Annotated in this window: 93 protein-coding genes, 3 tRNA genes and 1 other RNA gene (1 of these 97 running past the window's edge); 56 read left to right on the top strand and 41 right to left on the bottom strand. The window is 60.6% G+C overall.

The features are described from left to right. A protein-coding gene (locus tag HAD_RS11665; protein WP_241765349.1) for a peptide MFS transporter crosses the window boundary here: on the top strand, positions 1-603 show its 3' end. The gene continues 1,194 nt to the left of window position 1, outside the view; only the last 603 of its 1,797 coding nucleotides appear in the window; its start codon lies beyond the left edge, outside the window; its stop codon occupies positions 601-603. A gap of 102 nt (positions 604-705) precedes the next feature. Here HAD_RS11665 and HAD_RS11670 read toward each other — a convergent pair whose 3' ends face one another. From HAD_RS11670 to HAD_RS11680, 3 genes are all read right to left on the bottom strand, one after another. Beyond that, entirely contained in the window at positions 706-1,134 is a 429-nt protein-coding gene (locus tag HAD_RS11670) for a rhodanese-like domain-containing protein (RefSeq protein WP_035571183.1), read from the bottom strand. Positions 1,135-1,261: 127 nt separating this feature from the next. After that, positions 1,262-2,665, bottom strand: a complete 1,404-nt coding sequence (gene tldD, locus HAD_RS11675; RefSeq protein WP_035571184.1) for a metalloprotease TldD — start codon at positions 2,663-2,665, stop codon at positions 1,262-1,264. A 68-nt stretch (positions 2,666-2,733) separates the two neighbouring features. Then, positions 2,734-3,285, bottom strand: a complete 552-nt coding sequence (locus HAD_RS11680; protein WP_035571185.1) for a tetratricopeptide repeat protein — start codon at positions 3,283-3,285, stop codon at positions 2,734-2,736. 159 nt (positions 3,286-3,444) lie between these two features. On the opposite strand from HAD_RS11680, the gene coxB reads away from it, so the two are divergent. From coxB to HAD_RS11735, 11 genes are all read left to right on the top strand, one after another. Continuing rightward, positions 3,445-4,410, top strand: a complete 966-nt coding sequence (coxB, locus tag HAD_RS11685) for a cytochrome c oxidase subunit II (RefSeq protein WP_035571187.1) — start codon at positions 3,445-3,447, stop codon at positions 4,408-4,410. Positions 4,411-4,433: 23 nt separating this feature from the next. Then, positions 4,434-6,104, top strand: a complete 1,671-nt coding sequence (gene ctaD / locus HAD_RS11690; RefSeq protein ID WP_035571188.1) for a cytochrome c oxidase subunit I — start codon at positions 4,434-4,436, stop codon at positions 6,102-6,104. A gap of 96 nt (positions 6,105-6,200) precedes the next feature. After that, entirely contained in the window at positions 6,201-6,599 is a 399-nt protein-coding gene (locus tag HAD_RS11695) for a hypothetical protein (protein WP_035571190.1), read from the top strand. An 87-nt stretch (positions 6,600-6,686) separates the two neighbouring features. Then, on the top strand, positions 6,687-7,640 hold the full coding sequence (gene cyoE, locus HAD_RS11700) for a heme o synthase (RefSeq protein WP_035571192.1): 954 nt from the start codon (positions 6,687-6,689) through the stop codon (positions 7,638-7,640). Next, on the top strand, positions 7,641-7,979 hold the full coding sequence (locus tag HAD_RS11705; protein ID WP_035571193.1) for a hypothetical protein: 339 nt from the start codon (positions 7,641-7,643) through the stop codon (positions 7,977-7,979). Then, on the top strand, positions 7,976-8,554 hold the full coding sequence (locus HAD_RS11710) for a cytochrome c oxidase assembly protein (protein WP_035571195.1): 579 nt from the start codon (positions 7,976-7,978) through the stop codon (positions 8,552-8,554). The genes HAD_RS11705 and HAD_RS11710 overlap by 4 nt, the downstream gene beginning before the upstream one ends. A gap of 77 nt (positions 8,555-8,631) precedes the next feature. After that, positions 8,632-9,510, top strand: coding sequence for a cytochrome c oxidase subunit 3 (locus tag HAD_RS11715; RefSeq protein WP_035571196.1), 879 nt, complete (start codon positions 8,632-8,634; stop codon positions 9,508-9,510). 110 nt (positions 9,511-9,620) lie between these two features. Beyond that, entirely contained in the window at positions 9,621-10,310 is a 690-nt protein-coding gene (locus HAD_RS11720; protein WP_084331908.1) for an SURF1 family cytochrome oxidase biogenesis protein, read from the top strand. Further along, positions 10,307-11,692: a threonine synthase gene (gene thrC / locus HAD_RS11725; protein WP_035571200.1), complete on the top strand. Its 1,386-nt coding sequence runs from the start codon at positions 10,307-10,309 to the stop codon at positions 11,690-11,692. The genes HAD_RS11720 and thrC overlap by 4 nt, the downstream gene beginning before the upstream one ends. A gap of 1 nt (position 11,693) precedes the next feature. Further along, positions 11,694-12,263, top strand: a complete 570-nt coding sequence (locus HAD_RS11730; RefSeq protein WP_035571202.1) for a GNAT family N-acetyltransferase — start codon at positions 11,694-11,696, stop codon at positions 12,261-12,263. Positions 12,264-12,275: 12 nt separating this feature from the next. Further along, positions 12,276-13,304, top strand: a complete 1,029-nt coding sequence (locus HAD_RS11735; RefSeq protein ID WP_051596179.1) for an EAL domain-containing protein — start codon at positions 12,276-12,278, stop codon at positions 13,302-13,304. A gap of 12 nt (positions 13,305-13,316) precedes the next feature. Here HAD_RS11735 and HAD_RS11740 read toward each other — a convergent pair whose 3' ends face one another. Continuing rightward, on the bottom strand, positions 13,317-13,877 hold the full coding sequence (locus HAD_RS11740; RefSeq protein WP_035571203.1) for a YqgE/AlgH family protein: 561 nt from the start codon (positions 13,875-13,877) through the stop codon (positions 13,317-13,319). A 123-nt stretch (positions 13,878-14,000) separates the two neighbouring features. On the opposite strand from HAD_RS11740, the gene HAD_RS11745 reads away from it, so the two are divergent. From HAD_RS11745 to HAD_RS11755, 3 genes are all read left to right on the top strand, one after another. Continuing rightward, on the top strand, positions 14,001-14,483 hold the full coding sequence (locus tag HAD_RS11745) for a peroxiredoxin (protein WP_035571206.1): 483 nt from the start codon (positions 14,001-14,003) through the stop codon (positions 14,481-14,483). A gap of 142 nt (positions 14,484-14,625) precedes the next feature. Continuing rightward, a complete protein-coding gene (locus tag HAD_RS11750; protein WP_035571207.1) occupies positions 14,626-15,576 on the top strand; it encodes an SPFH domain-containing protein in 951 nt (316 codons plus the stop codon). A gap of 71 nt (positions 15,577-15,647) precedes the next feature. Then, positions 15,648-16,124, top strand: coding sequence for an NfeD family protein (locus HAD_RS11755; RefSeq protein WP_051596180.1), 477 nt, complete (start codon positions 15,648-15,650; stop codon positions 16,122-16,124). Positions 16,125-16,139: 15 nt separating this feature from the next. On the opposite strand, the gene HAD_RS11760 is transcribed toward HAD_RS11755, so the two are convergent. The 4 genes from HAD_RS11760 to bcp form a co-directional block, all read right to left on the bottom strand. Then, positions 16,140-17,666 carry a S10 family peptidase gene (locus HAD_RS11760; protein WP_035571209.1) on the bottom strand — a complete coding sequence of 509 codons (1,527 nt, stop codon included), beginning with the start codon at positions 17,664-17,666 and terminating at the stop codon, positions 16,140-16,142. A 148-nt stretch (positions 17,667-17,814) separates the two neighbouring features. Continuing rightward, positions 17,815-18,351 carry a bactofilin family protein gene (locus HAD_RS11765; RefSeq protein ID WP_035571211.1) on the bottom strand — a complete coding sequence of 179 codons (537 nt, stop codon included), beginning with the start codon at positions 18,349-18,351 and terminating at the stop codon, positions 17,815-17,817. Further along, complete coding sequence (locus tag HAD_RS11770; RefSeq protein WP_035571213.1) at positions 18,335-19,564, bottom strand: M23 family metallopeptidase; 1,230 nt, start codon at positions 19,562-19,564, stop codon at positions 18,335-18,337. The genes HAD_RS11765 and HAD_RS11770 overlap by 17 nt, the downstream gene beginning before the upstream one ends. 197 nt (positions 19,565-19,761) lie before the next feature. After that, positions 19,762-20,232: a thioredoxin-dependent thiol peroxidase gene (bcp, locus tag HAD_RS11775; RefSeq protein WP_035571215.1), complete on the bottom strand. Its 471-nt coding sequence runs from the start codon at positions 20,230-20,232 to the stop codon at positions 19,762-19,764. A 96-nt stretch (positions 20,233-20,328) separates the two neighbouring features. On the opposite strand from bcp, the gene HAD_RS11780 reads away from it, so the two are divergent. Next, positions 20,329-23,712: a YhdP family protein gene (locus tag HAD_RS11780; RefSeq protein WP_035571217.1), complete on the top strand. Its 3,384-nt coding sequence runs from the start codon at positions 20,329-20,331 to the stop codon at positions 23,710-23,712. A gap of 3 nt (positions 23,713-23,715) precedes the next feature. On the opposite strand, the gene tyrS is transcribed toward HAD_RS11780, so the two are convergent. Further along, positions 23,716-24,966, bottom strand: coding sequence for a tyrosine--tRNA ligase (tyrS, locus tag HAD_RS11785; protein WP_035571226.1), 1,251 nt, complete (start codon positions 24,964-24,966; stop codon positions 23,716-23,718). Between the two features lie 98 nt (positions 24,967-25,064). Between tyrS and HAD_RS11790 the strand changes: the two genes are divergently transcribed. Then, positions 25,065-26,156, top strand: coding sequence for an anhydro-N-acetylmuramic acid kinase (locus HAD_RS11790; protein ID WP_277813276.1), 1,092 nt, complete (start codon positions 25,065-25,067; stop codon positions 26,154-26,156). Here HAD_RS11790 and HAD_RS11795 read toward each other — a convergent pair. Next, positions 26,153-26,833, bottom strand: a complete 681-nt coding sequence (locus HAD_RS11795) for an alpha/beta hydrolase (protein ID WP_035571227.1) — start codon at positions 26,831-26,833, stop codon at positions 26,153-26,155. The genes HAD_RS11790 and HAD_RS11795 overlap by 4 nt on opposite strands. A gap of 108 nt (positions 26,834-26,941) precedes the next feature. Between HAD_RS11795 and HAD_RS11800 the strand changes: the two genes are divergently transcribed. Together HAD_RS11800 and sufB are read left to right on the top strand one after the other, a co-directional pair. Further along, entirely contained in the window at positions 26,942-28,087 is a 1,146-nt protein-coding gene (locus HAD_RS11800; protein ID WP_051596260.1) for a cysteine desulfurase family protein, read from the top strand. After that, positions 28,087-29,649 carry a Fe-S cluster assembly protein SufB gene (sufB, locus tag HAD_RS11805; protein WP_084331911.1) on the top strand — a complete coding sequence of 521 codons (1,563 nt, stop codon included), beginning with the start codon at positions 28,087-28,089 and terminating at the stop codon, positions 29,647-29,649. Before HAD_RS11800 ends, sufB begins: the two co-directional genes overlap by 1 nt. A gap of 9 nt (positions 29,650-29,658) precedes the next feature. Here the strand turns inward: sufB and HAD_RS11810 are convergent, their stop codons facing one another. Further along, positions 29,659-30,225: a hypothetical protein gene (locus HAD_RS11810; protein ID WP_156942240.1), complete on the bottom strand. Its 567-nt coding sequence runs from the start codon at positions 30,223-30,225 to the stop codon at positions 29,659-29,661. A gap of 96 nt (positions 30,226-30,321) precedes the next feature. On the opposite strand from HAD_RS11810, the gene sufC reads away from it, so the two are divergent. Genes sufC through HAD_RS11840 form a run of 6 tightly spaced genes read left to right on the top strand, consistent with a single transcriptional unit; the run spans position 30,322 to position 34,833 of the window. After that, the gene (gene sufC, locus HAD_RS11815) at positions 30,322-31,077 is read left to right on the top strand and encodes a Fe-S cluster assembly ATPase SufC (protein ID WP_035571234.1); all 756 of its coding nucleotides are present in this window, start codon (positions 30,322-30,324) and stop codon (positions 31,075-31,077) included. Further along, on the top strand, positions 31,074-32,300 hold the full coding sequence (locus HAD_RS11820) for a SufB/SufD family protein (protein WP_035571235.1): 1,227 nt from the start codon (positions 31,074-31,076) through the stop codon (positions 32,298-32,300). The genes sufC and HAD_RS11820 overlap by 4 nt, the downstream gene beginning before the upstream one ends. Next, positions 32,297-33,520, top strand: a complete 1,224-nt coding sequence (locus HAD_RS11825; RefSeq protein WP_035572179.1) for a cysteine desulfurase — start codon at positions 32,297-32,299, stop codon at positions 33,518-33,520. The genes HAD_RS11820 and HAD_RS11825 overlap by 4 nt, the downstream gene beginning before the upstream one ends. 8 nt (positions 33,521-33,528) lie before the next feature. Beyond that, positions 33,529-33,912 (top strand): SUF system Fe-S cluster assembly protein, encoded by a 384-nt coding sequence (locus HAD_RS11830; protein WP_035571236.1) that lies wholly within the window; start codon positions 33,529-33,531, stop codon positions 33,910-33,912. Positions 33,913-33,947: 35 nt separating this feature from the next. After that, the gene (locus HAD_RS11835) at positions 33,948-34,307 is read left to right on the top strand and encodes a HesB/IscA family protein (protein WP_035571237.1); all 360 of its coding nucleotides are present in this window, start codon (positions 33,948-33,950) and stop codon (positions 34,305-34,307) included. Positions 34,308-34,335: 28 nt separating this feature from the next. Beyond that, a complete protein-coding gene (locus HAD_RS11840) occupies positions 34,336-34,833 on the top strand; it encodes a DNA-deoxyinosine glycosylase (protein WP_035572180.1) in 498 nt (165 codons plus the stop codon). Here HAD_RS11840 and HAD_RS11845 read toward each other — a convergent pair. Further along, a complete protein-coding gene (locus tag HAD_RS11845) occupies positions 34,830-35,636 on the bottom strand; it encodes a lysophospholipid acyltransferase family protein (protein WP_035571238.1) in 807 nt (268 codons plus the stop codon). The two genes, HAD_RS11840 and HAD_RS11845, sit on opposite strands and share 4 nt — an antisense overlap. Positions 35,637-35,673: 37 nt before the next feature. Further along, complete coding sequence (locus tag HAD_RS11850) at positions 35,674-36,282, bottom strand: TetR/AcrR family transcriptional regulator (RefSeq protein WP_051596182.1); 609 nt, start codon at positions 36,280-36,282, stop codon at positions 35,674-35,676. A gap of 166 nt (positions 36,283-36,448) precedes the next feature. Here HAD_RS11850 and HAD_RS11855 point away from each other — a divergent pair, with 166 nt between their 5' ends. Both HAD_RS11855 and HAD_RS11860 read left to right on the top strand, forming a co-directional pair. After that, complete coding sequence (locus tag HAD_RS11855) at positions 36,449-37,735, top strand: glycosyltransferase family 4 protein (RefSeq protein WP_156942242.1); 1,287 nt, start codon at positions 36,449-36,451, stop codon at positions 37,733-37,735. A gap of 114 nt (positions 37,736-37,849) precedes the next feature. Continuing rightward, entirely contained in the window at positions 37,850-38,416 is a 567-nt protein-coding gene (locus HAD_RS11860; RefSeq protein ID WP_051596183.1) for a hypothetical protein, read from the top strand. On the opposite strand, the gene purS is transcribed toward HAD_RS11860, so the two are convergent. Both purS and purC read right to left on the bottom strand, forming a co-directional pair. After that, complete coding sequence (gene purS, locus HAD_RS11865) at positions 38,407-38,652, bottom strand: phosphoribosylformylglycinamidine synthase subunit PurS (RefSeq protein WP_035571240.1); 246 nt, start codon at positions 38,650-38,652, stop codon at positions 38,407-38,409. The genes HAD_RS11860 and purS overlap by 10 nt on opposite strands. Before the next feature lie 93 nt (positions 38,653-38,745). Next, positions 38,746-39,519, bottom strand: coding sequence for a phosphoribosylaminoimidazolesuccinocarboxamide synthase (gene purC, locus HAD_RS11870; protein ID WP_035571242.1), 774 nt, complete (start codon positions 39,517-39,519; stop codon positions 38,746-38,748). Between the two features lie 181 nt (positions 39,520-39,700). Here purC and HAD_RS11875 point away from each other — a divergent pair, with 181 nt between their 5' ends. Then, positions 39,701-40,021, top strand: coding sequence for a DUF1476 domain-containing protein (locus tag HAD_RS11875; RefSeq protein ID WP_035571243.1), 321 nt, complete (start codon positions 39,701-39,703; stop codon positions 40,019-40,021). A 73-nt stretch (positions 40,022-40,094) separates the two neighbouring features. Here HAD_RS11875 and HAD_RS18065 read toward each other — a convergent pair whose 3' ends face one another. From HAD_RS18065 to HAD_RS11890, 4 genes are all read right to left on the bottom strand, one after another. Next, positions 40,095-41,042 carry a family 16 glycosylhydrolase gene (locus HAD_RS18065; RefSeq protein ID WP_162177512.1) on the bottom strand — a complete coding sequence of 316 codons (948 nt, stop codon included), beginning with the start codon at positions 41,040-41,042 and terminating at the stop codon, positions 40,095-40,097. A 116-nt stretch (positions 41,043-41,158) separates the two neighbouring features. After that, positions 41,159-41,764, bottom strand: coding sequence for a 5-formyltetrahydrofolate cyclo-ligase (locus HAD_RS11885; protein WP_035571244.1), 606 nt, complete (start codon positions 41,762-41,764; stop codon positions 41,159-41,161). A 71-nt stretch (positions 41,765-41,835) separates the two neighbouring features. Next, positions 41,836-41,995, bottom strand: a non-coding RNA gene (gene ssrS / locus HAD_RS18885) — 6S RNA. 45 nt (positions 41,996-42,040) lie between these two features. After that, on the bottom strand, positions 42,041-43,111 hold the full coding sequence (locus HAD_RS11890) for an esterase-like activity of phytase family protein (RefSeq protein WP_035571246.1): 1,071 nt from the start codon (positions 43,109-43,111) through the stop codon (positions 42,041-42,043). Between the two features lie 105 nt (positions 43,112-43,216). Between HAD_RS11890 and HAD_RS11895 the strand changes: the two genes are divergently transcribed. The 3 genes from HAD_RS11895 (at position 43,217) to HAD_RS11905 (ending at position 45,182) form a co-directional block, all read left to right on the top strand. Next, entirely contained in the window at positions 43,217-43,681 is a 465-nt protein-coding gene (locus tag HAD_RS11895; RefSeq protein ID WP_035571247.1) for a winged helix-turn-helix transcriptional regulator, read from the top strand. Positions 43,682-43,778: 97 nt separating this feature from the next. Continuing rightward, a tRNA-Gly gene (locus HAD_RS11900) sits at positions 43,779-43,853 on the top strand. A 282-nt stretch (positions 43,854-44,135) separates the two neighbouring features. Beyond that, positions 44,136-45,182 (top strand): sensor histidine kinase, encoded by a 1,047-nt coding sequence (locus HAD_RS11905; RefSeq protein WP_162177513.1) that lies wholly within the window; start codon positions 44,136-44,138, stop codon positions 45,180-45,182. Here HAD_RS11905 and HAD_RS11910 read toward each other — a convergent pair. Next, on the bottom strand, positions 45,179-45,937 hold the full coding sequence (locus HAD_RS11910) for a PhyR family response regulator anti-anti-sigma factor (RefSeq protein ID WP_035571250.1): 759 nt from the start codon (positions 45,935-45,937) through the stop codon (positions 45,179-45,181). The two genes, HAD_RS11905 and HAD_RS11910, sit on opposite strands and share 4 nt — an antisense overlap. Positions 45,938-46,362: 425 nt before the next feature. Here HAD_RS11910 and HAD_RS18430 point away from each other — a divergent pair, with 425 nt between their 5' ends. Next, a complete protein-coding gene (locus HAD_RS18430) occupies positions 46,363-47,004 on the top strand; it encodes a sigma-70 family RNA polymerase sigma factor (RefSeq protein ID WP_162177514.1) in 642 nt (213 codons plus the stop codon). Positions 47,005-47,011: 7 nt separating this feature from the next. Here the strand turns inward: HAD_RS18430 and HAD_RS11920 are convergent, their stop codons facing one another. Beyond that, on the bottom strand, positions 47,012-47,224 hold the full coding sequence (locus HAD_RS11920) for a hypothetical protein (RefSeq protein ID WP_035571254.1): 213 nt from the start codon (positions 47,222-47,224) through the stop codon (positions 47,012-47,014). 223 nt (positions 47,225-47,447) lie between these two features. Continuing rightward, a complete protein-coding gene (locus tag HAD_RS11925) occupies positions 47,448-47,927 on the bottom strand; it encodes an outer membrane protein assembly factor BamE (protein ID WP_035572184.1) in 480 nt (159 codons plus the stop codon). An 83-nt stretch (positions 47,928-48,010) separates the two neighbouring features. Between HAD_RS11925 and HAD_RS11930 the strand changes: the two genes are divergently transcribed. The 6 genes from HAD_RS11930 to HAD_RS11955 all read left to right on the top strand — a co-directional run bounded on the left by HAD_RS11930 (position 48,011) and on the right by HAD_RS11955 (position 51,702). Next, entirely contained in the window at positions 48,011-48,583 is a 573-nt protein-coding gene (locus HAD_RS11930; RefSeq protein WP_035571255.1) for a ubiquinol-cytochrome C chaperone family protein, read from the top strand. A gap of 56 nt (positions 48,584-48,639) precedes the next feature. Continuing rightward, positions 48,640-49,674: a phosphate acyltransferase PlsX gene (gene plsX, locus HAD_RS11935; RefSeq protein WP_035571257.1), complete on the top strand. Its 1,035-nt coding sequence runs from the start codon at positions 48,640-48,642 to the stop codon at positions 49,672-49,674. Between the two features lie 26 nt (positions 49,675-49,700). Continuing rightward, the gene (locus HAD_RS11940; protein ID WP_035571259.1) at positions 49,701-50,672 is read left to right on the top strand and encodes a beta-ketoacyl-ACP synthase III; all 972 of its coding nucleotides are present in this window, start codon (positions 49,701-49,703) and stop codon (positions 50,670-50,672) included. A gap of 103 nt (positions 50,673-50,775) precedes the next feature. After that, the gene (locus HAD_RS11945; RefSeq protein ID WP_035571261.1) at positions 50,776-51,069 is read left to right on the top strand and encodes an integration host factor subunit alpha; all 294 of its coding nucleotides are present in this window, start codon (positions 50,776-50,778) and stop codon (positions 51,067-51,069) included. Between the two features lie 20 nt (positions 51,070-51,089). Further along, positions 51,090-51,572 (top strand): MerR family transcriptional regulator, encoded by a 483-nt coding sequence (locus HAD_RS11950; protein WP_035572185.1) that lies wholly within the window; start codon positions 51,090-51,092, stop codon positions 51,570-51,572. 53 nt (positions 51,573-51,625) lie between these two features. Continuing rightward, positions 51,626-51,702, top strand: a tRNA-Pro gene (locus HAD_RS11955). 101 nt (positions 51,703-51,803) lie between these two features. On the opposite strand, the gene HAD_RS11960 is transcribed toward HAD_RS11955, so the two are convergent. The 5 genes from HAD_RS11960 to HAD_RS11980 all read right to left on the bottom strand — a co-directional run bounded on the left by HAD_RS11960 (position 51,804) and on the right by HAD_RS11980 (position 57,314). Further along, positions 51,804-53,969, bottom strand: coding sequence for a S9 family peptidase (locus HAD_RS11960; RefSeq protein ID WP_051596187.1), 2,166 nt, complete (start codon positions 53,967-53,969; stop codon positions 51,804-51,806). A 108-nt stretch (positions 53,970-54,077) separates the two neighbouring features. Further along, the gene (gene msrB, locus HAD_RS11965; RefSeq protein ID WP_035572187.1) at positions 54,078-54,479 is read right to left on the bottom strand and encodes a peptide-methionine (R)-S-oxide reductase MsrB; all 402 of its coding nucleotides are present in this window, start codon (positions 54,477-54,479) and stop codon (positions 54,078-54,080) included. Positions 54,480-54,601: 122 nt separating this feature from the next. Continuing rightward, on the bottom strand, positions 54,602-55,057 hold the full coding sequence (locus tag HAD_RS11970) for a MaoC family dehydratase (RefSeq protein ID WP_035571262.1): 456 nt from the start codon (positions 55,055-55,057) through the stop codon (positions 54,602-54,604). Positions 55,058-55,195: 138 nt separating this feature from the next. Then, on the bottom strand, positions 55,196-56,341 hold the full coding sequence (locus HAD_RS11975) for an aminotransferase class V-fold PLP-dependent enzyme (RefSeq protein ID WP_035571263.1): 1,146 nt from the start codon (positions 56,339-56,341) through the stop codon (positions 55,196-55,198). Positions 56,342-56,405: 64 nt separating this feature from the next. Beyond that, on the bottom strand, positions 56,406-57,314 hold the full coding sequence (locus tag HAD_RS11980) for a LysR family transcriptional regulator (protein ID WP_051596188.1): 909 nt from the start codon (positions 57,312-57,314) through the stop codon (positions 56,406-56,408). 140 nt (positions 57,315-57,454) lie between these two features. On the opposite strand from HAD_RS11980, the gene HAD_RS11985 reads away from it, so the two are divergent. After that, the gene (locus HAD_RS11985; RefSeq protein ID WP_051596189.1) at positions 57,455-58,195 is read left to right on the top strand and encodes a cysteine hydrolase family protein; all 741 of its coding nucleotides are present in this window, start codon (positions 57,455-57,457) and stop codon (positions 58,193-58,195) included. 51 nt (positions 58,196-58,246) lie between these two features. Here the strand turns inward: HAD_RS11985 and HAD_RS11990 are convergent, their stop codons facing one another. Together HAD_RS11990 and HAD_RS11995 are read right to left on the bottom strand one after the other, a co-directional pair. Then, complete coding sequence (locus HAD_RS11990; RefSeq protein WP_035571265.1) at positions 58,247-59,794, bottom strand: acyl-CoA synthetase; 1,548 nt, start codon at positions 59,792-59,794, stop codon at positions 58,247-58,249. Positions 59,795-59,942: 148 nt separating this feature from the next. Further along, positions 59,943-60,872: a sterol desaturase family protein gene (locus HAD_RS11995; protein WP_035571267.1), complete on the bottom strand. Its 930-nt coding sequence runs from the start codon at positions 60,870-60,872 to the stop codon at positions 59,943-59,945. Positions 60,873-61,065: 193 nt separating this feature from the next. On the opposite strand from HAD_RS11995, the gene HAD_RS12000 reads away from it, so the two are divergent. Both HAD_RS12000 and HAD_RS12005 read left to right on the top strand, forming a co-directional pair. Next, on the top strand, positions 61,066-61,986 hold the full coding sequence (locus HAD_RS12000) for a crotonase/enoyl-CoA hydratase family protein (protein WP_035571269.1): 921 nt from the start codon (positions 61,066-61,068) through the stop codon (positions 61,984-61,986). Continuing rightward, complete coding sequence (locus HAD_RS12005; RefSeq protein WP_035571270.1) at positions 61,983-62,954, top strand: alpha/beta fold hydrolase; 972 nt, start codon at positions 61,983-61,985, stop codon at positions 62,952-62,954. Before HAD_RS12000 ends, HAD_RS12005 begins: the two co-directional genes overlap by 4 nt. 32 nt (positions 62,955-62,986) lie before the next feature. Here the strand turns inward: HAD_RS12005 and HAD_RS12010 are convergent, their stop codons facing one another. Then, positions 62,987-63,757: an SDR family NAD(P)-dependent oxidoreductase gene (locus HAD_RS12010; RefSeq protein ID WP_035571272.1), complete on the bottom strand. Its 771-nt coding sequence runs from the start codon at positions 63,755-63,757 to the stop codon at positions 62,987-62,989. 110 nt (positions 63,758-63,867) lie between these two features. On the opposite strand from HAD_RS12010, the gene HAD_RS12015 reads away from it, so the two are divergent. Further along, entirely contained in the window at positions 63,868-64,353 is a 486-nt protein-coding gene (locus HAD_RS12015) for a CinA family protein (protein WP_035571274.1), read from the top strand. A gap of 3 nt (positions 64,354-64,356) precedes the next feature. On the opposite strand, the gene HAD_RS12020 is transcribed toward HAD_RS12015, so the two are convergent. From HAD_RS12020 to rpsF, 4 genes are all read right to left on the bottom strand, one after another. Continuing rightward, a complete protein-coding gene (locus HAD_RS12020) occupies positions 64,357-65,856 on the bottom strand; it encodes a replicative DNA helicase (protein WP_035571275.1) in 1,500 nt (499 codons plus the stop codon). Between the two features lie 164 nt (positions 65,857-66,020). Continuing rightward, positions 66,021-66,608 (bottom strand): 50S ribosomal protein L9, encoded by a 588-nt coding sequence (gene rplI / locus HAD_RS12025; RefSeq protein ID WP_035571276.1) that lies wholly within the window; start codon positions 66,606-66,608, stop codon positions 66,021-66,023. A gap of 12 nt (positions 66,609-66,620) precedes the next feature. Further along, positions 66,621-66,878, bottom strand: a complete 258-nt coding sequence (gene rpsR, locus HAD_RS12030) for a 30S ribosomal protein S18 (protein ID WP_035571278.1) — start codon at positions 66,876-66,878, stop codon at positions 66,621-66,623. A gap of 14 nt (positions 66,879-66,892) precedes the next feature. Beyond that, complete coding sequence (gene rpsF / locus HAD_RS12035) at positions 66,893-67,231, bottom strand: 30S ribosomal protein S6 (protein WP_035572190.1); 339 nt, start codon at positions 67,229-67,231, stop codon at positions 66,893-66,895. 209 nt (positions 67,232-67,440) lie between these two features. Between rpsF and fabD the strand changes: the two genes are divergently transcribed. The 8 genes from fabD to HAD_RS12075 all read left to right on the top strand — a co-directional run bounded on the left by fabD (position 67,441) and on the right by HAD_RS12075 (position 73,686). After that, positions 67,441-68,391, top strand: a complete 951-nt coding sequence (fabD, locus tag HAD_RS12040) for an ACP S-malonyltransferase (RefSeq protein WP_035571279.1) — start codon at positions 67,441-67,443, stop codon at positions 68,389-68,391. A gap of 4 nt (positions 68,392-68,395) precedes the next feature. Beyond that, entirely contained in the window at positions 68,396-69,133 is a 738-nt protein-coding gene (gene fabG, locus HAD_RS12045) for a 3-oxoacyl-[acyl-carrier-protein] reductase (protein ID WP_035571281.1), read from the top strand. Positions 69,134-69,245: 112 nt separating this feature from the next. Beyond that, positions 69,246-69,479 (top strand): acyl carrier protein, encoded by a 234-nt coding sequence (locus tag HAD_RS12050; RefSeq protein WP_034762761.1) that lies wholly within the window; start codon positions 69,246-69,248, stop codon positions 69,477-69,479. 25 nt (positions 69,480-69,504) lie between these two features. Then, the gene (fabF, locus tag HAD_RS12055) at positions 69,505-70,791 is read left to right on the top strand and encodes a beta-ketoacyl-ACP synthase II (RefSeq protein WP_035571283.1); all 1,287 of its coding nucleotides are present in this window, start codon (positions 69,505-69,507) and stop codon (positions 70,789-70,791) included. Positions 70,792-70,858: 67 nt separating this feature from the next. Then, positions 70,859-71,887 carry an endolytic transglycosylase MltG gene (gene mltG, locus HAD_RS12060; protein WP_035571284.1) on the top strand — a complete coding sequence of 343 codons (1,029 nt, stop codon included), beginning with the start codon at positions 70,859-70,861 and terminating at the stop codon, positions 71,885-71,887. Continuing rightward, positions 71,884-72,771, top strand: coding sequence for a YicC/YloC family endoribonuclease (locus tag HAD_RS12065; RefSeq protein ID WP_035571285.1), 888 nt, complete (start codon positions 71,884-71,886; stop codon positions 72,769-72,771). Before mltG ends, HAD_RS12065 begins: the two co-directional genes overlap by 4 nt. Next, on the top strand, positions 72,761-73,414 hold the full coding sequence (gene gmk / locus HAD_RS12070) for a guanylate kinase (protein ID WP_035571287.1): 654 nt from the start codon (positions 72,761-72,763) through the stop codon (positions 73,412-73,414). The genes HAD_RS12065 and gmk overlap by 11 nt, the downstream gene beginning before the upstream one ends. An 83-nt stretch (positions 73,415-73,497) precedes the next feature. Then, positions 73,498-73,686 carry a hypothetical protein gene (locus HAD_RS12075; RefSeq protein ID WP_035571289.1) on the top strand — a complete coding sequence of 63 codons (189 nt, stop codon included), beginning with the start codon at positions 73,498-73,500 and terminating at the stop codon, positions 73,684-73,686. Between the two features lie 64 nt (positions 73,687-73,750). Here the strand turns inward: HAD_RS12075 and HAD_RS12080 are convergent, their stop codons facing one another. Continuing rightward, positions 73,751-74,971, bottom strand: coding sequence for an NADP-dependent isocitrate dehydrogenase (locus tag HAD_RS12080; protein WP_035571291.1), 1,221 nt, complete (start codon positions 74,969-74,971; stop codon positions 73,751-73,753). A gap of 77 nt (positions 74,972-75,048) precedes the next feature. Between HAD_RS12080 and HAD_RS12085 the strand changes: the two genes are divergently transcribed. Together HAD_RS12085 and HAD_RS12090 are read left to right on the top strand one after the other, a co-directional pair. Continuing rightward, complete coding sequence (locus HAD_RS12085) at positions 75,049-75,810, top strand: RNA methyltransferase (RefSeq protein WP_035571292.1); 762 nt, start codon at positions 75,049-75,051, stop codon at positions 75,808-75,810. Further along, positions 75,800-77,023, top strand: a complete 1,224-nt coding sequence (locus HAD_RS12090; RefSeq protein ID WP_035571294.1) for a TIGR03862 family flavoprotein — start codon at positions 75,800-75,802, stop codon at positions 77,021-77,023. The genes HAD_RS12085 and HAD_RS12090 overlap by 11 nt, the downstream gene beginning before the upstream one ends. 6 nt (positions 77,024-77,029) lie before the next feature. On the opposite strand, the gene HAD_RS12095 is transcribed toward HAD_RS12090, so the two are convergent. Further along, on the bottom strand, positions 77,030-77,794 hold the full coding sequence (locus HAD_RS12095; protein ID WP_035571295.1) for a crotonase/enoyl-CoA hydratase family protein: 765 nt from the start codon (positions 77,792-77,794) through the stop codon (positions 77,030-77,032). Between the two features lie 159 nt (positions 77,795-77,953). Here HAD_RS12095 and HAD_RS12100 point away from each other — a divergent pair, with 159 nt between their 5' ends. Both HAD_RS12100 and HAD_RS12105 read left to right on the top strand, forming a co-directional pair. Next, entirely contained in the window at positions 77,954-79,147 is a 1,194-nt protein-coding gene (locus tag HAD_RS12100) for an acyl-CoA dehydrogenase family protein (protein ID WP_035571297.1), read from the top strand. 3 nt (positions 79,148-79,150) lie between these two features. Continuing rightward, positions 79,151-80,197, top strand: a complete 1,047-nt coding sequence (locus tag HAD_RS12105; RefSeq protein WP_035571298.1) for an acyl-CoA dehydrogenase family protein — start codon at positions 79,151-79,153, stop codon at positions 80,195-80,197. A gap of 16 nt (positions 80,198-80,213) precedes the next feature. Here the strand turns inward: HAD_RS12105 and HAD_RS12110 are convergent, their stop codons facing one another. Then, positions 80,214-81,173: a LysR family transcriptional regulator gene (locus HAD_RS12110; RefSeq protein WP_035571300.1), complete on the bottom strand. Its 960-nt coding sequence runs from the start codon at positions 81,171-81,173 to the stop codon at positions 80,214-80,216. A 240-nt stretch (positions 81,174-81,413) separates the two neighbouring features. On the opposite strand from HAD_RS12110, the gene HAD_RS12115 reads away from it, so the two are divergent. Both HAD_RS12115 and HAD_RS12120 read left to right on the top strand, forming a co-directional pair. Continuing rightward, positions 81,414-81,851 carry a hypothetical protein gene (locus HAD_RS12115; protein WP_035571302.1) on the top strand — a complete coding sequence of 146 codons (438 nt, stop codon included), beginning with the start codon at positions 81,414-81,416 and terminating at the stop codon, positions 81,849-81,851. Next, the gene (locus HAD_RS12120; protein ID WP_051596190.1) at positions 81,851-82,477 is read left to right on the top strand and encodes a GNAT family N-acetyltransferase; all 627 of its coding nucleotides are present in this window, start codon (positions 81,851-81,853) and stop codon (positions 82,475-82,477) included. Before HAD_RS12115 ends, HAD_RS12120 begins: the two co-directional genes overlap by 1 nt. Before the next feature lie 19 nt (positions 82,478-82,496). On the opposite strand, the gene HAD_RS12125 is transcribed toward HAD_RS12120, so the two are convergent. From HAD_RS12125 to HAD_RS12140, 4 genes are all read right to left on the bottom strand, one after another. After that, positions 82,497-82,571: transfer RNA gene (locus HAD_RS12125), tRNA-Phe, on the bottom strand. 56 nt (positions 82,572-82,627) lie between these two features. Beyond that, on the bottom strand, positions 82,628-82,849 hold the full coding sequence (locus HAD_RS12130; RefSeq protein ID WP_051596191.1) for a DNA gyrase inhibitor YacG: 222 nt from the start codon (positions 82,847-82,849) through the stop codon (positions 82,628-82,630). Next, complete coding sequence (locus HAD_RS12135) at positions 82,846-83,877, bottom strand: ribonuclease E/G (RefSeq protein ID WP_035571306.1); 1,032 nt, start codon at positions 83,875-83,877, stop codon at positions 82,846-82,848. Before HAD_RS12135 ends, HAD_RS12130 begins: the two co-directional genes overlap by 4 nt. A gap of 4 nt (positions 83,878-83,881) precedes the next feature. Beyond that, positions 83,882-85,432, bottom strand: a complete 1,551-nt coding sequence (locus HAD_RS12140) for a glucose-6-phosphate isomerase (protein ID WP_035571307.1) — start codon at positions 85,430-85,432, stop codon at positions 83,882-83,884. Positions 85,433-85,659 lie beyond the last annotated feature (227 nt).

The following is an 85,659-nucleotide window of genomic DNA, read 5'->3' on the forward strand; positions in this document are numbered from 1 at the left end:
AAGGAGATGTTCGGCATCAATGTTCCGACACCGGTCTTCCAGTTCCTGAATGCTGGCTACATCGTCCTTTTTGCACCGATCTTTGCGTGGATGTGGATCGCACTGGCAAAACGCAAATTGGAACCGTCGACACCGGTCAAATTTGCAATTGGCGTTTTCCTGGCTGGCCTTGGCTTCCTTTCGCTCGTCGGAGGGATAGGCATGTCCGGCGCCGGGATGACTGCGGTTGGCTTCATTTTCCTGATCTATTGGGTCCACACGATGGGGGAACTGATGGTGTCGCCAGTCGGTCTGTCCGCTGTGACGAAACTGGCGCCTGCGCGTGTGGTCGGCATGACGATGGGAGCCTGGTTCCTGTATTCGGGACTGTCGAACTATCTCGCGGGCGTGATCGCCCGCACAACCGGCGCCGAGACGATCGGCGGCCAGATCACCGACGTGGCAGCCGCCAAAGCGACTTATGTCAGCGTCTATTCCAATGTCGGCTTTGTCGCGATGGGAATTGGTGTGTTGATGCTGATCATCTCGCCGATCATCAAAAGCTGGATGAAGGGAAGCGAGCTGCCGGCGGAATCCTCTATGGTCTCTGACGAGATGTTCTGACGACCCTTTGCAGTGTGAACATGAAAGGGCGGCGCCAAAAACCGGGCCGCCCTTTTTCGTAATCGTCCGCCTGGCCCAACGGCGGGTGCCGGGAATCGAAGCCTATTTGTAAGGCGGGATGAACGGATCAGTGGGCAGGCCGCGCTTCAGCCAGCCATCGCCGCTGTCGTCATTGCCCACCATGCCTTCGCGAATGTCGAAGACGTGTGTGAAGCCAGCCTTTTCAAGCACGCTGGCGGCTTCTCTGGAGCGTTTTCCGCTCCGGCAGATCACAGCGATCGGCTGTTCAAGATCCCCCAGAACGGCGCCACGCGCCTGGGCAATGAAATCCCGGTCCTTCACATTGATGCCATGGCTGTCGCGGGGCAGGCCGGTCATGGCCCACTCCGTCGGGGTCCGGACATCGAGAACCACGATGTCGCCCCGCTGTACCATTTGCCAGGCGGAATCCGCCGGCAGGGCGCCGGGATCTGCGCACGCAGGAGCTGTCATGAATGTGGCCCCGAGCAGGGCTCCAATCAGGAATCGCATCGTATCACCGTCCTCTACTTATCGGACACACGGACGAATCACGCCGTGTCCCTCTGCCCGATTGTGGCCAGAAAGTGACAAAATGATTCCGGGGCTTCAAGTCCCAGCCCCGGTTGTTACAGCAATTTTAGCCTGCACCGCCGACTGTAAGCGCACCAACCTTCAGGGTTGGCTGCCCAACGCCCACCGGGATCGATTGTCCGGCCTTGCCGCACATGCCGACGCCGTCATCCATGGCAAAGTCATTGCCGATCATGGTGACATCCTGCAGCACGGTCGGGCCATGTCCGATCAGGGTGGCATTCTTCACAGGTGCGATCACCTTGCCGTTCTCAACCAGATAGGCCTCGGTACACTGGAAGACGAAATTGCCGGAGGTGATGTCCACCTGACCGCCGCCGAAATCCACTGCCCACAGGCCGCGCTTGATCGATGACACGATCTCCTCCGGATCCTTGTCACCTCCCAGCATCACCGTATTGGTCATGCGCGGCATGGTCTGGGCCTCGTAGCTTTCGCGCCGGCCGTTGCCTGTCGGTTGCTGGCCCATCAGGCGCGCATTCAGACGGTCCTGCATATAGCCCTTCAGAATTCCGTCTTCGATCAGAATGGTCCGCTGGGTCGGTGTGCCTTCATCGTCGAAGGACAGCGAGCCGCGCCGGGCCTCAATCGAACCGTCATCAATGACCGTCACGCCTTTCGCGGCGACCTGTTCGCCGATCCGGCCTGCGTACACACTTGTGCCTTTGCGGTTGAAGTCGCCTTCCAGGCCGTGGCCCACGGCCTCGTGCAGCAGGACGGCTGGCCAGCCCGGGCCGAGCACAACTTCCATCTCGCCGGCGGGCGTCGCAATGGATTGCAGGTTCACCGATGCCTTCCGGATGGCCCGGCGGACCATGTCCTGCCACCGTTCGGGCCGGATCCACTCGTCATAAGCCGCCCGTCCTCCGGCCCCGGTACCTGCCGATTCGCGGCGGCCATTTTCTTCCAGCGTCACCGAGACGTTCAGGCGGACCAGCGGGCGGATGTCCGAGAAGGCCGCGCCGTCCGGGCGCAGGATGTCAACTTCCGTATGGCTGCCTGAGAGGGACACCGAGACTTGCACGACTCGCGGATCACTTGCCCGGGCCCAGGCGTCTATTTCGGCCAGAAGGCCGGTTTTCATGGAAAAGTCAGGCGCGGCCGTTGGGTCAATCGGCTGATAGAGGCGGCGATTGGTCGGAACGGGACTGGCGGCGAGCTTTCCGGAATAGCCGCGTTTGGCTTCTGATGCCGTTGAGGCGGCCCTGCGGATCGCATCCAGGGACAGTTCCGAGGCATAGCCAGACCCCTGTGCTTCTCCAGCGACAACGCGCAGGCCAAAGCCCTGATCTGTGTCGAAGGCGGCAGATTTCAGCCGGCCATCGTCAAAAACAAAGCTCTCAGAACGGGAGCGTTCGACATACAAGTCGCCGTCGTCACCGCCGCGCACGGCGTCGGCAAGAATTTCGGTGGCTTGGCGGAGATCGAAGGGAAGGGCGTTTTCTGTCATTCAGACTAGATGCGCGTCCGCAGCGTAGGCGGCAAGAGGCGAACGTGTGGTTTCCAGGAACCAGCCCTTCAGTTGGTCACGGTGAAGCGGGTGAGTTGCCATTTGGCGCGTTCGAATTCCGGATTGAGTTCCAGGGTTTTCTGGAAGTCCGAATAGGCGCCGACCAGATCTCCGGTGTTTTCACGCGCGATGGCCCGGTTGTAATAGGCGGCATAGAGTTCCTGGCTGTCGAGTTCGATTGCCTTGTTCAGTGAGACCAGGGCTGAGTCGAAATCCTTGAGGAAAATATAGGCCGCTCCCTCGTTCAGCCAAACGGCGCCGAGCTCGGGTTTCATCTTCTTGGCGGTGCCGTAGTCGGACAGGGCGCCGTCATAATCGCCCGCCCGCATGCGCAGCACGCCGCGATTCGTGTAGGTCGCCGCCCGGTTCTCCAATTTCATCATTTCGGCCTGAATGGCCTTGGTGCAGATTCGCTCGCCTTCCTGAGGCGAAACACGGCCGTACAGGGCCGCTTCGTAGCAGTCGCTGGCGATTCCGCCGCCGATGACGGACACTTGAGCGGACGCAGTGGGCGCAGCGATAGCAAGTAAGCTGGCGGCAAGCAGGGCAGATCGGATCATGGTAGCCTCCGAATTACGGGAATTTACCATATCATTTTATCACCGACGAGGCGAGGCGACGACAGGCTGCGACAATATTGAGCGCGGAAAGAGGTAGGTTGCGGCTAGTACGTATTGTAGATACAGGAGCAGAGATTCCAACGAGACGAGGATTCCTTCGTGCGACACCTTCTTGCCGCTCTTAGCGCAGCGTTGTTCGCCGCTCCGGCTTTTGCTGCCATTCCGCGTGATGGCGCTCTGGGCTTCCAGCCCGCCGCGACGCGTATTGCCGAGCGTATTCACCACTTCCACACCTTCCTGCTGTGGATCATTATTCCCATTACGATTTTCGTTCTGCTTCTGCTGGCGTACGTGATGCTGCGCCACAATAAGCGGTCAAATCCAACACCACGGAAGTTCAGCCACAATACGCTGATCGAGGTGATCTGGACCGTCGTTCCGGCGCTGATCCTTGTGGCCATTGCCAGCCAGTCCTTCCCGAACCTTTACTATCAGGACGTTCCGCCGAACCTGCAGCAGGTTCAGGACAAGGCGAACAAGTTGCTCGCTGACGGCAAGTCGGGCGAGTACGAGCGCTTCACGAAGGAATACAATCCCGAGGCGGCTGCCCAGGGCTTCGTGAACGTCAAGGCGCAGGGTAACCAGTGGAACTGGACTTATACCTATCCGGATATCACTGATGACGCCGGCTACCCGCTGGAGTTCGTGTCGAACCCGCTTCAGGTCGGCCTGTCGACCGATTCCAAGGAAGGCGTTCGCAACCTGTCCGTCGACTATCCGATGGTCGTGCCGGTTGGCCGCTACGTCCGTTACTATACCGCCGCTGCCGACGTGATCCACTCGTTCGCCGTGCCGGCCTTCGGTATCAAGACGGATGCCGTTCCGGGCCGCCTGAACGAAGGCTGGTTCCTCGTTGACGAGCCCGGCACCTATTACGGCCAGTGCTCGGAACTGTGCGGTGTGAACCATGCTTTCATGCCGATCGAAGTCCGGGTCGTGCCGCAGGAACAATTCGATCGTTGGGCGCAGCTGATGCTGGCCGGCGACTATGATGCTGCGGCCGCTTCGGTGCAGAACATCGCTTCCGTTGAACCGGCGACCCAACTCGCCGCGATCACTGAATAACCCGAGAGAGAAGAGTACGTCCCATGCCCATGGATGAAGTCGCCCTCGACCACGCCCACGACGATCATGACCACAAGCCTGGTTTCTTCACGCGTTGGCTGTTTTCCACCAACCACAAGGATATCGGTACGCTGTACCTGATCTTCGCGATGATCGCGGGGATCGTGGGATACACGCTTTCCGGCCTGATCCGCTGGGAACTTGCCGAGCCGGGTATCGGCGTGCTGACGCGCTTCGTTGCCGGTGAAGGCGACGTGGCGATTCAGAATGCCAAGCATTTCTACAACATGGTCATCACCTATCACGGCCTGATCATGATCTTCTTCATGGTCATGCCGGCCCTGATCGGCGGCTTCGGCAACTGGTTCGTGCCTCTGATGATCGGCGCGCCTGACATGGCGTTCCCGCGGATGAACAACATCTCGTTCTGGCTGACCGTTGCTGCTTTCGTCCTGGCTTGCATCTCGATGACGATCCCGGGCGGTTCGGCGGGCAATGGCTTTGCAGGTGGTTGGGTGCTTTACCCGCCGCTGTCCTCGACGACCGGTCACCCCGGTCCTGCAATGGATGTCTTGATCCTTTCGCTCCACACTGCCGGTATCGCGTCGATCCTGGGTGCCATCAACTTCATCGTGACCATCCTGAACATGCGCGCGCCGGGCATGACCCTGCACAAGATGCCGCTGTTCGCCTGGGGTGTGCTCGTAACGGCTGTCCTGCTTCTGCTGTCACTTCCGGTGCTCGCTGCTGCGCTGACCATGCTGTTGACGGACCGGAACTTCGGTTCCCAGTTCTTCAACCCGGCCGGTGGCGGTGACCCGGTCATGTTCCAGCACCTGTTCTGGTTCTTCGGTCACCCGGAAGTCTACATCATGATCCTGCCGGCCTTCGGCATCATCAGCCACATCGTGTCGACCTTCTCCAAGAAACCGATCTTCGGTTATCTCGGCATGGCCTACGCCATGGTGTCGATCGGCGTCATTGGCTTCGTCGTGTGGGCGCACCACATGTACACGGTCGGTATGGATGTGGACCTGAAAGCCTATTTCGTTGCCGCGACGATGGTCATCGCCGTTCCGACGGGGATCAAGATCTTCTCGTGGATCGCCACGATGTGGGGCGGTTCGATCGAATTCAAGGTCCCGATGCTCTGGGCCATTGGCTTCATCGCGCTCTTCACAGTTGGCGGGGTCACAGGGGTTGTGCTTGCCAATGCGGGCATCGACCACTCGCTGCACGACACTTATTACGTGGTGGCGCACTTCCACTACGTGCTGTCGCTCGGCGCTGTGTTCGGTCTCTTCGCAGGCTGGTACTACTGGTTCGAGAAAATGTTCGGCATCAAGTACAATGGTTTCCTTGGCGGCCTGCATTTCTGGCTGATGTTCATCGGCTCCAACGTCCTGTTCTTCCCGCAGCACTTCCTGGGCCTGCAGGGCATGCCGCGCCGCTACATCGACTATGCCGACGGCTTTGCCACCTGGCACCACATCTCTTCGATCGGTTACGCCATCACCATGGTTGCCACGCTGGTCTTCTTCATCGGTTTGGCTGAAGCCCTGATCCGCCGTCGCAAGGGTGTGGCCAATCCGTGGGGCGAAGGTGCCACGACGCTGGAATGGACGCTGCCGTCGCCGCCGCCGTTCCACCAGTACAATGAACTGCCGCACGTTACGGCCAAGGGCGGTCACTAACTCACCGCTTGAGATACTCAATCGCAGCGGCCTCTCGTCCCACGAGAGGCCGTTCGCATTCGGAAGTCCCGGAAAGAAGGACGTGAAACGTTGAACATGCGCCTGCCCATCGTGATTGGCATGTATGCCTTCATCGTGGTGTTTCTGCCGCGCAATCCGGCCGTGGACCGCATGTTCGACAAGGTGCGGACCATCGATCCGGATATTGCGATTACAGTCTCCGTCGTGGCGCTGATCGCCGGAAGTATTGGTTTGTGGGTTCTCTGGCGCCAGCCGAAGGGCCTGCTGCGGACAAAGCCAAGCCGTAAATTGGTGATCGTCAATTCCGGTCTTGTCGGCATCGTGTTCGCAGGCATTTTCGACGTCATGCAAAAGCTGTCCGGGACCTCGACGGATCTGATCAGCCTGATCCTGGTGCCGATCGCCTTCATGATTGCGGAAGCCACTTACCTGGCACTCGAATGGCGCATGAACCGCAAGTTTGATAAGGAATAGGGCGGTATTTGGCCTCAATGACCCAATTGTCGCGCTGACAGCACTGACTTCCACACCCATACCATTAACAGAGCAACCGGACCTGAAATGACCGACGCCCCCGCCACTCCAGAAAAGCGCTACGGCACTGCTGGCGACTATGTGCAGCTGCTCAAGCCGCGCATCATGATGCTGGTCGTGTTCACCGCAGTGGCGGGTCTGATTGCGGCCACCGGCGTGACCGGTCAGTCAATGAATCCAGTCATGGCAGCGATCGCCGTGCTTGCCGTGGCGCTTGGGTCCGGCGCGGCGGGCGCGATCAACATGTGGTACGATTCCGATATCGACCAGGTGATGACGCGAACGTCCACGCGGCCGATCCCGTCCGGAGCTGTGCCGCGTGAAGAGGCAATTGCAATGGGCATGATCATGAGCGGCGTGTCCGTTCTGCTCATGTGGCTTGCGTCGAACTGGCTGGCAGCTGCGTTGCTCGCATTTTCGATCTTCTACTACGGCGTCATTTACACGATGTGGCTGAAGCGTTCGACGCCGCAGAACATTGTTATCGGCGGTGGAGCCGGGGCCTTTCCGCCGGTGATCGGCTGGGCGGCCGTAACGGGCAATACGCCACTTGATGCGTGGATCCTTTTCGCCATCACCTTCTTCTGGACCCCACCGCATTTCTGGGCGCTGAGCCTGCTGGCCCATTCGGAATATGAAAAAGCAGGCGTGCCGATGCTGCCGGTGACGCATGGTGCGAAAGCCACCCGGCTGCAGATGCTGATCTATACATTTGTACTGGCGGCAGTTTCCATGGCGCCGTTGGTGACCGGGCTTGGCGGCTGGGTCTATGGCGTCGTGACAGGCGTGTTGAACCTCGCCTTCCTGTATTTTGCGGTGCGTGTCTGGCGCTCGCATGCCGGAGACAATGGGGCCTCGGGGGCAGACCAGAAGCTGGCACGCAGCATGTTCCTGTTTTCGATCCTTTATCTGTTCCTCGTCTTCGCGGCTCTGATCGTAGAGCACGCGGCCGGACTGCATTTTCCTGTCGGAGTCCTGTAAATGAGCAATGAGGATCTGAAACCGGGTGAGGAAAGTTTCCCGGAGCCCGCGCATCTGGACGCTGCGGCGCGCACGGCCCAAAAGCGGCGAAATCTGTGGTTGGGGCTGGCGTTGCTGGGCTTTGTCTTTCTCGTGGGGCTCACCACTTTCGTGCGCCTCAGCGGGTCGCAGGACAATCAGGCCAACTTCTATTACAATATGAATCAGACCGGGCAGGAAGAAACGCCGGCGCTTCCGCCGGGAATGTCGCCGGATCAGGCCGCGCCGCCAGAGGTTCTATCGGTGGATCCTGAGGTTTCGGAGGAGATCATCGTGGAAGAGGAGACACCCGAGCAATGAGACTGTCGAACGCCAAAGTCGCCGGCATTTCGCTGGCGGTCTTCACGGCCATGCTGGGCCTCGGATTTGCCGCGAAGCCGCTGTACGGCACCTTCTGCCGGGTGACCGGATACGGTGGTACCACCAGAATCGCCACATCGGCGCCGAAGGAGATTGTCGATCAGACCATCACCGTGCGTTTCGATACGAATGTGGCCGACGTACCGTTGGAATTCCGCCCATTACAGCGCTCCGAAGATGTGAAAATCGGTCAGCATGGCCTGGCGTTTTTCGAGGTGTCCAATCCGACCGACGAAGAAATTCACGTTATTGCGGCGTATAATGTGACGCCGCATTATTCCGGCAAATACTTCAACAAGCTGGAGTGTTTCTGTTTCGATGAGCGGGTGATTGCGCCTCACGAGACCAAGAAACTGCCCGTGGTGTACTTCATCTCGCCAGATATGGTGGATGACCATGTGGCAGACCAGCTGGAGACGATTACGCTCAGCTACACTTTCTATGAAAGTTCGAAATACAATGGGCCCAAGACCCAAGCGGCTTTAGGTGCGGCGAATTCAGCCACGGGCGGCTGAAACTGTTGCACTTTCGGTCCGGAGCGGTCTAAACAGCTCAGAGATTCTAGGGATATAAATCAAGGGGTCCGCCAGACATGGCTCACGGCGAAGTCAAACACGATTATCATCTGGTCAACCCGTCACCGTGGCCGCTGCTCGGCTCGTTGTCGGTACTGGTTCTGGCGCTTGGCGGCGTCAATTTCATGAAAGGCCTTTTCGGCATGGAAAAGGGAACCGTGTGGCTTCTGGCCCTCGGTTTTGCCATGGTCGGCTGGGTCATGATCGGCTGGTGGCGCGAAGTCATCAAGGAAGGCAAGATCGGCGACCATACGCCGGTTGTTTCCATTGGTCTCCGCTACGGCATGATTTTGTTTATCGCTTCTGAAGTGATGTTCTTCGTCGGCTGGTTCTGGAGCTTCTTCGAATTTGCCATTTTCCACGGCGCCCGCGTCGGTGAAACCTGGGACGCAGCCAATCCGCTGTTCGCGGACGCTCTGTCGAAATTCAGTGATTGGCCGCCGGTTGGCGTCGAAACCTTCGACCCGTTTCATCTGCCGCTGATCAACACACTGATCCTGCTGCTGTCCGGTACGACTGTGACCTGGGCGCACCACGCGCTGCAGCATGATGACCGGTCCGGCGCAAAACTGGGCCTTCTGGTTACTATCCTGCTCGGCATGGCCTTCACCGCGCTGCAGGTGTTCGAGTACAGCCACGCTCAATTCAGCTTCGATGGCACGCTGTATGGTTCGGCCTTCTTCATGGCCACCGGCTTCCACGGCGCACACGTTGTGATCGGTACGTTGTTCCTGATCGTGTGCCTGCTTCGCCTGCTTATGGGCGGCATGTCGGCCAAGAAACATCTCGGCTTTGAATTTGCCGCTTGGTACTGGCACTTCGTTGACGTCGTCTGGCTGTTCCTGTTCGCCTTCGTCTACGTGACGCCCTACCTCGCGCTGGGTGCCGGGCACTAGACGGCCGCGCAAACGACGCGCTGACTTTCCAGGGGCCCGCCGGCGCGCAATCGCCCGGCGGGCTCTGCTTATTCGGGCAGGGCCGTTCCCTGCGGCTGAAAGGGTCGAAGATGACTTTTCGTCCGTATCCCGTGATGACCGTACTGACGCTGATCAGCCTCGGCATCCTGATCTGGCTTGGCAACTGGCAGTATGGCCGTTTCACAGAGAAAATGGCGCTTGACCGGCAGACGCCGGACTGGACCGTTCTGGACGGTGAGATCGTGCCCGGCAGCGAAATTCTTTCCTACTATTTTGTGGAAGGGCAATCGGGTTGGATGCGCGTGGTCGCCGTCGATACGGGTGAGGCTGTGGTCTACACGCCAATCGAAATCGTCCAGCAAATCGACCCTCCAGGCGTTTGTGAGGGTGAACACTGTCCGGCGGGCCGGTTGTCAGCCAGAGGGGTCTATAAGCCAGCCTTCAAGCGCAACGCCTTCACCGCCGCAGACGACAAGGCAAATCGTGTCTTCTATGTCCTGGACCCTGCAGAGTTCGCGTCGCTTCTCCCGGATGAACCGGCTTCGCGCGTGAAGCTGGAAGTATTCGAGCCGGAGGTCATCCGTTTCGTCTCCGAAAGCGGCCCCTATCTGATCGACAATCCCTATGCGCGTCTGCGCCTGGATGACGAATTGCCACCACAACGGCATTTTGGGTATGCGATCACCTGGTGGGGGCTGGCCATGGCGCTTATCGGCGTATATCTCGCCTTTCATCACCAGAAGGGACGTCTCAGGTTCCGGAACGAGGGCAAATCGTGAAGTATATCTCTACCCGGGGCCAGGCTCCGTCTACTGACTTTGCCGGCGCGTGCCTGGCTGGCCTGGCGCCGGACGGCGGGCTGTATGTGCCGGAAAGTTTTCCGCAGATTGATCCCCCTGCAAAGGGCGAAACCTATCATGAAGTCGCCGCGCGCATTCTTTCCGCTTTCACGGGCGATGCGATTCCGCTGGACGACCTGAAACCGCTTTGCGCGCGGGCATATGGCAGCTTCGCGCACCAATGCGTCGCTCCGCTGACCCAGTGGCGTCAGGATGCATGGCTGATGGAATTGCATCATGGCCCGACGCTGGCGTTCAAGGATATCGCGATGCAGATCATCGCGCAGATCTACGACTATCTCCTCGATAAATCCGGACAGCGTATGATGATTGTCTGCGCGACCTCTGGTGACACAGGGGGCGCAGCAGCAGCCGCGTTTGCCGGCGCAAAGAATACTGATCTCGTGATCCTGCATCCGCATGGGCGGATTTCGCCGGTGCAGCGGATGTTCATGACCACGACCGGCGCGTCGAATATCGTGAACCTGGCGCTTGATGGCGATTTCGATGACTGTCAGGCGATCGTGAAAGACATGTTCGGTGACCGGGAATTTGTAAACCGGGTGAATCTGTCTGGCGTCAATTCCATTAACTGGGCCCGGGTGGCAGCGCAGTCGGTCTATTACGCGACAGTGCAGGCGGCGCTTGGCGGCGCGCTCCGCTTTGTCGTGCCCAGCGGAAACATGGGTGATGCGCTGGCGGGGTATGTGGCTGCGCGCTGCGGTCTTCTGAGTGGTGGATTCGAAGCGGTGTGTGCGGTGAACGCGAACGATGCGCTCGCCCGCCTGTTCAATACCGGCGTGATGTCCCGCGCCTCGGCGGTCGCGACGCCGAGCCCGGCTATGGATATTTCCGTGCCGTCCAACTTCGAACGGCTGCTGTTTGAAATGACCGGGCGTGATGCCGATGCCGTCCGCACCACATACGATACCTACAAGCAGGCTGGCGAAGCGCCTTTGCCGGAAGAGGCTGTCTCACGCCTGAAATGCTCTGGCCTGTCGGCCGCCTCTGTCAGCAATGACGAGACTATGGGGGAGATGGCGCGTTTCGAACAGGAGACAGGGTGGCAGATTTGTCCGCATACAGCGGTCGGAACCTTCCACGCTCGCCGTCTGCCTGACGCCGATGTCAAAACGGTAGTTCTCGCCACTGCGGCGGCGGCCAAGTTTCCTGAAACTGTGGAAGAGGCGACCGGGCGCAAGCCTGTGATGCCCGCGCGGGCGGAAGCGCTCTACCAACACGACGAAGTGTTTGAGCGGACTGAGGCATCCATTGCCGCTGTCCGCGCGCGCATCGAGCAGCATGTGGGGCGGAGCCGGTAGAATGTTGCCGCCCTTGCGCGAAACGCTGGTAACGACGGAGCGGCTGGTGCTCGCGCCGCCGTTCCGGGCCGATTTTGCGGAGTGGGCAGATTTGCGGGAGCGCAGCCGGACGCATCTGGAGCCCTGGGAACCTGTCTGGCCAAGCGATGTGCACAGCAAGGCGGACTGGAGCCGGCGCCTGAAGGCCTGGCACAGCAGTTGGCGTAATGGCCGGGCGCACGTCTTCCTGATCCGCCGTCAAACCGACAACCGGCTCATCGGAGGCGTTTCGCTTACCAATGTACGTGGCTGGCCGGCCCAGGCCGCCAATCTCGGCTACTGGATCGGGGCGGACCATCAAGGCAACGGATACATGCATGAAGCCGTAGGCACGATTTGTACCTGGGCGTTCCAGATTCTTGACCTTTGGCGTATCGAAGCGGGTACCTTGCCAACCAATAAACGGTCTCAGCGGGTCCTCGCGAAAGTCGGTTTCGAACGGGAAGGATATGCCCGCGATTATCTCGAGATTGCGGGAAAGCGTGAAGACCACGTACTTTTCGCTCTCGTCAGGCCGACGATGCAGCGTTAGATTCACAACATCATGGCGCAACCTTCCGAGATAAGCCCGCAGGGCAACTGGCACTGGAGTGCCCCGGCCAAGCGCCTCGTGATCGATGTGCCGCCTGGGTCTCCCTATTCTGAGCTGTCCGGGGACTGGTCCATCGATGCGCTGGAACAGATGCTCGAGGGCCTGAGCCGCGGACGCCTGGAGCGGACATTCGACGCAGGTGAGGGGCCTGTACGCTGCAACCTCCGCCTGTCGAGCGGGCGCGGTGTCCATCTTGTCGGGGCGTTTGTCGGAGATACGGAAGCGCGCGGCATGCTGCTGACGGGAGATGATCTGCAGGAGATCGACCCGTCAGACCTGAAGCCCGGGCCGGACCTCGCGCCGGTCTTCCAGCCAATTGTGTCTTTGCGCAACGGGCAGGTTGCCGGATTTGAGGCACTGGCCCGTTGGGACGATGGTGACTTCACGTCGCCGCCCAGCCGATATGAGGATGAGGCGCTCGCCTCCAACATGCTGATCCGATCCGCTGAAGCTCTGGCGCGGCTGCGCGACATTACAGGGCGCGAGGACCTGTTCATGCAGGTCAACCTGACAGCGAGAGATCTCGCCCGCGGGACGTTGCCTGCGCTCGTTGAGGCATTGATCAACGGCTATAATTTGCCGGAACGCTCGATGAAGATCGAGTTGACCGAACAGGCTGCCCTGCGCGACGCAGATTTTGCCTTGTCGGCGGCCCTCGCATTGAAAGCCGTGGGGGCGGGGCTGGTTCTGGATGATTTCGGCACCGGGCATTCTTCGTTCGCCTGGCTGGCGGATCTTCCGGCGGATAGCCTCAAGATCGACCACGGCCTGACCCGGCGGCTGGGCCAGCACCGGACGGACACAATCCTTTCAACCATCACGCTCCTTGCCAATCGCCTTGGCATGACCAGCACGGCGGAGGGGGTTGAACGCAAGGAAGACGCAGCGCGGCTGCGCGCGCTCGGCTTCGATCATGTGCAGGGATTTGCGTTTGCGCGGCCTATGGATATCGAATCCGCGATCCGCTTCATGCGCTATTGACCAGGGCTCGGGTCAGGCGTTTCCCGGATCAACCTGCAATCTTGCGCTGTCGATACCGAGGCGGCCAAGCGCGTGGCGCCATTTGCGCTCATGCGCGCTGGAGAAAATGAGTTCGGGATCAAGGTCACAAACCAGCCAGGCATTCTCGGCCAGTTCCACTTCCAACTGGCCCGCGCCCCAGCCGGAATAGCCAAGCGCCAGCACACTGCGCCGGGGTGGCTGGACGGACCCCATGGCATGCAGGATGTCTCGCGTGGCGGTCATGCAGATGTCGCCTTCGACCGGCAGGCTGGCGCCTTCATTGTAGACATCGTCGGTGTGCAGCACGAATCCACGGTCGGAACTCACCGGGCCGCCATCCAGCACGAACGTGTCCGGCACATCTGCTTCAATCGGCACATCGAGTTGTTCGAACAATTGGGGCAGGCGCAGATGCGCCATCGGCTTGTTCAGCACGATACCCATCGCGAATTCCGGGGAATGCGCACAAACAAGGATGACAGATCGCGCAAAACGGGTGTCGCCAATCCCGGGTAGGGCGATCAGGAGCTTGCCTGTCAGGTCTGTATCCATGGGCGCGGAAATCCTTCAACGATGAAGCTGGGCGATCCCGGTCGCTTTGGCAAGGGCCGGACTCCTTGCTTCGCAGCACCAGGCGACCTATGTCCTTGGTCAAACCTGCAGGGAGAAATACATATGAGCATCAAGGTCGGCGATAAGCTTCCGGACGCAACTTTCATGGAAATGACCGAAGACGGTCCCGCGCCGTGCACAACGGCAGACGTATTTGGCGGCAAGACCGTCGCCCTCTTTGCTGTTCCCGGGGCATTCACGCCGACTTGTTCCGCAAAGCACCTTCCGGGCTTTGTCGAGAAACTGGATGACCTCAAAGGCAAAGGTGTCGATGACGTCGTTTGTACGTCCGTGAATGATGTGTTCGTCATGGGCGCCTGGGGCAAAAGCGCTGATGCGGATGGCAAGGTGCGCATGCTGGCGGATGGCAATGGCACGTTCGCAAAAGCTCTTGGCCTTGAGATGGATGGATCTGGTTTCGGAATGGGCCAGCGCTCGCAGCGTTACTCCATGATCGTCAAGGATGGCGTGGTTTCCGAGCTAAACGTCGAGCAGGGCGGCGAATTCAAGGTTTCCAGCGCTGACTACATGCTCGGACAACTTTGATTTATCAGGCATAACGCCTCTTAACCAATTTGGTACATGATCGGCGTGCTTGGGGACGAGCACGCCGTTTTTGATTGAATATTTATTGAAAAACGGAAAACCCTCCCCACCTTTATGGGCGTAACAAAAGGAGAGGGACCCCATGGATCCGTATTTTCTGGTGATCGTGCTGGTATTGGCGGTGGCGATCATCGGCCTCGTATCGGCATTCAAATTCGTGCCTCAAGGTTACAATTTCACGGTCGAGCGGTTCGGCCGTTACACGAGGACCCTGACGCCCGGCTTGTCCGTCATCACGCCGTTTATCGACCGGGTCGGCCGGAAAATGAACATGATGGAGACGGTCCTTGATGTTCCTCAGCAGGAGGTCATCACGAAGGACAATGCGATGGTGTCCTGCGATGCCATCGTCTTCATTCAGGTGATCGACCCGGTCTCGGCCGCCTATGAAGTCAACAATCTTCATCACGCGATCCAGAACCTCTCCCTGACCAATATCCGTACGGTGGTCGGGTCCATGGACCTGGACCAGGTTCTGTCGAACCGCGACGACATCAATGCGCGCCTGCTAAGCGTGATTGATGCAGCAACGAACCCATGGGGTGTGAAGGTCACGCGGATCGAGATCGCCGATCTCAGCCCGCCGGCAGACATTACCGAGGCCATGGCCCGCCAGATGAAGGCAGAACGCCTGAAGCGCGCCGAAATCCTGACGGCGGAAGGCGACAAACAGTCGGCCATTCTGAAAGCCGAAGGTCAGAAGCAGGCCCAGATCCTCGAAGCCGAGGGCCGCCGCGAAGCCGCCTTCCGCGATGCCGAAGCCCGCGAACGTGAAGCGGAAGCGGAAGCCAAGGCGACGGCCATGGTGTCGGAAGCGATCGCGCGCGGCGACGTGAATGCGATCAACTACTTCCTCGGCCAGGCCTATGTGGAAGCCTTCAGCAAACTGGCGACATCCAACCAGCAGAAGACGGTCATCATTCCGGCGGAGTTCTCCAGCATCATTGGCACCATTGAAGGCATCAAGGGCCTGACCGGTGCCGCGAAGGATGTTCAGGTACAATCAGGTTCTGTTCCGCCAACGCGGACATAGCGTTTCGAGGTTATGCTGCCCCGGCCAGCGCAGGGGCGACGGACGGCTGACCTGCTTCTTGGAGGCATACCATGTTGGAAGAGCTCTTTACCCACCTCACCGTCTGGCATTGGCTGGCACTTGGCTTGATTCTGTTCGGGATCGAGATGATGACCGGCACCTTCGACCTGCTGATGATCTCCATCGCGGCGTGGATTACGGCCGTATTCGCCTGGCTTGCCCCCGACAGCCTCGCAACATGGCAAGGGCAGGTCCTGTTCTTTGGCGCTGCCGCTGTTGCCCTGTTCGTTTTCGGCCGGACGATCCTGTCCGGCATGCGCAAGTCAACGCCCGAGCATCCAACACTTAACAAGCGGATGGAGAGCCTGATCGGTCAGCGCGGAGTCGCGGCGTCTGACTTCACGAACGCCGGGCAGGGCCGTGTGAAGATTGGCGACACGGTTTGGGGCGCTGAAGTCGTCGATGGTTCAGAGATCATCCACAATGGCGATGTCGTTGTGGTCGAGGGCGCGCGTATGAACACGGCCCTCGTCCGGAAAAGCGCGTAAGTTCCGCCGGTTGGGTTAGTATCCGGCTTCGATGAAGCCGCGTATATCGTTCGACAGTTTCGTGCCGTCCGATTCCTTCAGATACATCATGTGGCCTGCGTCGTAGTAATCGAACTGGACTCGGTCGAGCACGACGCCATTCTTGTGCAGAGCCATCTCCGCTCCGAAAAACGGGGTCGCGAGATCATACCAGCCTGCGGCGAGTAGCACTTTCAAGTCAGGATTTTCACGCATCCCTTTGCCAAGCCAGGGGGTGACGTTCACATAGGCTGGCCAGCCCTGCTCATTCATGTCCCAGTTCCACTGCGAGCCCGGCTCCCCGGTCAGGACTTTGTAGGGACGTGTGAAGTCCACATCCAGTTCACGGGTCAGATAGTCATTGATCGCGGCAACATAGGCCGTATCCATTCCGTATCCGGAAGGATCGTTCTCCGGCGTGTCTGAGGTGCCTTCGCTATCGATGCCTTTATAGCGACCGTCGAACCGGCCAATTGTGTAGCCTTCGTTCCGCAACAGTTCCTTGCGGTACCGCGTTGGATCGACACGCAGATTTGCCAGATCAATCCATTTCGCCGAGACGCCCAGATAGTCGCTCATATCGTTGGCGATCGCGCTTTGCTGTTCCGGTGTAAGCGTGGAACCGCGTATCAGAGCAGGTGCCAGCGTGTCGGTTGCATAGTTTCGGGCATCGGCCACGAAGGCCTCGAAATCATTGTTCCACCTAGCCTTGTTGGCCTTGCCGTGAAACCAGGCAATTGCCGCTTCGGTCGGGAAGAAGGCTATATGGGCGGAGTCATTGCCTGGGGCGAAGCGGGCATTCTGGAAGTCGAGAATGGCGGAGATCAGGATCACGCCATTCAGGCCGATGCCGTTCCAGCCGCCTTGCAGCTTTTCGGTGAGCGCCGCTGCGCGGGTTGTTCCGTAGCTTTCTCCGGCCAGGAATTTCGGGCTGTTCCAGCGGCCGTTTTCGGTCAGCCAGACACGGATAAATTCGGCGATGCTCTCTGCGTCTTCGTTGACGCCGTAGAATTCCTTGCCTTTGGTGTCGCCCAGCGGGCGGGAATAGCCTGTGCCTACCGGATCGATGAAGACAAGATCGCTCACATCAAGGAGCGAATTCTGATTGTCGCGGATCGTATAGGGTGGGGCGCCAACGCCGCGCGCGTCCGAAGGTGTGACGACCTGTTTCGGTCCGAACGCACCCATGTGAAGCCAGAGGGATGCAGAGCCGGGACCGCCATTGAAAACAAATGTGACGGGGCGCGTGGCAGGATCTTTGAGACCATCCTGGACATAAGCGACAGAAAAGATTGAAGCGATCGGCTCGTCTTGTTCATCCCGCAGATAAGTCTCTCCGGCGACCGTTTTGTATTTGATGGTCTGGCCACGGAGTTTGAAGCTGTGGTCAGACGTGAAGACTTTCGCTTCCGGTATGTCGGCCTTGCTGGTTTCAGCTCCGGATGTTTCCGGCCCCGCGGGGGCCTCGGCAAAAGCTGGTCCCATGGACACGGCCAGACCAAGGGCAATCAACCATCCACGCATATCAAATACTCCACTATCTCAATTGTGGCGGACCCTATCAGGTAGAAAAAACCGGACAAGACTGTGCGCCAGTGACAGCACCATTATCCAAAACGCAAAACGCCGACATCCAGAGATGCCGGCGTTTCAGTCTGTCTTGTAAGTCGGATCAGGAAGCCGTCGGTGAGATCCCGAAGCCGCTGGTGGCGTTCGGCGTGGCGCTCGACGGTGAAGCGGACGAAGGACGAGCATCGCTGGCGGCGGCGCGCGGTGCGGCGTCTTTCAGTGGATCCTCTGAGTGCTTCACCTGGCCTTCGAACACGGCATTGGACTGGATCTGCAGCGAAGAGTGCACGATGTCACCCTTCACATGAGCGCCGGTCTCCAGCTCGACCTTGCGGGCGCGGATGGAGCCTTTGATGCGGCCTTTGACTTTCACGACCTCGGCTTTCACTTCGCCGGTGATGTGGCCGGAAGCGCCGATTGTGATGTCGGTTGCGGCCACGTCGCCATCGACGGTGCCGTCGATCTGCAACGCACCCTCAGAGGTCACCGAACCGTTGATCTTCATGTCTGCGCAGATGATTGATGCTGCGCGGGCGGCCGGCTTCGAAGCGGCGCCACGGATGGCATCGACGGAAGGTTGGACCTTTGCCGGCTCAGGTGCCGGCGGCGTATCGTTGTGTTTGTTACTCTTGGTGAACATGACGGCCTGCTTTCAGGAATTTTATTGGATCATAAGGTTTGCCGTTAAACCAGACTTCGAAGTGAAGGTGGTCCCCCGTGCTTCGACCGGTTGTACCCATCTTGCCCACAAGATCGCCGACCTCCACGGTTTGTCCCTTTTTTACCGTAATTCCGCTGAGGTGGCCATAGCGCGACTTGAAGCCGTGCCCATGGTCGATTTCTACAAGCCGCCCGTAGCCCGAACGGGGACCTGCATAAGAGATGACGCCCGGCCCTGCTGCGACGATCGGAGCGGCGTGATAGGCCGCCATATCGATGCCGTTGTGCCAGCCTGGACGTTTCTTGAAAGGATCGACGCGAACGCCGTAATTACTGGTGAGCCGGTAAGGCACCCCGACCGGGATACCCAGAGGCAGCGAGGAAACGATGTCCTCGTAGTAAAGCATTTCCGCGACACGTGCCTGCGTCTGCGACAGGCGGGAATAGAACGTGGTGTCGGTAAGGGAAAGATTGCTGAAGTCAGGTCCGGAGGTCGCATTGGCCAGCGAAATGTAGGGACCGCCGGTCTCGCTGCTGGCTACGATGCGGTCTGATCCGACGGACGTCAGGGCCAGAATGCCCCGCGCGCGCTCTGTGCGTTCCGTGGCGATTTCCTCGGCTTCGTCGAGGATGCGCTCCTGATCCATTTTCAGGACCCGCACGGAACCGCGAGACGTGGCGGTTTCGAATTGAGCGGTGATGCGGACAGGCTCACGCGACTGGCGACTATCGGCTTCTTCGATCGAAGCCTGCACGAGAAGGGCGGCGCCGTTGCCTTTGAGAGATGACGTTTCGAGGTCGTCTTCGCCCTTGAGCTGTTTGTAGAGGTCTTCGAGGGCCTTCTGGCGCTCTTCCCACTCCACCGTTTCTTTCTGGAATGCGTCGGTGCGTTCTTCCAGCAGTGAACGGGACAGCGCATCCTTGGCGCGCAGTTCCTGAACCCAGCGTTCGTATTTTGCGAGTTCACGGCCATCGGGGTTTCCGGACAGGGCACTGCCGCCGCCGCTCAACACGAAGGAGCCGGTTGCAAAAACAGTCCATCCTGCCAGTGCCGCAAGGCCGGCAGCAAAAATCGCCTGCTGCCATGGAGACACAGAGATGTAGCGGACTGTTCCGCCGCTGCGATGGTAGATTTGACGCTCAGGGAAGGCTTTATTGAAGGCCGCCTTCAGATTCGCGCTCCACTTCGCCATTCACGCCACCCGTAGAACCGGAAAATCACGCCCCCGCTGCAGTAGTCACTACAGCAGGTTTCCCAAACCCTTGGAGATAATACATACCGATTTCGATACGAGGTGTAACCCCTTGGGCACAGAATTCATGTAAATTTTCGCCCATGAGGGTAAAAGGCTTGTTAAACATGGAAAAAATACATGCATCAGGTGAAATTTCAGGCATCCGATTTGATGACATTGAGTACATCTTCGGCATGTCCTTTCACGCGCACTTTTTTCCAGATTCGCATTACCTTTTTGTCAGGTCCGATCAGGAAGGTTGAGCGCTCGATTCCCATATACGTGCGCCCATAATTCTTCTTCTCGACCCAGACGCCATAGGCCTCACAAACCTTGCCGTCCTCGTCCGAGGCGAGCGTCACGCCGAGATCGTGTTTCGCCGCAAATTTTTCATGTTTTGCCAGCGTATCGCGGGACACCCCCACAATCTTGGCGCCAGCCTTTTCGAACGCGTCTGCGAGGTCTGTGAAGTCTTTCGCTTCGGTTGTGCAGCCAGGCGTGTCGTCTTTCGGATAGAAGTAAAGAACCAGCAGCTGATCCTTGTAGTCTCCGAGTTTTATCGGCCCTTGTGTTGAGTCCATGCTGAAATTTGGAGCGCGTCCGCCTTCTTTGGGCCCGATTGCCATGTAATCCTCCTATGGTGCGCTTCGGCTGTACTGCTTATACCAGACACAGCGCTGAACGGCGTGTATGACTGGATCCGACTTGTACGGAGCGCGCCCTTGGTCCGCCAGACCGCCTCACTGATTTTTCTCGAAATCCTCGGCGGCTTGATCCTGCTTGTTTTTGTAGCAGCAGGTCTGCTTGCCGCCCGGCTTTATTCCGGTCCGATGGACCTGTCGATGTTCAAGGACGACCTGGAACGCGCGATGACAGAAGCGCGCGATGGCCGGGAGGTCCGTCTGGACGGGGTACAGCTCGAATGGTCTGCCGAAGACAAACGCCTGCACATCTCCGGGTCGCGTCTGCAGATGTTGGATGTGAAAGGCAATGTCAGTGCCGAGGCCCGACACGCCAATATCGTCCTGTCCGGGTCTTCTCTGGTTCTTGGCGATATCGAGGTCCTTCGCCTCGATCTTGAAGACGGGTGGGTCAATATCGATCAGGAAACGCCATCCACCTGGTTTATCGGCGGGGAACCGCTGCCTGAAATTCCGGTCGGCAAATTGCCCGAAACCCCGCAGGAATGGCTGCAGCGTGCCAATGAGGTGCTTCCGCCCATGCTGGAGGCACTGAAGCAGGGCGAGCAGAACTACGCGCTCGAATATCTGGGCTTTGCCGGATTTGAGTTCCGCGTCCGGGACAGCGTTCAGCAATCCGTTTTCGATATCACAGACGCCAAGGGACGGGTTTCACGAGAAGAAGACGGCATTCTGGTCAGTGTGGCCGGTACGGGCGCTGGCGCCGGTCTGCCCGGTGGGCTTGCCGCTACCGTCCGATCCTACACATTGGAAGACAAGCTGCACGCAGAGTTCGCCGTTGCCGATTGGCCGCTGGCAGACCTCGCGGCGCGCTTTGGAGCGCAGGTGGATGCTTTCGAAGGATTGCCGGCCAATGCCGATGCAACGCTCGACTATGCCCGCGCCACCGGCATCAATGAGATCGCCTTCCACTCCAATATGGGGGAAGGCCACATGCCGTTTGCCGGGGGGCTCGACGTGCAGGGGCTGGACGTCACGGCAACTTACCTCGCCAATGACGACACGATGCGAGTGGATGTGACCGGCGACAAAGTGGGCCCGGCCAGCGGTCAGGCGAGCCTGACTCTCAAAAATATCCTGCAAGGCCAGTCCGCGCACGACTTCGAACTGTCGAGCGAAGAGCTCACCCTGGATTTCACGCCGGTGTTTGAACGCCCTGTCACTCTGACAGGTCTTCAGGCGTCAGGCTTGATGAGCGTCGCTGACCGTCAAATCGATGATCTCGCCCTTGTGTTCAAGGAGGAGGAAGCGGGCTTCCTTGTGACGGGCAACATCGGCCTTACGCAGGACAAGCAAGAAGGCGAACCGCCAATCCTCGGCCACATCGCTCTGGAAACCAGCGGAGATGTGACCAAGGATACCGTGATGGCGTTCTGGCCCGTCGGGCTGGGTAAGGGTGGGCGGAACTTTGCCCGCGAGCATATCGAAGCTGGGGCGCTGACTGACATCAAGGGGCATATCGACTTGAAGCGCGACAGTTTCGGCGATGATGGTTATCTGCGTGACTCTGACCTGGAGCTCACCTTCGCGGCGGAAGATGCCTGGGTGAAGTTCTTGTCGGACCTGCCGCCGGTGGAAAAGGGCCGGGGTAAGGGCCGCCTCACCGGCAATTCCTTCCGCGTCACGCTGGATTCCGGCGAATATGGCGGCTGGGACCTGGACGAAGGCGCCTTTATCATGCCGGCGTTCAATGTGCGCGGCGAGGACTTCCGGGTGTTTGCACGCGGACACGGCCCGATCTCTCTGGTCATGAAGACGCTGGTCGACTCGCGTCTCAAAATTGATTTCGATCCGGCGCGCCTGTCCGGCGATGGCGAGATGACATTCGAGATGTTCCGTCCTGCGCTGGACGATGTTCCGTTTGAGGATATCCGCTTTACGGCGGTCGGAACGGTTGCCGAGGCAGGCCTAAAGGACGCGGCGCTGGGGTTCGACCTGACGGGCGGATCCGCGAAAGTGAATGTCGATCAGGACGGAATGACCATTTCCGGTTTTGGCGATCTGGGGCCATCTCCGGTCCAGTTCACCTGGCGCGATGCCTTCAATGATGGTGACCAGCCTTCGCTGCTGTCGGCAACCAGTATTGTTACGCCCGACTTCCTGAACGAATTCGGTGTGCTGGGGCGGGCGTACCTGTCCGGCGAAATCCCCATCGAGGTTCAGGCGGAAATCGGAGAGGGATCCCGTATCATCGCCGACACGGCCCTGGACCTGACTGAATCCCGCCTGGATCTGTCGGAAATCGGCTGGGTGAAAGGGCGGAACAAGTCGGCCAAGGCTTCAGTACACTATGAAGGGCTCGACGACGGCTACACGGCCACCATCGTGTTCCACGCCGACGACGCCTATCTTGATGGCGATTTCACTTTGGGTGGGGATTCAAAGCTGGTTTCCGCGACGCTGCGCCGGGCATACCTGAAAAACAAGGCCGATGTCGGCGGCACCGTGACCCGAAAAGACGGTGCACTGAATTTCGGTCTGTCTGGAACGTATCTGGACCTCTCCGGTGCGATGCCGGGCGTAGGGGCGATTGGCGACGCCGATGATGCGGGCAGCAAAACGCCTATTCGCGTTTCGGCGAATGTCGACACACTGACCCTTCGGCCGGGCCTCGACATGACCGAGGCGAAATTTTCAATGGCAACCGGTGCGGCGGGTATCGAGACCTTCAAAGCCACCGGCCTCGCCGCAGACGGATCCCCCTTCGAAGCGCGTTTCGACACCAATGGCGGTCAGGCGGCGACCTTCCACGTTTCCAGCGGGGATGCGGGCTTTATCGCCAGTGCGTTCCTGGGCATCGACTATCTCGACGGCGGCCAGCTCGAGATGGATGGTGTGTTGGCGAACGACAACAAGCCGTCGAAGTTCGACATCTCCATCACCGATACACGGCTCAACAACGCGCCTTTCCTTACACAAATCCTGTCACTCGCTTCGCTGCGGGGGCTGGCAGATACGCTCGGCGGAGAAGGCGTGCTGTTTTCCCGGCTGGATATTCCTTTGACCGTAGCGGGCGACCGTTACGTGGTGAACGGTGCCAAGGCGCAGGGGCCAGCCCTTGGCCTGACCACAAATGGCTATTTCGATTCCAAGGACGGCAAGATCGAGTTCGATGGCGTGCTGGTGCCGAGTTTCGGCATGAACTCCGCCCTAGGAACAATCCCGATCCTCGGTGACCTGGTTGTCGGCCGTGATGGTGAAGGCGTGTTCTCGCTGACCTACGGTATCCGGGGAACGATGGAGAAAGCGAACGTGTCGGTGAACCCGCTTTCGGCACTGGCGCCGGGCGTGATCCGCCGGATCTTCGAAAACCCGTCGGATACACGCATCCCGGAAGCCAAGCCCCGCCCGCCGGATGAGCCGATCCCGTCTGAACTGCCGCCCATTCCGGACGAAGAGTTCTAAAGTCTAGGCAGGCTTCACCAATGCGTGACGTTTCTTGCCGGCGGACAACTTGATCTTGCCGTCGATGAGATCAGACTCCGCAATCGTTGCGTTCTGGTCTTTCACCTGCTGATCATTGACCTTCGCGGCGCCTTGCTTGATCAGGCGGCGCGCTTCGCCGTTGCTCTCGGTCAGTCCCGCCGCCGTGAAGGCCGCCGCAACCAGATACTCACTGAACAGTTCTGTGGACGGAATTTCGACGGTTGGCAGGGCCGCAGCCGTTCCGCCCCCGGCGAACACGGCCGAGGCGGCCGCTTCGGATTCCTTCGCAGCGGATTCGCCGTGCAGCATGGCGGTCGCTGCGTTGGCGAGTGCGATTTTGGCCTTGTTGATCTCGGCGCCGTCGAGTTTCTCAAGCGCTTCGATCTCGTCCAGCGGCAATTCAGTGAACAGGCGCAGGAAGCGGCCGACGTCGGCATCTTCTGTGTTGCGCCAGAATTGCCAGTATTCGTAGGGGCTCTTGCGGTCCGCATTCAGCCAGACCGCGCCATCGGCCGTCTTGCCCATCTTGCCGCCGGAAGCGGTAGTGATGAGGTGCGCGGTGATGCCGAACACGTCGCCGCCGGCGGCCTTGTGCACCAGGTCCACCCCGCCGACGATATTGCCCCACTGGTCGGATCCGCCGAGCTGGATGCGGCAATTCTGACGCTGGAACAGCTCGAGGAAGTCGTAGGACTGCATCAGCAGGTAGTTGAATTCGAGGAAAGTGTAGGGCTGCTCATTGGCCAAGCGCCGGGCGACCGTATCCTGCTTCACCATCGTATTGATCGTGAAGTGCACGCCCACTTCGCGCAGCAGTTCAATGTAGCCGAGCTTGCTCAGCCAGTCATCATTATTGACCATAATGGCGTCGGTCGGGCCGTCGCCAAAAGTCAGGAACGGTTCGAACGCCTTCTTGATGCCGGCGATGTTCGCTTCGATCTGCTCATTGGTGAGCAGGGGACGGGACTTTTCCTTGTCAGTCGGGTCGCCCACTTTCGTGGTGCCCCCGCCCATCAGGACGATAGGCTTGCCGCCAGCTTTCTGGAGGTGGCGAAGCATCATGATTTGAAGGAGCGATCCGACATGCAGGCTGTCCGCCGTTGCGTCGAAGCCGATATAGGCAATCGGGACACCTGCCTGGCAATAGGCGTCAAGCTCGGCCTCATGGGTCACCTGCTTGATGAAGCCGCGCGTCTGCAGCGTCTTCAGGAATTCCGACTTGTATTCGCTCATCTTCTCGTGTCTCCGTGAAGGCAGGGCGCGTAGCACGGAAAGGGAGCCGCTTGAACACTGCGAATTCAGATTCCGCATCAGATTCCAGGCCAGAATGGGTGGCCGGCTTCATGTCAGGCACGTCGCTGGACGCTGTGGATGCAGCCCTGATCCTGACAGATGGCAGGCAAGTGTTCGAGTTCGGCGCCACGGCCGAACGCAAATACCTGCCGGAGGAACGCCGTATCCTGCAGCGGGCGACGGAACTGGCGCGGACATGGAACTGGACTGGTCCCCGACCGGATGAGGCGTTCGACGAGGCGAAAGCGGTCATCACCCATACGCATTCTGAAACCATGCAGCAGCTTCTGACGGACTGGACCGATCCCACGCCAGTGTTGGCAGGCGTGCACGGCCAGACCGTGCTGCACCGCCGGCCCATGCCCGGCAAACCGGGGGCAACGCTTCAGTTGATTGATGCCCCTGCGATGCGAACTGCGCTGGGCGTGCCGCTGGCATACGACTTCAGGACAGCTGACGTGGCCGAAGGCGGGCAGGGTGCGCCGCTTGCCCCGGCCTATCATGCGGCCCTATTGCAGCGGCTGGGAGACGGGACCGCCTGCGTGCTGAACCTCGGCGGCGTGGCGAACATCACGGCCAGGCTGGCGGATGGCTCGCTGATCGCCTTCGACACAGGCCCCGCCAATGGCCCGATCGACGAATGGGTCGAGGGGCACGGGCGCGGCACACATGATTTCGGCGGAACGCTGGCGAAGACCGGAACTGCAGACGAGGCGCTGCTGGAACAATTGCTGCAGCATGACTGGTTCAGCGAGGCGCCGCCCAAATCTCTGGATCGTTATGATTTCTCCGCCGCCATGGTCAAAGGCATGTCGGTGGAAGATGGCGCGGCGACCCTGACGGAGTTCTCGGCACGCGCTGTCGCGGCAGGCATTGCGCAGCTGCCGGAAATCCCGTCGCGCGTGATCGCCTGTGGCGGCGGACGTCACAATCCGGCGCTGATGGATGCGCTGGCGCGGGCGCTGCCTTGTGCGGTGCTCAGTGCGGAAGAGGCCGGTTGGCGCGGAGACAGCATCGAGGCCGAAGCCTTTGCCTTTCTCGCTGCGCGCACGGCCCGTGGCCTACCCATCAGCTGGCCCGGCACGACGGGCGTGCCGGAGCCAATGACGGGCGGAATTGTATTGGCCTAGTCGCTTTCTTCGGCCTCAATACGCAGCTTCTCTTCAGCGGCGGCAAGGCGGCGCAGGAGGTATTCCTCACAGGTGCCGATCAGGTCTTCGCGGCGATCCTGATAGAAATGGTTCGCCCCTTTTACCGTGGTGCGTTCGATTTCTTCGCCTTTCTGGACGCGCACCTTGGTGAGGGCACGTTCTACGTCTTCCGGAGAAGACACGGCATCGCTGTCACCGGACACGATCAGGCCGGACGCCGGGCACGGGGCCAGGAAGGACAGGTCGTAGTGGTTGGCCGGCGGGGAGATGGCAAGGAAGCCATCAATCTCCGGGCGCCGCATCAGCAGCTGAAGCGTGATCCAGGCCCCAAATGAGTAACCTGCGCACCAGACATAGCGCGGGCTTTCCGACAGGTTTTCAATGTAATCAAGGACATACGCCGCATCTTCCAGCTCGCCGATGCCCTGGTCATATTGGCCCTGGCTGCGGCCAACGCCGCGGGAGTTGTAGCGCAGCACGCCGAAGCCGTGCTTTTCGAACATCTGGTATAGCATGATCGAGATCGGGTCCTGCATCGTGCCACCGGCTTTCGGGTGGGGATGGAGGATCAGCGCAATCGGGGCGCCTTCAAACGGCGGCTCTGTGTAGCGCGCTTCGATACGGCCTTGTGGGCCGGGAATGATGAGTTCTGCCATGGCATCCTCGGAAATTCGGGTTAAGCGCGGGGTGATAATCCAATCGCGCACTGAAAAGCAAATTTTTCTGCAGGTGCGTCCGCGTCGCCGAGGCGCTATATGGGGCGCATGATCTATGCCGACCACAATGCGACCAGCCCGCTGCGTCCGGAAGCGCGCGAGGCAATGCTTGCCGTGTATGACATGGGGGCGGTGAATCCGTCCTCCGTTCACACGGCGGGACGCGCCGCGCGTGGGGTCGTGGAACGGGCGCGCGCCACGCTGGGCGGGGCCATTGGAAGCCGGGCAGAAGACATCGTTTTCACGTCAGGCGGCACAGAATCCGACAGCCTCGCCGTGCATGGTGTGGTGGCGGGCCTTGAGGGCAAATGTACGCTGATCGTTTCTGCGCTGGAACATGAAGCCATCGGCAAGGCGGCGGCCCATTCCGGCGCTGTGATGGAAACGGCCTATCTCACCCCCGCCGGGACTGTTGATCTGGAAGACCTCGCAAGCCGTCTGAAGTCATGGGACCATGCTGCCAAAGGCATACCGGTGCTGTGCCTGATGCTCGCGAACAACGAGACCGGCATCCTCCAGCCCGTCGCGGAAGCCGCGGCGCTGGTACGCGAAGCAGGCGGGCTGACGATCTGCGACGCCGTGCAGGGGCTCGGCAAAGTGCCGGTGAATGTCGGCCTTCTCGGCGTCGACTACCTTGCGGTCAGCGCTCACAAGATCGGCGGGCCGCAAGGGGCAGGTGCGCTGTGGCACCGGCCGGGCGCTCCGTTGAAAGCCGTCCAGTATGGCGGTGGTCAGGAACGGGGCCTGCGCTCGGGCACGGAGAATGTGGCGGCGATTGCAGGCTTTGGCGCCGCTGTCGAAGCCGCCATCCGCGATCTGCCGAAATATCAGGCCCTTGGGCCGCGCCGCGATGCCATGGAGGCCCGTCTCGAAGCCGAAGGCGGTGTAATCGTTACCGGCAAGGCGTCGCCTCGCCTGGCAGGCGTGTCAAACTTCGCAAAGCCCGGTTTTGCGGCGGAAACGCAGGTTATGGCCATGGATCTGGCCGGCGTCTGCGTGTCTGCAGGCGCGGCCTGCTCTTCCGGCAAGGTCAAGCGCAGCCTCGTCCTGATGGCGATGGGCGCAGGCGATGACCTTGCAGAATCGGCAATACGCACCAGCTTTGGATGGTGTACACTGCCGTCGGACTTTGACGGCGTCGCCGATGCGTGGCTGAAGGCGGCCGAACGCATCATCGCGAAGGAAAAAGCGTAATGGACTGCTGCGGCGGAACAGACGAACACGAAGATGATTGCACCGAAGTGATCGTCAAAGAGGGTATCGACGCGAAAACGGTCGAGGCCGCGAAGGCGCTCGAATCCGAGAACTATTCGGCCGGGTTCTCCACCACGATCGAGACCGAGTATTCGCCCAAGGGCCTGTCGGAAGACACGATCCGCTTCATTTCCGCCAAGAAGGAAGAGCCGGAGTGGCTGCTGGAGTGGCGTCTCGCTGCGTATCGCCGCTGGCTGACCATGACCGAGCCGACCTGGGCAAAGGTCCGCTACGAGCCGATCAATTACCAGGATTACTATTACTACGCCGCGCCCAAATCCGGCGCGAAGTATGAGTCGATTGACGACGTTCCGAAGGAAATCCTCGAGACCTACGAAAAGCTCGGCATTCCATTGCGCGAGGCCGAAGTGCTGCTCGGCGTCGAAGGGGCGGCGGAAACGGCTGCGACGGCCCGTGAAGCCCCGCGCGTTGCCGTCGATGCCGTGTTTGACTCCGTTTCGGTCGCGACCACGTTCCGCAAGGAACTGGAAAAGGCCGGCGTGATCTTCATGTCGATTTCCGAGGCGGTGAGGGACCATCCGGAACTGGTGAAGAAATACCTTGGAACAGTTGTTCCGCAGTCTGACAATTACTTCGCCACGCTGAACAGCGCCGTCTTCTCCGATGGCACCTTCGTCTATGTGCCGAAGGGCGTTCGCTGCCCGATGGAGCTGTCGACTTATTTCCGCATGAACGCGGAGAACACTGGCCAGTTTGAACGTACCCTGATCATTTGCGATGAGGGGGCTTACGTCTCTTATCTGGAAGGCTGCACCGCGCCGATGCGCGACGAGAACCAGCTCCACGCTGCTGTGGTCGAGCTGGTCGCCCTCGACGATGCCGAGATCAAATATTCCACCGTCCAGAACTGGTGGCCGGGCGATGAAGACGGCAAGGGCGGCATCTACAATTTCGTGACCAAGCGCGGTGACTGCCGCGGTGCGCGCTCCAAGATCTCCTGGACGCAGGTGGAAACCGGTTCTGCCGTCACCTGGAAATACCCGTCCTGCATCCTGCGCGGCGATGACAGCGTGGGCGAGTTCTACTCGATCGCCGTCACCAATGGCCGCCAGCAGGCCGACACCGGCACCAAGATGATCCACCTCGGCAAACGCACGAAGAGCCGGATCATTTCCAAGGGCATTTCGGCCGGCAAGTCGGACAACACCTATCGCGGCCTCGTTTCGATCAACAAGCGCGCCGAGAAGTCCCGCAACTTCACCCAGTGCGACAGCCTGCTGATCGGCGGCCGCTGCGGCGCCCACACGGTACCCTATGTGGAGAACCGTCGCGCTGACGCACAGCTGGAGCATGAGGCGACGACCACCAAGCTCTCCGAAGACCAGCTCTTCTACGCCCGCCAGCGCGGCCTCGGCGAAGAGCAGGCCGTGGCCCTCCTGGTCAACGGCTTCGTCCGCGAAGTGCTTCAGGAGCTGCCGATGGAGTTCGCCGTGGAAGCGCAGAAGCTGCTGGAAGTCAGCCTCGAAGGCAGTGTGGGCTAAGCCGGCCCGCTATTCCGGATAGTGCTGGTCGCACAGGGGAATGAAGTTCTCTTTGAGGAAGGTCGTGCCTTCCTCAAGCACCGCGCGATCCTCCGGGTCGATAATTTCGGCATTGCTGACAATCGACACGTTCTTGCGCGCATAGGTGCAGCCCTGACGCGTCAGGCCGCCTTTTACCTTCAGGTCGATGGTGAAGACGGACAAGGCGAGCTGCCCCCGGAATATGTCCCGATAGGAGCGGTCCTTCACCGTTGTGGATGGAAGTGCATCATAGATGGCCTCCACCTGGCCGAGGGCAGCCATGCAGACCGCCAGAGGACCAGCGGTCGATGCGTCGGTTTCTGTGGCCTTTTGAGCGTTATTGCAGGTAAGGACCGCCGCCCGCGCGTCTCTCAGGGCTGGCCTGGACAGGTCCCCCTCAGCCGCTGCCGGAAAGGCGGCGGTTGCAAGTGCGGTGATTGCCAGAAAGATCGCCGGAATGGCGCTGCGCTGCTGCATGATTTTCGTCCCCGCTACTGGCAACCAGACATAACCGGGTGCGCGCTTCAGGACAATCTTGGCGTGTGGGCGGCTCACCAAGCCTGATGTATCCGACCGGATTGAGCTTTTCTGATGCCCCCATTCCTGACCTAAGGGCTTTCCCTGAGGCCCGGTCGGCCCTACATCCGCCCCATGTTGAAGATTGAGAACCTGACCGCCACTGTCGGCGACGACGCCAAGCAGATCATCAATGGGCTGACCCTTGAGGTGCCCGCCGGTGAGGTGCACGCCATTATGGGCCCGAACGGGGCGGGTAAATCCACGCTGTCCTACGTTCTGACAGGCCGCAGCGGCTATGAAGTCACCGGCGGCACAGCCACGCTGAACGGTGAAGACCTTCTGGGCATGGATCCGGAAGAGCGCGCCGCCAAGGGCATGTTCCTGTCCTTCCAGTATCCGGTCGAGATTCCCGGCGTGCCGGTGATGACCTTCGTGCGCACGGCCATGAACTCCCAGCGCAAGCTGCGCGGCGAGGACGAGATTTCCGCGCCGGATTTCATCAAGAAGTCCCGCGAGATCGCGAAAAAGCTGAAGCTGGATGCCGAGATGCTGAAACGCCCGGTGAATGTCGGCTTCTCCGGCGGTGAGAAGAAGCGGCTCGAAATCTATCAGATGATGATGCTGGATCCGTCCTTCCTGATCCTCGACGAGACCGATTCCGGCCTCGACATCGACGCGCTGAAGACCGTTGCTGAAGGCGTCAACGCCATGCGCAGCCCGGAGCGCGGCATGCTGGTCATCACGCACTATCAGCGCCTGCTGGACTATATCAAACCGGACAAGGTGCACGTGCTGGCCGCTGGCCGCATCGTGAAGACCGGCGGTCCGGACCTGGCCCACCGCCTGGAAGCCGAGGGCTATGACGGCATTCTCGGGGAGGCAGTGTGACCACAGCACTACGCGACCTGATCGCCAATCCCAACGCGGCTGAGCTGGAGCTGATCGCGCGCTACGGCATGTTGCCGGAAGATGCGCGGCGCGAGCGGGCATTCGAAGCCTTCGCCGAGGGCGGCTTGCCGCATCGCCGCGTGGAAGGCTGGCACTGGACCGACTTCAAGGCGGCGCTTCCCGTTATCGAAAGCCCGTCAGACCCCGGCCCTTCCGAAGATCCGCTGCCGACCGAAGACGCGCTGCTGTTCAGTTTCACGCCCTCCGGGTTCACCTGGCCGGAAGACCTGCCGGACGGCATTCGCGTTCTGGCGAAGCCTGAGGCGCAGGCCTTCGGCGCGTCTGAAGGCATGCCCCTCGGGGCACTCGCCGCTGCGCTGGCAGGCGGGAAGACCAAGCCCGGCACGCTGATGATCGAAGTGACGGGAGAGGCGCTGCCGCGCCTGCATTTCCGCTTCTCCGGTGCTGGCGAGGCAAACTTCGCCCGTGTCCAGATCATCCTGCGCCCCGGTGCGAAGCTGAACGTGAGCGAGTCCTATCTTGGTGGTGCGGGGCTCACAGCCTCGCTGATGGAATTCTCCCTTCAGGCGGGCGCTTCGTGTTCCCGCACCGTGTACCAACGCACGGGCAAAGCCGAAGTACTGGCGGCAACGGCCGCCGTTCAGCTGGATGAAGGTGCTGACTACCGCCAGACGACATTGGCGTTCGGCGGAAAGCTCACGCGCCTTGAGACCCGGCTGACGCATCAGGAAACCGGCGCCAGGGCGACGCTCAATGCGGCCTATCTCTGCGCGGCCGGGCATCATGCCGATATTACCACCGAAGTGCGCCATGGCGCACCGGCCTGCGTCACACGCCAGCAGACCAAGGGCGCTGTGCTCGACGGTGGACGCGGCGTCTTTCAGGGCAAGTTTTTCGTGCCGCGCAATGTCGGCCAGAAGACCGATGCGGACATGCAGCACAATGCGTTGCTGCTGGAAGAGGGCGCCGAAGTCTTCGCCAAGCCGGAGCTTGAAATCTACGCGGATGACGTGGAATGCGCCCATGGCAACACGTCTGGCGCGCTGGACCCGGACCAGATGTTCTATATGCGCCAGCGCGGCATTGCCGAGGAAGAGGCGCGCGCCCTTCTGACAGAAGCCTTCATCGCCGAGGCGTTGGAAGAGGCGGGCGAACTGGAAGACGTGCTGCGGGAACAGGCGCGGGAATGGCTGGCAAAATGAGCACCGTGCTGGATATCGACGCGATCCGGGCAGAGTTCCCGATCCTCAGCCGCGAGGTGAACGGGTATCCGCTTGTTTATCTGGACAATGCGGCGAGCGCTCAAAAGCCGAATGCGGTGATCGATGCGGTCGCGAACCAGTCGCGCACGGCCTATGCCAATGTACACCGGGGCATCCACACCCTGTCGAACGAGGCGACCGAAGCCTATGAGGCAGCCCGCGAAGCGGCGCGGGAATATCTGAACGCACCCGGCCACGAGAACATCATCTTCACCAAGGGCTCGACCGAAGGCATCAACCTCGTCGCGTCGGCCCTGGCGGCTGAGATCCGGTCCGGCGATGAGATCGTCCTGTCGGTGATGGAGCATCACTCGAACATCATCCCCTGGCACTTCCTGCGCGAGCGCCACGGCGCCGTGCTGCGCTGGGTGGACCTGACGGAGGATGGGTCGCTGGATATGGCGGCTTTCGCCGACGCAATCGGACCGAAAACGAAATTCGTCGCCATGACGCACATGTCCAACGTGCTGGGCACGGTGACGGACATGGCCGAGATTGTGCGCCTCGCGCACGACGCCGGCGCGCAGGTTCTGGCCGATGGCAGCCAGGCAGCTGTGCACGTCCCGGTGGATGTGCAGGCGCTGGGCGTCGACTGGTATGTCATGACCGGTCACAAGCTGTACGGGCCGACCGGGATCGGTGTGCTCTATGGCACGGCGGAAGCGCTGGACCGGGCGCGGCCCTATCAGGGTGGCGGCGAGATGATTGAGATCGTCACCCGCGACCGCGTCACCTACAACACCGCGCCGCACAAATTCGAGGCTGGCACGCCGCCGATCCTGGAAGCGATTGGTCTTGGCGCAGCCCTGCGCTGGATACGCAGTCATCCTTCAGATGCATTGCATGCACATGAGATGGTCCTGTATGATCATGCCGTAGAGGGGCTTCGCGGCATCAACGGGCTGCGGATTCATGGCGAAGCGCCCGGCAAGGGGGCGGTGCTGACCTTCAGCCTCGAAGGCGCGCATCCCCATGATATTGCTCAGATTCTTGACCGCTACGGCGTCGCGATCCGGGCCGGGCACCATTGTGCACAGCCGCTGATGGAATCGCTGGGCGTCCCCTCGACAGCCCGCGCCTCCTTCGCCATCTACAACACACTCGCCGAGGTCGATGCCTTCATTGAAGCGCTCGCCAAGGCCCGGAAAATGCTGGTATAGGTGCCTCAATGGCCGATGACATGACCTCCCGCGATGTGGACGCTGCCGCTGAAACTGCAGCGCCTTCAGCAATTCCGCAGGATGAGCTGAACCGTATTACTGACGACCTGATCGCCTCTTTCAAGACCGTGTACGACCCCGAAATTCCGGTCGACATCTATGAATTGGGCCTGATCTACAAGGTCGATATCGATGATGACCGGAAGGTCGATATCGAAATGACACTTACTGCGCCGGGCTGCCCGGTGGCTGGTGAGATGCCGGGCTGGGTGGAAACAGCTGCCCGCACGGTTGAAGGCGTGACGGATGTGGAGGTGCAGTTGACCTTCGATCCCCCTTGGGACCCGTCGCGTATGTCCGACGAAGCGCGCCTCGCGCTGAACATGCTGTAATTGAATGGAGCGGGGTGCGCCCCTATCTCTCCCTCATGGCCAGACGACCGAGACCCAAGCCCGTAAAGCTTTCTGACGCCGCTGCAGCGCGCGTCAAAGAGATCATGGAAGAACGCGGCGCAGGTTACCTGCGCGTCGGCGTTAAGAATGGTGGTTGTGCCGGCATGGAGTATGTCATGGACTACGCCATGGCACCGGAGCCGCTGGATGAGGTGGTCGAGGACAATGGTGTCACCATCCTGATCGACGCCAAGGCCGTCCTGTTCCTTCTTGGCAGCGAAGTGGATTACGAAGTGACACCGCTGCATGAAAAGTTCGTTTTCAACAATCCGAACCAGACAGATGCCTGTGGCTGCGGTGAGAGTGTGACGATCGTGCCGGCCGCCAACGCGTGATGAGCGGGTGTCCGGCAAGGACGACGCCATGATCGTACAAGGCTTTGACCCGATCGCCGCGCCTGATGCGCGTCTTCTGATCCTTGGAAGCATGCCAGGCGTCGCCTCACTTGAGGCAGGACAGTATTACGCCCATGGCCGGAATGCCTTCTGGCCAATCATGGGCCAGCTGTTCGAGGCAGGGCCGGAGAAACCCTATCCTGAACGCCAGGCAATCCTGATGGAGAATGGTGTCGCTGTATGGGACGTACTGCAGTTCTGCCGTCGTGAAGGCAGTCTCGACGCAAATATCAAGGCGGAAGTCCCGAATGACTTTGCCGGCTTCTTTGCGGCCCATCCCGGCATTGACCGGATCCTCCTGAACGGCGGCAAGGCTGCGAAAAGTTTCGGGAAATACGCCGCGATGCATGCGCCTCCGTCGGCCAACCAAATCGCCGTGCCATCGACCAGCCCGGCTTATGCCTCCATGAGTTTCGTCAGGAAATGCGAGCTGTGGCGAGCGGCGGTGCTTGGCCTGGCGTCCTAAGCCTTTTTGAAAGCGGCGAGATCCGACATGGTCGGGCTGGCCTCCATGCCCTTGGGCGGGTCAGGGATGAGCATGGCCTTTTTGACCGGCGTACCGCGGCCTTCCGCAACCAGTTCAGCCGTACGTTTTTCCACGACTGCGGTCAGACGGTCCATGAACTCTTCTTTCGGCAGATCCCACGGGATGGGCTCAAGGAATTCGATGATCGCTGTGCCAGGGCGCTTTTCCTTTTCCTGCTGCTGCCAGTAGACGCCGATATTGGTGGCGACGGGCACGACCGGAGCCTGCATCGCCTGCGCCATGTGCCAGACGCCCGGCTTGTAGCGGAAATGATAGTCTACCGGCGCCAGATGCCCCTCCGGATAGATCAGAACCCGCCGGCCGTCCTGTTTTGCTTGCTCCATACCTTCTCGCAGCGATGCTGCCTTGCGTTCGCCCCCGCCGCATGTGTCGATGACGATCGCGCCCAGCTTGCGAAGGATGCCGCCGACAAGCGGAAACTTCTCCAGATGATCGCCGGTCACGAAGGCGAGATTATCGACCTCCGGATAAACGAGATAACCGTCGCCCCAGCTCTGGTGCTTCGCCGCAAGGACGAACGCACCATCCGGAAGCTGGTCCCGGCCGCGCACTTCCTTGCGGATGCCTGCGACAAGCAGGAGGTTCAGGTTCATGGCCCGCGTGTAGCTGCGGATGATCGCCCGTACCGGGGTGTGCCCCGGCAGAATGAGGAATGGCACGGAGGCCAGCACATAGAGAACAGAGAGGAGATAATAGACAAATGTGAACAGGGTTGCGCGCATGGCGGGGATCCTTTTGTCTTTATTGAACGGAAAGGGCCTATTCAGATTTCAGGACGGCCACGACGGCCCGGGCCATCGCGTCGGCATGCTGGACAAGCAGGCCGGGCAGCCGGTTGTAGATCTTGTTCTGTCCGGCTTGCATCACCACACCGAGCGCCATTGCCGCTTTCAGTGCGGGATCACCTTTCGGGATAATGCCTTCCGACATGAGGCCGTCGATGATCCGCTCGGTAATGGATACCGGATCGTCTTCGCGCCGCTTGTCGTAGGGCAGGTAACGGTTGAGAGAGACGAGGTGGAACGAGAACAGGAGAAAGTCTTCGTCTGCCAGTTCGCAATACGCCTTTACGGCGGCATGGACTTTTTCTTCCAGCGAGCCGTCGCCGGACAACGCCTCTTGCATCATCTGGCCGAGACGATTGTGGGTTTCCATAAACAGGCTGAGCGCCAGCTGGTCCTTGCCTTTGTAATGGCGGTAAAGTGCACCTTCGGAAACACCTGCCTTTTCGGCGATTTCCCGCGTTGTTGCGGCATCGACACCTTCGTGGACGAAGAGTTTCAATGCGGCACGCTCGATTTTCGGGCGAGCATTGCGTGCACGCGCTTTTTTGGCCGGGGGCTTGGACGCCGACGTATTTCTTGTCATAGGAGACTCCTCACTCGCCTCTCCGGATAACATACGCGTAAAAATAGAGCAAGTGAACATTCACTTACATAGTGGTGCTGTTTTTTTTGCCATTTTTCCACTTTTTGTGCGGATTTCCGCATCTTTACGTTTAATCTGTCATGCAATTTGCATACACAATGAGTGATTGGTCACAGAATTAAGTGGCCGGCTGAATTGGGTTGGTCTGGGCGAAGAGATGATTGGAAGTAAACCTGTGCGAGTGTCGGTGCTGCGGGATCGTTATCCCACGTCGTTTTCCAGTCCGCGTCACTCCAGACATGATATTCGGCGCCGGTTGTTCGTTCCGTTCAACAAGCTGCGCGCCAAGCTCGATGGCTTCACATTGATGCAGCCTTTCGACGGATCTGACCTTGTTCATGTGGTCAATCGTATCCCGTTTGGTGCGCGCAGAATGATATGTTCTTTTGAGAGCCATATCCCGCGTCAGTTCGGATTGCCCAGTGATGCCATCCTGACGAAGATGATGCTCAAGGAGATCACCAGCAACAGGTGCCGCCGTCTCGTTGGAATGTCTCACTTCGCCATGCGGACAGCTCTGGCCATGCATGAAGGCACACCGGCTTATGACGTCATCAAGGCAAAGATGATGGTGCAGCATCCGAATGTGGAACTTGGTCAGAAAGGCGATCGCCTGAAAGGTGATGATGCATCCTCGCTGGTTTTGACTTTTGTGGGCGGCCATTTTGTCCGTAAGGGAGGATGCGTTGCGGTGCGGATCGCAGAAAAGGCGCTCGAGCAGGGGCTGCCGATCCACGTGAACGTCATTTCGTCTCTTCAGGCCGGGGAAAGCGTGTGGAGCGACCCCACAGACCCGGATTTCCTGAAACCGTATACAGACCTTCTCTCTCTTCCGAACGTCACTCATTTCGCAGGGCTGCCGAATGCTGAAGCGCGCGAGATAATGGGCAAGTCGCACTTCACGTTGCTGCCGACATTTGAAGACACATTTGGTTTTTCGGCCATTGAATCCATGGCGGAATATACGCCCGTTATTGCTACCAATGTTTGCGCGCTTCCGGAGGTGATCTATCCAGGCCGGAACGGTCATCTGCTTCATCTGGAGCGAGACGAGATGGGCGAATGGGTCCGTCCGGACAAAAGCGAACGGCACACCGAAGCCTATACCCAGATCTATCGCGATACGATCGAGATGCTTGCCGACGAAGCGGTCGAGTATCTTAAAACTGTGATTGGCAAACCTGATATTCTGGCCGCAATGCGTGCTGACGCGCGATATACGGCGGAAGAGATGTTCAGCGCAGACGTGGCAGGCAAGCGCTGGGATAATCTCTATGAGCGTGTTTCGCGTGAGTCGACACAAACACCGGCTGTTTGCGATCCGGTGCTTGATCGGTCGTCACCGGAATCTCCCGCTTATCTGTTTGAAGGCAAGCCAGCCGGAACACGTTAGCTGTCTGCCTGCGGTGCACTCCGCTCCGGCCGTGCCGTTGGCGTTGAGGTCAAGCTGATTTGCGTCGAGGGATGATGTGAGGCTTTCTGGCAAAAAACTGCCGGAGGACGCCCAATGCGAAATATCCTGACGCTACCAATCCTGACCCTGACCGCTTGCATGGGGATGCCAGTTGAGGCGGGCCAGACGGCGCCGGCACCAGACGGGCAAACCACCAATCCAGCTCTGCCGTGCGACGATGATGTTTACCACCAGTTCGATTTCTGGATCGGGGAGTGGGACGTTTACGACCAGAAAGGAAATCTGGCCGGTACCAATTCGATTCAGACAGCCGAGCAAGGATGTCTCCTGATCGAGCATTGGACCAATACGGCCGGAGGCACCGGTCAGAGTTACAATTTCTACGACCCGGGCACGGGCGAGTGGCGGCAGGTCTGGGTAAATGCTGGTGGTGTCATCGATTATTCAGGCGGACTCACCAAAACCGGGTCGATGCTTTTGAAAGGCGAGATCCGAAACCGCGGTGCAAGCGATGCGGCGCCGTTCACAGGAGAGTGGACGCTGAATTCTGATGGTTCGGTGACCCAGCATTTCCAGCAGCAAGACCCCGAAACGGGAGAATGGTCTGACTGGTTTGTCGGGCGGTATGTACGTCAGGCCGACGGGGCAGGTCAGCCCTGAAGGTCGATGCGGTAGCTTTCGATGACGGTATTGGCGAGCAGCTTCTCGCACATCTCCTTGACGCGGGCATTGGCGTCCGCTTCGCTCAGGCCGTCTTCGAGGTCGAGTTCGATGACCTTCCCGATGCGGGAGCTTTCGACTTCCTTGTAACCCATACGCGCCAATGTATCGGCAACCGCCTTGCCCTGCGGGTCCAGCACGCCGTTTTTCAGGGCAACATGCACAATGGCTTTCATCCGGTGGTCTCCTGGCAGGGGTACGAGTCGCGCTCCATCTAGCGCAATTGCCTGGCTATTGGAACATTCTCGGCAGTATCGGGTCAGTCGGGTCTATTTGCCGCCGTTGAAGCTGACGACATTGTCGGTTTCACCGGACTCCCGGATGATTCCGAGGCGCCGAGCCACTTCCGCATACGCTTCGGTCACACCACCCAGATCGCGCCGGAAGCGGTCCTTGTCCAGTTTGTCTCCGGTCTCAAAGTCCCACAGGCGGCAGGAATCGGGGCTGATCTCGTCGGCCAGCAGGATGCGGGGGATCTCGGCGTCACCCTCGAAGTAACGGCCAAACTCCAATTTGAAGTCGATCAGCCGGATGCCGACGGCCGCGAACAGGCCGGACATGAAATCGTTCACGCGCAGCGCAAGGGAGACCAGGTCGTCATATTCCTGCGGTCCGGCCCAGCCGAAGGCCGCGATATGTTCTTCGGTCACCAGCGGATCGTGCAGGGCGTCGTCCTTGTAGTAGAACTCGACGATCGGGCGGGGCAGAACCTGCCCTTCCTCAATGCCAAGGCGCTTGGCGAGTGAGCCGGCGGCCACATTCCGCACGACCACTTCCAGCGGAATGATCTCGACTTTCTTGATCAGCTGCTCGCGCATGTTGAGGCGGCGGATGAAGTGGGTCGGGATGCCAACACCGGCGAGGCGGGTCATCATGAATTCGCTGATGCGGTTGTTCAGCACGCCCTTGCCATCCAGAACGGCGCGTTTCTGGGCGTCAAAAGCCGTCGTATCATCCTTGAAATACTGAATGAGAGTACCCGGTTCCGGACCCTCATAAAGAATCTTGGCCTTGCCTTCGTAAACGACACGCCGCTTGTTCATGGATAAACCCCTTTCATGGGCCCCCTTGATGGGGCCGGGACGGCCACACCAGGCAGGAATTGCCATCGCCCCACTGCTAGCGGCCCGTGTTACGCCAATCCGTCGCGCAAAACAAATATTGCGCACACCTTGCCGGGGACTCTATATCCCGCCATGGTCTACATATTGGAAAGGTCCTGTGATGAGCACATTCAATGATCGGGAGCGCGCGGAAGAAGCGCGGTTTGCGCTCACCGAGGAGCAATTGTTCAAGGTTATGAACCGCCGCAACAAGCTGCTTGGCTTGTGGGCTGCCGGTGTCATGGGCATGGGCGAAGACGACGCGGAAGCCTACGCAAAGACGGTGGTCCTGTCGGATCTGGAAGAAGCTGGCGACGAGGACGTGTTCCGTAAGGTGCGCGGCGATCTGGACAAGGCCGACACCGGCACCAGCGATGCGGAAATCCGCGAGCAGATGGCGGTCCTGCTGCCGGAAGCGCGTTCGCAGGTCGTCGACGAATAGCAGAATATCTGTTTTGCACTCAAAACAGGCGGCGCGGCTCCGGACGGGGCGGCGCCGTTCCTGTTTTCTGGACTCAGCCGGCGGAAGCCGGGAATTGCGACCCCGGCTGGAAAACGTCTGCACAGCGGCGTGTATTCTCACCAAGCGGCGTAAACGAGATGCAGGAATAATAGGCCGAACCGCGATCGCCAAAGTCCGGCGCCCCGTGCCATTGCTGCAGTTCTTTCTTGCCGGTCCAGTTGCTGATCACGAGCCGTCCGGGGTTTTCCGGCAGGTGTGTGTCGTTTGCCGGGGTCTGATAGATCAGCTTTCCATCAACATACCAGCTGATGCCTTCGGGCTTCCAGTCAAAGGCGTACAGGTGATCTTTCTCCGATGCGTCGAAGGGAAGTTTGATCCGCGCGCTGCTGCCTGTCTTGCCATTGTGGAAGTAATTCAGCTCGACGATGCTGGTGTCCTTGCCAACGAACTCGATGTCGATCTCGTCGTGTGGTTTGCCAAAATAGGGGCCGGTATAAGTGAAGAATGCCGAAACCAGGCCAGAGCCCTTGGCCGGGCGCATAATGGTTTCATACCGGCCGTAGCCATATGTGCCGAGCATTTGCACTTCAGCGAGCGCATAAGGCTTTCTCGGGTCTCCGGTGGGGGTCACGTCCAGACGCAGCCCGTCGGGGCTGATGGAAACGTTTTCACGCACCCAGTCACCCCCTTGGAAGCCTTTGTCGTTGCTGTGTTCGGAGATGTAGAATCTTTCCGGCGGAAGACCGTTTCCGAGCACGGAGATAAAGGCACCGTCAGATTCCAGCAGCGGTGCGTCCGGCTGCAAGGTGTAGGGACCTTCCCTGAGGGCGGGGATTTTCTTTTGTTTGTTAACCGTCCGATCGGGGGTCCAGGGGATTACCGGGGCCATGTCCGCCACGCGCGGCGCAGGAAGGCGATTTCCCGTCGGAGCAGGCTTGCCCGACTGGGACGCGATAGCCGAGAAAATGGCAACGCAAAACGCAAACGCCAGCACGCCCACGGCAACAACTGTCCGGGGCTGCCAGTCCTGCAAGAATTTCTTCAGGCTGCGATCTGTAGTGTCTGTTGCCATTCAATGGTCCGATCTCAATTCGGGCCATCGCAAGAAACGGGCCATTAACCCTGTTTCAATGCCGCCATATTGCGCATCATGAACAGAGGAATGGAGCCGGCTGGCGTAATTGCCCAATCAAGTGGCTGATCGTGCGCCTCGGCGGGAACGTCGTCGATCTGCTGGGCAGCGTAGGCCACCGCACAGGCGAACGCCCGTCCTTCGGATCTTAATGTTTGAAGCGCCTGATCGTAATGGCCTTTACCATAGCCGAGACGATTGCCCTTGGCATCGAACGCCAGCAGCGGGGTCAGGATCAGCGTTGGGTGTGCTTCCGGAGCGTCCTCGGTGGGTTCGCTGAGACCAAACGGACGGCGTTCCAACGGTTCGCCAAGACTCCACAGGCGCCAGGAAATTCCTCCTTCAGGCAGCATGCGCGGGAGGCACAATTCCGCCCCGGCATCGGCCAGCCGCTTCATCAGCGGCATCGGGTCCAGCTCTTCATTGATCGGGACGTAGCCTGAGACGACAGGGCCATAGCGCTCCAGCAATTTCATTGGAAACAGATCAGCGATCTTTTCCGCAGCGTCCGGGTCCCGCGCAGCTGCTTCGGCGCGAATGGTGCGCATCCTGTGGCGCAGCTGGATCTTGTCTGGTGGAGGCGAAGTCATGCGGCCAGCTTTAGACAGGTCCGGACGGGGCGTCACGTCCTCTTGAACGGTTGGCGGACCTGAAAGTGTGCACAAGAACCGCGAACGCCGCAGGGCATATTCACTCCCGTCAACCTAGAGACTAGGTGGGTGCCAGGTGAGACAGGGCCACGGCCCCATCCAGATTGCCAGCTCCCTGACGGTAAGTAAGGTCGCCGGAGATCAGTCCCTTCGCGCGCGCCGCAGCCCTTGTGCGGTTCCAGATGTAGGCGTGAATGCGCCCGATTGTAAGCGGGATTATTCTGAAGTGACTGCAATGTCGAAAGCGAGCAGGAGCGTGCGCTGCTGCGGATTGAAATTGTCGTCGGAGATGATCCAGACGCGGGCGACACCCTCTCCGAGGGTCTCGACGGTGATGCCTTCATAATTGTCGACAGCCAGCGGGCGGGTGAGGACGACTTTCTTCTCGCCGTGTTGCCAGCTCAGCACATTGCGGTTGCCGCGTATGGGATCATAGCTGCGGAATAGCCAGAAAGTTTCGTCTGCGCCGCCAATTCGCGCGGTATCAAATCCGACAAAAGCGTAACCAGCCGGATTTGGCGCGACTTCGTCTGTCCAGCCGGCTTCCTGAAGATTTGCCACCGCGCCGATCGGTGAGTGGCCTTTTTCGACCGTCTCGTAGCCAAACAGGATATGGCCTTCAGGGGTGACCGTGAGGGCTTCGGCCCCACGATTCTCGTCGATGAGACGCCCGGCATACGTGTCCGGCAGCGGGCTGATTGCGGCTTCGCCCGCGGCTGCCCCGCAATCATCCAGATTGAAGGCTGAGATGCGATGCGTGCGCTCAAAACTGACGATGGCAAGACCATTCCGGACTGCCAGACCCTCAGCATCGCCCAATGACTTGCCTTGAAGCAAATTCCCGTCGGCGCCCCGCATGTAGGCCAGTTTGCCTGTTCCATCCGGTACGCCGTCTTCAAGGCCGATCCAGACAAAGGCGCCATCGTCGGCAACGGCAAGAAGATCGCCGTCATCGTCCAGGGCCAGATCGGAAAGGCCGCCAAAGCTCTTATTGTCCGTAGTCAGTTCCCATCCAGCGACGAATGAGACGCCGGCCGGAAGCCGGCTGGCGGCTTCATCGGCAGGGCCAAGGTCGACTGGCCTGGCGGAAATCTTGATTGGAACAGGCGCCTTGTAGTCGGTTCCCGCAGGACAAGAGGCTTCGGAGAGCCCGTCAACAACCGTGTCGAGAGTCCAGGCTGATTCCGCGTCCGGCATGGCGACTGCTGGTGCGTCGGGCACGTCCGGCGTGCCGGTACAGGTCGCGAGCAGAATCAGGGAGGCGAACTGGCAGGAGCGGCGGAACATCGGAACCTCGGTTTCAACGGTGATCTTCCGGAGCCATGCGGCAAAAACGTGAAGGCTTCGCGAAGAAGTCTGGATTTCAAATGCGAACCCATTCAGGACTCGGGCATGACGCAGATTCCTCTCGCCCGACGTTCGCCCGTTCAGCCGGATGCCTGCAATCTTGCCAAGGCCATAGATGTGGTCGGCGACCGCTGGACGTTGCTGATTCTTCGAGCCGCGCTCTACGGGGTCCGCCGGTTTGACGATTTTCAGGCCGAGCTCGGGTGTCCGCGCACCGTCTTGTCAGGCCGGTTGAAGAAGCTGGTGGATGACGGCCTTCTCGCAAAGCGGGCGTACAAGTCGCCGGGCAAGCGCTCCCGCCCGGAATATGTCCTGTCTCCAATGGGATTGTCCTTGCGCCCCATCCTGATCGGACTGACGCAGTGGGGAGATGCCTGGCTCGGGAAGGGTGAAACGCCGCCGATCAGTTTTACAAAAGCTGGCTCCAAATCCGCCATTCGGGCTGCATTTGTGGATATTGAAGGGCGGGAGGTTCGCCCTGATCAGATCCGCCCAGTCCTTCGGGGGTGATTTGTGCAGTGGGGCGGAAATTCGGTCTTGCAAAGCACCACGCTATGCGCTTAATCACGCCTCTCGGCAGCCCCGGTTGCCGAATACCCTATAGGACGCGGGCGTAGCTCAGGGGTAGAGCACAACCTTGCCAAGGTTGGGGTCGAGAGTTCGAATCTCTTCGCCCGCTCCAATAGAACTTCAGAAAAACAACTTGTTGCCAGCAGCCGCATTATGCGGTTGCGGGACAGGTCAGGCTGAAGCTGAGGCTTTCTCTGTGCCGTGCGGTTGATCGGTCTCAATATCCCGCCAAGCTGATTGCTGATCCGGCTTGACCCGGATTTCCTGTGGTACCTCTCTTGAATGATCCTGTGGTGCTGCCTGCAACCGGATTAACGCACTGTGCAGACTCTAGCGGCACGATGGCGCTAGAATGAGTGCTCTCGTATCGAACTCCATGACGAGGAACACAGCGATGCCGGATTTTTCACCCTCTGAACGCCCCGATATGTCCGTGGAAGAGCTTAGTCAGAGTGACATCGCTGGATTTGTCGACCAGTCGGCGGTCCCGATCATGGCGCTCGACCGGGATCTGCGCTTTGTCTATGCAAATGACGCTTACTGCAATTCTTTCAGTTCACCGAGGGATCAGATCATCGGGCGATCTGTTTTCGACGTGTTCGAACTGGCTCCGGAAATGGAAGAGTCATTCAAAGCGAAATTCCTGCTTACATTTCAGGGAAAAAGAACGCGCTCGGATGTGCAGATGTCCATCGTTGCAGGCGCTGATGGGAAGAACAAACCCGTACACTGGCAATCGACTCAGGAGCCGCTTTTCGAGCGCGATGGAAAGGTCCGGTATATTGTCCAGAGAGTGGAGAATGTCACCCATCTGGTCGAACTCCAGGAAAGTCACGATGTCATTGCGGCTGAATTGGACCATCGGGTGAAGAATTTTGTTTCTGTCATTCTCGCGACAGCAAGAATCACAAGCGCTTCAGCAACATCGGTCGAGCAGTACACAGAGGACTTTTGCAGCCGCGTCGATTCAATGGCGCGTATTTATTCGCATATGTCATCACAGGGTTTGATGGGGCTTGATCTGCGGAGCATGTTTGAGGACGAGCTGGCGCAGATTTCGAGCCAGAAAGCTATTCGATACAGCTTGAAAGGCGACGATGTAAAGCTGACGGGAAAGTCGACGCGGGACGGCGGTATGGTTATCCACGAGTTCGTTACTAATGCGATGAAGTACGGTTGTTTCTCGCGTCCGGAAGGGCGGCTGGATGTCGAATGGGAAGTGTCGGACACTCACCTTCGCATCCTGTGGGTGGAGTCTGGCCTGACCGGGATCAAGCCCCCTCAAAAAATTGGTTTCGGGACGCGCCTGACCGAAATGCTGCCGAATGCCAAAGTCACGCGCGACTACCGTGACACCGGGCTGGTCATAGAATACGTGGTGCCAATCGATCTGGTGATCAATGAGACTGAACATGATGAAAACTGGCTGTCGGCAGATTAACTGGCAGCCTGGGTCAACAAAGCCTGACTGATCACTGTTTTGACATGGTCTGCCCGGAAAGGCTTGGGGATCAGGAAAGCAGGCTCGTTTTCCCGCCCCGAGAGGAGGCGTTCCGGATAGGCGGTAATCACGATACTGGGCACTTTGTGGAATTTGAAGATTTCATCCATGGCGTCCAGGCCGGATGAGTTGTCGGCAAGCTGAATATCAACAAGCATCAGCCCGGGCCGGGTGGCGCGCGCCTGGTTTACGGCTTCTTCGCGCGTGGTTGCACGGGCGACCATGTTATGGCCAAGGCTTTCGATGATCTCCTTTAACTGGAAGGCAATCATCGCTTCATCCTCTATAATCAGGACTTCCGTCGCCAGCGAGGATGCAAGGTCTCGCTCTGCCTCTTTCAGGACGTTCGCCAATTCTTCTGGCCCGATTTTCAGGATTGATTCGACGGCGCTGGAATCGAGCTGTTCAACCGCTGTCAGGAACAGCGCGCGCCGGGATCGCGACGACAAATTCTGAAAGGCAGGAACCGAAAGGTTGGTTACGGGCAGCTTGGCGGGGTCCGCAAGAATCGAATCTAGCAATGAGAACAGGTCGATGCGGGTTTTTGGAAGAGGGGCTTCGGTTGGTTGCGGTTTCAGTACATGCTCCTGAAGCATGGCCTCAACGCACAGATCTCCTGCCATCTGGTCGCCCGTCATGGCTCGCGCATACCGGCGCAAATAGGGCAATTCCTTTGTAATAAGTTCGTATAACACGCACGCGGCCTTTTATATTAGGATAGTATTTTGTAGATTCCATGGAATAACAAAATGGCAACAAGACCGTTTAGTTATTTTGCTTTGGGAAAGCACGTTCTCTTACGAACTCATTCTTAACCCCATTGGGGCACGATCTGGACCATTGTACGGCAGATGAACGCTAGGGTACGTTCGAGGGCCGTTGGCGATTCATGTCTGGGGACGATTGTTTTGGGGAAGTTAGCGAAGTCGCGGGTGGCGACAATCGAGCCGTATCGGCAACCAGCGTCAACACGCTCAAATCGGGGAAGGCTGGAAGGAGCAATCGGAGATGCATTGCGGGCAAGCTTTAAACCTGTGCTGGATGAGCCGTTGCCTGAAAGGTTGCAGGGAATGATCGACAAGTTGCGTGCTGAGGAACAACAGAAGAAAGGCCGCTGATTGTGACTAAGGTGACTCCGGTTTGTCAGGAAGAACTACCGGATTCTGGGAATGAGTGGTCGTTCGTTGACGAGCTTGAGCGGCTGATCCCGGAGTTGCGGGCCTTTGCGCGTAGTTTGTGCCGAGAGCGCGAACTTGCGGATGATCTTGTTCAGGATACGTGCCTGAAAGCGTGGCAGGCGATCGATTCATTCGATCCAGGTGCGCCGATGAGGCCATGGTTGTTCCGAATTCTTCGAAATGAGTTTTATCAATATTCCCGGCGTTCGTGGCGCTCGACACCGCTTGATCAGGAGGTCGCCGAGAATACACTCGTGGCGCCGGCAAATCTGGATGCCAAAATCGATTTCAAAGTGCTTCAGGCAGCAATGTCTGACCTTCCGGATGTGCAACGTGAGGCGCTGATTCTCGTTGTTGCGGCTGGGTATACGTATGATGAGGCGGGTGAAATCTGCAACTGCTCGGCAGGCACGATCAAAAGCCGGGTCAGCCGGGCACGTGAGGCGGTCGTTTTCAAGATGCAGAGGGCCGACATTGGCCAGGTCGGTGGTTCAACCCGCGACGAGAGCCGTACGGCGAACGGCCATATCGACCTGATTTCCGACATAGAATCGCTCGCGCGGGGGCTGTTCAGCGCCGCGTGATCCAATGTTAGCTGGCGTTTTCCGATCCTTCGAACTCATCGAAGGCCTGATCGGCACGAGCAAGCCGCTCGCGTGCGCGATCCCGTATATGCTTGACCGTATCCGTTGGCGGAAGCAGGCCAGCTTCAGCCGCCGCGTCCTTCAGTGAAGCGTAGGCGCGGGACTGTCTGGAACTCGGGGCACTTGTGCGCCGGCCGAACAGGGAGAACCTGATTGCCATAACCCAATCTCCTTGCATCCTTGCAAAACATGCCACTGGCACGTGCTGCAGGGTGAGCGGGCCGCTTTCTCGGAATTGTCCGGGGCTGTCGCGCCGCCCAGCCGCTCGTTTGGAGCTTATGGTGGAATAATACCGGCAATACGCCTGTTTGACGAATTATATTTTTCTTAGATTCCCGTGGCAGGCGAGATAAAAGACGATTGTTGCGCCGCACAAATCGCGGTTAGCGGCGTCGCCCGGTGGGATTATCCGGCGTGACTTCGTCAGAGTTGGGCAGGCGCACATTGCCGACGGAACCGAAGATCTGCTCCCACAGGCCGAGTTCCCGGCCACGAGTCGGGGTTTCACGCGATGCGTAATTGATGACCTGGCCGTCTTCCGCGGAGTATTGGAGGACTTCCTCGACCTTGTCGTCGGTGCCGAAAGCGATGGCCGTGATATTCCGCGTTTTCACCCGTGGGCGATAGAATGCGACCCGCTCTTGCAGTTCGGACATGTAGATCCAGGTATTGTCGTCGAACAGGCTTTTGGTCGATGGTGAACCAAGCTGCGCCAGCACGGTTGAGCGCGTGTCTTCACCGGGCTGGATTTCGCTAGGCTGAGCCTCATCCGCGACATAGCCGTGATAGTCGCGGCTGGGCGTAAGGCACGCAGTCAGCGGAAGGGCCAGAAGGCCTACGGCCAGAATTGCGCGTCGCGCCATCGGCAAACTCCTGATAATGGTCCGCGTCAGACCTAGCGGCAGCGGGATGGCTTTGGCAAGCACATCAGTGCAGGAGAATATCATTGGCTGGCATCTGGAACCCGTTTCGAAATGTGAACGCGCAGAAACAGCGGGCAGATGCGCTGTATCGCGGCCTGATGGCGGCAGCCTTGTCACCAGAGGCTTATGTGGCGGGTGTCGTACCGGATGATATGGACCATCGCGTCCAGATGGTCGGCCTCCACGCCGCAATCCTGGTCTGGCAGCTCACCCAGAGGCCTGAAAGTGTGCTTCAGCGCCTGCCTCAGCTGATCCATACCCGTGTATTTGATGGATTTGATGCCTCCCTGCGGGAAACCGGTGTGGGGGATGCGTCGATCGCCCGGAAGGTGCGCAAACTGGCAGAGCATTATTACGGCCTCGGTAAGGCGACTGCCGATTCCTGCTCCAGGCCGGACGCCGAGCGCGCTGCTTCGCTTTCGAACGTTCTGGAACGTAATCGGGTTGCAACTACTGGGCGCGAAGCGGAGCTGGCACAATACCTGGTGGCAACCGCACAGGCCTTCGAAGCCGCCGCATCCGAGGCCTTTTTGTCTGGTACGCCGCCGTGGTTGAGCTTTCCTGCGACAAGCATACCCGGCGTTGCCAAGGTCTGAGGCGCGCCTTAAACAGCGCGAACGGCTCTCAATAGGGCCTGAATCCGGAAGGCGCCATGACTCGCGGAACGATCCTGTCAGTTGATGCAATGGGAGGCGACCACGCACCAGGCGTGATCGTCGATGGCGTTGCCGTGTTTCTGAAAGAACGAGCCGACTCGAAAGTGCTTCTTTTCGGCGATGAGGCGTCCCTCACGCCATTGGTCGCTGCCCATCCGGGGCTTTCCAGTCGATGCGAGATTATTCACTGCGACCACAAGATCACCAGCGATATGAAGCCAAGCCAGGCGTTGCGCCGCGGCAAGGGGTCGTCCATGTGGAATGCGCTGGAAGCCGTGAAGGAAGGTCGGGCAAACGCCTCCGTGTCGGCGGGCAATACCGGCGCGCTGATGGCCATATCAATGCTCGTCTTGCGCAAGATGGACGGTGTTCACCGCCCCGCCATGACGGCCATGTGGCCGACGCTTGCCGGGCGTTCGGTTGTCCTCGATGTCGGCGCAAACGTTGAGGCGGATGCTGCCCAGCTTGTGTCGTTTGCAATCATGGGTGAAGCCTATGCCCGCGCGACACTTGGGAAAGAACGACCGACGATTGGTCTGCTGAATATTGGCTCTGAAGAAATGAAGGGCCATGAAGAAGTGCGTCAGGCGCACGAGATTCTGCGGGCCGCCGATCTGGACCTGGACTATCGGGGTTTTGTCGAAGGCGACGATATTTCCATGGGCGCGGTGGATGTGGTCGTCACAGACGGCTTTACGGGCAATGTCGCCTTGAAGACGGGTGAAGGCGTGGCGCGCATGCTCGGCACCCGCGTGCGCGAAGCGTTGATGAAGAGCCTTGCAACCAAGGCGGGCGCAGTGCTTGCCTCTTCGGGGCTCAACCAGCTCCGTGAGCAGATGAACCCCAGCAATGCGAATGGCGGTGTTTTGCTTGGTCTCGGCGGTGTCTCGGTCAAGAGCCATGGTGGAACGGATGCCCAGGGCTTCGCCACCGCTTGCCGTTTGGCGGCGGATCTGGCCACAAGTCACTATCCGGAAGAGGTTGCAGCAAACCTCGCGCGCATCCAAAAGAAAGGGGCGGCGGCTGGCTGAACAGGCCACCTCACAAAGGAATCAAGATGGCACGGCGTAGTTTCATCCGCGGGACAGGTGGTTATCTTCCCGAAAGAGTTCTGACCAATGACGACCTGTCTGCACTGGTCGAGACATCCGATGAGTGGATTCAGGAACGTACGGGAATCAAACGCCGGCATATCGCTGCCGAAGGTGAGCTGACATCCGATATTGCGACGGCTGCGGCCCGGTCTGCGCTTGAGGCCGCGGGCATTCCAGTTTCCGATGTCGACCTGATCGTGCTGGCGACGACGACGCCGGACCAGACTTTCCCGGCAACCGCGACAGCCGTTCAGGCAAAGCTTGGCATGACAGGCGGGGCCGCTTTTGATGTCCAGGCTGTTTGTTCCGGATTCCTGTTCGCACTGGCGACGGCGGATTCGATGCTGAAACAGGGGCTTTTCAATACGGCTCTTGTGATCGGCGCAGAAACTTTCACGCGCATTCTTGATTGGTCTGACAGGGGCACGTGCGTTCTATTCGGTGACGGCGGTGGCGCGGCGGTCCTGCAGGCTGAGGAATGGGACGGCGACAAGCTGGCAGGTGTCATCACCCACCATATCCGTACCGACGGCACCAAATCTGATCTGCTCTACGTCGATGGCGGCGTCAGCTCCACGGGGACGATCGGGCACGTGCGCATGGAAGGAAACCGGGTCTTCCGTCATGCGGTGACCAATATCTCTTCCGCCATTCAGAGCATCTATGATGAGACCGGCCTGACAGGCGATGATATCGACTGGTTCGTGCCACACCAGGCCAACAAGCGTATTCTCGACGGTGTGGCGAAGAAGATGAACATCGCCGAAGAGAAGGTGATCGTTACCGTTCAGGAGCACGCCAACACATCGGCCGCTTCCATCCCGCTGGCGCTGAACCATGCGGTTCGCTCCGGCCGGGCGAAAAAGGGCGATCTGATCCTGTCGGAAGCGATGGGCGGCGGTTTTTCCTGGGGCGCCAGCCTATTCCGCCTTTGATTTCAGGCGACAAGCACGACATTTTCAAGGATATTAGCTGACGGGGACGATAGTAATCCGTTAACAATCCTTGGCTACATCTTAACCAGATCGGGAGAATCCCATGTCCAACCAGACCATCACCCGCGCCGAAGTGACTGACAAGATCGTCGGAGAGGTCGGGCTCACCCGGCAGGAATCGTCGGATCTGCTCGACCGGACGCTGGATATGATCGGCGCGGCACTGGAGCATGAGGATGAGGTGAAGCTTTCCCGGTTCGGCAATTTCGTCGTGCGGTCCAAGGCCGCTCGCGAAGGCCGCAATCCCAAAACCGGGGAGGAGGCCACGATCGCTGCACGGCGCGTTGTCACCTTCCGCCCGTCGCCGATGCTGAAGGCGCAGGTCGACAACAAATAGCTATCCAGGAAGGAATGGACATGAGCGCCAGCCGGGCCCGAATCGAGAAATCCGCGACCGCATTCCGGTCTATCGGCGAAGCCGCTTCGGAACTCGGCATTGAGACACATGTCATCCGCTACTGGGAAAGCAAGTTTCCGCGTGAGGTCCGACCGGTCAAACGTCCCGACGGACGGCGCATGTTCCGGCCGCAGGACGTCGATGCGTTGCGGGCCATCCAGATTCTCGTGCACGAACGTGGCATGACGCTGAAAGGCGCCAAGGCGCTGATCGCGGAGCAGGGCATGTCCGCTGTCCTGTCCGGTGAGGCCACGCTGGGCGCCGGTGCCCCCGCAGGCAGCAGCCCCGCGCGGGATCTCCAGAAGACCGTGGCAAAGGCCTTCACCGACGAGAGCGGGGATGCCCTGACCGACGCGCGTCGTGCGCGTCTTGAAGACGCCCTGACGGAACTGTCGGACATTAAATCCCGTATCGATGCTGTGCGGGGCCGCCGCGCAGCCTGAACCCACATAATCAATTGCGGAACCGGGGTGGCTTGGCTAAAAGCCGCCAGTGTCGGAGCGTGGCGCAGTATGGTAGCGCACTCGCCTGGGGGGCGAGGGGTCGTAGGTTCGAATCCTATCGCTCCGACCATTTTCCGCCGGTTCGCCTGCGGCGAACACATCGATCCAGTAAATCGATTTGAGGCGGAAAATACCCGAAGCGTAAGCGAGGGCTCTCCCTCCCTCACCCAATCAATCCTTCGTCAGGTCCGCGTCTTCAACTTGCCCGACAGCGGCGAGGGCAAAGGCGTATTCCGTGGCGACTTCCTTCAGGCCTTCGAAGCGCCCAGAGGCCCCGCCATGGCCGGCTTCCATGTTGATCTTCAGGAAGTACGGGCCGCCCTCTGGCGCGTCGTGACGCAGCTTCGCTGCCCACTTGCTTGGTTCCCAATAGGTCACCCTCGGATCCGACAGGCCGCCCGTAATGAACATGGCCGGATAGGTCTGATCCGTCACATTGTCGTAGGGGCTGTAGGCGGCGATCTGGTCGTAGTCTTCGGCGCTGGTCAGCGGGTTGCCCCATTCGGGCCATTCCGGCGGCGTCAGCGGCAGGCTCTTGTCCGACATGGTGTTGATCACATCCACAAAGGGCACAGCGGCAATGATGCCCGCAAACAGGTCCGGGTCCATATTGGACACAGCGCCCATCAGCAGGCCGCCGGCAGAGCCGCCCATGGCCACGACTTTATCCGGGGCGGAATACCCCTTGTCGACGAGGAAATGCCCGGCCGCCACGAAGTCCTTGAACGTGTTGGCCTTCTTCTCGAGCTTGCCGTCGAGATACCACTGATAGCCTTTCGCCATGCCGCCGCGTGGGTGCACGATGGCGTAGACGAAACCGCGATCCACCAGGCTGAGCCGGCTGGTCCTGAAGTCTGCCGGGATGGTGATGCCGTAGGAGCCGTAGCCGTAGAGCAGCATCGGGGCCGTGCCATCGACCGGGGTATCCTTGTGGCGCAGCAGGGTGACCGGCACGTCCACACCGTCCCAGCTGGGCGCCATCACGCGTTCAGATACATAGTCATCCGGATTGTGGCCCGACGGCACTTCCCGTGTCTTTCGCAGGATGCGTTCGTGCGTATTGAGGTCGTAATCGTAGACCTGATCCGGCGTTGCGGGCGAGGCGTATTCGAAGCGCAACATCGGCACGTCATAGTCATAACCGGAATCCAGGCCGAGGTCGTATGCAGCCTCATCGAAGCTGATCTCATGCTCGGCGCCATCAGCCCGTGCCCGCACCACGATCCGCGGCAGGCCATTCTCGCGCTCCATGCGGGAGAGATAGTCTTTCTGTGCCTGCAGGCCGAGGATCAGTGTGCCGGGGCGGTGAGCGATGACGTCTTTCCATTGATCGCGTGAGGTGGCGTCAAACGGGGCGCGCACGACCTTGAAGTCGACGGCGCCGCCGGAATTGGTCGTAATGTAGAACTGGCCATCCCAAACGACGGCCGAATACTCCACGCCGTCTTCACGTGGCGCGATCGTGTGCAGCGTTGGGGTGTGCGCGTTCGCATCGAACCAGTGCCATTCAGAGGTGGTATGGTTGGACGAGGTGACGAAGATCTTTTCCCGGTTGGCGGATTTGGAGACGCCGACAAAGAAGCCGGGATCCTTTTCTTCGTAAATCAGCGTGTCTTCGCCAGTGTCGAGATTGCGCTCGTAGACCGCGTCCGGCCGGGCGTTCTCGTCGCGGTGAACCCAGAAAATGGACTTGCCGTCCTCGCTCCACTCGAACGAGCCGTAACTGTCAGAAATCGGTTGAGCGGCAGCCTTGCCCGTTTCGATATTCGTGATTGTGACGGTGTAGAACTCGCTCCCCTGCGTATCCAGCGCATAGGCAATCAGCGCGTGGTCCGGCGATGTGTCTATGCTTCCGAAGGAGAAGTAATCCGTGCCTTCCGACATCTTGTCGCCGTCCAGCAGGATGGTCTCGTCGGCGTCAGGGTTGAAGGCGTCCGCGGCGTCGCGACGGGCGATGATCGGATATTCGCCGCCTTCACGGTAGCGGGAGTAATACGCAAACGGGCCATCGATCTCGGGTACGGTAGCGTCGTCTTCCTTGATCCGGCCTTTCATCTCCTGGAAAAGCGTCTCGCGCAGATCGGCGGTCGGCGCCTCAAGGCGCGCTTTTGTGTAGGCATTCTCGGCTTCGAGGTATTCGCGGATGTCGGCGCGCAGGACGGACGGATCTCGCATCACCTCCTGCCAGGCGTCGTCCTTCATCCAGTGATACGGGTCGACGCGCGTGCGGCCGACCTGTGTCGTCTCGAAATCCACGCGCTTTGCCACTGGCACGGCCGGGGGCGCTTCGATTGATTCAGCGGCCGGCGCGGCGGCAAGGTCGGTTTTTTCGGTCATGGGGCATCCTGAGAATGGAGCTGCTGCGGTAATGCCAGCAAGCGGGAGGGAATTTGGGTGCTTGGGACAGACCCTTGATAGTCCAACACAAAGAGGGCCAGTCCGGTTTTATGCCTCGGGACGGAAATCCAGCACCACGCCATTGATACACCAGCGCTCGCCCGTGGGCGGCGGTCCGTCCTTGAAGACGTGGCCCATATGCAGGCCGCAGGTGGCGCAGTGGCATTCGGTGCGGGGCAGGATCATCTTGAAGTCGGTCTTGGTGGCGACCGCGTCTGGCGTGATCGGTTGCCAATAGCTCGGCCAGCCCGTGCCGGAATCGAATTTGTGCTCAGATGACCAGAGCGGGCTGTCGCAGCCTTTGCAGTAATAGGTGCCGGCGCGTTTCTCGTCATTGTAATTGCCGGGCGTGAAGGCGCGCTCGGTGCCTTCTTTGACGCCGACACGGTATTCCTCTTCGGTCAGCATTTCCCGCCATTCGCGGTCCGAACGTTTGATGCTCTGGGTCATACGGGTCTCCTTAGCCGGGAAGGGAAATATAGGCGTGCGGCGGGCGATTTTCACCTGCGCCGAAAGCAGAACGGCCGCCCCGGAGAACGGGGCGGCCGAAAAAGTCATATATCTTCAGTGGGTTATGCGTAAAGGACAGTGATGGTCTCTGCGACGAGCGCCGGGCGCTCCTGGCCTTCGATCTCGATCGTGGCTTCCATCTTCATCTGCTTGCCGCCGGATTTAGGCTCCACAGACAGGCATTTCTGGCGCAGGCGCACCTTGGAGCCGACCGGCACCATATTGGTGAAACGCACCTTGTCGGAGCCGTAATTGATGCCGCGGGTCGTGCCGGTCACGCGCAGGACTTCACCGCCCAGCATCGGCAGAAGGGACAAGGTCAGGAAGCCGTGTGCGATGGGGCCGCCCATGGCTTTGGTGGCTTTCTCGACGTCGACGTGGATCCACTGATGGTCGCCGGTTGCGTCGGCAAACAGGTTGACGCGGTCCTGGTCAATGGTGTGCCAGTCGGACACGCCGACTTCCTGTCCTGCAATAGATTCAAGCTCGTCGAAGGCGACGACGCGTGGGTTGGCCATGGAGTCCTCCTTAAAATGTGCTGGCTTGTTTTGGCCCGTCGGCCGGGCCGGGGCAAGCCTGACGGTAGGGTAATTACGCCCGCGAACCCGGCGATTACCCCATGATTATACCGGACTATGCCGGACCAGGGCATGACCTCAGCCGTTCAGGTGATGCGCAAGTCTTGCGATAAAGTGCTCTACGTCGCCATCGCTGGTGAAGAGGTGCTGGGTAATGCGCAACCGGTCCCCGCGCCGCGAGACGAAGATGCCGTCTTCCTTCAGCCGGGCGGTCAGGTCCGCCGGCACGTGCTCTGGCAGAAGTGGGCAGAGATAGTGCGCCCCGCGGACGCTTTCCGGTGGGCAGTCGAGGCCGATCCCGGCCAGCGCGTCCGCCAGTGCCGCGTTGCGTGCGCCGAGCGTCTCCTGAATGTTGGCGATCCCCCAGCCGAGCACAGTGCGCACCGCCGCTTCGAACGCGGGCAGCAGCGCGAAGTTGGAGCGTTCGCCCATGTCGAAGCGCTGGGCGCCCGGGCCGTAATTGTCGGTATAGTCGATCAGGCGCGCGAAGTTCGACGAGCCTTCCCGCGTGATCCAGTTCTGCTCCAGCGGTTTCCCGTCGCGGTGCTGCGGGGCGACATAGAGGAAGCCGGTGGCATAGGGCGAGAGCAGCCATTTATAGGCGGCGACGGCCACGAAATCGGGCTGCACGTCCTTCACGTCGAAGGCCAGCGCGCCGCAGCTCTGCGTCAGGTCCAGCACCAGCGCGGCGCCGACCTCGCGGCAACGCTTTCCGATGTCAACGAGATCCAGGATCGCCCCGTCGGTCCAGCGGACATGCGCGCAGGCGACAAGGCCCGTCTGCGGGCCGATGGCGGCGAGCAGGGCGTCCGACAGGGTTTCATTCCCGTGCGTGCCGATCGTGCGGATCGTGGCGCCGGTCTCCTTCGCCAGCTCCCGCCAGGTGTAGAGATTGGACGGGAACTGGTCCTCCAGCACGAGGATCTCCTGATCCTTCGACAGGGGCAGATTCCGCGCCGCCGTGGCGAGCGAATAGCTGACCGATGGCGAGTAGGCGATGCCGTCCGTATCGGCGCCGATCAGGTCCGCCAGCAGGGGGCGCAGGCGCTCTGTGTCTGCAAAGAACTCCGTATCCGGAATGGTCCACGGATGCAGTTTGCGCGCGAGGCCCTTCTGACCAGCCTCGACGGAGGCCTTCGTCATCGGCCCCATCGTGGCGGTGTTGAAATAGGCGACACCCTCAGGGATGTCGAACAGGTGGCGCTGGTTCGGAATCTGGGTCATACGGTTTGCCTAGCGCGCGCCTGCGATCCGGGCCAGTGGGAAGTTGCCGCAGCAGGTGCGTTGCCTAGGAATTGAGCAAGGCCGGGACGATGGTTTCTATATGTTGGCGGAAGGCGTTCACATGGGTGGGGGTGCTGGCGAGGCGGGCTGATTTCATCACCCATTCATAAGAGAATTCCAGCGCCTGGCCGTCCGGGCCCTGCAGTGGGCCAGCAGTCATGTTGGTCGCCGACAGTTTCGCAGCAGGCAGGATCGCTGCACCCACGCCGAGTTCGGTCCACTCCTCGATGACGTGATAGCTGAGCGCATATCCGGGATAGAGTGTCAGGCAGGCGCCCTCTGCTTCAAACAGGCGGCCGAGCGCGGCGTTGAGGCCGCAGGCGCCATTTGTGCAGATGATGGGCGCATCCGGCAGGGAATTGATCTGCCATGGGTGAAGAGAATGGTCTGCCCCTTGCGTCTCGCGCGGCAGGTAGAAGAGCGGATCCCGATAGGCCGGGAGGACCTGCATCCCGTCAGGCGCCGGTTCCGTTACCCGCAGGCCGAAATCCAGCTTTCCCGTCTGTATACGTTCGATCAAATCATCCAGAAGGCATTCCTTGAACAGGATCGACACATTTGGGTTTGCCTGCCTGTAAGGGCCAAGGGCACGCTCCACAGTCTTGAGGTCGATCAGCGGGGACATACCGATCCGGAGGATCTTGTGCGCCGGGTTGTGCCAGGCGGAGGCCGCCTTTTCTATTTCGTCCACATCGCCGAGCAGGGCTTCGAGAAAGGGCAGCATATGCTGTCCGAACGGTGTGAGGGACACTTCGCGCGTCGTCCGGTCAAACAGGCGTCCGCCCAGTTCCTCTTCCAGCTGGACAAGCCCGTTGGAGAGCGTGGGCTGGGTTGCGCCAGCTTCGGCGGCGGCTTTCCGGAAAGAAAGCGTATGGGCGAGGCGGACAGCGTAGTCGATCTGGCGGAGTTTCACGGCAAGGACTCTATCTGATTGGCATCCGGCATAGCGCAATCATTGATTGAGCGCATCTATCAATCAAATCCAAACTCTGAATTTCCCGGGAGGCCCGCTGAAGCGCAGGTTCGGCCTGCCAGACAGCAAAGGAGACAAGAATGTTTGGTCTGAAATCCTCCCGGAAGGGCTTCGCGGCGGCGTTGGCTGTGGCCGGTGCCATGCTGACGTTCGCAGGGTGCGCCTCAGCAGAACCGGCCGCCGGCTTCCAACCTGATCCGGCGCGAACAGCGGTGCTGATCACCGATCCGCAGAATGACTTCATGAGCGAGAAAGGCGCGGCCTGGGGCCTCGTGAAGGGCAATGTGGAACGCCTGCACACCCGTGAGAATATCGCGAAGCTGATCGCATCTGCGAAGTCGGAAGACGTGCCCCTCTTTGTCAGCCCGCACTATTACTTTCCGCAGGATGGTGGCTGGCTGGTGCGCGGGCCGATCCAGCAGACCCTGCACGACATTCACATGTTCGAAGTGGCCGGGCCGGTGGACTATTCAAAGATCGCCGGTACAGGGGCTGACTTTTATGGCCCGCTGAAGCCCGCCATTCTGGATGGGGAAACAGTGATCGTTTCACCTCACAAGATCTATGGGCCGGAGTCGAACGACCTTGTGATGCAGCTGCGCAAGCATGGCATCGACACGGTGATCATGGGCGGCTTTGCCGCCAATCTTTGTACGGATTCCCATATGCGGGAACTGGTCGAACAGGGCTTCAATGTCGTGATGGTGGAGGATGCCGTCGGCGCGCCGGGCGAAGAGGCCTATGACGCGGCGGTCCTGAACTATTCCATGATCGCGAACGCCGTCTGGACGACGGATGAGGCTGTTGCGTTCCTGAAATAAGGCTGCAGCGGCTGGCGGCCCGGGTGCTTTCCCGCCCGGGCCGTTTCCGTATCAGACGATGCGGCTGTCCTTCTTGCCCCAATAGCGGTCGCGGATGAGGCGCTTGTAGAGCTTGCCGGTCGGGTGACGCGGCAGTTCCGGGTCGAAGTCGATGCTCTTCGGGCATTTGATCTTCGACAGATTAGCCTGCGCGAATTCCATCAGCTCTGCAGCCAGTTCCTCGGAAGGGGCAATGCCAGGCATGGGCTGGACGACCGCCTTCACGGACTCGCCGAATTCTTCGTCCGGTACACCGATCACGGCCACGTCGGCCACTTTCGGGTGGGTGATCATGATGTTTTCGCATTCCTGCGGATAGATGTTCACACCGCCTGAGATGATCATGAACGCCTTGCGGTCTGTGAGGTAGAGGAACCCGTCTGCGTCCAGCTTGCCAACATCGCCGAGGGACGACCAGTCCTTGTGTTTCGGGTTCAGGGCTGCTTCGTTCTTGTCCGGCGAGTTATGATAGTTCGGCGGTGTGGTGCCCGCAAAGTAGACCTGTCCTTCCTCGCCGACCGGTACTTCATCACCTTCTTCGTTGCAGATCTTGACCTCGCCATGGACGGCTTTGCCGACGGTGCCCTTATGGGCCATCCATTCGTCGCTTCTGGCCCAGGTCATGCCGTTGCCTTCAGAGCCGGCATAATACTCGTCGATGATGGGGCCCCACCATTCGATCATCTGTTCCTTGACCGGTACCGGGCAAGGTGCCGCCGCGTGGACAACCCATTGCAGGCTGGACACGTCGTATTTCTTGCGGACCTCTTCAGGCAGCTTGAGCAGCTTCACGAACATGGTCGGCACCATCTGCATGTGCGTGACCTTGTACTGCTGGATGTATTTGAGCAGCGATTCCGCATCGAACTTTTCCATGATGACCAGCGTGGCGCCGAGCTTCATGAAGGTCATACAGTAGCGCAGCGGGGCGGCATGGTAGAGCGGGGCGGGCGACAGGTAGACGCTATCCGGACCCGCGCCGGAGAAGGCTTGCAGGATCTGGATAAGCACGTTCGTGTCGTCGATCGGCATGTCCGGCTCAAGCGCCGGGCGGATGCCCTTCGGCCGGCCGGTCGTGCCGGAGGAGTAGAGCATGTCTGTGCCGGCCATCTGATCGGCAATCGGAGTTTCCGGGAACGCGCCCCGAAGCGTTTCGAGCGGCGCGAAGCCCGGCATGGGCCCGTCGATGGACCAGTAGTGCTCGAGATTGGTGAGGGCTTTGACCTCTTCGGCTACGGCGCGCTTGGATGCGCCGGCGATGAAGAGTTTCGCGCCGGAGTCCGACAGGATGTATTCCACTTCCGGCGCTGTCAGGCGCGAGGAGATGGCGACATAGTAGAGCCCGGCCCGCTGGGCACCCCAGCAGATCTCGAAATAGCGCGGCGAGTTTTCGGCGAACAGCGCGATCGTGTCGCCCGGCTTGCAGCCTGCGCCGCGCAGGGCGTGCGCGACCTGGTTGGAGCGTGCCTCCAGCTGGCCGTAGGTGACGGTCTCACCGGAACCGGCCATGATGTAGGCAGGCTTGTCGGGATTGGTCTTTGCGTGGTGATGGGGGTGCATTCCTGGCTCTCCTCACGAAATTCCGGGGGCGCTTGTGCCCGGCCCCTGCGAAATAGTCAGCCGTGACCATACTCACACTGTCGATGGCGTCCACCGGAGACGTTGCGGAAAGCGCCGGAACGACCGCAGCCTGTCGGCCATCGCGTGGTTACCCGGGGAGACCCGGACTGCCGGCCTCGTCCGGGTGGGCGTCGACATAGGCCTGTTTGAGTTCAACGGAGCGGTTGTGGTGCCCGTCAGGGTTCCAGCCCGGGGCGTTGATCATGCGTCCGAACCATTTGTCGGGGCGCAGGCCGTCGCTGGCGCAGTCCCGCATCAGGGCGAAAAATTCATGGAAGGCCACGGTGAACGGATTGTACGAGCCGACCGGTTTCACGATGCCATAGACCGGCTTGTCCGCGTCCAGTTCGGGCACAAAGGTGCCGAACATCTTGTCCCAGACGATGAAGACCCCGGCATAATTGGTATCGAGGTATCGCGGGTTCGTGGCGTGGTGCACGCGGTGGTGCGAGGGTGTGTTCATCACCGCCTCGAACCATTTCGGCATCCGGTTGATGGCCTCGGTATGGATCCAGAACTGGTAGAGCAGGTTCCAGCCCGCCGCGAAGCCGATGAGGTAAGGGTGGAAGCCGAGGATCACCATGGGCAGGCCGAGAATGTAGAGCCCGGTGAACGGGCCGAACCAGGGCTGGCGCAGCGCGGTCGTCAGATTGTAGTGCTCTGAGGAATGGTGGGTGACATGCTCCATCCACCACCAGCGGGCCCGGTGGGCGAAGCGGTGCTTCCAGTAGTAGATGAAATCGTAGAGCACGAAGCAGGCGAGAAAGCTCCACCAGGTATAAGGCAGGGTCAGCACCCGGTAGGGCCAGGCCACGATCAGCAGCCAGAAAAAGACCGTTGCCGTGAGCGTGTTCACAACGACATTGCCGATGCCCATGGCAAGCGATGTAAACGCGTCTTTCGTTTCATACCGGCCATGGAATCGTCCGGTCTTTACGCCCCACCATTCCAGCACGACGGACAGGACGAAGAACGGCGCGGCATACGTCGTGACGGGGGGGAAGTCGTGAAACTCCATGAAGCGCGGGTCCGTAAATTGATGGCGGGGCAGGTCGCGACTATCCGGTCCGTTTGGGCGCTGCGTCAAGCATGCCTGTGGAATCTGCAAAATCACGCTTTCCGAGGGGCGAGTACGAAACTCACCAGCCCCGGCTTGACGAACCTTGCGGAACCCCGCCTCACTAGCCTGCAAACCAACAGGGAGACCGGCCATGGCCGCTACGGCGCTCAAGACATTCGAAGAAATCAAGCTGGAGAAGGAAGACGGCATCGCCATTCTGACCCTTCACCGGCCAGAGAAGATGAACGCGTTCACAGGCAAGATGATGCAGGAGATGATCGAAGCGTTCGACATCACCGACGCAGACGACGACGTGCGTGTTGTCATCGTGACGGGGCATGGCGACCGCGCCTTCTGCGCAGGGGCTGACCTCTCGTCCGGTGCCAAGACGTTCGACTATGACAAACGCTCGGGCGATGGTGAGGCTGGCCGCACTGCCAGCGAAGATATCCAGCGCGATGGCGGTGGGCGCGTGACACTGCGTATCTTCAACAGCCTGAAGCCGGTGATCGGCGCCATCAATGGCGCAGCCGTCGGGATCGGCGTGACCATGCAGCTGCCGATGGATATCCGCCTTGCATCCGACAATGCGCGCTTCGGCTTCGTGTTCAACCGCCGGGGCATCAACCCGGAGGCTGCGTCCTCCTGGTTCCTGCCGCGTCTCGTTGGTATTCAGCAGGCGCTGGACTGGTGCTTTACCGGCCGGATCTTCCCGGCGCAGGAGGCTCTCGATGCCGGCTTCGTGAAAGCCGTCTATCCGCAGGCTGACCTTCTGGATGAAGCGAAAAAGCTGGCCCGCGAGATTGCAGACAATACGGCCGCCGTCTCCACGACGCTGACCCGTCACATGATGTGGCGCATGCTGGGCGCCAGCCACCCGATGGAAGCCCACATCGTCGATTCCGCTGCAATCTACTCGCGCGGCAAAACCGAAGATGCCCGCGAAGGCGTGATGAGCTTCCTCGAGAAGCGTCAGCCGACTTATCCGGTGAAAGTATCCGACGGTATGCCGAGCTTCTTCCCTTGGTGGGATGAGCCGGAATTCAAATGGATTGGTGGTGACGGCTCGTGAGTGAGCAGACCTTCGAGTTTGTAAAGACGAATGGCGTCACGCTGCGCGTGGCGACTGCCGGGGACGGGCCGCTTGTCGTGCTCGTCCACGGTTTTCCCGAAAGCTGGTATTCGTGGCGCCACCAGATCAAGGCGCTCAGCGAGGCCGGCTACCGGGTGGCCGCACCGGATGTGCGCGGTTATGGCGAATCCGAACGGCCGGAGGCGGTCGAGGCGTATGATCTCGAGAGCCTCACCGGCGATATCGCAGGGCTGGCGGAGGCCTTGTCACCGGGTGAGAAGGCGGTTGTCGTCGGACATGATTGGGGCGCGCCCATAGCCTGGAATACGGCCCGTCTGCATGCGGACAAGTTCCGTGCGGTGGCCGGGCTTTCCGTGCCTTACATGCCGATGGGCGACGTCATGTTCCTGGACATGGTACACAAGGTGTTCACCGAACGAGGCCTGTTCTTCTATCAGGTCTATTTCCAGGATATCGGCCCGCCGGAAGCGGAGCTGGAAGCCGATCCTGCGGAGACGATCCGGAAGTTCTACTATGCGATCTCCGGCGATGCGCCGGACGGCACCTGGCCGACGGACAAGAAGCATGGCGACACGCTGCTGCACCGCTTGCCGGAACCGCCCATGCCGCTGCCCTGGCTGGACGCGGATGATGTCGCCTATTACGACAGCCAGTTCCGCAAATCCGGTTTCCGCGGTCCGCTGAACCGCTACCGCAATCATGCGCGCGACTATGCGTTCCTGAAGAGTCATCCGGCCAATCCGGTGATCCAGCAGCCATCGCTGTTCATCGGAGGCACGAAGGATCTCGTGCTGAAAATGTTCCAGGGGGACATCGTCGCCGCGATGAAACCGAACCTGGCGGACCTGCGCGGATGCCATCTGCTGGAAGGCTGCGGCCACTGGACCCAGCAAGAGCGTCCGGAAGCTGTAAATCGGCATCTGATCGACTGGCTAGGCGGGCTGTAGGGCCCGCCTGCCGGCACGATCGACCTGCTCGGTCAGTAATTCACGCGATTGGACACCGCGCCGTCCACGACCAGGTTGACGCCCGTCGTGTAGGAGGATGCCGGGCTGGCCAGGAACACGGCCGCGTTGGCGATTTCCTGCGGCGTTGCACAGCGTCCGGTCGGATTGCGGGAATTGGCCTGCTTGAAGAAGTCGGGCTGGTTAGTCTGCACCATGTGCCAGATCCCGCCTTCGAAGAAGACCATGCCCGGCGAGACGACATTGACACGCAGGCCTTTGGCGGCGTTTTCGCGGGCCAGCCCTTTGGCAAAGTGAATCAGCGACGCCTTCATCGGACCGTAAGAATCCGCCCGGTCTGCTTGCGCCGCCGAGACGGAGGCGATGATGACAAAGGCTGCATCGCCACTTGCCTTGGCGGCTTTGTCCAGGAAGGGCTCGGCCGCGTTGAAGGCGTTGACTGCGCCCAGCACATCCAGTTGGAAGTTCTGTGTCCAGGCTTCAGGCGAATTGCCCTGCGCCATGGCCCCGGCATTGGAAACCAGGATGTTGATGCCGCCCAGTTCCACGCCCGCTTTCCGGATCCAGGATTTGAGGGCGTCTTCATCTGTAATATCCACTGAAGCGCCGGTCGCATTCACGCCCTTGGCCTGCAGGGCCTCGACCGTTTCGGCGACCTGCTTTTCATTGCGGGCGCAGATGGCGATATTGGCGCCTTCACTGGCCAACGTGCCGGCAATGGCACGCCCGATGCCGCGCGTGCCGCCAAGGATGACGGCGTTCTTTCCTTTGAGATGCAGATCCACTTGGGCTTCCTCCAATGATTTCGAAGAGTGTGGGCGCAAAAGCCGGCGAAACCAACACCTGTCGTTGCGTCGAGGCTTGCCAGCGCCCTGGTGATTGGTTGATGTGACGTATGCAAAACCTGATCCCCATTGCCGCCGATATCGGCGCACGCCTGACACAGCGCGGCGAAACCGTCGCGATCTCGGAATCATCTGCCGGAGGCCTGATCTCGGCCGCGCTGCTCGCCGTGCCGGGCGCATCGGCCTTCTACCGGGGAGGTGGGGTGATCTACACGCCGCAGGCATTCCGGGGGCTGTTGGGGCTGACCAAGGAAGACCTGGGCGACATGCGCTCTTCGACCGAGCCGTATGCCCGCCTGCTGTCCCGCACGATCCGGGGCAAGCTGCGCGCTGACTGGGGGCTGTGCGAGACCGGCGCATCCGGGCCGAACGGAAATCCTTACGGCGATGCGGCCGGACACACCTGCGTGGCGGTCTGCGGCCCGGACAGGTTTGAAGTTTCCCGCACGCTTGAAACGGGCCTCGACGATCGGGAAGACAATATGCGCCGTTTCGCGATCGAAGCGCTGGACCTGCTGCACGCGGCGCTGGCCTGAGGCTTACTCGAAGTCGCCGCCGTAGCCCTGCTGTTCCTTGGTCAGGTCGCCGAAGCGCGTGATGTTGGAGTCGAAGGCGAGTTCGACGCGGCCGATCGGACCGTGACGCTGCTTGCCGATGATACATTCGGCCTTGCCGTAGACCTCGTCCATGCGCTGGCGCCACTTGGACCATTTTTCGTTTGATGCCGGATCACTCGGGTCTGCGCCGGGCTCTGTCCGGGCAAGATAATATTCCTCGCGGTACACGAACATGACGACGTCCGCGTCCTGCTCGATGGAGCCGGATTCCCGAAGGTCGGACAGCTGAGGGCGTTTGTCGTCGCGCTGTTCCACGGCACGGGAGAGCTGGGACAGCGCGATGATCGGGACGTTCAGGTCCTTCGCCAGCGCCTTCAGCGAGGTCGTGATCTGGGTGATTTCCTGCACACGGCTGGAATTGGGGCCGGAGGTGCTGACCGTGATCAGTTGCAGGTAGTCGATCACGATCATGTCGAGACCGACGGAGCGTTGCAGGCGGCGCGCGCGCGCCGCGAGCTGGCTGATCGAGATACCGCCAGTGTCGTCAATATAGAGCGGCAGGTTCTGCAGCTCCTCCGTCGCTTCGCGCAGGCGTTCGAAGTCGCCCTTGTCGAGATCGCCCTGGCGAATGCGGTGGGTGGTGATCCCGGTCCGCTCCGCGATGATACGCGTTGCCAGCTGTTCGTTCGACATTTCCAGCGAGAAGAATCCGACGATCGCTCCGTCTACGGTTTTCTTGGAGCCATCCTCCTGCATCTCGGCCCGATAGGCAGAGGCCGCATTGTAGGCGATGTTGGTGGCGAGCGATGTCTTGCCCATCGACGGGCGTCCGGCGAGGATGATGAGGTCAGACCGGTGCATGCCGCCAAGTTTTTCATCGAGGTCGCGCAGGCCGGTCGGGATCCCGGCAATCTTGCCTTCGCGCTTGTAGGCCGCTTCGGCCGTTTTCAACGATTCCGTCAGCGCTTCCGCGAAGCTTGTAAAGCCGCGGCCGGTGGCGCCGCGCTCGGCGAGGTCGAACAGCTGGCGTTCAGCCAGCTCGATCTGGCGCTCGCCGCTTTCTTCCGGGGCAGGGGTCAGCGCCCGGCCCTGAAGGTCGCTGCCGATGCCGACGAGCGAGCGGCGCATGGCGAGATCGCGGATCATATGGGCGTAGTCGCCCACCTCGGCACCGAAAGCCGCCGAATCGAGCAGCTGTTCCAGGTAACGCGCGCCGCCAATCTCCGACAGCTTCTCGGCCTTCTCGAAATGCTCGCGCAGGGTCACGCCATCGGCGATGCGCCCCTGCTGAATCATGATGGAAGCGACTTCATACAATTCCTGGTGGGCCGGGGCGTAGAAATCCGACGCGCGCAGGATGTCGGCGACACGCTGGTAGGAATTGTTGTCGAACAGAATGGCGCCCAGCACGGCGGATTCGGCCGACAGATTGTGCGGCGGCGCGATGGCGTCTTTGGGGGAGGCGGTATCGTCGAGAGGCATGGCGTTAACCCTACCTTACCTGAGGTGAGAGTGCACGGTGATAGAGCTGCCTCACCTGTGGATAAATGCCCGTCATCGGTGGATGATCTACCAACATCCGTAACTGCCAAAGAAAAAGGCCGCACCCGGAAGTGCGGCCTTTTCTGTCTGGTATGCCGTGAAGCTTATTCTTCTTCAGCAGGGCCTTCAGCGGCACGTTCTGCAGCAGCTTCGGCGAGTTCGCCGGCCTGCTCATCATCCTGCGCCTGATTGGCAGCCTGCAGCGAAGCAACAATGTCTTCACCCTTGGCCTGACGGTCAGCTTCGTCATTCGAACGGGCGATGTTTGCCTGGACGGTGACGGTAACTTCCGCGTGGAGGCGGACTGAAACGTCGTAGAGGCCGATCTCTTTGATCGGCTTGTCGAGGCGCACGCCGGAGCGCGGCACGCTGTAGCCGGATGCTTCAGCAGCATCGGCAATGTCGCGTGCGGTGACGGAGCCATAAAGATGGCCGGTGTCGCCAGCCTGACGGATCAGGACGAAGATTGCGCCGTCGAGCTTCTGGGATTCGGTCTCAGCAGCTGCACGGGCTTCGGCGTTGCGGGCTTCGATGGCGTCGCGTTCACGCTCGAAACGGGCGCGGTTGCGTTCGTTGGCCATCAGGGCCTTGCCTTGCGGCAGAAGGAAGTTACGGGCGAAGCCGTTCTTCACTTTCACTTCGTCGCCAATGGCGCCGAGGTTTTCAACGCGCTCAAGGAGGATCACTTGCATGTCAGTCTCTCCTTACTTCACTTCGAAGGGCAGCAGGGCGAGCATGCGGGCACGTTTGATGGCCTGGGCAAGCTTGCGCTGGTTCTTCAGGTTTACAGCCGTGATGCGGCTCGGCACGATTTTCCCTTTTTCAGAGATATAGCGCTGAAGCAGCTTCACGTCCTTGTAGTCGATCGTCTGGGCGTTATCGCCCGAAAACGGATCGACTTTGCGGCGGCGGCCGAACGGACGGCGGGCCGGGATATTGGTGATGTTCAGTTTCTGAGCCATGTCCTGTCCCTTTCCTAGTCGCGGCGGCGGTCTTTGCGGGAGAGCACCGGCGACGGCTCGTCGCTCAGTTCTTCCACGCGGATGGTCATGTAGCGCATGACGTCTTCCGACAGGCGCTGGCGGCGTTCCAGTTCGTGGATCGCAGCGGCAGGCGCGTCGATGTTGATCAGCGAGTAGTGACCCTTGCGCTGCTTCTTGATCGGGTAGGCAAGGTTGCGAAGGCCCCAATATTCGGTTTTGCCGATTGTGGCGCCTTTTTCCTTGAGAAAGCCGGACAGTTCTTCGACAAAAGAGTCGACCTGGGCCGGCGAGATGTCAGGTCGTGTGATCACGACATGCTCGTAAAAAGCCATGTTTTCATTCCCAAAAATAAGGGGTGCGGCGCCAGACAGCGGGAAACTGCCGGACGATGGCCCCTCTTCCTCCGGCTCATTCCGGAGTACCAAGGACCGCATCCCTGTCCATGAAGGCGGCTGTAAAGCGCATCTGGCAAGGGTTTTCAATAGCTTGCGCACACGCGCGTGCACATTTAGGCACGGCGAAAATCCCGGGAGAATCGCCGATGACCAAACTCGCCTTCATCTTTCCTGGCCAGGGCAGCCAGGAAATCGGTATGGGCAAGGCCCTTGCGGATGCCTATCCGGCCGCCCGCGACGTGTTCCAGGCGGTCGATGACGCGCTTGGCCAGAACCTGTCGGACCTGATGTGGAACGGCACGATCGAGGACCTGACGCTGACGGCCAATACCCAGCCGGCGCTCATGGCCCATTCGGTTGCCGCCATGAAGGCGCTGGAGGCCGAATTCGGCACCTCCGCCAGGGATGCTGCCTTTGTGGCCGGTCACTCGCTGGGGGAATATTCCGCTCTGGCCGCTGCAGGATCGCTGACAATCGCAGATACGGCGCGCCTCCTGCGCATCCGCGGCAATGCCATGCAGTCGGCCGTTCAGCCCGGAGAAGGCGCCATGGCAGCCCTGCTGGGCGCTGATGTAGTGCAGGCAGAGGCCGCTTGTGCGGCTGGCCGCGATACGGGCGGGGTTTGCGAACTTGCGAACGACAACGCGCCCGGTCAGCTGGTGCTCTCCGGATCGAAAGCCGCGATCGATGCAGCCTGTGAGTGGGCGAAGGCAAACGGCGTGAAGAAAGCGATGCCGCTGAACGTGTCCGCGCCTTTCCATTGCTCGCTGATGCAGCCCGCCGCCGATGCCATGGCTGAGGCGCTGGCCGGCACCGATATCAAATCGCCGGTCGTTCCGGTGGTTGCGAATGTCTCTGCGACGCCAGTGACCGATCCTGAAATCATCCGTCAGAACCTCGTCGCGCAGGTGACAGGCCGCGTCCGCTGGACCGAAAGTGTACAGTTCATGTTCGCGCAGGGCGTCGACACGACGGGCGAAGTTGGCAACGGTAAGGTCCTGACGGTGATGCAGCGCCGCATCGAGAAATCACTAAAAGGCTTCACCCTCGGCGCGCCCGAGGATCTGAAAGCCTTTGCAGAAGCCATGAAGGGATAATCCCATGTTTACACTCTCCGGCCGTACGGCCCTTGTTACGGGCGCTTCCGGCGGTATCGGCAGCGCGATTGCGAAAGCGCTCTCGGAAGCTGGCGCGAAAGTCGTGCTGTCAGGCACGCGCGAAGGGGTCCTCAATGAGGTTGCTGCCACTTTGCCCGGGGAAAGTGCCGTGGTGACCTGCAACCTGTCCGACACCGAGGCCGTCGACGGCCTCGCTGCGAAAGCCGAGGACGTGGTCGGGCCGCTCGATATTCTGGTCGCAAATGCCGGCATCACCCGCGACAAACTGCTGATGCAGATGAAGGATGACGACTGGAACGACGTCATCGATATCAATCTCGGATCCTACTACCGCCTGACCAAGAGCGTCGTGCGGGGCATGATGAAGCGCCGTCATGGCCGCATTATCGGCATCACATCGGTGGTCGGTGTGACCGGCAATCCCGGGCAAACGAACTATTGCGCGTCCAAGGCGGGGATGATCGGATTTACCAAATCACTCGCGCAGGAAGTTGCCAGCCGCGGCATTACAGCCAACGCAATCGCCCCCGGATTCATCGAATCGCCCATGACGGATGTGCTGCCGGAAGCTCAGAAGAGTTCGCTTCTGGGGAGAATTCCTGCGGGCCGATTGGGGCAGGGCGCCGATATTGCTGCAGCTGCGGTGTATCTGGCTTCTGACGAGGCAGCCTATGTTACGGGGCAGACGCTGCACGTAAATGGCGGTATGGCCATGATCTGATAGGCACAGTTCACAGCTATACAAGGGCTTGGCGGCTCGGATAACTGTGTGCTAGGCGCAACACAATGGTTCGGATTTCGGGCCATTCCTCAGGCATTTAAGAGAGGTGCACATGTCTGACGTTCTCGAACGTGTTAAGAAAATCGTTGTCGACAATCTCGACGTTGAAGGTGACAAGGTCGTCGAAAGCGCGAGCTTCATTGACGACCTCGGCGCAGACTCGCTGGACCTCGTCGAGCTGGTCATGGCTTTTGAGGAAGAATTCAATATCGAAATCCCGGACGATGTGCAGGAGTCTATCCGTACCGTCGGTGACGCCGTGACCCACATCAAGGCTCACATCTAAGACATCCTGGACAGGAGGGGTCTCCATGTCTGACCGCCGCGTCGTCATTACTGGCATTGGTATCGTGTCGCCGCTCGCGGCGACACGTGAGGCCACATGGGAACGGTTGCTTGCGGGCAAGTCCGGGGCTGGACGCATTGATGCGTTCGACCCTGAGGACATGCCCTGCAAGATCGCTTTCCAGGTGCCATGGGTGACTGGCCGTGGCGGTGGGGAAGGAGACCCCGAAGCGTTCGATTCGGAAAAATTCGTCTCCAAGAAGGAGATGCGCCGGATCGACGAGTTTATCCTCTACGCCATCGCGGCGGCCGAAGAGGCTGTCGAGGATGCCAATTGGCGTCCTGAGGACGAAGAGGAAAAAGAGCGCACCGGAGTCATGATCGGCTCAGGCATCGGTGGGCTCGAATCGATCTACGACACCGCGATCACCCTGCACGAGCATGGCCCGCGCAAGGTCAGCCCGTTCTTCATTCCGTCGGCCCTGATCAACCTCGCCTCCGGTCAGGTCTCGATCAAGTACGGCTTCAAAGGCCCGAATCACGCGGTTGTTACGGCTTGTGCAACCGGGGCGCACGCGATCGGCGACTCGTCCCGTCTCATCAAGTACGGCGATGCCGACGTGATGATTGCAGGCGGATCCGAAGCCGTGATTGGCCGGATCGGCATTGCCGGCTTCTGCGCCGCCAAGGCCATGTCCACCAATTTCAACGATACGCCCGAAAAGGCCTCGCGTCCGTATGACAAGGATCGCGACGGATTTGTCATGGGTGAAGGCGCTGCGATCCTGGTGCTCGAAGAGTATGAGCATGCAAAGGCCCGTGGCGCGAAGATTTACGCTGAGGTTTCGGGTTACGGCCTGACCGGCGATGCGTACCACATCACGGCCCCTGCTGAAGGGGCTGAGGGTGGCTATCGCGCCATGAAAATGGCCCTGAAGAATTCCGGTATCGACCCTACTGAAATCGACTACGTCAATGCGCACGGCACGTCGACGCCCAAGGGCGACGAAGGCGAAGCCGGCGCAGTGGAGCGGGCTTTCGGCGACCACGCGAAGGACATTTCCATGTCATCGACCAAGTCGGCCGTTGGACACCTTCTCGGCGCCGCTGGTGCGATCGAAAGCGCTTTCTGCGCCCTGGCTATCCGCGATCAGGTCATGCCGCCAACGCTGAACCTCGACAATCCGAGCTTCGAAACCGTGATCGACCTGATCCCGCACAATGCCAAGAAGGGCCGGGTGCGCGCCACCATGTCGAATAGTTTCGGATTTGGCGGAACGAACGCCAGCCTTGTGCTGCGTGAGGTGAAGTAAGTCCCTTTCCGGACTCCTGCACCATGCTTAGGCTATCGTGCAGGAAACCCGCTGATTGAGGCTGCGCATGAAATTCCTGAAGGGCCTGCTGTCGCTCATCGTCCTGGTCCTCGTCATTGGCGGGGCTGCAGCCGGTGTTGGCTGGGTCTGGATGCAGGATGCGTTGAACCGGGATGGGCCGCTGACGGAAGATGTCGTGTTCCATGTTGAGCCGGGCGAAGGCCTCTCCAGCGTTGCGGTGCGCCTGGAACAGGAAGGCATCATTCGCGATGCCAAATTGATCCGCCTCAAAGCAAAGCTTGAGAACACCGAAACCGATATCAAAACGGGCGAATTCAAGATCGAGCGCGGCGCCAGCATGGTGGAAGTGCTGCATACGCTGATCGAAGGCAAAGGCGTCCTCTACAAGATTACCTTGCCGGAAGGCCGCACAACCGCGCAGCTCCTGAAAGTGATTGAGGCGGACCCGGTCCTCGTCGGAGACATGCCGGAAGAGGACATTCCGGAAGGGTCGCTCCTTCCGGATACGTACCTGTTCGATCGCGGCATGACCCGCGCCGACATGGTCAAGCTGATGCAGGACAAGCAGACAGAATTGCTGGAAGACCTGTGGCCGGAACGGGATCCGGATATCCCGCTCAAAACGCCCTACGAGGCGGTCATCCTGGCCTCCGTGGTCGAGAAGGAAACCGGCCGTGTGGATGAGCAGCCTGAAATTGCCGCACTGTTCACCACCCGCCTGAACCGGGGCATGCGGCTGGAAAGCGACCCGACGATCATTTACGGCGTCTCCCGCGGCGAGCCGCTTTATAATGCCCGGGGCCAGCGGCGCACATTGCGCCGGTCCGAGATCGACAGAAAGACCGACTGGAATACCTACCAGATCGACGGTCTGCCGAAGACGCCGATCTGCAACCCGGGACGCGGCGCCATCGAGGCTGTGCTGAACCCACCGCATACAGAATATATTTTCTTCGTTGCCGACGGAAAAGGCGGTCATCTGTTCGCCAAGACGCTGGCGGAACACAATCGCAATGTGGCCGCCTATCGCGCCTATGAGCGAAAAGAAATCGCAAAGGAGCGGGCGCCGGAATGAGTGTGTTATCGGGGATGACCGGCTTTGCCCGCGTTTCGGGTGAGGCTGAGTGGGGCAGCTGGGCCTGGGAAGCGAAAAGCGTCAATGGCCGCGGCCTGGACGTGCGGGTAAACTATCCACCGGGCTTTGAAGCGCTTGAGCGCGTGATCAAGTCTGCTGCGCCGAAATATTTCCAGCGCGGATCGCTTCAGGTCGCCCTCCGCATCGACCTCTCCAGCGGCGCCGATACGGCAACTGTGAACACCACGCTGCTGGATACGCTTGCGGCAGCAGTCGAGAAACGGACGGGCGCAGCCCTGTCCGGTGAAGTGTTCGCCAGCCTGATGAATGTGAAGGGCGTCGTGGAGCCTGGTGCGGGGAACCTGCGAGACTTGGGCAGCGATGAGGCCGTAATTACCCCCCTCGCCAAGGCCGGAGAGGAGGCCCTGCAGGCCCTGCAAGCCGAGCGGCGGCGCGAAGGCGGTATGCTCGCCGATTTGCTGGAGGGCCTGGTCGCCGGCATGGAGGAGTTGCGGGAGAAGGCCGGGAAGCTGGCGGACACCCAGCCTGCGCTACTTCAGGAGCGCCTGACCAAGCAGCTCGACGAACTCGATCCGGGCGGCCGCGTCGACAAGGATCGCGCGGCTGCTGAAATTGCCCTCAGCGCCGCCAAGGCGGATGTGCGTGAAGAGCTGGACCGCCTGACGGCCCATTTCGTTTCGGCGCATGAGCTGCTTGCGGGTGGCTCTCCGGTCGGCCGGAAACTGGATTTCCTGGCTCAGGAGCTGAACCGCGAAGCCAACACGCTCTGCTCGAAATCCGTCAGCCTCGATTTGACGAATGCGGGACTCGGTCTCAAAGGGCTTATTGACCAGTTCAAGGAGCAGGCCGCCAATGTCGAATAGCGGACACCCCAAAGACAGCGGCACGCGCCGCGGCCTCATGCTGGTCCTGTCCAGCCCGTCAGGCGCTGGCAAGACAACGCTTGCCCGCAAGCTGATCGACGAGTTCCACGATGTGAAATTGTCCGTCTCGGCCACGACCCGTAAGCCGCGCCCGGGCGAAGAGGACGGAAAAGACTATTTCTTCCGCACCGTGGAAGAGTTCCACGACATGATCGAGCGGCGCGAGTTCCTCGAATGGGCGCATGTGTTCGACAGGTTTTACGGTACGCCGAAGGCTGACACGGTCGCGCGGCTGGACGCCGGAGAAGACGTCTTGTTCGATGTGGACTGGCAGGGCGCCGATGCACTGCACGACCAGATGCCGAACGATGTGGTCTCGGTGTTCATCCTGCCGCCCAGCATCAGCGCGCTGGAACAGCGTCTGGCGGCCCGGCCCGGCTCGACACCGGAACTTGTCGACCGGCGCATGGAAGATGCCAAGCGCGAGATCATGCACTGGCGGCGGTATGACTATGTCATTGTCAATGAAGATCTCGAAGTGGCCTACCAGCGCCTTCGCCGGATCCTTCTGGTGGAGCGCCTGAAGCGGCTGCGCCAGCTGGACCTGGAGGACCATGTCCGCCGGCTTCTGGGCGAGGCCTGAACCACAAGAACGCTTGACTTGGCAGCGCCATTGGAGACGCTCTCGGGTAGAACGGCGTTTGACCAAACAGACAAGGCAACTGAATGACTGACCCCGGCGATCCGAAGCCAGACCTGCCCGAACGTGCGCCAGCGCGCCCTGTGTGGCTTTTCTGGCTGATCCCGATGGCCGTTCTGGTCGGCGTGGTCTGGTTCGTCCTGCGGGGCGACAGGTCGCCAGAAGCTGCGGCGGAGAACGCGGCCGTGACGTCCGACGTCTCCAACGTTCCCTGACTCCCAATGAAAAACCCCGCAGCGCCTGCTGCGGGGTTTTCCTTTATCCGGTGTGTCGGAAGGATCAGGCCTTCGACATCGCCTTTTCGAAGTTCTCGGCAACTTTCTCGATGAAGCCTTCGGTGGTCAGGTATCCCTGATCCGGCCCCACGAGGAGGGCGAGGTCTTTCGTCATGAAGCCGGCTTCGACCGTCTCGACGATGGTCTTCTCCAGCGTTTGCGCAAATTCCCGCACTTCCGGCGTACCGTCCATCCGGCCGCGATGGTCGAGACCTTGGGTCCAGGCGTAGATCGAGGCGATCGAGTTGGTCGAGGTCGCTTCGCCTTTCTGGTGGTTGCGGTAGTGGCGGGTGACTGTGCCGTGGGCGGCTTCGGCTTCGACCGTGTTGCCATCCGGGCTCATCAGGACCGACGTCATCAGGCCCAGCGAGCCGTAACCCTGGGCAACCGTGTCGGACTGGACGTCGCCGTCATAGTTCTTGCAGGCCCAGACATAGCCGCCGGACCACTTCATGCAGGCTGCAACCATGTCGTCGATCAGGCGGTGCTCATAGGTGCCGCCGAACTCGGCGAACTTGTCAGCAAACTCGGTGTCGAAGACTTCCTGGAAGATGTCCTTGAAGCGGCCGTCATAGGCTTTCAGGATCGTGTTCTTGGTCGACAGGTAGACCGGCCACTTGCGTTGCAGGCCATAGTTCATGCTGGCGCGGGCGAAGTCGCGGATCGACTCGTCGAGGTTGTACATGCCCATGGCGATACCGGCGCTGGGGAAGTCGAACACTTCGAATTCCTTGGAGTCGGACCCGTCGGCGGCTTCCCACTTCATGGTCAGCTTGCCTTTGCCCGGCACGAGGAAGTCGGTGGCCTTGTACTGGTCGCCAAATGCGTGACGGCCGACGACGACCGGACGGGTCCAGCCCGGCACCAGACGCGGGATGTTCGAGATCACGATCGGCTCGCGGAACACGACGCCGCCGAGGATGTTACGGATCGTGCCGTTCGGCGAGCGCCACATCTTCTTCAGGCCGAACTCTTCCACGCGGGCTTCGTCCGGCGTGATCGTTGCGCACTTCACAGCCACGCCATATTCCTTGGTAGCGTTGGCGGCGTCGACGGTGATCTGGTCGTCGGTTTCGTCGCGCTTCTGGATCGACAGGTCGTAATACTTCAGGTCGACGTCCAGGTAGGGGTGGATCAGCTTGTCTTTGATAAGCTGCCAGATGATGCGGGTCATTTCGTCCCCGTCCATCTCGACGATCGGGTTCTTGACCTTGATTTTCGCCATATTTGGAAGTCCTTGCGCTTGTAATTGTCTGGCAGGCCTATAGCAGAGCCCGGGCAGGCGTCAAAACAGGTTACGACATGGCAGATCACCGCAGCCCGGCCATCATTCTCCACTCGCCCCAACTGGGCGAAAATATCGGCGCGGCCGCGCGTGTCATGCGCAACTTTGGTCTGACGGATCTGCGGCTCGTGGCGCCGCGCGATGGGTGGCCAAATCCTGCGGCGGACACGATGTCAGCGGGCGCTTTCGACGCGGGTGTGACCGTGACTGTGCACCAGACACTACAGGATGCGCTGGAAGGCATCACATGGCTTGCTGCGGCGACGGCGCGGCTGCGGGGGATCGAGAAGCGGGTGGGCGATGCCCAGGGCGCGGCGCAGGTGGCGCATGAGCGGCTCGGCACTGGCAAATCGGCGATCATGTTCGGGGCAGAGAAGTCCGGCCTGCCAAATGATGCAGTTGCTGTGGCCGATTTCCTGATGACCTATCCGGTCGACACCGATTTCAAGAGCCTGAACCTTGCCCAGGCGGTGTGCGTGTTTTGCGCCGAATGGGGCAAGCTGGCCATCGGACCGCGCGCCGACGAGGGGGATAACAAAGCCGGTCTCGGCGACCTCGCCCCGCGTGACGAACTCTACCGCATGTTCGAGCATTTCGAGGAAGAGCTTGAAAGAGCGGGATATTTCTTCCCGCCGGAGAAGACGCCGCTGATGAAAGACAACCTCCGCGCCGCGTTGATAAGGGCGGACTGGACGCGGCAGGAAGTGCAGACATTCCGGGGCGCGATCAAGGCGTTGGCGCTCGGCCGGGGCAAGGCGCGGGTTCTCCGTGAAGACTGATCGCGTCGCTGTCATAGGCTCCGGTCCGGCAGGCCTGATGGCTGCGGATGTGCTGTCTGAGGCGGGTGTTGGCGTCGACGTCTACGAGGCGATGCCGAGCGCCGGGCGCAAGTTCCTGATGGCCGGAAAAAGCGGACTGAACATCTCCCATATCGGATCTACGCATGACTTTCTCATGCGCTACCATGATCATAGCGGACCATTCCATGACCATGTCGGAGCTTTCGGACCGGATGAGGTGACCGCCTGGATGGAAGGCCTCGGCATGCCGGCCCATGTCGGCCCGACCGGCCGGATTTTTCCGGAATCGATGAAGGCCTCCCCGCTGCTCCGCGCCTGGCTTCGCAGACTGGCAGACAGGGGCGTCCGGCTTCACCTGAAACATCGCTGGACCGGCTGGGCACCGGGCGGTGCACTTGCATTCGACGCGCCGGAGGGGGACGTGACCGTCACGCCCGCCGCAACCGTCTTTGCGCTCGGCGGTGGCAGCTGGCGGCGGCTGGGGTCGGATGGCGCATGGGCCAACATGTTCCGGCAAGCGGGAATCGCGGTCGATCCGTTCCGGCCTTCCAATTGCGGGTTCACCGTGGACTGGTCGGCGCGGATGCGGGACCAGTTTGCCGGTGCGCCGGTGAAAGGCGTGGGCCTGTCAGCAGACGGGCAGGCGACGCGAGAGGAATTTGCCATAACGGCGCGGGGCGTGGAGAGCGGCAGCGTCTATACGCTGTCCGCTAAACTTCGCGATGAAATCGATGCGGCGGGCAGCGCGACGCTGTGGCTGGACCTGTTGCCTGACTTGGACGCGGCGGAAGTCGCGCGGCGGCTGGAAGCAGCGCCTTCGAAACAGTCCCTGTCTAACCGGCTTCGCAAGGCGCTGAAGCTGACCGGCGTGAAGGCGGCGTTGCTGTATGAGTGTGCGGACCGCGCCGCGCTGAACGATCCGGCGCAAGCGGCGCAGGCTATCAAGGCGCTGCCGTTGAAGCTGACGGGTACTGTGCCGCTGGACGAGGCAATCTCCACAGCAGGCGGCGTCGCATGGGCCGCGCTGGACGATCAGTTGATGCTGAAAGAAAAGCCCGGGCATTTCTGCGCGGGCGAGATGGTCGCGTGGGATGCGCCGACGGGCGGCTATCTGATCACGGCCTGCATGGCGACTGGCCGGGCGGCCGGACGCGGCGTGCTGGATTGGCTTGCACGCCGCGCCGCGGAATAGTCCGAATTACTTGCCCTTCCAGACGGGGGCGCGCTTCTCGATGAAGGCTTTCGGGCCTTCCTTGAAGTCTTCGGTGCCGACGATGCTGGCGAAGGCCTTGCCGCTGTCTTTCCAGAGTTCGTCATCGGTCTTGGACGTGGCGTCGATGACGACGGTACGGCTGGCGGCGACGGCGAGCGGCGCGTTGGCGGTGATGCGGGCGGCGAGCTTTTCAGCTTCGGCCATCACCTCGGCTTCGGGGGCGACCTTGTTGACCATGCCAAGTTCATAGGCGCGCTGGGCCGGCATCGGATCGCCGGTCAGAATGACTTCCATCGCCATGGCCTTGCCAATCACGCGGGGCAGGCGGAACAGGCCGCCGGCCGCTGCGACGAGCGAGCGCTTCACTTCCGGCAGGCCGAAATTCGTGTTGTCCGCGCAGACGATCATATCGCAGGAGAGGGCGACTTCCGTGCCACCTGCGAGGGCCGAGCCGGTGATCGCGGCGATCAGTGGCTTGGTGCGCTCGCGCTTTGCGATGCCTGCAAACCCGCCTTTCTTGGTGGAAAGGGCGGCTCCATTGCCAGCCGAGATTTCTTTCAGGTCAGCCCCGGCGCAGAAGGCCTTGCCAACGGCCGTGAGGATGCCCACCCAGACTTCCGGGTCGGATTCCATCTGGTCGAGGGCGGCTTCCATCGTCTGGGCCATCTCGCCATTGATGGCGTTGCGGGCTTCCGGACGGTTCATCGTGATGATGGCGACGTGGCCCTTTTTCTCATATTCGACTGCCATTTGGTTTCGCTCCCTGGTGCGCGTGTTGATTTATCGATGGCGAGGTAAGCCTGTTGACGCTGCGTCCACGCAAGGCCTGACGGCGGAGTGTCTATTGTGCGGATGCGAAAGAATTTTTCCTCTTGGCGAACCTTGGGTAAGCCCCTTCAGCATGAATTCATGGAACTGAGTCTGAGCCCCGAATACGAAGCCTTCCGCCAGGACGTGAACCGCATCCTGACGGAAAATGCCCATCTGGCCCCCGGCCCGGAAGACAGGGGGATGAAAAACCCCAAACGTCTCGCCTGGCAGAAATTCCTGATTGAGAAAGGGCTGACCGCCCGGACGATCCCGAAGGAATATGGCGGGTATGGCGCCGAACCTGACTTGCTGAAATCCCGCATTATCGCGGAAGAGTTCGCCCGCACGGGCATTGCGCGGCCGATGGGCGGGCAGGGCATCTCCATGCTGGTGCCGACCCTTCTGGAGCTGGGTACACCGGAGCAGAAGGAAGCCTATATCCGCCCAACGCTGCACGGTGAGATGATCTGGTGCCAGGGGTATTCAGAGCCGGGTGCAGGATCTGACCTTGCGGCGCTGCGCACAGCTGCCGTGGAAGACGGCGATGATTTCATCATCAACGGCCAGAAGATCTGGACCTCGACCGCGAAACAGGCCGACATGATCTTCTGCCTTGTGCGGACGGATCCGGACGCGAAAAAGCATCACGGCATCTCTTATGTCCTGTTCCCGATGGACACGCCCGGCATTGAGGTGCGTCCGCTGGTCGACATGACCGAGAACGCGAACTTCAATGAAGTGTTCTTTACCGATGTCCGCGTGCCGCAAAGCGGCATCGTGTTCGAGAAGAACAAGGGCTGGCAGGTGGCGAATGCCACGCTGACCCATGAGCGCGGCATGCTGGGAGACCCGAACGCCACGAAGGCGCGGTTCCTGGAACTCGTCGAGCTGATGAAAAAAGAGACGATGAACGGCGAGCGCCTGATCGACAATCCTCTGTTGCGGGACCGGTTGGTGAAGTTGCAGGGCGAAGTCTATGCGATGCAGGCCAACGGCTTGCGCGTGACGACGGCGCGCCTGAAGCAGGAGAGCGCAGGGCTCGCCGGCCTGATCGTGAAGCTGCAAGGGTGCGAACTGAACCACCAGATTGCCGGTCTCGCCATTGATGCCCTGGGTGAACTCGGCATTCTCTATGGTGACGGAGACCATCTGAGGGCGGATGGGTCGTGGCAGTGGCGCTACATGTATGACCTCGGCCTGATCATTGGCGGCGGTACGGCACAGATCCAGAAGAATATCATTTCCGAACGCGGCCTCGGCATGCCGCGCGAACCCAAGCCGGCGAAGGTTTAAGTCATGGAATTCGCACTCTCAGAAGACCAGCGCATGCTGCAGGATTCGATCAGCGGATTCCTGAAGGACAACGCGTCGCTGGATACAATCCGCAAGATTGCGGACGGCGATGCCGACGCAAAGGCCACGCTGGCGGCGGGCCTGTCGGAAATGGGCATCATGGGGCTGCATGTTCCCGAAGCGGCCGGTGGGTCAGGGCTCGGCCTGTTGGAGGCCTGCCTTGTTCAGGAAGCGCTGGGGTATGCGGTGACGCCATCCGGGTTCCTGGCGGCGACCGTGGCGGCACACGTGCTCCCGAATGCGGGAGAGGCTTATGCCGAAGGGGTTGCGACGGGCGACATGGTTTTCGGCCTGTCGCTGACAGAACTGTCCTCCCGGCGGGACCTTGCTGGTCTGACGCTGAAGGATGGGCATGTGTCCGGCAAGACATTGCTGGCCATGGTGCCGGATAGTGCGACCCATGTCCTGACAGCCGATACGGACGGCGGTCTCCATGTCGTCGATACCTGGTCGGCAACGGCCATGCGGACGATTGACCGCACGAGGACTTTCCAGGAGCTCGGTTTCGATCATGCGAAGTGTGAGGCGTCCATGGCGCAGGCGGACGGCGCGCTGGAAGCGGCTCGCCTCCTGATTGCTGCGGATACGCTCGGCGCGGCGCAGGCCATGCTGGACAAGGCGGTCGAGTACGCCAAGGAACGCAAACAGTTCGGACGGGTCATCGGCTCGTTCCAGGCGGTGAAGCATCTGTGTGCGGAAATGACGGCGAAGCTGGAACCGGCCCGTGCGCTCGTCTGGCATGCGGCTTATGCCATGGATACCGGCGATCCGGAGGCGGCTGTTATGGCGAACCTTGCCAAGGCGCACCTCGCCGAGGTCGGCACCTTCGTCGCCAAGACGTCAACGGAAGTGCATGGCGGCATGGGCTTCACCGATCTTCTGGGCCTGCATTACTGGTTCAAGCGCATCGGCGTGAACAGGCAGCTGTTCGGCAGCCCGGAGCAGGCGCGCCATAGCGCCGCCGAACTGCAGGGCTTCGTGGCCGCCTGATCTGCCGCCCGCCCTCTCAGGCCTGACGGCAGAGGCGCGTTTCGGGCTCTGTCTGTAAAGCCTGTGCGGGGTTTTGCCGGAAACAATGATGGTCCTCGGCGTCGAGCAGGCCACGTAGCCAGTCCAGTACGGTCACACACCGGTCCTGCCGGCGCGCGCGTTCCGGGAACGACATCCAGATATCAGCCCGGACAGCCGGAAGCGGGCAGATGCGCAGGATGTCAGGATGGGCGGCTTCCACAAATGTCGGCAGGGCGCAAAGCGCTGCGCCGCTGCGGCATTCTGCGAGTGCAGCCGACAGGCTGTTCGATATGGGTGACCGTTCGCAAAACTGGCGCAGGGAATCCGCGGCCGGCAGTGTCCCGGAAATCAGGTCCGCCAACTGACGTGGAAACACGCACCGGGCCGAGTCGATGGATGCGAGCCTTGCCGGCCTGCTCGCGGAGACAGGGTGCGTGGGCACGGCGTAGACGGCATAGTGCACCTTGCCGAGACGGCGGGTGATCAGGTCTGACTGAACGGGGCGCTCAAGGGTCAGGAACACGTCTGAAATGCTAGCGATGTCCGGCGTTGGCGGCGTCCACGCGCTGGCGCGGAGGTCGATGCCCGGATTGCCTGTCAGGAAAGCAGCAATCTGCGGCGCGATCCACCAGGCCAGCAGGGCTTCATCCGCATCCAGCCGAACAATGCCTGTGGCCGTGCCTTTCTGGTCGGCCACATCAATCTGCACGGCCTCCATGACATCGGCCATGACGTTGGCATGCCGTAGCAGGACATGCCCGGCCTCGGTCAGCTCTATCCCCCGCGTGGAGCGATGGAAGAGCTGTGTGTTGAGGTCTGCCTCGAGGTCCGACATTCGGCGGCTGACCGTTGGTACGGAGCCGCACAGGCGGGCTGCGGCGGCGCTCATACTGCCCAATTGTGCAACGGTCCGGAACACCCGGATCTTGTCCCAGTCAAACAGCTCAGCTTGCATCGCGTCCCCTTGCAAGGCTGAAACGCCCCCTTTCACCCACGGCTAAAGCCCCATCCCGCGAAAACTGAAAAACTCAATTTAAGCGTGTAGTGGAGAGTCGACGTGGAAGCAACGAGAAATTGTAAAGAGTCTACGATACACGTAGACATTGTACGGGTGGAGCGACGGGCCAGGGAACTTGGGTTCCGGCATGCGAGCATCGGAGAACTCGCTGAAGGCATCAGGCTGGCAGAGTCCCTGATGGGGGCGAAGATCGCAACACCAGATGCTGTGATGCGCATGGATGTGGTCACCGGCATGACCGCCTGGGTCACGGGTGACCCGATTGAGGGTGTGTTCCTCGTCCTGCCTCTGTCGCCCGCCGGGGAGCAGGCCGTCCGGGACGGAACCTATTGCCCGGCAGATCCGGCCCCGGCCCATCTCGCCTGGCAGGGGCGGGACGTCGCCGGCGTATATATCGGCGTCTATGCCGGCGCGACGAAGGAGGCCCGGCGGGCCGTGATGACGGCGGCTGCGGTCATGCGCATGGACCAGTTTGCCGCCGTCCCGACCTTCGCCCGGGGCGCAACCGACGACGGAAAGCGGTCGATGGCGTCGCTTGGGTTTTCACCGCTTGAAGGCGGCCTGCCAGATCTTTGGGTTCAGGAGGGTTTCTCTTCCGGGTCGGAGGCGGCGTGATGAAGCGGCCTGTGGTGGGGATGGAGGGGCTGCGCCGCCCTGTGCCGGACGAGACCTGGGACCGCTACAGCGCCCGGCCGGTCAGGTCGCTGGATGAATTGCAGATGGCGGCAGCCATCCGGGCGGCGGTTTTCATGTCGGAACAGGCCTGTCCGTATGAAGAGGAATATGACGGGAATGATTTGTGCGGCACACATTTCCTTCTGTTCGATGGGGCCGAGCCGGTCGGGACCTTGCGGGTGCGCTGGTTCGCGGATTTCGCCAAGCTGGAACGAATCGCCCTCCTGCCGCGAGAGCGGGGGCGGATGGGCCTGCGTGTGCTGCTGGCGGAAATGTTCGAACTGGTCGCGCGCAAAGGCTATCGCCGGATGCTCGGCCAGATCCAGGCACGGCTCTGGCCGGTCTGGTCGCGCACCTTCAAGTGCCGCCTTCTGCCCGGGCGCGGGCCGTTCTGGTTCTCCGACTATGAATACCGTGAGATCGAGATCCTGGTTCCGGAACACCCCGACGCCTTGCCGATGGAAGCCGACCCCTATGTGATCATCCGCCCCGAAGGGGCCTGGGACACTCCTGGTGTGCTGGACGCATCCGCGGACCGGGCGCCAGGACAGGACGAGGCGGCATAAGCAATCTGATCTGGGAAAATGGTGCCCGGGGGCGGAATCGAACCACCGACACGCGGATTTTCAATCCGCTGCTCTACCCCTGAGCTACCCGGGCGGGCCGTGGGGAAGGGCGCTATCTAACGGAGCCCTGCGGGCTTGTCCATGCTGATTTCAGTCTTCTGCTGACATATCCCCGGCGTCGCCCGGGCGGGGGGAGTCTTCGTCGTCCTCGACCGGTGGGCCGGGAATGGCGTAGCCCTCATTCAACCACTTGCCGAGGTCCACATCCGCGCAGCGTTTGGAGCAGAATGGCCGGTATTCCGCAGAAACCGGGTTCTTGCGGCACTGGGCACATTTGGGCTGGCGTTTCTCGGGGGGCACGGGCTGGCTCATGGGACGGTGAAAACAACAGGAGATTTCGGATCGGTCGAGTCGTAAGTGAAGCGGTCGCCGTACTTTTGCGCAAGGCTTTGCCGCAGAAGCTGGCCATCCCGGTTGAGCCAGTCAAGGGCGGGCCTCGGCAGGTCGAGACAGAGCCTGTCCATGCGTCTCGCCCGCGCTTCCTGCTCCAGAAGCCGGAACCCGTCGAAACATATGGTCCGGGAAGACTTTGCGCCGGAAGGGTCCAGCAGGCGCTCGGCGATCGGCGTCTCAGCCCATTCGACGGAGGCTTCCAGAAGGCCGAGGTCCGATGGCAGCAGCGCCCGGACCCGCTGGCTGGAAATCTGCCGGAATACGGTATTGAACCGGTCCCGCACCTGTTTGCCAGCCTCGCGGTTAAGCGGGCTGACGCAGTCCATCACGATGATCCCGCCAAGGTTCCTAAGACGTATCTGGCGGGCGAGTTCGGCGGCGGCATCCAGATTGACCTTGAGCGCGCGGGTGGCGGCCCGTCCTGTTTCCGTGCGGCCGGACGTATCGACATCCACCGCAACAAGCGCGCGGGTCCGCTCAAGGGTGATGTTACCGCCGCCGGGGAGGTTCACGGTCTCCGAAATGGCCATGTCGAAGGCCATTGCGACAGTCGGGTCACCGGGATCGACCTGCATCACCTCCGGCGCGTCCCATAGGTCAGACACGCCGGATGCTGGCGCCTTCCCGGCCAGTGCGACCCGGGCCAGTTTGCTGCCTTCCCGGGGTTCCGCAGCAATCCGCAAGTCGAGGGACTGTCCCTCTGTCAGGCCGTGTCCCTCCTGCAGCCGCAGGAAGGCCTCGCCGCCGTGGTCATCGAGGTTCACGAAGCCGCCACCCTGACCGAGGGAAATCGTGTGCAGGCGGCCGGTCACCTGCTGGCCGATCCGGACGGGCCGGTCCTCCGTCAGGCGGGTCAGCCGGACAGCGAGGGGACGGTCGAGTTCATCCAGCGCGACTTCGCGCGTTTCCGCGGCGCACACTTCCTGAAGGATGCGAGCCGCGGGCATGCGTCTAGCTGAGATCTTTGATCAGGGAGGCGGTGACTGGATCGTCTGCCATGCCGTCGCCGGACAGGGCCGGTTTCAGGCGGGTCGCCATCGTCTTGCCGCGCTCCACGCCCCATTGGTCGAACGGGTTCAGGCCCCAGAGCTTTCCGGCAAAATAAGTCCGGTGCTCATAAAGCGCGACGAGGCTGCCAAAGGCTTCGGGGCCAAAGGCTTTGTGGTGCAGGAATGAGGAGGCGCGACCGCCGGCGTGGACTTTCTGTTTGGCAACGGCATCGGACAGGTCCGGCTCCTCAGCCCTGACTTCCTCCAGCGACCGGCCATTGGCCAGAACTTCGGCCTGGGCGAGCGCATGAGCCGTGAGGGCCGTGATGCCTTCCGGATCGCGGTCAAAGTCCGGGGCGAGGATGAACTCGGACGGAACGCTGCGGGAGCCCTGGTGCAGCCATTGGTGATAGGAATGCTGGCCGACAGAGCCCTCGCCGCCCCAGAGGGCCGGCGCCGTGGAATAGGGTGAGGGCACGCCGCCCGGACCGACCGACTTGCCATTCGACTCCATTTCAAGCTGCTGCAGATAGGTCGGCAGCATGCGCAGGCGGTGAGAATAGGCGAGTACGACCCGCATGCTGCGCTCAAGGAAGGACGCGTTCCAGAAGTCGAGCAGGGCGAGGCGCATCGGCAGGTTTTCGGCAAGCGGGGCAGAGCGGGTATGCGCATCCATTTCCGCGGCGCCCTTGAGGATCGCCTCGAATGTCCCGGCCTTGAGGTAGATCATGCAGGCGAGAGATGCGGCGGACCAGAGCGAAAACCGTCCGCCAACCGGCAGCGGCATGTCGAAAAGATAGCCGTCATTGCCGCCGAGCCAGGCCTTCGCGCGGTCCGGATTGGCGGTAACAAGCGCAATTTGGCGGCTGGCCTCCGCCCCGAGGGACGCTTCCATCCATTTGCGGGCGCGCCCGAGATTGTAGAGCGTTTCTTCCGTTCCGAAGGATTTGGAGACGCCGACGACGAGCGTGCTGGCCGGATCGAGCCCGGTCAGGGCGTGCTCAAGGTCCCACGGATCGACATTGGCGCAGAAGCGCAACTCGATGCCGGGGGCGGCAAGGTCGGCAAAGGCGTCGGCAATCAGGCGGGGGCCGAAGTCGGATCCGCCGATGCCGATGTGAAGGACGGCCTTGTAGGACGCTCCACCAACTGTCCTGATGTCGCCTTCCTGCACGCGGCGGGCGAACTCAAGGGCGGGCAGGACGCTCTGGCGCACCTTTTCCGCCTCCCCGGAGAGCGGGGCTTGTGCGCGTAGTGCCCAGTGCAGCGCCGGGCGATTTTCCGACGGGTTTACAATGTCCCCGTTGAAGAGGCTTGCGGCCGCATCTTCCAGTCCGGCTTTCGCGCCATGCGCGAGCAGGGCCGCGTCTGACTCGGCGTCCAGATATTGGCGGGAAAGGTCCGCCGTCCAGCCAGCCGCAGACAGGGAAGCCTGACCGGCCCGGGCCGTAGCAAGGTCTTTCAGCGGGGCGGCCTTGAGGGATGCGGCGAGGGAACCTAGATCAGCACGCATGTTGCGGGTCCTTTCCGTGACTGGAACTCACGGATTACCCATGGTTCGCCGCTGGGCGCAAGATGTGGCCCGGGCAGGTGCAGCCGAACGCAAATGTGCGCTTGAATCCCGCGCCACACATGGGTATGAGGCCCGTTTAACAGGCCGCAGGCCTGATTTGGTATCCCGTCCGGCGGGCCGGACAGAACACGAATTCAAGGAGAGGCCCGATGGGCAAGGCAAAGTTT

This window comes from Hyphomonas adhaerens MHS-3, assembly GCF_000685235.1.
In the GTDB taxonomy this organism is placed as follows: domain Bacteria; phylum Pseudomonadota; class Alphaproteobacteria; order Caulobacterales; family Hyphomonadaceae; genus Hyphomonas; species Hyphomonas adhaerens.

Bases quoted from the DNA above. Each gene is read 5' to 3' on its own strand.
- purC (WP_035571242.1), bottom strand. From the start codon at position 39,519: ATGAACAAGCGGCGTGTCGTTTACGAAGGCAAGGCCAAGATTCTTTAT.
- HAD_RS12105 (WP_035571298.1), top strand. From the start codon at position 79,151: ATGGAATTCGCACTCTCAGAAGACCAGCGCATGCTGCAGGATTCGATC.
- HAD_RS12115 (WP_035571302.1), top strand. From the start codon at position 81,414: ATGGGGGCGAAGATCGCAACACCAGATGCTGTGATGCGCATGGATGTG.
- HAD_RS11740 (WP_035571203.1), bottom strand. From the start codon at position 13,877: ATGGATACAGACCTGACAGGCAAGCTCCTGATCGCCCTACCCGGGATT.
- HAD_RS11800 (WP_051596260.1), top strand. From the start codon at position 26,942: ATGATCTATGCCGACCACAATGCGACCAGCCCGCTGCGTCCGGAAGCG.
- HAD_RS11670 (WP_035571183.1), bottom strand. From the start codon at position 1,134: ATGCGATTCCTGATTGGAGCCCTGCTCGGGGCCACATTCATGACAGCT.
- HAD_RS11975 (WP_035571263.1), bottom strand. From the start codon at position 56,341: ATGACCCAGATTCCGAACCAGCGCCACCTGTTCGACATCCCTGAGGGT.
- HAD_RS11730 (WP_035571202.1), top strand. From the start codon at position 11,694: ATGTTGCCGCCCTTGCGCGAAACGCTGGTAACGACGGAGCGGCTGGTG.
- HAD_RS12015 (WP_035571274.1), top strand. From the start codon at position 63,868: ATGCAAAACCTGATCCCCATTGCCGCCGATATCGGCGCACGCCTGACA.
- HAD_RS12130 (WP_051596191.1), bottom strand. From the start codon at position 82,849: ATGAGCCAGCCCGTGCCCCCCGAGAAACGCCAGCCCAAATGTGCCCAG.
- HAD_RS12065 (WP_035571285.1), top strand. From the start codon at position 71,884: ATGAGTGTGTTATCGGGGATGACCGGCTTTGCCCGCGTTTCGGGTGAG.
- HAD_RS11705 (WP_035571193.1), top strand. From the start codon at position 7,641: ATGAGCAATGAGGATCTGAAACCGGGTGAGGAAAGTTTCCCGGAGCCC.
- HAD_RS12080 (WP_035571291.1), bottom strand. From the start codon at position 74,971: ATGGCGAAAATCAAGGTCAAGAACCCGATCGTCGAGATGGACGGGGAC.
- HAD_RS12100 (WP_035571297.1), top strand. From the start codon at position 77,954: ATGGAACTGAGTCTGAGCCCCGAATACGAAGCCTTCCGCCAGGACGTG.
- rpsF (WP_035572190.1), bottom strand. From the start codon at position 67,231: ATGGCTTTTTACGAGCATGTCGTGATCACACGACCTGACATCTCGCCG.
- HAD_RS11885 (WP_035571244.1), bottom strand. From the start codon at position 41,764: ATGACTTCGCCTCCACCAGACAAGATCCAGCTGCGCCACAGGATGCGC.
- msrB (WP_035572187.1), bottom strand. From the start codon at position 54,479: ATGACCCAGAGCATCAAACGTTCGGACCGCGAATGGCGGGAAATGCTG.
- HAD_RS11940 (WP_035571259.1), top strand. From the start codon at position 49,701: ATGGCACGGCGTAGTTTCATCCGCGGGACAGGTGGTTATCTTCCCGAA.
- HAD_RS11770 (WP_035571213.1), bottom strand. From the start codon at position 19,564: ATGGCGAAGTGGAGCGCGAATCTGAAGGCGGCCTTCAATAAAGCCTTC.
- bcp (WP_035571215.1), bottom strand. From the start codon at position 20,232: ATGGCAATCGGGCCCAAAGAAGGCGGACGCGCTCCAAATTTCAGCATG.
- HAD_RS11710 (WP_035571195.1), top strand. From the start codon at position 7,976: ATGAGACTGTCGAACGCCAAAGTCGCCGGCATTTCGCTGGCGGTCTTC.
- HAD_RS12095 (WP_035571295.1), bottom strand. From the start codon at position 77,794: ATGGCAGTCGAATATGAGAAAAAGGGCCACGTCGCCATCATCACGATG.
- HAD_RS11970 (WP_035571262.1), bottom strand. From the start codon at position 55,057: ATGGCCAACCCACGCGTCGTCGCCTTCGACGAGCTTGAATCTATTGCA.
- HAD_RS11945 (WP_035571261.1), top strand. From the start codon at position 50,776: ATGTCCAACCAGACCATCACCCGCGCCGAAGTGACTGACAAGATCGTC.
- sufC (WP_035571234.1), top strand. From the start codon at position 30,322: ATGTTGAAGATTGAGAACCTGACCGCCACTGTCGGCGACGACGCCAAG.
- HAD_RS12075 (WP_035571289.1), top strand. From the start codon at position 73,498: ATGACTGACCCCGGCGATCCGAAGCCAGACCTGCCCGAACGTGCGCCA.
- HAD_RS11985 (WP_051596189.1), top strand. From the start codon at position 57,455: ATGTTTGGTCTGAAATCCTCCCGGAAGGGCTTCGCGGCGGCGTTGGCT.
- HAD_RS11835 (WP_035571237.1), top strand. From the start codon at position 33,948: ATGGCCAGACGACCGAGACCCAAGCCCGTAAAGCTTTCTGACGCCGCT.
- HAD_RS11890 (WP_035571246.1), bottom strand. From the start codon at position 43,111: ATGTTCCGCCGCTCCTGCCAGTTCGCCTCCCTGATTCTGCTCGCGACC.
- rplI (WP_035571276.1), bottom strand. From the start codon at position 66,608: ATGCAAGTGATCCTCCTTGAGCGCGTTGAAAACCTCGGCGCCATTGGC.
- HAD_RS12050 (WP_034762761.1), top strand. From the start codon at position 69,246: ATGTCTGACGTTCTCGAACGTGTTAAGAAAATCGTTGTCGACAATCTC.
- HAD_RS11760 (WP_035571209.1), bottom strand. From the start codon at position 17,666: ATGCGTGGATGGTTGATTGCCCTTGGTCTGGCCGTGTCCATGGGACCA.
- plsX (WP_035571257.1), top strand. From the start codon at position 48,640: ATGACTCGCGGAACGATCCTGTCAGTTGATGCAATGGGAGGCGACCAC.
- HAD_RS11720 (WP_084331908.1), top strand. From the start codon at position 9,621: ATGACTTTTCGTCCGTATCCCGTGATGACCGTACTGACGCTGATCAGC.
- HAD_RS11765 (WP_035571211.1), bottom strand. From the start codon at position 18,351: ATGTTCACCAAGAGTAACAAACACAACGATACGCCGCCGGCACCTGAG.
- HAD_RS11680 (WP_035571185.1), bottom strand. From the start codon at position 3,285: ATGATCCGATCTGCCCTGCTTGCCGCCAGCTTACTTGCTATCGCTGCG.
- HAD_RS11925 (WP_035572184.1), bottom strand. From the start codon at position 47,927: ATGGCGCGACGCGCAATTCTGGCCGTAGGCCTTCTGGCCCTTCCGCTG.
- ctaD (WP_035571188.1), top strand. From the start codon at position 4,434: ATGCCCATGGATGAAGTCGCCCTCGACCACGCCCACGACGATCATGAC.
- mltG (WP_035571284.1), top strand. From the start codon at position 70,859: ATGAAATTCCTGAAGGGCCTGCTGTCGCTCATCGTCCTGGTCCTCGTC.
- cyoE (WP_035571192.1), top strand. From the start codon at position 6,687: ATGACCGACGCCCCCGCCACTCCAGAAAAGCGCTACGGCACTGCTGGC.
- HAD_RS11750 (WP_035571207.1), top strand. From the start codon at position 14,626: ATGGATCCGTATTTTCTGGTGATCGTGCTGGTATTGGCGGTGGCGATC.
- gmk (WP_035571287.1), top strand. From the start codon at position 72,761: ATGTCGAATAGCGGACACCCCAAAGACAGCGGCACGCGCCGCGGCCTC.
- HAD_RS12120 (WP_051596190.1), top strand. From the start codon at position 81,851: ATGAAGCGGCCTGTGGTGGGGATGGAGGGGCTGCGCCGCCCTGTGCCG.
- rpsR (WP_035571278.1), bottom strand. From the start codon at position 66,878: ATGGCTCAGAAACTGAACATCACCAATATCCCGGCCCGCCGTCCGTTC.
- fabD (WP_035571279.1), top strand. From the start codon at position 67,441: ATGACCAAACTCGCCTTCATCTTTCCTGGCCAGGGCAGCCAGGAAATC.
- HAD_RS11825 (WP_035572179.1), top strand. From the start codon at position 32,297: ATGAGCACCGTGCTGGATATCGACGCGATCCGGGCAGAGTTCCCGATC.
- tldD (WP_035571184.1), bottom strand. From the start codon at position 2,665: ATGACAGAAAACGCCCTTCCCTTCGATCTCCGCCAAGCCACCGAAATT.
- HAD_RS11905 (WP_162177513.1), top strand. From the start codon at position 44,136: ATGCCGGATTTTTCACCCTCTGAACGCCCCGATATGTCCGTGGAAGAG.
- HAD_RS11990 (WP_035571265.1), bottom strand. From the start codon at position 59,794: ATGCACCCCCATCACCACGCAAAGACCAATCCCGACAAGCCTGCCTAC.
- HAD_RS11995 (WP_035571267.1), bottom strand. From the start codon at position 60,872: ATGGAGTTTCACGACTTCCCCCCCGTCACGACGTATGCCGCGCCGTTC.
- HAD_RS11895 (WP_035571247.1), top strand. From the start codon at position 43,217: ATGACGCAGATTCCTCTCGCCCGACGTTCGCCCGTTCAGCCGGATGCC.
- HAD_RS12140 (WP_035571307.1), bottom strand. From the start codon at position 85,432: ATGCGTGCTGATCTAGGTTCCCTCGCCGCATCCCTCAAGGCCGCCCCG.
- HAD_RS12135 (WP_035571306.1), bottom strand. From the start codon at position 83,877: ATGCCCGCGGCTCGCATCCTTCAGGAAGTGTGCGCCGCGGAAACGCGC.
- HAD_RS12085 (WP_035571292.1), top strand. From the start codon at position 75,049: ATGGCAGATCACCGCAGCCCGGCCATCATTCTCCACTCGCCCCAACTG.
- fabG (WP_035571281.1), top strand. From the start codon at position 68,396: ATGTTTACACTCTCCGGCCGTACGGCCCTTGTTACGGGCGCTTCCGGC.
- HAD_RS11715 (WP_035571196.1), top strand. From the start codon at position 8,632: ATGGCTCACGGCGAAGTCAAACACGATTATCATCTGGTCAACCCGTCA.
- HAD_RS11755 (WP_051596180.1), top strand. From the start codon at position 15,648: ATGTTGGAAGAGCTCTTTACCCACCTCACCGTCTGGCATTGGCTGGCA.
- HAD_RS11960 (WP_051596187.1), bottom strand. From the start codon at position 53,969: ATGACCGAAAAAACCGACCTTGCCGCCGCGCCGGCCGCTGAATCAATC.
- HAD_RS11875 (WP_035571243.1), top strand. From the start codon at position 39,701: ATGAGCACATTCAATGATCGGGAGCGCGCGGAAGAAGCGCGGTTTGCG.
- HAD_RS11840 (WP_035572180.1), top strand. From the start codon at position 34,336: ATGATCGTACAAGGCTTTGACCCGATCGCCGCGCCTGATGCGCGTCTT.
- HAD_RS11920 (WP_035571254.1), bottom strand. From the start codon at position 47,224: ATGGCAATCAGGTTCTCCCTGTTCGGCCGGCGCACAAGTGCCCCGAGT.
- HAD_RS11845 (WP_035571238.1), bottom strand. From the start codon at position 35,636: ATGCGCGCAACCCTGTTCACATTTGTCTATTATCTCCTCTCTGTTCTC.
- HAD_RS11830 (WP_035571236.1), top strand. From the start codon at position 33,529: ATGGCCGATGACATGACCTCCCGCGATGTGGACGCTGCCGCTGAAACT.
- HAD_RS12000 (WP_035571269.1), top strand. From the start codon at position 61,066: ATGGCCGCTACGGCGCTCAAGACATTCGAAGAAATCAAGCTGGAGAAG.
- tyrS (WP_035571226.1), bottom strand. From the start codon at position 24,966: ATGAGCGAATACAAGTCGGAATTCCTGAAGACGCTGCAGACGCGCGGC.
- HAD_RS11795 (WP_035571227.1), bottom strand. From the start codon at position 26,833: ATGGCAGAACTCATCATTCCCGGCCCACAAGGCCGTATCGAAGCGCGC.
- HAD_RS12020 (WP_035571275.1), bottom strand. From the start codon at position 65,856: ATGCCTCTCGACGATACCGCCTCCCCCAAAGACGCCATCGCGCCGCCG.
- HAD_RS11695 (WP_035571190.1), top strand. From the start codon at position 6,201: ATGCGCCTGCCCATCGTGATTGGCATGTATGCCTTCATCGTGGTGTTT.
- HAD_RS11745 (WP_035571206.1), top strand. From the start codon at position 14,001: ATGAGCATCAAGGTCGGCGATAAGCTTCCGGACGCAACTTTCATGGAA.
- HAD_RS11735 (WP_051596179.1), top strand. From the start codon at position 12,276: ATGGCGCAACCTTCCGAGATAAGCCCGCAGGGCAACTGGCACTGGAGT.
- sufB (WP_084331911.1), top strand. From the start codon at position 28,087: ATGGACTGCTGCGGCGGAACAGACGAACACGAAGATGATTGCACCGAA.
- purS (WP_035571240.1), bottom strand. From the start codon at position 38,652: ATGAAAGCCATTGTGCATGTTGCCCTGAAAAACGGCGTGCTGGACCCG.
- HAD_RS11850 (WP_051596182.1), bottom strand. From the start codon at position 36,282: ATGACAAGAAATACGTCGGCGTCCAAGCCCCCGGCCAAAAAAGCGCGT.
- HAD_RS12110 (WP_035571300.1), bottom strand. From the start codon at position 81,173: ATGCAAGCTGAGCTGTTTGACTGGGACAAGATCCGGGTGTTCCGGACC.
- HAD_RS11860 (WP_051596183.1), top strand. From the start codon at position 37,850: ATGCGAAATATCCTGACGCTACCAATCCTGACCCTGACCGCTTGCATG.
- HAD_RS11950 (WP_035572185.1), top strand. From the start codon at position 51,090: ATGAGCGCCAGCCGGGCCCGAATCGAGAAATCCGCGACCGCATTCCGG.
- fabF (WP_035571283.1), top strand. From the start codon at position 69,505: ATGTCTGACCGCCGCGTCGTCATTACTGGCATTGGTATCGTGTCGCCG.